This is a genomic window from Mycobacterium sp. E3251 (assembly GCF_001666835.1).
In the GTDB taxonomy this organism is placed as follows: Bacteria; Actinomycetota; Actinomycetes; order Mycobacteriales; family Mycobacteriaceae; genus Mycobacterium.
In genome coordinates this window covers 1-85,462 of the sequence record NZ_LZJF01000056.1, presented here as the reverse complement: position 1 = coordinate 85,462, position 85,462 = coordinate 1, and the positions used below count along the sequence as shown (strand labels likewise).

Genomic DNA, 85,462 nt, shown 5'->3' with positions numbered 1-85,462 from the left:
GAAACCGTGCCGCGCTACCGCGGCCTCGGTGAGCAGACCACGGGTCAATTCGACTGCATCCTGGCTCATTTCATCGCTTTCGTGAAGGCTTGGACGGGTTGGCATAATCCGCAGGTGAATCCCGATTTTTCTGCCGATCCGGCTGTTACGCTAGGGCTCTTCGTGAGAGGCGATGCATTGGGGCCTCGCTCAGGCAATGGATGGGGTTAGGACGTGGCGCACCTTTCGCTGACGATCGCGGGACGCGCGTCGGCCGGCTGAGCGGATTACGTCGACAGTGAATTCCCTTCCCCGGCCCCGAATCCGCGCCCGTGCGCCGCTGCGGATTTCATTCGCGGGAGGCGGCACCGACGTACCGCCGTTCCCGACCACCGAAGGCGGCTGCGTCCTCTCCGCGACCATCGACCGATACGCGCAGGGATCGCTGTCCCCACGCACCGACCGCCGGGTCACGATCGAGTCGGTGGACTTCAAGACCACCCACGAGATGACGCTCGACAGCGAGATTCTCTACGACGGCAGCCTGGATCTGATCAAGGCCGCGGTGCGCAGGTTCGGCAAGGAGGGCACGGACGGCTATGACCTGGTGCTGCGGTCGAGCGCTCCGCCGGGATCGGGTCTGGGCTCGTCGTCGACCATGATGGTCGCGCTGACCGGCCTGCTCGCCGAGCACTACGGCGTGCCGATGGGCGAATACGAGACCGCGCAGCTGGCCTGCGCGATCGAGCGCGAGGACCTGGGCATCACGGGTGGCATGCAGGACCTGTACGCGGCCACGTTCGGGGGATTCAACTTCATCGAGTTCACCGACCGCGTGATCGTCAACCCGCTGCGCATCCGCGAGGAGACCGCGTTCGAGCTCGAACTGAGCCTGCTGCTGTGCTTTACCGGCATCACGCGGGACTCCGCCCGAGTGATCGAGGACCAGACGCGGCGCGCCACCACCGGTGCCGACGACACCCTGGCCGGACTCCGGGCACAGAAGGAGCTGGCGGTGGCCATGAAGGCCGCCCTGCTGACGAACAAGCTGAGCGAATTCGGCGCCCTGCTGGGCGAGGCCTGGACCCAGAAGAAGCGCATGTCGCCGTACATCACCAATGAGCGCATCGACGAGCTCTACGACCTGGCCCTGCGCAACGGCGCACTCGGCGGCAAGATCACCGGGGCGGGCGGCGGCGGCTACATCCTGCTGTTCTGCGACTTCGCGAAGAAGCACCGCCTGATCGAAAGCCTCGAGTCGGCCGGCGCCACCATCACCGAATTCGCTTTCGAGAGCAAGGGATTGACCACATGGCAGGCATGAGCCGCTCGGATGTCGTGACGCCAAGCGTCGAGCTGGTCCAGGAGCGACTGGCCGACACCATCGCGGTCAAGCAGCGGATGCTGTCGGGCGCCATCGCCGAGCAGACCGTCGAGATCGCACGGCTGATAATCGAGTCGTTGCGCGCCGGCGGAAAGGTGATCTTCTTCGGCAACGGCGGATCGGCCCAAGACGCGGGACATCTGGCCGCAGAGTTGATGGGGCGCTTCGCTTTTGACCGCCCGGGTCTTGCCGCGTTCAGCCTGCCGGACGCCACGGCCGCGATGACGGCGATCGGCAACGACTACTCCTATGACGAGGTGTTTGCCCGCCAGGTGCTCGCCGCCGGCCGGCCGGGGGACGTCGTGGTCGGCCTCACCACGTCGGGCAACTCGCCGAATGTCGTCCGCGCGCTGGAGGCGGCCGCCGATGCCGGGATGACGACGGTGGCGCTCACCGGTGTGCGCGGGGGCAAGGTGGCCGACGTCGCCCAGTTCTGCATCCGGGTGCCGAGCGACGACACCGGACGGATCCAGGAGGCCTGCCTGCACCTGGGCCACTCGATCTGCGAGATGGTCGAAGCGGCGTTGTTCTCCCGGCCCTGCTGAGACCGTCGCGACCGATGGCCGACCTGCGGAAAGTGCGCACCGTCTTCCTGGATCGGGACGGGACCATCAACGTCAAGGCCGCCGACGGCGAGTACGTCCGGTCGCCCGACGACCTGGTGTTGTTGCCGGGCGCCGCCAAGGCGGTGGCCGCCCTGAACGAGGCCGGCCTGCGCACCATCCTGGTGACCAATCAGCGTTGGCTATCGGAGCCGGCCGCGGACGCGGCGCGTTTCGCCGCCGTCCATGACCGCCTGGAACAACTCCTGGCGGACGAAGGCGCCCGTTTGGACGCCGCGTACCACTGCCCGCACGCGGCGGCCAGCTGCGACTGTCGCAAGCCCGGCGCGGGCATGTTGGTGCGCGCGGCGCAGGAGCACGGTTTCGCCTTGGCTGAGGCGGTGATGATCGGCGACAGCGAGGCCGATGTGGAAGCGGGCCGAGCGGCCGGCACGGCGACCGTCCTGCTCCGCGCCGGTGACGGGGAGGCGGCCGGTGCCGACGTTGTGGTCGACGACCTCCCGGCCGCCGTGCGACTCATCTTGAGTGCCAAGGAGCCTGGTTGCGCCTAAACCGTTGGGCCGCAGAGCGACTCACCAGTGCCAGCGCGAACGGTAGATCGTCCAGCAGGTAGCGGCGGGCGAGGCGCCGCGGCTCGAGCGCCAGCCGGTGCACCCACTCGAATCCGAGCCGTTGCAGCACGGGGGAGGCCCGGCGGACGACCCCGGCGGTCATCGCGATGCCGCCGCCGCAGGCGAGGCACCAGGCGTGGGGGAGCTCCTGGCGCACCAGCTCGATGAGGCGCTCCTGCCTGGGGAAGCCCAGACCTACGAAGACCAGATCGGGTGCGGCGGCCGCAACGGCGGCGACCGCCCGCCGCGCCCCGTCCTCGGTGTCGTCGAAGCCGAACGGCGGCGACAGGGTGCCGGCGACGCGCAGGTCCGCGGACCGTGCCACGAGCGCCCCGGCCGCCCGTTCCGGCACCCCTTCGGCCCCTCCCAGGAGGTACACCGACTTCCCGTCGGCGGCCGCCGCGGCGCTCAGCGGAAAGATCAACGACGAGCCGGCGACCCGCTCGGGCAGCCGGTCGCCTTTGGCCCGCGCCGCCCACACCAGCGGCATGCCGTCGGCGACGACGAGGGATGCGCGGGCTATCAGGTCGGCCAGCTCAGGGGCGCGTGCGGCCGCGCGGGCCACATCGACGTTCACCGGGACGATCGAGCCGCCGCGGCCGGCCGCCCAGGCTTCGCGCACGACGTCGACGACCTGGTCTTCGGTCAGGGCATCGAACCATAGGCCGCCCACCTGGATCTTTGCCGGGCCCGCGCTCACCCGAACATCATGCCCCGCGGCATCACCCTGGCGAAGTGTCTGCCCGCGCGTCCTTGCCGCGGCCGGAACCGAGCCCATAACCTGGGCAACATCCGACCGCGGCCGGGATTGTCGGACCTGGCGCGGTAGACGACGGCAACGCAGGCGGGCAGGTCATGGCACAGCGGTCACCGCGATGCGCAGATTCACGGCGCGACGGTGTGATCGGCGGGCTATCGCAGTGGCCTTGACCGGCGCCCGAGCGGACGAGCTGGCGACGATGGACATCTTCGAGGGATGTCCCGCATCCGATCTGGTGCCGCTGGCCGCCTCGCTGCAACCGCTGCGCGCCACGGCCGGCCAGGTGCTGATGCAGCAGGGCGAAGCAGCGGTGTCCTTCCTGCTCATCTCGTCCGGCATCGTCGAGATCACCCACGTAGGCGACGACGGCGTGGTCATCGTCGAGCACGCATTCCCGGGCATGCTCATCGGAGAGATCGCCCTGCTGCGCCACATCCCTCGGACCGCGACGGTCACCACCGCCGGGCCGCTGACCGGTTGGATCGGCGACAACGACGCCTTTGTCCGCATGGTCCACATACCCGGGGTCATGGAGCGTCTGCTGCGCACGGTGCGCCAGCGTCTCGCGGGGTTCATCACGCCGATCCCGATCCGGGTCCGGGACGGAACGCATCTGATGCTGCGACCGGTACTGCCCGGTGACAGCGAGCGAACCGTGCACGGACACATCGAATTCTCCAGCGAGACGCTGTACCGGCGCTTCATGACGCCGCGCCTTCCCACGCCGGCGTTGATGCACTACCTCTCGGAGGTCGACTATGTCGACCATTTCGTCTGGGTGGTGATCGACGGGAAGGACCCGGTGGCCGACGCGCGCTTCGTGCGCGATGAAGACGACCGCAGCGTCGCCGAGATCGCCTTCACCGTCGCCGACGCTTACCAGGGACGCGGGATCGGCACGTTCCTGATCAACGCGCTGTCCATCGCGGCACGGGTCGCCGGGGTCGAAAGGTTCTCCGCGCGAATGCTTTCCGACAATCTGCCGATGCGCACGATCATGGACCACTATGGGGCGGTCTGGCAGCGCGAAGACGTCGGTGTGATCACCACCGTCATCGACGTGCCCGAGCGGCGCAACCACGGGTTTCGGCGTGACGTGGCCGCAAAGATCGAGCACGTCGCCCGCCAGATGATCGAGGTGGTCGGCTGAGCCCGCTCGTTGTGCTATCAACGGGCATGCGGCCGTTCCGGTTTGGCCCGGTGGCAACTCCCGCGATCGCGTTGCTGGTGGCGGCGTGCGCTCATGCGCCGGCGCCCGCACCGTCGCGGACGCCCGCCAAGGCGCCGCCGCCGACGGCGGTCAACCCCGCCAACATCAAACGGGTGGTTCGCGACCTGCCGCCCGGTTACGAGGCGTCCACGGGCATCCCCAGCGGAGTCTCCCCGGGGGCGATCTGGAGCCTGGGGCCCGACGCATCGGATAGCAAGGCGAGGCCGCCCCAGTGCGGGACCCTTGCCGATCCCGGCAGTGGACGCGACCAGTCGGCGCAGGGCGTGTCCGGTTCGGGCAGCGGCGGGATCGTCGACGCGGTGGTGGTGGCGTTGCCGGGGCCGGTCGAACTGCCGGGCGACGTCGTCGCCGCGTGTGGCCAGTGGACCGTTACCGCCGGGCGCAGCACGGCAAGCGTGCACCTCATCGACGCCCCGCATATCGATGGCGCCCAAACCGTCGGAATGGTGGCCGATGTCAAGTCGGCCGTCGAGTCGGGCACCGAGATCGATTCGCGCACATACACATTCACCGCCTACCTGGGCAACTTCTACGCGTTCACCACATTGACCACCGACCCTGGTTCGGTGGTGCCCGCCCTGCCCCCGCAGTTCGCCGCCGATCTGCTCGTCAAAACGGTGTCCACGTTGCGCAGCTGATACATCGGCCTTGGGTAGATTGGCCACGATGTTCAAGCTGGCGTTCGCGGTCGCGGTGGTGGGTGTGCTCGCCGGGTGCTCGTCGGGGGCCACCTCGGCCAAGGTCGACATCAAGAAGGTCTCCGAGGTCAAGTCGAGCTTCGGGCCCGACTTCAAGGTCACCGACATCGGCGAGCGGGGGATCGATCCCAAGGTGTTGTCCGGCCGCAAGCTCCCCGAGGGGCTGACGTTCGACCCGGCCAACTGCGCGAAAGCGGCGGCGGGGCCGGAAATGCCGCCGGACCTGCAGGGCAACATGGCCGCCATTTCCGCCGAGGGCAAGGGCAACCGGTTCGTGGTCATCGCCGTCGAGACCTCAAAAGCCTTGCCCTTCAACGACCCCGGTAAGGACTGCGCCAAGGTGGCGTTTTCCGGCCCGCAACTACGCGGCGGCATGGAGGTGGTGGATGCGCCGCAGATCGACGGGACCCACACGCTGGGGGTGCACCGCGTCCTGCAGGCGCTGGTCGCCGGCGGCCCTCGCACCGGCGAGCTCTACGACTACTCCGCCCAATTCGGTGATTATCAGGTGATCGTCACCGCCAACCCGCTGGTCATTCCCGGCCAGCCGGTCGCCCCGGTCGACACGCAACGCGCCCGCGACTTGCTCGTCAGCGCGGTGAAGGCGGTCCGCAGCTAGCGCGCGAACAGTGTCTCAGACCTAGCGCACACCGCGCGGGCGGAACTGGATGCTGACGCGCGGGCCCACCGGCGACGCCGTCTTGGGCACGGCGTGCTCCCAGGTGCGTTGGCACGATCCGCCCATCACCAGCAGATCCCCGTGCGCCTGCGGCAGCCGCAACGACGGGCCGCCACCCCGCCGGCGCATGGCGAAGGTACGGGTAGCGCCCAGGCTGATGATCGCCACCATGGTGTCCTCGGAGCTGCTGCGGCCGATGGTGTCGCCGTGCCAGGCGACGCTGTCGGAGCCGTCGCGGTAGCAGCACAACCCGACCGTGGTGAACGGCTCGCCCAGCTCGCCCGCGTAGATATCGTTGAGCCGGCGCCGCAGCCGGGCCAACAGCGGATGGGGCGGCTCGTCGACGGTGAGGTCGTGAAAGCTGACCAGTCGCGGCACGTCGACCACCCGGTCATACATCTGGCGGCGTTCCTCCCGCCAGGGCACGGCCGATAACAGACCTTCGAGCAGGTCGTCGGCGTCGGTGAGCCAGCCCGCGCGGATCTCGATAAAGGCGCCGTCACCGAGTTCTCTGCGCTCGGTGTGCTGGAACAGGGAGCCTTGTGCCGCCATCTCCACGACGCCCAGTCTATCGCACATCCGTTCGATGGAGCGGGGACCGGCGGCGCGACCGGCTACCGTTTTCACTGTGGGTGTGGTTGAGCTGGGCACCAATTCCGAGGTGGGCACGCTGCGGGTCGTCATCCTGCACCGCCCCGGCGGCGAGCTGCGGCGGCTGAATCCGCGCAACATGGACCAGTTGCTCTTCGATGGGTTGCCCTGGGTCGCGCGCGCGCAAGACGAACACGACCAGTTCGCCGAGCTGCTCCGCGCTCGCGGCGTGGAGGTGCTGCTGTTGTCGGACCTGCTGGCCGAGGCGCTGACCCACAGCGGGGCCGCGCGGATGCAGGGTGTCGCCGCCGCCGTCGACGCGCGCCGGCTCGGAGTGCCGCTGGCGCAATCTCTTTCGGCGTACTTGCGGGGCCTGGACGCCGGCAGGCTGGCCCAGGTGCTGATGGCCGGCATGACGTTCAACGAATTGCCTTCGGACATCCGCACCGACGTGTCGTTGGTGCTGCGCATGCACCACGGCGCCGACTTCGTCATCGAGCCACTGCCCAACCTCGTGTTCACCCGTGACTCGTCGATCTGGATCGGTCCGCGGGTGGTCATCCCCACGCTGGCGCTGCGCGCCCGGGTGCGCGAGGCATCGTTGACCGATCTCATCTACGCCCATCACCCGCGGTTCACCGGAGTGCGGCGCGCCTACGAGTCGCGCACCGCCCCGGTCGAAGGAGGTGACGTCCTGCTGCTCGCCCCCGGGGTGGTCGCGGTTGGCGTGGGCGAGCGCACCACCCCGGCGGGTGCGGAAGCGTTGGCCCGCAGCCTTTTTGACGACGACCTCGCGCACAAGGTGCTGGCCGTGCCGATCGCCCAGCGGCGCGCGCAGATGCACTTGGACACGGTGTGCACGATGGTCGACACCGACACCGTGGTGATGTACGCCAACGTCGTCGACACGCTCTCGGCGTTCACGATCGAGCGCACGCCGGACGGCGTCGCCATCAGCGACGAGGCGCCCTTTCTGGAGGCCGCCGCCAAGGCGATGGAGATCGACAGGCTGCGCGTCATCGACACGGGGTTGGACCCCGTCATCGCCGAACGGGAGCAATGGGACGACGGCAACAACACCTTGGCGTTGGCGCCCGGAGTCGTCGTCGCCTACGAGCGCAACGCGCAGACCAATGCCCGCCTGCAGGACGCGGGCATCGAGGTGCTGACCATCGCGGGGTCCGAGCTGGGCACCGGCCGCGGCGGCCCCCGCTGCATGTCGTGCCCGGTCGCCCGCGACCCGCTGCATTAGACGTCGAGATCGCCGCCATGGTTGTGGATAGAGCATCTTCCACAGCCCTCATGGCAATCTCGGCGAGTACCGGTCTAGCGCATCGCGTGCTCGTTGAACGATGACGTGGGGGCGGTCCTCGTTGATCACCCTGATCACGTTCCAGCCGAGTCGACTCAACATTTCGGCTCGGCGAATGTCTCTCACGTACTGGTTTCGATCGGTGCGATGCTGGTCGCCGTCATACTCCATCGCCACCATCGCGTGCTGCCAGCCCATATCTAGATAGGCCACGAACCCGCCGTCAGTGACTTTGATCTGGGTGGTCGGCCGCGGTAGACCTGCGTCTATCAAGACGAGGCGCAACCAGCTTTCTTTCGGCGATTGCGCACCGCCGTCCATCAGGGAAAGGGCGGCCTGGCATTGTCGGACGCCACGGACTCCTCTGTTGCGGCCAATGAGCGGGATGACTTCGGCAGCGGTGAGGCCGGTCGCGGCCGAAAGGGCATCCAGGTGGGACACCGCTCGAACCCGCGGCAGGTGGCGTGCGATATCGAATGCCGTCCGCGCCGGACTGGTTGCTGGTAGTCCGTTGAGCTCGACCAAATCCTGGGCGCTGATGCGTTCTCGGCGAATGATGATGCCGGGCGGTGAATGGTTGAAGGGCCCGATGATCTCTACTGGGGTGAAGTCGTCGACCCATTTGGCTCCGTGGAGCGCGGCGGCGGCGCAGCCGGCGATGATCCCTCGCCGACCCGACCACAGCCAGGCGGCCAAGATATTGTCATGAAGTGACGTGAGCGCGTTCTTCGGGACATAGACGTCTCGATGGATTCGCCGGTAGTTCCAACGCAATTGGCTGCGAGTGAGCGAACCGCGTGCTATCGCTTCGCTTCCGAGAAACACCCCCGCCACGCGCTCATCATGAGCGCCGCCGCCCGCCTCTCGTCGACATTGCCGCCATGGTTGTGGATAGCGCGGATATCACAGCCATAGCGGCAATCTCGGCGCAAAAATCGACTACCGCCAGCTGGGCAGCCAGATCTCCATGTCCCAAGTCTGCTGCGAGATCGGCAGGCCGGTGAGCACCGGGAACAGCCAGGCGAAGTTCGTCACCACCAACGCGACGTAGCAGCACACGGCGATCAGCCCGAGTGTGCGCCGTTCCGAGCTCAGCCCGCGGGCTCGACCCGGCTGGTAGAGGATGTCGCCACAGATCAGGGCGATCCCCATCACCAGGAACGGCGCCATCGTCGCCGCGTAGAAGAAGTACATCTGGCGGTCGATGTCGGCGAACCAGGGCAGCCAGCCGGCGCAATAGCCGGTCAGCACAACGGCATAACGCCAGTCGCGGCGGACGAAGGTGCGCCAGGCCGCATACACCAGGACTGGGACCGCGAGCCACCACATTGCCGGAGTGCCCACCAGCATCTCCGCCTTGACGCACGACTGCGCGCCGCACCCGGAGACGTTCTGCTGATCGATCGCGTACAGCACTGGCCGCAACGACATCGGCCAGCTCCACGGCTTGGACTCCCACGGGTGGTAGTTCCCCGCGGCGTTCGTCAGGCTCTTATGAAAATCGAAAGCCTTGGCGGTGTAATGCCATAGCGAGCGGATGGCGTCGGGCAGCGGCACCACCGAGTGCGGACCGATCGACTGACCCACCTCGTGTCGATCGATCGCGGTCTCGGACGCGAACCACGGCGCGTAACTGGCCAGGTACACCGCAAACGGGACGAGCGCGAGCGCGTAAGCGGTGGGAATCAGGTCGCGCCGCAAAACCCCCCGCCACGGGTTCGGCACCTGGTACTGGCGCCGCGCCGCCACGTCGAACGCCAACGACATCGCGCCGAAGAACAGCACGAAATACAGCCCGGACCACTTTGTCCCGCAAGCCAATCCGAGCAGGACGCCCGCGGAGAAGCGCCACCAGCGCACCCCCAGGCGCGGCCCCCACACCGTCTCGGCGGCGCGCCCCGCAAGCAGCGCGACGTGCATGCGCTGGCGCACCTGATCCCGGTCGACGATCAGCGCGCCGAACGCCGCGACCACGAAGAAGGTGAGGATGCCGTCGAGCAGCGCGGTCCGCGCGGCAACGAAGCTGACCCCGTCGCAGATCACCAGCACGCCGGCGATGGCGCCGACCAGCGTCGAGCGGCTGATCCGCCGGACGGTCCGCGTCACCAGCACGACCAGTACCACGCCGAGCAGGGCGCCGGTGAAGCGCCAGCCGACGCCGTTGTATCCGAAGATCGCCTCCCCGATCGCGATCAGCTGCTTGCCGACCGGCGGATGGACCACCAAGCCGAACCCGGGGTTGTCCTCCACCCCGTGGTTGTGCAGCGCCTGCCAGGCCTGCGGCGCGTAATGCTTCTCGTCGAAGACGGGGGTGCCGGCATCGGTCGGCGAACCCAGATTGAGGAAGCGGGTGATTGCCGCCAGTACGGCGATCACGCCCGTGACGACCCAGCCGCGGATTTGATCGGTGGGCCCGAAGTCGGCCACCGGAACCATCGGACCCGGGCTGACGACGGGCACGACACGCTCGTCCTCGACGACGGGGCTTTCGCGGGGCGGGGCGGACATCGCTGTCGATCGTAGGCTGTCGGGCATGACCACTGGCCGCCTGTTGCTGGGCGCAACGCCGCTGGGCCAACCGTCGGACGCCTCGCCCCGCCTGATCGACGCCCTCGCCCACGCGGACGTGGTGGCGGCCGAGGACACCCGCCGGGTGCGGACGCTGGCGAAAGCGCTGGACGTCACCATTTCCGGCCGGGTGATCAGCCTGTTCGACCGGGTGGAGGCGGCCCGGGTGGACTCGCTGATCGCCGCCCTCAAAGTGGGTGCGACGGTGCTGGTGGTCAGCGATGCCGGGATGCCGCTGATCAGCGACCCCGGCTTCCGGCTGGTCGCGGCGTGCGTGGAGGCCGACCTTCCGCTGACCTGTCTCCCGGGCCCGTCGGCGGTGATGACCGCGCTGGCACTGTCGGGTCTCCCGGCGGAGAAATTCTGTTTCGAGGGTTTCGCGCCGCGCAAGAAGGCCGCGCGGCGGACCTGGCTCGAGTCGCTGGCCGACGAGCGGCGCACCTGCGTGTTCTTCGAATCGCCGCGCCGGTTGGCCGCGACTCTGCGCGACGCCGTCGACCAACTCGGCGGTGACCGCCGGGCGGCGATCTGCCGGGAACTGACCAAGGTGCACGAGGAGGTGGTGCGCGGATCGCTCGACGAGCTGGCGGCGTGGTCGGACGACGGGGTGCTCGGCGAGATCACCGTCGTGCTCGCCGGTGCGACCCCACGCGCCGACCTGCCGTCGCTGGTCGCGCGGGTGGAGGAGCTGGTCGCCGACGGCGCCCGCGTCAAGGACGCCTGCGGTGAGGTGGCCGACGCGAATCCGGGGGTGCGCTCACGCCAGCTCTACGACGCGGTCCTGCAGTCGCGCCGCGCGTGAGGTCAGCCGGCCGAAAACGCGGCGGCGATGCGCGGCTGCCCCACGATGGGGGACGCCTTGTGCAGGCATTCGGCCCATTCGGCGTCGGGATCGGAGTCCGCGGTGATCCCCCCGCCGACGCCGAGCACGGCGCCACCCGCGGCGTCGAACTCGACCGTGCGGATGGCGACGTTCAGCTCGCATCCGGCCACGGGAGAGGCCAAACCGATTGTGCCGCAATATATCCCGCGTCGATGCGGCTCCCACTGCGAAAGCAGTTGGCGGGCCCGGTGTTTGGGGGTCCCGGTAACCGAGGCCGGCGGGAAGGCGGCGTCGAGCAGCGCCGACGTCGGCAGTTCGACCGGAACCCGCGCCGACACGGTGGACACCAGGTGCCACACGCCGGGCGCACGCCGGACCACCAACAACTCGGGCACGGTGACGGTGCCGACGAGCGCTACCCGGCCGAGGTCGTTGCGCACCAGGTCCACAATCATGATGTTCTCGGCCACCTCTTTGGCCGACGCCCGCAGCGCCGACGGCCAGGCGTCCAGGGGCAGGGTGCCTTTGATCGGGCTGGAGGTCACGAGCGTGCCGCGCCGCCGCAGGAATAACTCCGGGGACAGCGACGCCACCGCGCCCCACGCCCCGGCCAGATACGCGGCCCGCGCCGGGGAGGTGCGGGCGATGCCGTCGGCGAAGAAGTCCAGCGGGGCGCCGGTGACCGTCCCGGTGAAGTGCGTGCACACGCAGGCCTGGTAGACCTCGCCGGCGCGGATGGCCTCGAGGCAGTTCAGCACCCCATCGCGGTGGGCCGCCCGGTCGGCGGGCCCCCAGTCGATGCGGCAATCGCGCTCCGGCGGCGGCGTCGCCAGCGCGGCGGCCAGCCAGTCCGGCATCGGCGCGCCGGACAGGCTTTCGTACCACCACTGCCCGTCCCGGTCGCGGCGCAGGACGCAGTCGGTCCAACCGCCCGCGGCCTCGGGTATCCGGTTCGGCCCGCCCTCGGCGCCGGGATCGGGATAGGAGAGGTAGCCGATCCAGCCGCCCCCCACCGCCTGCGCGTCGACGGTCTGCGAGCTCAGCTGGACCGCGAAGGCCGCGTCGGGATCGACCGGCTGCACCGACACGCTCGGGGCGATCACCGCCAGCGCGCCGAACCAGTCGCCGGTCAGCGCTGCCGGCGGCGGCAGACCGAGGCGCGCCGTGGCGTCGCCCACGGCGCGCAACACCTCGGGTGCGGCGCCGAGGTCGCCGAGCCGGTCGATACGCACCGCCCTAGCTTGACAGAAGGGCGGTCACCTAGCCGCGGCTGACGTCACGGGCGGTCGCCAGGGCCACCAGCTTGTCCGGGTTGCGCGTGACGTAGAAGTTGGTGATTTTGTCGTCGGCGATTTCCAGCGTGATCACCCCTTCGAGGTGATCGCCCAGGTAGAGCAGGACGGCCGGGGCGCTGTTGCACGTCACCATGTCGACGCGGAATGCGGCGAACTCCGTGGCCTTGCGGATCAGGCCGATGATGGCCCGGGCCACCCGGTCGGCCCCCACCACCGGCCGGCGCGCCGCGGACACCTTGCCGCCGCTGTCCGCGGTCCAGGTGGCGTCGGGGGCGAGCATCGTCATGAGCGTCTCCACATCGCCGCTGGCGGCCGTCGCGAGGAACTGGGCGGTGATCTGCGCGTTGCGTTGCGGGTCGGCCGCGTCGAACCTCTTCCGTCGCGCCCGCACGTGCTCACGCGCCCGATGTGCCACCTGCCGGACCGTCGGCGCGGGCTTGCCCACCGCCTCGGCGATCTCGCCGTAGTCGAAGCCGAACACCTCGCGCAACACGAACACCGCGCGCTCGTCGGGGCTCAGCGTCTCCAACAGGACCAGCATCGCCATCGAAATCGATTCCGCCAGAACGACATCGGTGGAGGGATCTTGGTCGTCGAGCAGCAGCGGCTCGGGCAGCCACGGCCCCACGTAGTCCTCGCGACGACGCGCATCGGTGCGCAGCGCGTTGAGCGCCTGGCGGGTCACCAGCTGGGCGAGATACGACTTGGTGTCGCGCACGGTCGACAGGTCGACCGCCGCCCACCGCAGGTAGCTGTCCTGCAGCACGTCGTCGGCTTCGGTCGCCGAGCCCAGCATCTCGTAGGCGATGGTGAACAGCAGCGGCCGCAGCACGGTGAACCGTTCCGCGTGCTCACTGCCGGCGGGCGGGCGCGTCATCGCAGAGCGATCTCGGCCGGTGCCTGCGCGGGCCTCTTGCCACCCTTGAGCCAGAGGTAGGAGCCGGGCTTGGCGGCCTCGCGCCGGATGGCCCACAGCGTGCCCTTGCAGATGGCTTCTTTGATGGAGGCACCCGTCCTGCCGCCCAGCGCCATGTTCACCGGGGTGTCGTCGGTGCGCGACAGCTGCACCGTGCCGTAGGTGCGGCCGAGGCTGATGCACTGACCGACGAACGCCTGGCTGAGCGGGGCCGGGGCTGTTCCGGCGATGCGGCTGAGCACGGTGTTGGCGGCTTGCGCGCCCAACGGCCCGGCGGCCTGGCAGCTCATCCGCAGGGGCTGCCCCGACGGCGCGGCGGCGTCTCCCGCCGCGACGACGTAGGGATTGTCGACGCTGGTCAGCGTCTCGTCGGTGAGTAGGCGGCCCGCCGCGTCCGTGCTCAGGCCGCTGCGCGCGGCCAGGTCCGGCACGGCGAATCCGGCCGTCCAGACGGTCGCCGCGCTCGGCAGCACGGCGCCGTCGGCGAGCACCACCGCGTCCCAGCGCACCTCGGTCACCATCGCGGATTCCAGCACGTTGACGCCGAAGCCGCGCAGGCGCTTGGCGACCGAGCGCCTGCCCCGCTTGCTCAGCGACGGGCCGAGCGCGCCGCCGCACACCAGGGTCACCTGGCGGCCCTGTTCGGCCAGCTCGGCGGCGGTTTCGATGCCGGTCAGGCCGCCGCCGACGACGGTGACGGGCGCGGCCAGCGGCAGGTCGACGAGCGCGTAGCGCAAACGCTGCGCACTTTCCAAGTCGGCGACCGCGTACGCGAAGTCCGCGAATCCGGGCACCGCCACCGGTGTCGCACCGGTGCTGCCGACCGCGTAGATCAGGTAGTCGTAGTCGAGCTCGGCGCCCGAGGACAGCAGGACGCGACGCGCGGTGGCCTCGATGCGGTCGACGGTGTCGACGACCAATCGGATGCCGTCGCCCAACAGCGTGGAGTAGTCGGCGGTCGCGGCGCCGGTGTCGGCGACCAACTGATGCAGGCGGATCCGCTCCACGAAGACGGGCCGGGAGTTCACCAGGGTGATGTCGATGTCCGGACGCTGCCGTAGATGGTTCGCGGCCACTGTTCCGGCGTATCCGCCTCCGACCACGACGACGTGAATTTTCCGGGCGGCTACCTCGCTCATTGCTGTCTCCTGTTCTGATGGGCCTGATGCCCTCGAGACACCGCGGGCCGGCCGAGCGTGACAGGCCCGCCCCACATTGTGACGCGCCTCACGAGAGCCACCTCGGGGGCCGGGGACGGCGGCGACGTGCGTGTTAGGCTGCGCTACGCCAATTCGTGACCTGCCCCGCGTCGGATACACGTACCGGATAACCCAGGCAGTATGGGGCCACTTCAGTGGGCATCGGTGTGTGTTGGGAGAAGCAACCGTGAAGACGAGGAATAGCGCGCTGGCCGCTGCCGTGTGCGCGGCTATGGTGCTGAGCGGATGCGGTGGCAAGAGCGATCCCGGCCCACTGTCCGCGATGGTCAGTCCGGCCATTCCGCCTACCGCTCAGGAGATCCCCAACCCGCTGCGCGGCCAGTACGAAGAAGGCTTGAATCCGCTTTTCCCGCAAGGCAATCCCGCGCAGCAGCGATACGCTGCCTGGCCCGCGTCGGACGACGCCAGCTTGCGGGTTTCGTGGCGGCAGCTGCAGCCCGTCGACCCGCGCACGCTGCCCCCCGACGCTCCCGACGACCGCAAGTTCGACTTCAGCGTGATCGACGACGCGCTCACAAAGCTCGGCAGCCGAAACATGCGGCTGACCCTGGGCGTATACGCCTACAAGTCCTGTTGCAACGATTTCTATCCCGACAACACCAACATCGCGATTCCGGACTGGATCCGCTCCGCGGCCACCAGCTATCCCGCGGCGCCTAACGGTGCCGGACCCGGTGTGGCGCAGGTGGTCCCGAATTGGAATGATCCCGGCTACCTGAACGGTTTCGGGCAGTTGCTCGCCGCGCTCGGGCGGCGCTACGACGGCGACGAGCGCCTCAGCGTGTTCGAGTTCTCCGGCTACGGTGATTTCGGCAAGGCCAGCCTCGCGTACGTGCGTGATGCGCTCGGCGCCCCCGGCCCCGCGCCGGACGACAGCGTGCCGAAGTTGGGCTATTACAGCCAGTTCCGTGATCAAAGCATCACCAAGGCGTCCATCGGGCAACTGGTCGCGGCGAACGTCGGCGCGTTCCCTCACACCCAGCTGGTGGTCGCCGCCGAGAATCCGGAGATCGTCCGCGAGTTGTTCGCCGACGACGTGACGAAAAAGCTGTCCGCACCGGTCGGCGTCCGCGCGGATTGTCTTGGGGTGCAGTCACCCCTGCCGGAATGGGCCGAGTCCAGCGACTCCCACTACGTCCGGTTCGACGACGCCGCTGTCAACACGATCAAGCAGCGGCTCACCTCGGCGCTGGTGATCAGCCAGTGGTGCCGGTTGCCGAACGGGACCGACCCCCGGTCGTACTACGAGAAGGCCCTGCACGACGTCGTCAGGTATCACGTCTCGATGACGGCGAGCGCCGACTTCCCCGACCGGGATGCGACCTCGGCGATGGACTCCAAGCTCTATCTGCTCTGGGCCAAGGCGAACACGTCCGCCGGTTACCGGTATTCGGTGGAGGCCAAGCCGGGCTCGCAGTCCATCCAGGGCAAGGTGGCTTCCATCTCGGTCATCTGGACCAACTACGGTTCGGCGGCGGCCACCGAGCGATGGGCACCCGGTTACAAGCTGGTCGATTTCTCGGGAGCGGTGGTCCGCACCATTCCGGCGACGGTCAATCTCAAGACGCTGTCGCACGACGACTCCAGCCAGTCACGCGAGGAGGCGGTTCCGGAGTCGTCGACGGAGTCGGTGCGCGTCGACGTGACGGGGCTGGCGCCCGGGCACTACACGCTGCGCGCGTCCGTGGAATGGCAGCAACACAAGCCGGGCGCCTCCCACGTGGTGAACTACGCGCCGATGGCGCTGGCCCGCGACGGCCGCGACGGTTCCGGCCTGTATCCGATCGCCACGCTGGACATCGCGAGCGACGCCTCCGCCAACGGTCAATGATGCGTCCGTCTCGCCGTAGACCAGCGCCCGCGCAAGTTGCTCGTTAGCCCGGATGAAGCGGCTACTGCGTGATACGTTTTTGCTGACTGAAACCGATCGTGACCTGCCCTCGATGCGTACGGGCGCGCATTCGACGGGATTCGTCATTGAGACCGTCCCCCCGATCGGGCAACCGTCAAACGCGGTGGCCGCCCGGGTGAACGTATGCCCGTATCGGAGGAGACCGTGCCGCGCAGCCTGGACCTGGTCGTCACCTCCGTTGCCACGCAGCTGATGGAAGCCACGGCAGCGACCGCCACCCTGGTGAGCCAGAAGGTGCTCGCACAACTCGTCGAGCAGTTCGACGTGGACGCCAGCTTCTTGCGACACCTCGACCCGCAGACCCGGGCCTCGGCGCTGGTTGCCGAGTGGCCACCCCGAACGGTCGCCGCGGATCCGGATCCCACGGACTTCGCCCAGCTGGACATCGCGCAGCTGGACATCGCGGAGTCGGTCCTTGCGCAGTGCGGGCACGGCCGCAAACCGGTGGTGATCCGGCCGGCGCAGTCGAAACGCTATTTCCGGCGCGGGCCGGGCGGGGCCAAAGTGGCTGCCTCGCCTTCGGTCGCCGCCGCCCCCCTGGTCTCGGGCGAGACGACGACCGGCTTGCTCGGCTTCGTCAAGTTCGGCGCCCGCAAGTGGGAGCAGGACGAGATCAATACGCTCGAGGCCGTCGCCGCGCTGTTCGCGCAGGTGCAAGCGCGCATCGCGGCGGAAGAGAAGCTCCGCTACCTCGCCGAGCACGACGATCTGACCGGCCTGTACAACCGTCGTGCCCTGGTCGCCCACCTGACCGAACGGTTGTTGGCGGGGCGCCCAGGGCCGGTCGCGGTGCTGTACCTCGACCTCGACCGGCTCAAGCCGATCAACGACTACCTCGGCCACACCGCCGGTGACTGGTTCATCCGGGTCTTCGCGCAACGCATCCGGATCTGCGCTCCCAACAGCACGATCGCCCGGTTGGGCGGGGACGAGTTCGTCGTCGTGCCCGACGAGCCGCTGGCGCCGGAAGCCGCGGAGTCGTTCGCCCGTCGCCTCTCGACGATGCTGTGCGAGCGCCTGGCCATCGGCGGCCACGTGATCAGCCGGACGGTCAGCATCGGCCTGGCGGTGGGCGTTCCGGGGCGGGACAACTGCACCGACCTGCTCCGCCGGGCCGACGAGGCGGTGCTGACGGCGAAACGCGCTGGCGGCAACCAGATTGCGGTGTCCACCGACGACATGTCCCTCAAGCGCGCGTTCCGCAACGACATCGAGCTGCATCTGCAGGGCGACATCGGCAGCGAGGCGCTGCTGCTGCACTACCTGCCGGAGGTGGACCTGTCGACGGGCGCCATCGTCGGCGCCGAGGCGCTGGTGCGCTGGCGGCACCCGATCTGGGGGCTGCTGCTGCCGGATTCGTTCATCGGGATCGCCGAATCGACCAACCTGGCGATGGAGTTGGGCCGCTGGGTGCTGCGCAGCGCATGCGCCGAGTTCAGTCGCTGGCAGGCCAACGGCGTCGGCCGGGAAGCCGTCATGCGCATCAACGTGTCGCCCGTCCAACTGATCACCCGCGGGTTCGTGCGCGACGTCGCCGGCATCATCGACGAGTTCGGCATCGCGGCCGGTTCGGTGTGCCTGGAGATCACCGAGCGCGCCGTGGTGCACGACATCGATACAACCCGAAAAACGCTGGCGGAGCTAAAGGAAGTCGGGGTCCAGCTGGCCATCGACGACTTCGGCACCGGTTATGCGGTGTTGTCGCACCTGAAATCCCTGCCGGTCGACATGCTCAAGATCGACACCGGATTCGTGCGCGACCTGGGCAACAACGCCGGCGATCTGGCGATCGTTCGCGCCATCATCGGCCTGGCCGAGGCGTTCGGCCTGGACGTGGTGGCCGAGGGAGTTGAAACAGCGGCCGCGGCAACGATTTTGATGCAGCACGGCTGCCGCCGGGCGCAGGGCTTTTTGTTGTCGCGCCCCGTCCCAGGCGACGAGATGGAAGCGCTGCTGGCCGCGCGGTGGTTGCCGATGCCGTTTTTGGCCGACCTCAAGGCGTTGCCGACGAGCGCCATCTAGCATCGCACCGATGGTCCGAAAATTGAGGAAGTGTGCGGCGGTGATCGTCGCGTGCTCGGCGCTGGTGCTGAGCGGATGCGGCGACCACAGCGACCCCAACCCGTTGTCCGCCGTGATCAGTCCCGCCATCCCGCTCAGCGTGCAGGAGGTGCCGAATCCGCTGCGCGGGCAGTACGAAGACCTGATGATGCCGCTTTTCCCGCAAGGGAATTCCGCGCAGCAGCGGTATCCGGCGTGGCCGGCGTCGTACGACGCCAGCTTGCGCGTTTCGTGGCGGCAGTTGCAGCCCACCGACCCGAACACGCTGCCCGCCGACGCTCCCGACGACCGCAAGTTCGACTTCAGCGTGATCGACGATGCGCTGGCGAAGCTTGCGAGCCGGAACATGCGGCTCACGCTTCGCGTGTTCGCCTACAACTCCTGTTGCGACGCCACCTATGCGAACAACACGAACATCGCGATCCCGGACTGGATGCGGTCCGCCGCCACCAGCTATACGGGGCCGCAACGATACTGGTGGACACCCGGGGTGGCGCACGTGGTCCCCAACTGGAACGACCCCGTCTACCTGAACGCCTTCGGGCAGCTGCTCGCCGCGCTCGGTCGCCGCTACGACGGCGACGAGCGGCTCAGCGTTTTCGAGTTCTCCGGCTACGGGGACTTCAGCGAAAACCACATCGCCTTTCTGCGCGACACGCTTGGCGCGGCGGGTCCCTCTCCGGAAGAGAGCATCGCAAAGCTGGGTTACTACAGCCAGTTTCGTGATCAAAGCATCACCAAAGCGGCCATCGGACAGCTCGTCGCGGCGAACGTGAACGCGTTCCCCCACACGCGATTGGTGACCACCGCGCTGAATCCCGAGATCGTTCGGGAGCTGCTCGCCGACGATGTCACCAAGAAGGTCTCCGCGCCGGTGGGCATCCGCTCGGATTGCCTCGGCGTGTACGCGCCGCTGCCCGTATGGGCGGAGTCGGACGGCTCGTATTACGTGCACACGAAAGATCCGGTCGTCGGCCAACTGAAAGACCGGTTGGCCTCGGCATTGGTGATCACCGAATGGTGCCAGCTGCCCGATGGAACCACTCCGCGGTCCTACTACGAAAAGGGCCTGCGCGACGTCGTGAAGTATCACGTGTCCATGACGTCGAGTTTCAACTTCCCGGCCGTTGATTCGAACACCCCGATGGATCCGACGTTGTACCTGCTGTGGGCGCAGGCCAACGTGTCGGCCGGCTACCGCTACTCCGTGGAAGCGCGGCCGGGGTCGGAATCGTTTCGCGATCGCGTGGCGACCATATCGGTGGTTTGGACCAACTACGGCAGCGCCGTCGCCGTCGAGAAATGGGAGCCCAGCTACCGGCTGGTGGATTTCTCCGGCGCGGTGGTCCGCACGCTGCCGACAGCCGTGGCCCTGCACAAGCTGGTCCCGTCCGAGGAGAACTCGGGTAATCAACCGGCCCCGGCGTCGTTCACCGAATCGGTGACCGTCGACCTGGCGGGTTTGGCGCCCGGGCACTACACGCTGCGCGCTTCCGTGGATTGGCAACAGCACAAGCCGGACGCTTCACACGTGGTGAACTATCCGCCCATGCGGCTGGCCCGCTCGGGGCGCGACGAATCCGGGGGGTACCCGCTCGCGACCCTCGACATCCCGCGGGAGGCGCTGACTGCCGTCCCGCGCCAATGATGGTGGGCGCCAGCAAATGCTTCCAAGCGGGGACGAGAACGCATTGCGATTAGGACGATGCTGCGTGGCGAGTGCTGCATAATGTGCACTGGGCTTTGCGCGGCGGGTGTAAGGCAAATCAATTCGACGCTATTGGCGTGGCGTCGCCCCAGAGAGGTTAGTGGATGGATTTCCGCACCTTTGTCCGGACTCTCCTCACGCATTGGAAACTCGCCTTGGGCGCATTGCTGGCGTGCACCATCGGCGCCGCGGCGGTCACGGCATTGCAGACCAAGCATTACCAGTCGACTGCCACCATCCTCATTTCCTTTCCCGGAGCCACCGACCTCACCGAGTTGTACAACGGCACCCTGACCGCACAGGAACGGTTGTCGTCCTACGCGCAGATCGCCGGCGGCCGGACGGTGGCGGAGCGCGCGGTCAACCAGCTGCAAGCACCGATCAGCGCCGACACCCTGGTGACCCAAACCCAGGTGAAATACACCGCCAAGTCTCAGCTTTTCACGATCACCGTCAAGGACACCGACCCGAACCGGGCCGCGGCCTTGGCGGGAGCCATGGCCGATCAGTTCGCCGCGCTGGTGCCGACACTCGGCGCGACCACGGGTCCGAATGGCCGGCCCGTACCGGTGACGTCCGGCCCGCGGTCCGACGCCGGCGAGCCGAATCCACCCGCGGCCCCACCGTCGGAAGCGCCCGGCCAACCGGCGGCCAAACCCATGCCGGTGGCCAGGGCGCGGGTGGTGGAGGCGCCGCGGGTGCCCGATCACCCCGTGACGCCCGTGCCGGTGCGCAACATGGCGATGGGATTCGTTGCCGGAATCCTGCTGGCCATCGCGGTGGCGGTGGCCCGCGAGGCCAGCGATCGCACCGTGCGATCTCGGGAGAAGCTGGAACAGCTTTCGGGCCTGCCGACCTTGGCCGAGCTGCCCGGCAGGCGCGGGAACACCCCGCGGTTCGGCGTCGACTCCGCCCTCGACGACGCCGTGCGGGGCTTGCGCGCCCGGCTACTCAGGGCGATCGGACCCGACGCCCGCCGCGTGCTGGTGGCGGCGCCGTTCGGTGGGGAAGGAACGACGACCACCGCACTGAACCTGTCGCTGGCCCTGGCCGAGATCGGCGAGGACGTCCTGCTCGTCGAGGGCGATACGCGCCGGCACGTGATCGCCGGTCTGCTGCGGGTCGAGTCAGGGGAGGGGCTGGCCAACGCGCTGGCCAGCCCCGGGATCGCCGCGGAAGCCGTGAAGCCGACGCCGATCGCCAAGCTGTTCATCCTCGCGTCCCGGTCCGCCCGCCGCGAGACCCCGCCCTGCAGCGCGTTTCTGCCGGAGGCGATCGACAGGGTGATGCTGGACTTGTCGTCACGCTTCGACCGGATCGTGGTCGACGGGCCGCCGGTGCTGGCGACGCCGGACAGCGGCCTGCTGTCGGGCGCGGTGTCGGCCACGGTGCTGGTGGTGCGGGCGCGCCGGACCACCGTCGACGAGCTCAACGACGCGCTGACCGCCCTGCGCTCGGCCGGCGCACAGGTGGTGGGCACCGTGCTGACCGACGCCCGGCCGGCGCTGCACATCAGGGCCGCGGCCAAGACCTATCGGACGAAGGTCGGCGGCCCGGCGTGATTCCCTACCTGCCCGGTCGCCCTCGCCTGGCAGTGGACGGCGTCCTGCTGACGGTATTCCTGTTCGGCTGCTTCGTCTTTGGTGTGCTCGCGGTGCGCCGAACCACCGAGGGAGTGTTGCTCATCGCCGCGACGTTCTGCCTGGTTGTCTATTGGGTGAAGCGCGAGGCGCTGGTGGGGGTGACGCTGTTCCTGGCGTTCGCGGCGCTGCCGGAAGGATTGCACATCGGCAAAGTGATCGGGCCGGTGGCGATCTACGCCTACCAGGTGGCCGCGGTGCTGGCGATCGGTTACCTCATCCCGATCGTCAGACCGCGGTCGAAGGATTTCCTGCTGCCGGCGATGTTCGTGTTGACGGTCGTGTACTTCACCGCGGTCGGGTTTCAGATGGGGCACGACGCCACGATGGTGCTGCACGAAGCGACGACTTTGATCGAGATGGTCATCGGCTTCGTCTTGGCGCTGTTGATCGTGTACGGCGGCTATCTGAAGTTCTGCATGCGCGTGATGGTCGTGACGCTGTGGTTCTCGGCGGCAATGGCGATCTTCAGTTCGTTGCATGCCATCCGGCTGGCCGGCCGCGCCGAAAGCCTGGAGGGCGCGACGGGCGCCGGCCAAGCCCTCCGCATCGTCCTATCCACCCAGACGCCGGCCACCGCCGCGCTCACCGCGCTGGTCGCCGCGTCGATCATCGGTCGCGTCCGGCCCATGACGTACCTGGCCTTCGGTCCGCCCGCGCTGATGATTTCGCTGCTGGCTTTCTCGCGGAACACGCTGATCGCGGTGGCGGTGGGCGCGACCGTCGCCTTCTTCGCCAGCTTCGGCTGGCGGGCGCTTCGCCGTTCGGCCGCCGTGGCCGCTGTCAGCGCGGGTGTGGCCGCGCTGATATTGCCCGGGTCGCTGTTCCTGCTCCAGCAGTCGGACGCGGGGTCGTGGCTCAGCGATCAGTTCACCGCGTTCAATCAGCGGGTCTTCGGCGGGGTTTCGGCCAGCGCGCTCGCCACCGACGAATCGACGCTGGACCGGCTGCGGGAAGTCGCCCGGCTCAACGCCGCGATCGCCCAGGCGCCGGTGTTCGGCCACGGCCTGGGCTACGCCTACCAGCTGCCGTCCGGCAACGATCCGAAGGCCTTCGCCTGGACGTTGGGCCCCACCTATTCCCACCTCTTCTACCAGTGGTGGCTGGCCAAGGCCGGGGCCGTGGGCATGGCGGCGTTCGCGTGGATCGCGTTGACACCGATTGTCCGCGCGCTGCGCTGTGCGACGATGCAGGCGAAGATCAGTGCGGCGGTCTGCGCCGGTCTGCTCGCGATATCCGCGGTCTGGCCGCTGCCTGAAATGCCCATGGATGCACTGGCTTTGGGGCTTGCCCTCGGAACGGCGATGGGATTCGCCGGCCTACTTCGCAGGAATTCCGAAGCGGATCAGGCGGATGCCGGCCCGGCGCCGGCGCCGGCCGCTGCCGGCGGAAAATGATTGCGGTCACTCACGTCGGGCCCGACATGTACAGCTTCGGCGGGACGCAGTCAGTGATCCGAGTCATCCGCGACAACAGGATCGGCGCCGACGAAATTCGCGTCCTGTCAACGTGGAACGGGCGTCACCACGCCAAGAACCTGTGGCTCACCGCGCGCGCGGGCGCCGCGCTGGCTCGGGCACCGCGCGGGAGCGTCGTGCACTTCCATATGTCGAACGGCGGCGCGTGGCTGCGCGAAGGGTCGCTGATTCGCGTTGCGCGGGCGCGAGGGTTCCGGGTGATCGTCACCATCCACGGCTCCGACTTTCCGCAGTTTTCCCGGTCGCACCCCCGTTTCGTGGCCGCCACCCTGAGGAAGGCGGACCATCTCATCGTGTTGTCGGAGGAAGCGCGTGCCTGCGCGCAATGGGTTGCGCCCGCGGTGCCGGTGTCGATCGTCGCCAACCCGATCCCCATCGATCGAGACGCGCCCGGGGCCGCCTCGACACCGCCCGTGGTGCTTTTCGCCGGCACCATCGGCCGCCGCAAGGGCGTCGACACGCTGGTCGCGGCATGGCAACTGTTGCTGGCCGAGGGCATCGAAGGGCGTTGCCGCATAGTCGGTGTCGTCGACGACTACACGCCGCCGCCAATGGAGCGCCTCACCGTCGAGCCCCCGGTGCATCCGGATCGGGTCCGCGAGCTACTCCGGTCGGTCCGCGTGGTGACGCTGCCGTCGTACGCCGAGGCGATGCCGATGATCCTGACCGAGGCCCTCGCCGGGGGGCGACCGTTCGTGGCCACCCCGGTCGGTGGCACGGCGGAGATCGCCTCGGACCCGGGCATGCTCGTGCCCGTCGGTGACGCGTCCGCGTTGGCGGCGGCGATCGGCCGGTACCTGCGCAACCCGGAGCTGGCAGAGCGCGACGGGCGGCGCGGTCAGGAACACATCGCGGCGACGCGGAGTCCGCGGATCATCGACGCGGAGCTGCGCCGGATTTACGAGGGCTGCGGTGTTGGAACGAGTTGAGCTCGAGGGGCCGCAGCTGAGAGTGAGCGCGGTCGGCTTCGGATGCGGCGGTCTGATGCAGTCGCCGTCCCGGCGGGAACGGATGGCCGTGCTGGGCGCCGCGGTGCACAGCGGCATCACTCACTTCGACACCGCGCGGATGTATGGCCTGGGCAGGGCGGAGGCGGAACTCGGGGCGTTCCTGCGGACGGTCCCGCGCGACACCGTCACCGTGGCAACAAAATTCGGCATCGACGTCGGGGGGATGGCCCGGCGCCTCGGCCGGTTTCAGGCTCCGGCGCGGGCGCTGCTGCGCAAGGCGCCGGCGCTGCGACGCGCGGTCAAGCGGCAGCAGGCGGCACCCGAAACCGCCCGGGTGTACGCCGCGGCCACCGCGGCCCGCAGCCTCGACGAGAGTCTCGCGGCGCTGGGCGTCGACTACGTGGACATCCTGTTCGTTCACGGTCCGCGGCCGGGGGACACCGTCGCCGGCGGCGAACTTCGAGAATTCTTCGAACGCGCCCGCCAGCAGGGCAAGATACGCGCCTGGGGTGTCTCACAGGACGAGGGGCTCGACACGGATTTCGCCGCAGCCTTCGCGCCGGAAGGGGTGAGCCAGGTGCGCGCCGATCTCTTCCATCCGCCGCCGCGCCCAGCGGATCTCGCGTTCGGCGTGCTGCAACGGTCGTACGCTGCGCTCTCGAACGCGTTGCGGGCCGACGCGGAGTTGGTGCGACGCTGGCGCCAGGCCCTCCAGCTCGATCCGCTCGCTCCCGGGGCGCTGCCCAGGCTGATCCTCGGTTCCTCGGCCAGCGCAACGGGTTGCCGCGCAATCCTATACAGCACCACCGACCCACGCCGGGTCGCCGAAGCGGCCGGCGCCGTCTCGGCGCCGCCGGACCAGGAGACCCTGACGCGGTTCCTCGCGCTGGTGGCCGAGGTGCGCGGGGGCGCTGCCGCGTGATCCGCGGCCCCCGGGAGTTCGCCCCGAACACGACGGTCCGGACCGACGTCGTGGTCGTCGGGGCCGGCGCGATCGGCATTGCGACGGCGCTGGAACTCGCGCGAGCCGGCATCCAGGTGGCGTTGATCGAGAGCGGACTGGAACGCAAAGACGAAGCGGCCCAGGAGTTGTCGGCCTTGGACTCCCGGCAGGACGACGATCTGCATGCGCGCAGCGAGCTGATGATCCGTCGGCAGGTGGGGGGGACTACCGCGCTCTGGGGTGGCCGCTGCGTCAAGTTCGACCCCATCGATTTCGAGGACCGCCCGCTCACCGCGCAGGCGCCCTGGCCGATCCGATACGAGGACGTCGAACCCTACTTGCAGCGTGCCTGTGATTGGGCGGCGTGTGGCCGGGCGGCGTTCAACGCGCGGGAGATTCCGGAGCTGGCGCACCACGACCTGATCGCCGGGCTGCCCGACGGCGACGTGCGCACAACCGACCTCGAACGCTGGGCGCTGCCAACGCGTTTCGGCCGTGAGTACCGGGACGCGCTGCGTGAGGCCTCTGCCCTCACCGTGTGGACCGGCCTCACCTGCACCGAGATCGTGACGACGCCGGCCGGTGACTCCGTTGACCACCTCGTGGTCAAGACGCTCGAGGGCCGACAGGGGAGCGTCGTCGCCGCGGACTACGTCATCGCGACCGGTGGTTTGGAGGCGACCCGCCTGCTGCTCGCCTCGGACCGCCATCACCCGGCGGGTCTTGGAAACGCGAGCGGCCACCTCGGGCGGTGGTACATGTCGCACGTCGAAGGCCGGGTCGCGCGCGTGCAGTTCGCCACCGACCAGGTCAGCTACGCCTACGAGCGGGACGGGGACGGAGTGTACGTGCGCCGGCGATTCACCCTCGATCCGGCTCTGCAGCGCGAGGCGGGGTTGCCGAATGCCGCTGTGTGGCTGGTGAATCCGCCGATCAGCGACCCGGAGCATGGAAGCGGCATCCTTTCCGGCGTCTATCTCACGCTCATCTCCCCGATCGGCCGCTTCCTGCTGGCGGAGGCCATCCGCGCGAAGCACACCCAAACCGACGGTCCGCCGCGGATCCTCGCGCACCTGCGCAACATCGTGCGAGACCTGTTCCCGTCGATCCGGTTTGCGATTGCCTTCTCCTATGCCCGCTTCCTCCGTAGGGGCCGCAAGGCGCCGGGCTTCTTCGTGAAGAGCGCGGACAATCGCTATCTGCTGCACTACCACGGCGAGCACCTCCCGCACTGGGAGAGCCGCGTCGAGCTTGCCGACGACCGCGACGCCCTCGGCGTGCGCAGGATCCGCACCCATATCCACTTCTCCGAGGACGATTACCAAAGCGTGCGCAGGGCCATCGCCGTGATCGATGAACATTTGCGCCGCCACGGCGCCGGACAAGTGGAGTGGCTGACCGACGACGTCGAGGGCGCCGTCCGCGAGTTCTTGGCCGGGCACGCCGGCTACCACCAGGCCGGAACGACGCGCATGTCGCACGGTCCCGATGGCGGCGTCGTCGACCCGGACCTACAGGTTCACGGTGTGTGCGGGCTATACGTGGCGAGCACGTCTGTCCTGCCGACGTCGAGTCAGGCCAACCCGACCCTGCTTGGCATTGCGCTGGGTGTCCGGCTCGCCGATCGCCTCAAGAAGGCTCGAATGGCTTGCGAACGTTGACGGCATAGGCAGCTCAGCGCCGACTCGCCAGCACCCGGTCGATGACGTCCAGGAAGCGCTCCGCGACGATGTCGACGTCGCAATGCTGCGCGTAGTAGCGCGCCGCCTCGGCCCCGCGCTGCGCCGCGACCGACGGGTCGGCCAGCAGGTCGAACGCGGCGGCGACTCCGGCGACATCGTCGACACCGATCGGGGGACAGCCGGGCGGCTGGTACTCGGGCAGGCCGCCGGACGTCGACACGATCGGCATCACCCCCAGCTGCATCGAGAGCACCTGCACGCCGCTTTGTGACGCGCGTCGGTAATGGCAGACCGAACCCTTCGCGGCGGCCAGTGTCGGGATGACGTCGGCGTAGCGGTAGCTGCCGTTGCGCCAGCGCGTGTGTTTGGGCAGCGCGGCGGGGTCCAGCGGCCCGTCGCCGATGAGCACCAGGTTGTCACCGTGCCAGCCGCCGCCGACGATATGGTGCTGCCACGCCTCGAGCACGACATCGACGTTCTTGTACGGGTTGAGCCGGCCGAACATGACGAAATCCCGGCGACCCTCGGGACCCACGAATGGCGGAACGCGTTGGGGGTCAATATCACTCGCGAGCGGCACGACAAACACGGGCGTGCCGGCGACATCGCGGCGCGAGGCGACGGCTGCCGCAACGTACTCGCTGTAGGTGATGGTGGCGGCCGAGCGCGCGCCCCACCGGTCGAACACCGCGCGTTCGTAGGACGGGACCTGTTCGCCGGGGTCGTGCGGCCGGTCGTCATGCACCACCTGGATGCGGGGAACGCGCCCGGCCAACGCGATCCAGCGGGGATCACGGACGATCTCGGCGATCACGACGTCGGGTCGAAACTCGCGGATCCGGCGCCACGCCTTGAAGGTTGGGAGCCAGGTGGCGGCGGTTTTGAACCGCGGATCGAGCACCAGCTCGTAGTCGCGGGCGGCGTCCGACTCGGGGTGCCGGTCGGAGGTCACCAGCAACACGTCGGCGCCGCGGCGCAACAGCCCCTCGGCCTGCACGCGCACCGCCGGCCGTGTCCACGGCGAAAGCCAAAGTACCCGGGGCGATTTCATTGCTCGTTGTCGGCCTGCAGGAAAACGTCGGCGTCGGTCCACATCCGTGTCTGAAGCGCGCGTCGTGGCAGGCCCTCGAGGAGGCCCGTGATGCGGGGGGAGGCCAGCAGCCGCCAGGCCAGCGGATTGATTTTCTCGCGAGTCCAAATGTGCAGACCCATGCCCCCGAGCTGCCACCACCGCGTCTTGGAGGTGTGGAACTGCATGCCGAACTGCTTTCCGATGAGCGCCAACGTCGATTTCTGATAGAAGGTGATGTGCTGGCCGGTGGCAAAGGCGTAGTACATCCATTCCTCCGGTGGCGGGGGCCGGCCGTCAAAGAGTTCGGTGGTGAACACGATGGTGTCGGTGCCCGTGGTCTCCAGCAATTCGGCAACAAATCCGACCGGGTCGGCGAGATGCTCCATCACCTCGAAGGCGGTGACCACCGTGTACGGCGGGCCCGGACCCGCGTCGGCCTCGAAGCCTTGCGCGGTCAGGTTGGGGGAGTGCTTGTCGGTCCAGTAATAGTCGAAGCCGATGTCCCGCATCAGGCGGGTGAAAACACCATAGCCCCCGGCCGCGTCGAGAAACCGGCCGCGGCGATCGAAGAAGAAGTACAGCAGCACCGACATCGCCCGTGCAAGATACTGATTGCGCCACAGCATGGTGGTGTCCGCCGCCGCGATGGGGCTGGCGTAGGCCTCGTCCAGCCAATGCGGCTCTTCGGTCTGCAGGCCGCCGCAGTTGTCGCAGAAGTAGTACTTGCAGTCGTATTTGGCGAGGACCCGGTGAGTGAACGCCAGACTGGTGCTCGAATTGCAGATGCGGCACAACACGCCTATCAGACCCTCCCGAGCATGACCCGCGCCTTGAGCAAACACCGGGACAATGGAGAACCTACGGCACCCGCAACGCCATCGGCAAGCAAATCGGGACCGAATTTCGGCGCGGACGGGCGTTGTGCAGCACCGCTATTCAGCGAATGCCGGGAATAGTCATGCGGGGCCGTGATAGCTTTGGTCTCCAATGGCCAAAAGCGCTACACCGCCGCCGAAAGAGACGCTCCGGCAGAAGGTCCGGCGCATTCTCGGCAGTGAAACGCGGGACCAGCTCAAGGATCTGATCCTTTTCGATCATTCCCAGTCGCTGAAGGCGAACCATCCCAACCCGCTCAATCGCGCGGGCAAAAAGTGTTTTTCGGCGACCGACGAGGACGGAATAACGCTGGAGATCCTGCGCCGCATCGGCCGGCTCGACGGCGGCGTCTTCGCGGAGTTCGGTGTCGGCGACGGGACCGAGAACAACACCCTGATCCTTGCGGCCCTGGGCTGGAAGGGCTTCTGGGTCGGGGGACAGGACCTGGCCGTGGCCCTCGAGGACCACCCGCGGTTCGCCTACGAGAAGGCGTGGATAACGGCGGACAATATCGTTGCGCTGGCCCGGTCCTGCCTGCGGAGGATCGACGCCACCCAGGTCGACGTGGTCTCCCTCGACCTGGACGGCAACGACATCTACCTGGTCGAGAAACTCCTGGCCGATGGCATCCGTCCCAAACTCTTCATCGTCGAATACAACGGGAAGTTCCCCCCGCCGGTGAAGTTTCAGATCGCCTACGACCCCGAGCACGTGTGGCAGTCCGACGACTATTTCGGGGCGTCGCTGAGCAGTTATGCCGAGCTGTTCGCCCGCTTCGACTACCGCCTGGTCTGTTGCAACTCCCACTCCGGTTCCGATGCGTTCTTCATCGACACCGCCCTGTCCGAGTGCTTCGCCGATGTGCCGACGGGCATCGAGCAGCTCTACGTGGAACCCAGGTATTTCCTGTACAGCGGGTTCGGGCAGCACAAGACGTCACCCCGCACGGTGGCCAGGATCCTCCGATACGAGCGGTAGGGCCTGGACGAAAGCCATTGCCCCCAGCGGGCGTTCACAGCACCGCATTGATCGCCTCGAGGTAGGCGTCGGTCATCGCCTCGACGGTGTAGTGCTTACGCATCCGTTCGAAGCCTCGCCGCCCGACCGGCGGCAACGCGTCCGGCTCCGCCAGGATCCGCGCGAGGCTCTCCCGCCACCCCGCCACCGACACCGGCTCGACCAGGAATCCCGCCCTGCCGAAATCGAGCATTTCCGGCACGGCGCAAATCGCCGACGCCGCAACGGGAACGGCCCGGGCCATCGCCTCGAGAATCACCAGCGGAAACGCCTCGGACCGGCTCGGGACACACAGCAGGTCCGCGTCCGCCAGCGCGGGCCCGGGCCCGGCTGACCATCCCCGCCACTGCACCCGATCGCGCAAGCCGGCCGGAGTAAGCGCCTGCAACCTCTCGCGATCCGGGCCGTCACCGAAAACCGAGAGCCGCCATGGCATATCGGGCAGCTCGCCGAGCGCCTCGATCAGTAGGTGCGGGTTCTTGTGCTCGACGATCCGCGAGAGCATGACCAGGTGCAGCGGCTCACCGGCAGTGCGAACCCGGGGCGCCGGGTCACCGGCGAGGGCGACGCCGTTGGGCGCAACGAAGTGCCGTCCCCACAACCGATGCTGGGCGACCAGCATGTCCCAATGCCGTTGGGCCAACACGATGAAGCCGTCGGCGCGGCGCATGGCGGCGGTCAGCGGCCGCGAGTAAATGGGCCGGTCCTGCTCGGGAGGGACATGCGGAGCCACCAACCAGCGCCGGCCGGCCGCGCCCGCACGCCACAGTGAGGCGAAGCCCGCCTCCGTGTTGGTGTCGGCGGTGATGAGCACCGCCGGGCCTTCGGGGATATCGACGACGGGCGCCCACCACGGCTGGCGCACCACGCGCACGGTGTCCGGAATCTCGGCGATCATTGGGCCGAACCGTTGCACGCAGACGATGGTGACCGAGTAACCCCGGCTATCCAACTCCGTTGCCAGCAAAGCCTTTTGCCTCTCGGCGCCGCCGTAGACCAGGCGGTTGGTGGTGATCACGATCGCGGGCAGGTCCTTGCGGCGGCCGCCGTGAAGGCTCCGCCGCGACCGCAGCAGGGTGGTACCGGCCAGGTACGCGTCGGCGTGGTGCACGCTGTGCTGATGCTCGAGCAGCAGCGCGGTATCGGCTCGCGCCAGATCCCGCTCGCGGCGGCCCTCGGCGGCGGTGCTCTCCTCGTCGCCGAGACCGGCACCCTCGACGCCGATCTCATCGGCCAGCAGCAGCCGCCAGCCCGCCGCGCGGGCGCGGGCCTGCCAGTCCGCCGCCGCTGCGACGCCGATGAACTCCTCGTCGAAGCCCCCGACGGTGTTCCACGCCGCGCGGTTGATCGCCAGGCAGGTGGGGTCCAATTCGCCGTCGACGCCCTCTGATTCGGGTGGTTGCCGGGCGTAGCGGCGTGAAAACGGTGAGCCCCGCCGCCTGCCCGCCGCCAGCTCGCGAACCAGGGTCCGGCGGCGGGTTGCGACGTCCCACGGCGCCCAGCCGGGCGTGGTGTCGCCCCGCGCCATCGGCGAAACCGCGGCCACCCGAGGTCCGCGCAGCAACTCGCGGGTGCGGGTGAGCGGTCCCAACAGGCGGACTCTGGCGTCCAGCAGCAGCAGATCCGCGTCGCTCGGGGCGTGCCCCACCAGCGCGTTGAAGGCCTCGGCGAAGCCAACTTTCGCCGCGCCCGACACCAAGTGGACCCACGGGTGCCGGGCCGCCACTTCCCTACAGACGCCGGTCGCGTAGACATAGACGGCCAGCCCGGGCAGTTGCTCGGCGACACCGGCGAGGCACCCCTCGAGCGTGTCGGGGCCGCACCCGGCCACGATCAGCACGGCAAGCGGCCGGACCGGTGGCAGCCCGGCCGCGCCGCCGACCGGGCCCTTCAGATATTGCCGGTCCAGTTCACGCTTCATGCCGCCAGCCGATTTCGGCGCAAGGAGGCAAGGTCCGACCAGCGCAGCGGGCCGGCGGCCGCGCTGGTGGCGAGGTAGACGACGGCGGCCACCGCGAGGACGAGAACCACGTGGTGACCCCGGAGCAACAGGGTCGCCGCGACGCTGGCTGCCGTCGGTATCAGCACCCGCAGCAAGAACGCCACGGGCGTACGGTAACCGCAGTGCCGGCGCAGCCACCAGCTGCTCACCGCCAGGTTGAAAAACTCCGTGCACACCAGCGCGATGCCGGGGCCGACGGCGCCGAGCCGGCCCGCGAGCGCGACGTTGAGCGCGACGTTGAGCACCAGGGTGGCGACCGTCAGCCAGAGCAACACCCGCTGATGATGGCTGGCGACCAAACCCTGGCCCAGCGTGCCGCTGATGAATCGCAGGGCCGCCGCCACGAACAGCAACGCCAGCGTCGGCGTCCCGCGGGCGACGAACCCCTTATCGCCGAACAACCCGATCAGCGGTCCGGCCAACAGCGCCCCGACCACCGCGACGGGGATCGCCACGAAGTACATCAACTCCACGCTGCGGCGCAGGAAGGCGGCGAACGCGGCGACGTCACGCGAGAACAGCTCGGTGGCCGTCGACAGCGTCGACTTGAGGAAGACCAGTGAGACCACAATGGTGTTGAACGCGATGGTGAAGGCCAGCCCGTACACGCCCACCTCGGAGTGGGTGCTCAGCAGGGACAGGATCACCCCGTCGGCGCGGCAGTACAGGAGTCCGACGACCAGAAACCCCATCAGCGGCAGGCTTTCCCGCAACAGATCCGCGGCCTCCCGGGGCGCGAAGATTGGGCGCACCGAAATGTGCCGCATCGCCGCGGTGCCCTGGATCACCAATTGCAGGGCGGGCGGGATCAGTTGCGCGACAGCGAACCAGACGACGTCCGCCCGCGCCGCGACCAAGCCGACGACCATGGCCAGCGCGGCCAGGCGCCCGGCGACGTCGGAGATGGCCACCGCCGAGAACCGGACGGTGGCCAAGAACACCGGCTCGAACCGCGTCGTCATGGTCTGCATCAGCAGCGCCCCGGACAGCACCACGAGCATCACTCGGACGTCGGCGTCGTGATAGATGAGCAAGCCGGAGCCGGCGGCCAACAACGCCAGCGGAACGCAATAGATCAGGGCCATGCCGCTGTTGACGCGCACCAGACGCTCGAGGTCGCCCTGGCCCGAGGTCACGCGGCGCACGATCACGGTCGCGATGCCGAGATCGGCCAGACTGGTCCACACGGCGATGAAGAGCACCGCGATGGAGAGTTGGCCGTAACGGCCCGGACCCAGGTAGCGCGCCGTCATCGCCACCGAGACCACCGAGGCCAGCATGCCCAGTGCCCGGCAGATGAGTTGAATCGAGAACGCGTGAGCCATCCGCGACAGCGGCACCGATGGGACGACCGCAGCAGGGGTCGTCGGCTCAGTCATGACTCCCTAGTATGCGCCGTGACTGGTGAGAACGGCCTTAATCGTCTTGGCGATGATCATCAGATCACCCGACATCGACCAGTTGTCGACATAGGAGAGGTCCAACCGCACCGACTCTTCCCAGGACAGGTCGGATCGGCCGCTCACTTGCCACAATCCGCTGACGCCCGGCTTCACCAGCAGCCGCCGCTTGACGTCACCGTCGTAGTTCTCGACTTCCCGCCGCAATGGCGGGCGCGGCCCGACGACGCTCATCTCGCCCTTGAGGACGTTGATGAACTGCGGCAGCTCGTCGATGCTGAACCTGCGCAGAATCCTGCCGACGGGAGTGACCCGTGGGTCCTGGCGCATCTTGAACAGCACGCCGCCTGCGCCTTCGTTCAGCTCCAAGAGGTGATCGATCTGTGTATCTGCGCCGTCGATCATGGTCCGAAACTTGAGCATTCTGAAGGGCTTACCGTCGATGCCGATCCGTTCGGATGGGTAGAACACCGGGCCCTTGCTGGTGAGCTTGACGGCGATCGCCGCCGCGATGAGGATGGGCGCCGTCCCGATGAGGGCCGCCAGCGAGAAGAGGAAATCGAAGACCTGCTTCTGAAAGCGCTGCGTCCCTTCGTATTGCGGCTTCTCGACATGCAGCAACGGCATGCCCGCCGTGGGACGCAGGGTCAACCGCGTCTCCGCCACGTCCATCACGCCGGGCGACACCACGACGTCGACGTCCATCGTCTCCAACTGCCACATCAGCTCTCGGATTCCGTGCATCCCAAAGTGGTCCGTCTGCGTGATCGCCACGGTGTCGGCGCCGCAGCGCTGAATCGCCGCCACCGCGTCGCTGACGTCACCGAGGATCGGCACCGCCCGGCCGCCGAGGGTGAGGGCATTGCCGCGCGGTCTACCGTAGCCGGGAATGCACACACCGACGACGGCGTAGCCGTCCAGCGGGTTGCGCGTCAGTTCATGGGTAAGGTGGGAAACCGCCTGGCGGTCCCCGATCGCCAGGACCGTCGTCTGGCATTGGCCGTTCGCGCGCATTTGGCGGATGTGCTTGCGCCACAGGCTGCGGCTCCCCAGCAAGCCCATGGTCCCGACGGGAAGCGCGATCGCGAGGTAACCGCGGGCCAGGTCGACCTTGGCGAGCAAGGTCACCATCGCGATGATTCCGAACGTCCAGAATGACGCGCTGCCGATCCGCCGGTACTCGTCGATGCCGGCACCGATGACTCGCGTTGAGCGCGTTTGGAATACCGCCAGCGATGACAGCCACAGCGCCGCGAACAGGAATGACAACATCGTCATCACTACGTCCGAGTAACCCGAGGTGTTGGCGATTTCACCGAATCGGACGTACTGCGCGAGCAACACCGACGCACACACGATCACGGTGTCGCTGATGCGCAGATGCTGCGAATACTGCTGCTGCCAGCGCCGGACGGCATTCCCCGCGGGGGAGGGCGCCGAAGCGGCGGTGACGGGTAAAGCGCTCGTTTGGTGGCGAGCCGACGGGATCATGCCGGCAGGCCTCCGGTTGTGCGGCCCTGGTTCGGCGTGCACGACATCCACCAATTCCCGGGTCATCAACGGCTTAGACATGACGCTGCCCTCTCGATTGGCGTGAAGGTCGGCGTTCGCGATGGCCAACTGGCGTCCCGCTCGGAGATGACCGTGACCGGCAGCGGCCAGACAATCCCGAATTCGGGGTCGTTCCAATGCAATCCCTGCTCGTCGGAGGGTGCCCGCTCACCGCTGACGTGGTAGCTGACTTCGGTGTCGTCGATCAGGGTTTGGAAGCCATGCGCGACAAACGGCGGCAGGAACAGCGCGCGGTAATTGTCCGCGCTTAACTCGACCATCACGTGGTCGCCGTAGGTCTGCGACCCGGGCCGGATGTCCACCGCCACGGCCGCGATGGCGCCGCGGGTGCAGCGGACCAGTTGGGTTTGGGCGTACGGCGGCACCCGATGGTGCAGGCCCCGCACGGTGCCACGGGTGTAGTTGAAGAAGATGTTCGTCTGGGTGACGTCGAAAGTCAGCCCGCGGCTGGCGAATTCGTCGGCGCAGAAGGTGCGGGAGGAGAAGCCGCGGTGATCACGTTGCGGTTCGAGGTCGATGATCGTCACGCCGGCGATCTGGGTGGGCGTGTACTTCACTTACCGCTCCTTCCGTAACGAGTGCTTGGTCGGTTGATGTGACGGCCTATGCGTATCCACCGGATGGCGGGCGCGTCATCACGGTCGGGATGACCCCATACCGGGGCCCGAGGTTCTTGCCGGACGCGGCGGCCAGGCGCGGCAGCGACCCCATGATGCTGGGCGGCGTGTTGGCGCCGGCGAGACTGATGGTCGGCAAAGCCGAGGCGGCACTGTGCGCCGCCGGGATCACGCTGGTCCAACTGGCGGGCACCGCCAGTGGGCCGAGCGAGGCTGCGCTGCCCAGGCTGCCGATCACGCCGGATCCGAGCGAGCCGATCGCGCCCGCGCCCGCGCTCGCCGCGCCCGCTGCCGCGCTCGCGGCCCCGGAGGCGGCAGCGCCCGCAGCGTTCGCGGCCGCCATCGCGCCGTTCGCCAAACCCTGGCCGGTCTGGGCCATGCCGAGGATGGAGGACATCCCGTACAGCGGGGTCGCTGCGGCCATGAAGTAGGTGGGAATGGCGCTGGGGACGCTGGACGCGAGGCTCGACATCAGCGACGAACTGGCCGAGTTGGTCACGGTGCTCGTGGCGCCGGTACCGGCGTCGGTGAGGGTGCTGGCGATCATCGGCGACGAGAGCCCGTGCAGGGCGTTGGGCACCGAGGACACCACGTTCGAGAGCGACGTATGGGTGGCCGTCAACGTTTCGGCCTGGGCGAGCGCGCTGCTCTGGCTGGCCACCCCCGCCGGGTTGGTGACGTCCGGCGGCGGGCTGAACGGGGTGACCTCGCACGCGGCGGCCGAGCCCGCGGCGTACGCGTACATGGCCGCGGCGTCCTGCGCCCACATCTCGCCGTATTCGGCCTCCGTGGCCGCGATCGCCGCCGAGTTCTGGCCGAAGAAGTTGGTGGCGATCAGCGTCGCGAGCTGGACCCGGTTAGCGGCGACCGCGGGCGGGGGAACGGTCATCGCGAAGGCGGCTTCGTAGATTTCGACGGCGAGCCTGGCTTGACCGGCCGCCTCGGCCGCCCGCGCGGCCGCCCCGGCGGTCCACGCCATGTAGGGCGCGAAGGCGGACGCCATGGTCAACGACGAGGGACCCATCCAGCGCCCGCTCGTCAATCCGGCGATCACCGACCGGTAACAGCTTGCCGCGGAATGCAATTCGGCGGCAAGGCCGTCCCAGGCCACCGAGGCGGCCATCAGCGATACGGGACCGGGACCGGCATACATCCGCGCGGAGTTGAACTCCGGGGGAAAGGCGCCGAAATCGATCACTTCACGCCCTGCCCTCAGCGGCCCGGCTCGCCGCACGCGAAGACGCGCTGACTCCGGCGGGAGGCAGGTCGGCTTCGGCCGTGGGCGCGCCGTACTGCAGCACCGGCATTCCGCAACCAAACATACTTAAAGTATCGAATAGGGCGATACCGCTAGCGAAGAGTATTTCGCCCGCGGCGGCGAAGGCACTTAGTCCTTTCCCTGGTGGTCCACCTGCTGACGCTGCCTGCGCACGTGGCCTCGTGGTCACGACCGGCATCTAACTTCTCCTCACAACCTGCAGGTGGCCCGGGGCCGGGCGTATTTGCTGTTCAAAAGCCTGAACCATGGGTTTGGGCCATCTCTGAACACAAACTGACAAACCGATAATAGCGTACAAACCATACTAATAGTCTGTAAAGATCGTGTGATCCGCACTACAGGTATTTGCGGGACCGTCAAGCCGGGCGTTTGTGGCTGCTAATCTCAGAAGTGGCCCAAGTACTGCCCGGGGGTGGCCGGTCGGTTTCGCTTCAGACCGCCTGAGAACCGAGGTGTATGCCCTGCTCATCAACCTGATGGCGATCGAACAGGTCAGGGTCGCAGCCCCCGACGAGGACACTTGCGTTGTCCGCCCCGACGCGGGAGGCCCCGGCATTCGTGTCGGGTTCACGCCTCCGCATGAGGGTCGCGTCTTCGCGGCCGATGAGAGCTGAGCTGGCATCCCGATGACGACCCACTCGACCGATGGACGCGCCGACGCGACGCGGCGGCAGATTCTGCGGGCTGCGTCCCATCAGTTCGCGCCGGCCCTATCACGACGTCGGGCTCGATGACATCCTGGCTGAGGCTCAGCTGACCAAGGGCGCGATGTATTTCCACTTCAAGTCGAAACACGCCCTGGCGGTGGAGCTCATCAACAAGCAGATCGCCGCGGCCACGGTAGCGGTGGAAGACCTGTTGACGAGGGGGCTTTCGGGTCTGGAAACCCTCATCGACTTCTCGTACCTGATCGCCGTTCAAGACATCAAGACGGATCTGGTCAGGGCCGGGCTGAATCTGATCGAATCGGTCGGGCAGCCCGAAGGTCTGCAGGACACGATGCTCGGCGGATGGGTGGAAGCCCTCTCGGCGGTCGTTCAGCAAGCCATAGACGAGGGCGACATCGGCGAGAACTGCGATCCCGACGACGTTGGCCGCCTGATGGTGGCCCTGCATATGGGGTTGCGGAAAACGAGCAATCTGGACGAGCCGGAAAGGTTCCTGCTCGACCTGGAGAAATGCTGGATGCTCATCCTGGGTGGCATCCTGCAGCCGGACCGAACCGATTACTTCCGCCAATTCCTAAGGCGGCGTGCGGCCCTCGCCGTCAACGCGAGTTCGACCGGAGAAGACTCGCCATAACGGCAGCCAGGCCGACCGGACGGCACGCTCGCGGTGGCCGCGGCTGCTAACCTTGGACGTCTTGGCGGTCGATGCGAGCCCAGAGTGACGACGTCCTCGCAGCCATCGCGGATCTGGAGGAGCAAAACGATGCCGCGCCAGGTCCGGTCCGAAGCCACTCGACGCAAGATTCTCGATGCCGCAATCGAGGTGTTCGGCGAAGTCGGATACGCGGCCGCCGGGTGGGGGGCGATCATCGAGCGGACGGGGATGACCAAGGGCGCCCTGTACCACCACTTTGATTCCAAGGAATCGCTGGCGTCGGACATCCTCAAGGAGGGCTCCGACGCTCTTCTCACCGCCTTCCGGAACGTGTGTGGGTCGTCATCGCCGGGGCTGGAGAACCTATTGCACGGCGCCTTCACCATCGTCGAAGTGCTGAATACGGACAAGACGGTTCGCACCGCTGAGCAATTGGCCTCTGCCTTAAGCGGATTGAACGAGGCCGCGGCGCGCTTCTACGCGGACCTGGCAGCGAAGATCGCCGAGGAGGCCAGGAGGGCGATCGGCGAGGGAGACCTTCGCAAGGATGTCGACCCCGAAGTGCTGTCCGAGTTCCTCGTCGGGGCGATGTTCGGAACGCGCTTGGTATCCAACGCGATAGCGCGCCATGACGCGAACAGGGGTACCGGTGTCGACATCTCCGGGCGCCTGCGGCAGATCTTGGAACTGCTGCTGCCCGGCACCGTGACGGAAGCGTCACTCCCGTACTTCCGGCAATTCCTCGGTCGCGAAATGATGCGCAACGCCCCGGCCGTCGCGGCCCGCACCGACGCCTCGACGGAGCCCTGACCGCCCTGGGCTCCGGGTGCCGAAGTTCGGGCCGGATGTGCCGCACCCTCTTTCGCGGTCCTCTAGCCGTTGATTCGGTAAGTGGGACTTGACGCGCATCCAACGATGCATACTGTTCCGGTGATGTACCCGAGACGTCTGGGCAAAGCGGTTGCGCTGGCCGCCGTGACCGGATTTTTGGTGATCAGCGCCCCGGCGTCGTGGGGTGCGCCCGGCGACCCGGCGACCGCGGCCGACTCGCCGACCCTGTCGCTGACCGACATTGGGTCCACCCCCACCCTGGAGTTCTGGGGTTTGACGAGCAGCCAGCAGCTGACCGTGCCTGTGCTGCACGGGCTGACACCGACGGCGGTGAACACCACCGTCGAGCTGCCCATCAACTTGCGGTCCGGGTTGATCACCGTGACGCAGGGCGAGCGCACCATCGCCCGACTGAATCTGCCCTCCGCCGATCAATCGCCGCTCGTCATTCCGTTGGCCGGAGCGGAAGTCAATGACAACTGGTTGACGGTGACGCTGCGTTCCTACCTGGTGCCGCTCGACGGGTACTGCTTGTACCCGGAGAGCCCGCTTCGCCTGACCAACGGGTCGGTCACCTACACCGGGGTTGAACTGCCGCCCACCACGGTGGCCCATTTCCTGCCCCCGGTGCTGCGGAAGCTATCCATCTTTCTGCCGCAATCTCCGTCCGCTAACGAGGCCGACACCGCCGTTCAACTGGCCGCCTCCGTGGCCAGTCACTACGGCAGGCAGACCCCGGAGATATCCGTGACGCCGTTGGCCGAAGGACAGGCGGCACCGCCGACGCCGCCGCAAGCGCTGGAACGTCAGATTGTCGTCAAAGAGGGCCCCGACAACGGGCTTTCCCTGCAGGGCGCCGCCGGTGTGCCGTGGCTATTGATGTCGGGACCGCTCGGCCAGTCCGACGAATCGAACACTGCCGTGCTGTTCAACGACGTGTCTCAGCTGGCCCTGTCGTCCAAGGCGGCGGTGGAACAACTGAAGCCCAGCTTGCAGCGGCCCGGCGACAGCGTCGCGCTGCGCGAGTTGGGGCAGCCGGTCGTCAACGCCACGTCACTGCAACCGCGAGTGTCGATCGGATTGGACCAGACCAGGTTCGGCAGATCCGTGCACGACCTGCGCGTGCATCTGCAGGGCTCCTACACGCCGACTCCGGGCAATATCGCCGGCCAGATCACCGTGGCGGTCGGTCCGGAGACCATCGACCACTGGCCGACCGACGGCCATGGCACCATCGACCGCTGGGTCGACGTGCCGGACCGACTCCTGCAGCGGTACACCAGCCTTGACCTGGTTCTCGACGTCGCGGCGAACGTCGGACATTGCGGAGACTTCTACACTGCGGGGCCCGGCAATCAGCTCCTCACGTTGAACATCAACGGCGACAGCACGATACAGAGCACCCCCGCAGCGCCACCGGTGCCGGACGGGTTTCAATCGGTGCCACAGTCGTTGATGCCCCGGGTGCAGGTGGGCATCGAGCCGCACTCGTTGATCGACGCCGTACGGGCGATCAACCTCGTGGTGGGCCTGCAGCGAATAAGCTCCGTCCCGCTCTACACGACGGTCACGAGTGTGCAGCAGGCGATCGACTCGTCGGATCCCGCGATATTGATTTCTGCCGACGGGTGGAACCACTCCAATGTCGTGCTGCCGGTGTCCGCGGGACCCAGCGGGCCGATCACCGTCAACGCCATCCAATCCGACGGTAAACCGGCCAAGCTCGCGCTGGACCCCAACCTTCGGTTCGCCTCTCTCCAAACGGTTTTCGACCGGGGTAGGTCCCTGTTGGTGGCCACGTCGAACGGCGCACCGGCACAGCTCGACGAGCTGCTTCGGTGGCTCAACGCCGATAACAAGCGTTGGCAACGCCTCAAGGGCGTGGCCGTGGTGTCCGCACCGGGGGGACAGGACCCGGTCGCCGTCGAACACTCACCCGTGGCCGGTCCGGCCGCGGGGTCGCAGAGCCACTCCGATCTCGGCTGGCTGTGGTGGTTCGGCGCAGGCTGGATCGCAGTAGCCATAGTCGGTGTAGGTGTGATCGTGTGGCGCACCAGGCGCGAATCATGGCGGCGCCGCTAGCATTTGGCGCCTGATGTCACGACTGAGAGACTTGGCGGCCCGCCCGGCCCTCAAGAACGTCGTGGCAAAACTTCTCTGCGCCGCCGGCGTGCCGGCGTTCGCGCGGCGGCGGCACCGGGATGTGGTCGCCATCGTGATGTTCCATGGAGTCGAAGACGAACCGCTTACACCGGTCTGCCGGCACGTGCTCGGCTCGGCGTTATACCGCCGTCAATTGGAGTACATCCGTAGGCATTTCAACGTTCTTCCGCTTGAGGAGGCGCTCGATCGGCTCGCCGGGGGCACGTTGCCGCCGCGCGCACTGGCGATCACCTTCGACGACGGCACCCGCAACCTCGCCACGCACGCGGTCCCGGTGCTGCGCGAGCTGGGACTGCCCGCGGCGGTGTTCTTGGCGACCGGCCCGATGGACAGCGGCGAAACCTTGTGGCCTGACCGGCTTTGGCTCGCGATCGCCCGCACCGCGGCTAACGAGATCGACCTTGCCGCGTTGGGACGCGGAGTTTGCTCGCTCGACGGCAGCGGCAACCGCGGCAAGGCCTACGCCGTCGCGGTTGAGGGTTTGAAAAACTTGCCCGATGCGGACCGCATCGCCGTCCTGGACGGGATTCTCGGCGCACTGGGGTACCGCGACGACGGCGACGGAGGTCCGTTCCGGGTGCTCAGCTGGGACGAAGCCCGGGCCATGGTCGTCGACGGGCTGGTGACGCTGCATCCACACTCGGTGACCCACCCGATCCTGGCCCGCTGCGACGACGACAAGGTCGAGCGCGAGATCGCCGCTTCCTGCGCGACGCTCGAACGCGAGACTGGTTCTTTAGCAAGTGTTTTCGCGTACCCCAACGGCCGACCGCAGGATTTCGACAACCGGGCCAAGGACGCGCTGCGTCGCCGCGGCATCCGCTGGGCGTTGTCCACTACGGCGGGCTTCGCGGATCGCCATTGCGACCCGCTGGCGTTGCCGCGCCTGGCAGTGGCCGGTGACGCGTCGTTCAGCCACTTCCGGCTGATGGTCTCCGGCGGCCTGCCGCGCCGCTATCGGAGACGGTGCGAGACGGCCGCGGCAATCGGCCGCTGAGGGGCTAGCGGTCTTCTTGCCACAGCTGCTCGGTCAGATCCTGGAAAGCCGCGAGCACGAATTGGTCGTCGGCTCGCATCGCTGCCGACTTGCTCATCAGGGCTCGCACGACCGAGCCGTCCTTGTGCGCCAGTTCGACGACCATGTTCGCCAGGGAATGAACGACCGATAACAACGATTCCGAGGCCGGCGCCTGATGGAAGATCTGATGGAACCGGAGTGACAAGACCTCCTCGGGCTCGTAGCCCATCATCTCGGCGAACGCGGCGTTGGAAAACAGGATGGCGCCGTCATGTTCGATGGCCAGCACGGGAATTGGGATCCGCTCGAGCACCACGAGTGCCGGCAGCTGCTTCAAGGTCGTCATCGGCGAATCCCCATGTTGCCGATTACGTCGTCGCTCCACCGGCCGATTATGGCGCATAACATAGGCTATACACGAGGTCTTCGCTCAGATGAGCACGCCGAACGTGGCGGCGCCTTCCCTTTTCGCACTCGATTCGGTTTCGCGGCGCCTTCCCCGAAGCGGCCGACTCACCTCGTCGGGGCGGGGGCGCCGCAGAATCCGCTGATCAGCATGTCGACGCGGGCGGGGTGCTGGTCCGGGCGCAACCGGCCGCTGCGGTCGAGGGTGACCAGGCCGTGCAGTGCGGCCCACACCACCTCGGTCAGCGTGTCGGGATCCCGTTGGCCCGCGACCGTGTCGACGGCCGCGCGGAGTTCGGCGAAGGCCGCGGCCAGCTCGGCAGGGGTGTCCGCGGTGGCGAACTGCAACGTTGTCCTGCGGGTGAACATCGCGTCGAACAGCGCGGGGTTCTCCCGGGCGAACCCGATAAACGCCTGAGCGACTCGGTCCAGGGCGTCCCGGCCGTCGGTGGCACCGTGGCGCGCGGTGCGCAGCGCCTCCGCGAGTTCGCCGAATCCCTCGACGGCGACCGACGCCGCGATGTCTTCCATGCCCGAGAAGTGTTTGTAGAGCACCGGTTGGCTGTATTCGATCTCGGCGGACAGCCGACGGGTGGTAACGGCGTCCCAACCTTCTTGTTCGGCCAGCCTGCGCGCCGTGGCGGTGATCAGCCGACGACGGGCGGCGCGGTCGCGGGCGCGGCGATCCTCAATGGCCACCCCGTCATATTAGCGCCGATACAAATAATAGCAACGCTATTGACATGATCGAGATCGGCGCGAATATGACCGACGCCAACGGCGTGTCACCGTTCGCTTCGCGGGCGGCTAGTCGACTTGGTAGCGGGGGAAGACGCCGGTCGGCACCGGCAGCGCGGTGCCGGGCACCAGCCTCGTGCCGATGGCGTCGAAGCTGCGCTGCTCGGGCGGTTGCCCGAGCAGGTCGAGTAGCTTGCTCGCCGAGCCGGGCATCACCGGCTGAATCAACAGCGCCGCAATGCGAACCGCTTCGCACGTGGTGTAAAGCACCGTCGCGAATCGCTTCTGGTCTGCTTCCGACTCGCTCTTGCGCAGCACCCACGGCTGCTGAGCCGAGAAGTATCTGTTGGCCGCGCCCAGCATCAGCCAGATCGCCTCCAGCGCCAGATGCATTGCCTGACTGTCGAATTCGGCGCGCACACGCTCGAGCAGGCCGTCGGCGACGTCGAGCAGTTCGGTGTCCTCGGCGGTGAATTCGCCGGGGGTCGGCACCACTGAGTCCAGGTTCTTGGCCACCATGGACAACGACCGCTGGGCCAGATTGCCCAGCTCATTGGCCAGATCGGTGTTGATCCGGGTGATGATCGCGTCTTCGCTGTAGCTGCCGTCCTGGCCGAACGGGACCTCCCGCAACAGGAAGTAGCGGAGTTGGTCCACGCCGAAGGTGTCGATCAGGGCAACGGGGTCCACGATGTTGCCCACCGATTTGCTCATCTTCTCGCCACGGTTGAGCAGGAAGCCGTGCGCGAAAACCCTTCGCGGCAACTCGATCCCGGCCGACATCAGAAACGCCGGCCAATAGACGGTGTGGAACCGGATGATGTCCTTGCCGATCATGTGCAGATCCGCCGGCCAGTAGCGGCGGAACAGCTCCGACTCGGTGTCGGGGTAGCCCACCCCGGTCAGGTAATTGGTCAGCGCGTCGACCCAGACATACATGACGTGGTCGGGATGATCGGGTACCTTCACGCCCCAGTCGAATGAGGTGCGCGAGATCGACAGGTCGCGCAGGCCGCCGGAGACGAAACTCACCACCTCGTTGCGCCGTACCTCGGGCGCAATGAAATCCGGGTTGGCGTCATAGTGGGCCAACAGTTTGTCGGCATACGCCGACAACCGGAAGAAGTAGGTCTGCTCCTCGGTCCAGGTCACCGGCGTGCCGGTCTCGACGGCGACGCGCGTCCCGTCGACAAGCGCGGTCTCGGATTCGACGAAGAAACGCTCGTCGCGCACGGAGTACCAACCGGAATAGCTGTCCAGGTAGATGTCGCCCGCCGCCTCCATCCGCTGCCAGATCGCCTTGGAGGCTTCGTGATGGTCGGCGTCCGTGGTCCGGATGAACCGGTCGAAGGAGATGTTCAGCTTCTCCTGCAACCGTTGGAACACATCGGAGTTACGCCGGGCCAGCTCGGCGGTCGGTACGCCTTCCGCGGCTGCCGTCTCGACCATTTTGAGGCCGTGCTCGTCGGTGCCGGTCAGGAAACGCACGTCGAAGCCGTCGAGCCGCTTGAACCGGGCGATGGCGTCGGTGGCGATGTACTCGTAGGCATGCCCGACGTGCGGATCGCCGTTGGGGTAGGTGATCGCGGTCGTGACGTAGAAGGGCCTCATCGAGAGTCCACCTTATTGTGTGCCGGTGAGCTCCAAACCCCGAGAACGCCGAGAACGAGAAGCCCCGCCCGCGCCGGAACCGCTGGCCCCCCTGGTCGACGCCCACACCCACCTCGACGCCTGCGGTGCGCGGGACGCCGAGGACGTGCGCGCCATCGTGGAACGCGCCGCGGCGGTCGGGGTGGAGGCGGTGGTCACGATCGCCGACGATTTGGACTCGGCGCGGTGGGTGACGCGGGCCGCCGAATGGGATCCGCGGGTGTATGCCGCGGTGGCGCTGCATCCGACACGCGCCGCTGCGCTGGACGAGGGCACACGCGTCGAGATCGAGCGGCTGGTGGCGCATCCCAGGGTGGTGGCCGTCGGCGAGACCGGCCTGGACCTTTATTGGCCCGGGCGCCTCGACGGCTGCGCGGCGCCGGAGACCCAGCGGGAAGCCTTCGCCTGGCACATCGACCTGGCCAAGCGGTGCGGGAAACCGCTGATGATCCACAACCGGGACGCCGACGCCGAGGTGCTGGACGTGCTGGCGGCCGAAGGCGCCCCCGACGCCGTGATCTTCCACTGCTTCTCGTCGGATGCCGCGATGGCCCGCCGGTGCGTGGACGCCGGATGGTTTCTCAGCCTGTCCGGGACGGCGAGCTTCCACAACGCCCGCGACCTGCGGGAAGCCGTCCCGCTGATACCGCTGGAGCAGCTGCTGGTGGAAACCGATGCGCCGTTCCTGACGCCGCACCCCTACCGCGGGTCGCCGAACGAGCCGTACTGCCTTCCTTATACTGTGCGAGCGGTCGCAGAACTGGTCGGTCGTCCAGCCGAAGAGCTGGCACAGGCCACCACGAACAACGCTCGGCGGGTCTACGGACTGGCTCACGGCTAAGACGCCGAACCTGGCGATTCCGTAAACAAACTCGCGCCGGAGTTGCTCAACATTGGCCGGTTCGTTACCGTCTTGTGATCGAAAGGGTGGGGCCTACGGGCCCTTATTTGTCGCTTGGTGCTGATTAGGTCGTTGGAGTGCTTGCTGTGGTCGGGATAGACGCGCGTTGACTGTATTAACAAAACTTCATCAGACCCCATCTCCGATGTTGCGGCTTGTTGTCGGAGGACTGTTAGTAGTTCTGGCGTTCGCCGGTGGGTACGCGGTCTCCGCGGTTAAGACCGTGACGCTGACCGTCGACGGCATCGCGATGCGGGTGACGACCATGAAGGCGCGGGTCATCGACATCGTCCAGGAGAACGGCTTCGCCGTCGACGAGCGCGACGACCTGTACCCCGCCGGAGACGTCAAGGTGCACGACGCCGCCAACATCGTGCTCCGCCGCAGCCGGCCGCTGCAGATCTCGCTGGACGGCCACGACACCAAGCAGGTGTGGACGACGGCGTCGACCGTCGACGAGGCGCTGGCCCAACTCGCCATGACCGACACGGCCCCCGCCGCGGCCTCCCGCGGTAGCCGGGTCCCGCTGGCCGGGATGGCGCTGCCCGTCGTCAGCGCGAAGACGGTTCGCATCAACGACGCCGGCGCGACCCGCACGGTCCACCTGCCGGCACCGAACGTCGGGGGGCTGCTCAGCGCCGCCGGCGCGCCCCTCCTCGAGGGCGATCAGGCGGTACCCAACGCGGCTTCGCCCATCGTCGACGGCATGGAGATCCAGGTGACGCGTAACCGGATCCAGCGGGTCACCGAGCGGATGCCGTTGCCGCCCAATGCCCGTCGGGTCGAGGACCCAGACATGAACATGAGCCGCCAGGTGGTCGAAGACCCGGGAGCCCCGGGCACCCAGGACGTCACGTTCGCGGTGGCCACGGTCAACGGGGTCGAGACCGGCCGGTTGCCGATCGCCAATACCGTGATCACGCCGGCCCGTGAGGCCGTGGTGCGGGTGGGTACGCGGCCCGGCACCGATGTGCCACCGGTCACCAACGGATCCATCTGGGACGCGATCGCGGGCTGCGAGGCCGGCGGGAACTGGGCGATCAACACCGGCAACGGCTACTACGGTGGCGTCCAGTTCGACCAGGGCACGTGGGAGCGCAACGGTGGGCTGCGATTCGCTTCGCGCGCCGACCTGGCCACCCGCGAAGAACAGATCGCGATCGCCGAGGTCACCCGAGAGCGTCAGGGTTGGGGCGCCTGGCCGGTGTGCAGCGGAAGAGCTGGTGCCAACTGACCATCCGGCTGCTCGGTCGCACCGAGATCAGGCGGCTTGCCAAAGAACTTGACCTTCGGCCACGGAAATCGCTCGGGCAGAACTTCGTTCACGACGCCAACACGGTCCGCCGGATCGTCGCGACTTCCGGGATAGGCCGTTCCGACCACGTCCTCGAGGTGGGCCCCGGACTGGGCTCACTCACGTTGGCCCTGCTCGACCGCGGCGCCATCGTCACCGCCGTCGAGATAGACCCGGTGCTGGCCGAGCGGTTGCCGCAAACCGTCGCCGAGCATTCGCGCAGCGAGATCAACCGGCTCACCGTGCTCAACCGCGACGTCCTGACCCTTCGGCATGACGAGCTGGCCGCCCAGCCCAACGCGGTCGTCGCCAACCTCCCCTACAACGTCGCGGTGCCCGCGATTTTGCATCTGCTCGCCGAATTCCCGTCCATTCAGACCGTGACCGTCATGGTGCAGGCGGAGGTGGCCGAACGGCTGGCCGCCGAACCGGGCGGCAAGGAGTACGGCGTCCCGAGCGTGAAGGTCCGGTTCTTCGGCGCGGTTCGGCGGTGCGGCATGGTGTCGCCGACGGTCTTCTGGCCGATCCCGCGCGTCTATTCCGGGCTGGTTCGCATCGACCGCCATGCCGCCCCGCGGTGGCCCACCGACGAAGCCTTCCGGCGTCAGGTATTCCAGCTGGTGGACATCGCGTTCGCGCAGCGGCGCAAGACGGCTCGCAACGCGTTCGCGGAGTGGGCCGGCTCGGGCAACGAGTCGGCGAACCGGCTGTTGGCCGCCAGCATCGACCCGTCCCGTCGCGGTGAGACGCTGTCCATTGAGGACTTTGTGCGGCTGTTGCGGCGATCGGCCGACCCGGCCGGCACCACCGTCACCTCCGGGCCGCCCGCGGCCGAACAGCAGCCTTCCCCGAGCTGACTGTGGTTTCTTCGGGGCGCCGCTGCGTGTAGTTGACCGGCGGCAGCGATAGTCTGCTGCGGTGTCCGCATCTGACGGCAATACCGCCGCCCAGTGGGTGCCCACCGGGTCGGTCACCGTTCGGGTGCCCGGAAAGGTCAACCTCTATCTGGCGGTCGGCGACCGCCGGGAGGACGGCTATCACGAGCTCACCACCGTTTTCCAGGCCGTCTCCCTGCTCGACGAGGTGACGGTCCGCAACGCCGACGTGCTGTCGCTCGAGCTCGTCGGCGAGGGCGCCGACACGCTGCCCACCGACGAACGCAACCTCGCCTGGCAGGCCGCCGAACTGATGGCCGAACACGTCGGCCGGGCGCCCGACGTCTCGATCATGATCGACAAATCCATCCCGGTGGCCGGCGGGATGGCCGGCGGCAGCGCCGACGCCGCCGCGGTGCTGGTCGCCATGAACTCGCTGTGGGAGCTCAACGTGCCCCGGCGCGACCTGCGCATGCTCGCCGCACGCCTGGGTAGCGACGTGCCCTTCGCCCTGCACGGCGGCACCGCACTGGGCACCGGCCGCGGCGAGGAGTTGGCCACTGTGTTGTCGCGCAACACCTTCCACTGGGTGTTGGCGTTCGCCGACGGTGAGTTGCTGACGCCGGCGGTGTTCGTCGAGCTGGACCGGCTCCGCGAAGCGGGGGACCCGCCGCGGCTCGCCGGCCCGGGCCCGGTGCTGGCGGCCTTGGCCGCGGGCGACCCGGAACAGCTGGCGTCGCTGCTGGGCAACGAGATGCAGGCGGCCGCCGTGAGCCTGAATCCGAAGCTGCGCCGAACCCTGCGAGCCGGGGTCGAGGCCGGTGCGCTGGCGGGCATCGTGTCCGGGTCGGGCCCGACATGCGCCTTCTTGTGCCCCTCGGCCGCCTCGGCGGTCGACGTGGGCGCCCAGGTGTCCGGGGCGGGTGTCTGCCGGACGGTACGGGTAGCCACCGGGCCGGTGGCGGGGGCGCGTGTGGTGCCGACGCCCACCGAAGTGTGAAAAGCACCCCAAAAACCGCATTCGTTTGGGCTGTTCCCTAAGAGGAGTTTAAGATATGCGCGGTGACGAGTCGCGCTGAGCAAGATCACACATTTCTGTCGTCCGCCGGGGTCTCCGGCGGGCGACTGATGCTTCGGGCCCGCCGGCGGTTCTCGGGCCCGCTTCGCGCTCATCGGCCGGCCGAATGGCAGGTAGCCGACTCATCGCCGATTCGAGACCTAACCGCCGCCCGACTGTGTTTGCGCGCCTGTTCCGAAGCGTTACCCAGTGGGCGGAATATGAAATCCCGGGCGTTGGGCCAGGCGCCGGAACCGAGGAGGTTTGCGTGAGCAGGTTTACCGAGAAGATGTACCGCAATGCCCGTAACGCGACGACGGGCATGGTCACCGGTGAACCGCACGAGCCGGTCCGGCACACCTGGGGCGAGGTCCACGAGCGCGCCAGTCGCATCGCGGGCGGCCTGGCCGCCGCCGGGATCGGCCTGGGCGACGCGGTCGGTGTCCTGGCCGGCTTCCCGGTGGAGATCGCCCCGACGGCGCAGGGCCTCTGGATGCGCGGGGCCAGCCTGACGATGCTGCACCAGCCCACGCCGCGCACCGACCTGGCCGTGTGGGCCGAAGACACCATGAACGTCATCGGCATGATCGAGGCCAAGGCCGTCATCGTCTCCGAGCCGTTCCTGGTCGCCATCCCCGTGCTGGAGGAGAAGGGGATCAAGGTCCTCACCGTCGCCGACCTGCTGGCGTCGGAGCCGATCGACCCCGTCGAGGTCGGCGAGGACGACCTCGCGCTGATGCAGTTGACGAGTGGCTCCACCGGTTCTCCCAAAGCCGTCCAGATCACCCATCGCAACATCTACTCCAACGCCGAGGCGATGTTCATCGGCGCCGAGTACGACGTCGACAGGGATGTCATGGTCAGCTGGCTGCCCTGCTTCCACGACATGGGCATGGTTGGTTTCCTGACCATCCCGATGTACTTCGGCGCGGAGCTGGTCAAGGTCACGCCGATGGACTTCCTGCGTGACACGTTGCTGTGGGCCAAGCTGATCGACAAGTACAAGGGCACCATGACCGCGGCGCCCAACTTCGCCTACGCCCTGCTGGCCAAGCGGTTGCGGCGCAACGCCAAGCCCGGCGATTTCGACCTGTCCACCCTGCGTTTCGCGCTCTCGGGTGCCGAGCCCGTGGAACCCGCCGACGTGGAGGACCTGCTCGACGCCGGCAAGCCGTTCGGCCTGCGGCCGTCGGCGATCCTGCCGGCCTACGGCATGGCCGAGACGACGCTGGCTGTGTCGTTTTCGGAGTGCAACGCCGGTCTGGTCGTCGACGAGGTCGACGCCGACCTGCTGGCCGCCCTGCGCCGCGCCGTGCCCGCCACCAAGGGCAACACCCGCAGGCTGGCGACCCTGGGCCCGCTCCTGCAAGACCTCGAGGCGCGCATCATCGACGAGAACGGCGACGTGATGCCGCCGCGCGGCGTCGGCGTCATCGAGCTGCGCGGGGAGTCGCTGACGCCCGGCTACCTGACCATGGGCGGTTTCATCCCGGCGCAGGACGAGAACGGCTGGTATGACACCGGTGACCTCGGCTACCTGACCGAGGACGGGCACGTCGTGGTGTGCGGCCGCGTCAAGGACGTCATCATCATGGCGGGCCGCAACATCTACCCCACCGACATCGAGCGGGCCGCCTGCCGCGTCGAGGGGGTGCGGCCCGGCTGCGCCGTCGCGGTGCGCCTGGACGCCGGCCACTCACGCGAAACGTTCGCGGTCGCCGTCGAGTCCAACGCCTGGCAGGACCCCGCCGAGGTGCGCCGCATCGAGCACCAGGTCGCCCGCGAAGTGGTGGCCGAGGTCGACATGCGGCCCCGCAACGTCGTGGTGCTCGGGCCGGGCACCATCCCGAAGACACCGTCGGGCAAGCTGCGCCGGTCCCACTCCGCCACCCTGGTCACCTAAGCCGCGGCGGTTACCAGGCGTGGACCTGGTTCTGCGCCGGCTCCAGTCCCACCTGGATGAGCAACTCGGTGGCGTCCGCGGCCTGCTCGCAAATGGTCGGGACCTCGCCGCGCTCGGCGGCGGTGAAGTTCTCCAACACGAAAGCCGCCGGGTCTTTGCGCCCCGGCGGCCGGCCGATCCCGATGCGGACCCGCTGAAACTCCTTGGTGCCCAGCGCGGACGCGACCGAGCGCAGCCCGTTATGGCCGCCCTCGCCGCCGCCGATCTTGAGCCGGATGCGGCCGAAGTCGAGGTCGAGGTCGTCGTGGACGACGATGATGTCGGCCGGGGTCACCGAGTAGAACTTCGCCAACGGCCCGACCTGGCGGCCGGACTCGTTCATGTAGCAGCGCGGCTTGGCCACCAACACCGAGCGCCCCGCCAGCCGGCCGCTGACCACCTCGGCGCCGGAACGCTTGTGCACCTTGAACTTCGAGCCCAGCCGTTCGGCGAGCAGGTCGGCGACCATGAACCCGAGGTTGTGCCGGGTGCGGGCGTAGTTGTCTCCGGGATTGCCCAGGCCGACCACCAGCAACGGCTCGGCCACGTTGCGGTCCGCCTACTCGGACTCGTCCGCGGGGGCCCCGGAATCTGTGGCCTCGCCGGCTTCCTCTTCCGCGGGGGCTGCTTCGGCCTCGGCGACCTCGCCCGCGCCCTCTTCCTCGAGGTCCTCGGCGGTCGGCGCGGTCACCACGTTCACCACCAGCATCTCCGGGTCGGAGATCAGGTTGACGCCCTTCGGCAGTGCGATCTGCCCGGCGGTGAACTGGGTGCCCGGCTCGGCGTCCTCGACGGACACCGTCAGCTGCTCGGGGATCGAGAGCGCGTCGGCCTCGATCTCGATGGTGTTGGTGTCCTGAGTGACCAGGGTGCCGGGAACGGCGTCGCCCTCGATGACGACCCGGACCTCGACCACGACCTTCTCCCCGCGGCGCACGACCAGCAGGTCGGCGTGTTGGATGGTGCGGCGGATCGGGTGGATGTCGAGCGCCTTGGTCAGCGCCAGCTGTTCCTTGCCGTCGATGTCCAGGGTCAGCACCGCATTGGTGCCCGCGTGGCGCAGCACGGCGGCGAAGTCGTGACCGGGCAGCTCGAGGTGCTGCGGGTCGCTGCCGTGGCCATAGAGGACGGCGGGAATCTTGCCTTCGCGGCGGGCTCGGCGGGACGCGCCCTTGCCGGTCTCGGTTCGCACCGTGGCGGTGAGTTGGTTGCCTGCGGACTTGGCCATCGTGTCGCTCCTGTGTGCTCAATGCCTGAGTGTCGGGGCACGGCCGGGGTCGCGACAGTTCGTCGGTCTCCGTCGATAACGGTGCTGGCTGGCCAGCCACCCTCGCCGTGACGCCCGGTCAGGTTAGCGCATCCGCACCTCAGAGCGGAAATTTGGTGCCGGTGAGCTGCTCGGACAGCTCCCACAGCGCCGCCGCCATCGCCGGGTCCTGCGCCCGGCGGCTACGTCCGACCGATTGGGTGCGGCCGGTCTGGCCGAACCGCGGCCCGACGAACGTGTCGCCCGGCAGGTCCTGCGAGGCGGCGTAGAGCGTTTGCCGGGCGCCGAAGTCGGCGTCGGTGGCCACCACGCGGGTGACGGCCGACATCAGCGCGTCGCCGAGCTTCCGGCCGGATGCGCCCTGCAGGTTGGTGTGCGAGTAGCCGGGATGGGCGGCCAGCGCGCGCAGCGTGGAACCGGCCGCATCCAGGCGTCGCTGCAGCTCGCTGGTGAACAGCAGGTTGGCGAGCTTGGACTGGCTGTAGGCCAGCCAGGGTGAGTATCGCCGCCGCTCCCAGTTCAGGTCGTCGATGCTGATCCGTCCCGCCCAGTGCGCCATCGACGACACCATGACCACCCGGTCGGTGAGCTTGGGCAGCAGCAGGTTGGTCAGCGCGAAGTGACCGAGGTGGTTGGTGCCGATCTGGCTCTCGAACCCGTCGATGGTCCGGGCGTACGGGGCGGCCATGATGCCGGCGTTGTTGATCAGCACGTCGACCTTGTCCACCCCGTCGGCGAACTCCCGCACCGACGACAGATTCTGCAAGTCGAGCGGGCGCACCTCGACCGGGCCGGTATGTGAGCCCCTGATCTGCAGCGCGGCCTTCTCGCCCTTGCGTACGTCGCGGACGGCCATGACGAGCGTCGCGCCTCGCCGCGCCAGCTCGCGGGCGGTCACCGCGCCCAGTCCGCTGTTGGCCCCGGTGACGATCACGCTGCGCCCGGCGAACGACGGCAGGTCTGCGGCGGTCCAGTTGGTCATGCCTGACGAGCCTAATAGGACTCCCTCAGTGCCCGGTGTCGAACTCCAGCGGCACCGTGGTGGGCCCGGTGATGCCGATGATGGCCCTCCACTGCGCGGGGGCGGCCGCGCGGGGATTGGGCATGCGCTGGGTGATGACGCGAAGCGCCTCTGTCAGCTCCAAGCGCGCCAGGTGGGCGCCGAGGCAGTAGTGCACGCCACCGCCGAAGGTGAGCATGGGCGCGGCGCCCTCGCGGGTGATGTCGAGGCGGTCCGGGCGGTCGTAGACACTGGGGTCACGGTTGGCCGCGGCGGTGTTGGCCAGCACGAGCGTGCCCGCGGGAACGCGAACGCCGGCCAGGTCGACATCTTCGGCGGCCCGCCGGATGGTGCCGAAAATGATTGGCCAGTAACGCATCAGCTCGTGGACCGCGTTGGCCGCCAGCTCAGGACGCCGGGCGAGCAACGCCCATTGGTCGGGGTGCGCGCAGAGCGCTTGCACCGCCGCCGCGAGCTGGTTGCGCGTGGTGTCGGTGCCGGCTCCCAGCAGCGTGGCGCACAACATGAGCAACTCGTCATGGGTGAGCCGGTCGCCGTCCTCCTCGGCGCGAATGAGGTCGGAGACGAGGTCGTCGGTCAGTGATGCGCGCCGGCGGGCGATCAGGCCTTCGAGGTAGGCGTCGAGCTGGTCCCAGGCGGCCAGGATCGCCGGGGCGTCCTCGGCGACGTTCCAGTCGAAGAGCTTCTTGATGTCGTCGGTCCAGTCGGAGAACAGCTGCCAGTCCTCGGGCGGCGCGCCGAGCAGGGCGCAGATGATCGGGGTGGGGTAGCGGCGGGAGATGTCGGACACCACGTCGCAATGCCCGGCCTCGGTCAGCGGATCGACCAATCCGTTGATCACCTCGACGATCAGCGAACGCAGCCGCTCGGCACCACGCGGCGCGAACGCCTTGGATACCAGCCGGCGCAGCCGGTGGTGCTGGGCACCGTCGAGTCCGAGGATGTTGGCGGTCGCCCTGTCCCACAACGGGCCGGAGGTGACGCCTTGCAGGTCGAGCCCGAGGCCGTGGGCCGTGATGAAGCGGGGGTCCCGCAGTACCTGGTGGACCAGTTCGTAGCTCAGCACCTCCGGCCCCCGCGGCCCCATGGCGATCGGGGACTGTTCGCGGGCGGCGGCGATGGCGTGGTGCGCCTCGTCGGGATCGGTGAGGTGGTCATAGGAGAAGAAAGGCACCCCGGCGTCGAACACGCTCGGGCACTCACTGGTTTGGACGGTGGTCATAGCGGTCTCCTCACTCGGCGTTGAGTCGACTATCGGGGGGCGGGCGACAAAGACCATCCGCCGCAGCGCGTAAATGTGCGCGGTCGACCGCGTAGGTTTCGGCGGCGCTTTCGGGGAAGATCTACGCGCTGTGGCCGATGTTTGCGTGCTGGGAGCCCGCGAAGCTGGCTACCATGAGCCAACACGCGGAGATGCCGTCGCTGAACTGGAACGAGTTGGGCGTGAGCGAGTTGCTGCCGACAGGCACGGTGACGTTGCTGCTGGCCGATGTCGAGGGCTCGACCCGGCTCTGGGAAACCCGGGCTGAGGAAATGACCGCTGCGCTGACCCGGCTGAACAAGACCGTCAACGACGCCGTCGACGCGCACGACGGTGTTCGCCCACTCGAGCAGGGCGAGGGGGACAGCTTCGTGGCCGCCTTCGCCCGCGCGTCCGACGCGGTGGCGTGCGCGCTTGCCGTGCAGTGCGCCCCACTGGCGCCCATTCGGCTGCGGATCGGGATACACACCGGCGAGATCCAGTTGCGCGACGACGCCAACTACGCGGGCCCCACCATCAACCGCACGGCCCGGCTACGCGATCTCGCGCACGGTGGCCAGACGGTGTTGTCCGGTGCGACCGAAGCGATGGTGGTGGACCGGCTGCCCGACGGCGTGTGGCTCGCCGACCTGGGTAGCTACCCGCTGCGCGATCTGCCGCGCCCCGAGCGCGTCGTGCAGCTGTGCCATCCCGACCTGGCCAACGAATTTCCGCCGCTGCGAGTGTGCAATGCGGTTGCCGCGCATAATCTTCCGACCCAATTGACGAGTTTCATTGGGCGCGAACAAGAAATCGAGCAGTTGCGACACATCGTCGCGGACAACCGCATGGTGAGCCTGACCGGGGCGGGCGGCGTGGGCAAGACGCGGCTTGCCATCGAGATCACTTCCGATCTCAGCGACCGCTTCCCCGACGGGCAGTGGTACGTCGACCTCGCGCCGATCACGATTCCCGCCGTGGTGCCGGTCGCCGTCGCGCGTGCGCTCGGGCTTCCCGATCAGCAGGGGCGTTCTACCACGGAACTATTGGTGCGGTTCTTCGGTCGGCGGAACGTGTTGCTGTTACTGGATAACTGCGAGCACCTGATCGACGCGTGCGTGTCGCTGACCGAGGAATTGCTCAAGGCTTGCCCGCAGCTGACCATCCTGGCCACCAGCCGCGAACCGCTCGGCGTGCCGGGCGAATTCGGTTGGCGGGTACCGTCCTTGAGCTTGGCTGACGAAGCGATCGAGTTGTTCGCCGACCGCGCCCGGCGCTCGCGACCCGACTTCATTGTGGGAGAGGATAATCGGGCGCCGGTCGAAGAAATCTGCCGGCGGTTGGATGGCATGCCGTTGGCGATCGAGCTTGCCGCCGCACGGGTTCGGGCGCTGTCGTTACAGCAGATCCTCGACAGCCTGCATGACCGGTTCCGGCTCCTCACCGGGGGCGCCCGCACCGCGGTGCGCCGCCAGCAGACGCTGCGGGCCTCGGTGGATTGGTCGCATGCGCTGCTCACCGAACCCGAACGAATTTTGTTCCGCCGCTTGGCCGCATTTGCGGGCGACTTCGACCTGCACGCCGCCCAAGCCGTCGGTGCCGGCAGCGAAGTCGAGAGCTACCAATTGTTGGACCAGTTGAGCCTGTTGGTCGACAAATCTCTGGTGGTCGCCGAGGAGACCGGAGCCGGGATGCGGTACCGGCTGTTGGAGACGGTCCGTCAATATGCGCAGGAAAAACTCGGTGAGTCCGGTGAGTCTGACGAGGTGCGGACCCGCCACCGCGACTACTACACCGCGAAGGCCGCGGAACTGGCGTCAGAGGGCCATTCCCGCGATGAGCTGCTGTTGCATTGGGGAGAAACGGAAGTCGACAATCTGCGGGCCGCCTTCACCTGGTGCCGCGAGAATTCCGACCTGGAGACCGGGCTGAGGCTTATCTCATTACTCCGACCGCTGTGGCTGCGAGGCGGGCGCACCCTGGAGGGCATAGCCGGACTGGACTCGATTCTCAACGAGGCAGGTCATTCCGGGATCGCTCCGGCAGTGCGAGCGGGTGCCGTGGTCGAGCGACAGGTCCTCGCGGCGTGGATCGGAATCCCGACGGAGTTGGGGCCCGCTGAGGACGCGCTTGGAATAGCACGACAGCTCGACGATCCGACGCTGGTCACCCGGGCGCTGATCGGTTGCGGAATGAGCACCGTTTACAGCTCGGAGGTGGCGCAGCCCTACTTCGCGGAGGCGATCGACCTCGCCGGCGCCGCCGGTGATTTGTGGAGCCTTTGCCAGATCCACAGCCACCAGGCGACGGTGGGTGCCTTCGCAGGGCGACCAGTCGAGGCGCGCGCGGCCGCCGAAAGGGGGCGTGCTCTCGCCGACACGCTGGGTGACAAGTTCTTCTCTCGCAATTGTCGAACCTGGCTCGGTATCGCGCTGATGATGCAGGGGCATCTCGCCGAGGCCAAGGAGGTGGGGAGGACTTTGGCGCAGGAGGCGGAGGCGGCGGGCGAGGTAGTAATGAAAACCTATGGCCACACGGTCCACAGCGTTGTGCTCAGTCGCCTGGGTCGCGCCGCCGCCGCGCGATCCGCCGCCGAGTCCGCCCTGGTGGCCGCCGAGGCGATGGGCGGGTCGTCCGAAGACACGGTGTACGCGATCCTCGCCGACGCCGTGCTGACCGACGACGATGCGGACGAGGCGCTGCGGTTTTGTGAGACGGCATGGCAGCGCACCAGTCCCTCGCGGGAGGTGTTCACCAGAAGCGTCAACCCGATCGCCGAGGCCGCACTTGCCTGCGGCCACCTGGACGTCGCCCGCCGATGGGCCGACGAGAACGTCACCATCGTGCCGGGCTACCAGCAGGTGGTGGCGCTGACGGCGCGCGCCTACATCGCGCTGGCACAGGGCGAACCGGACGAAGCGGAGCGTGACGCGCACGACGCCCTGGCGGTCGCCGCCCGCGTCCAGGGATACCTTCGGGTGCCCGACACGCTGGAATGCCTGGCGTGCCTGGCGGTAGACGCCGGCAAACACGCGCACGCGGCTCGCGTGCTGGGCGCGGCGGATGGCATGCGGCGGCGGACCGGTGAGGTTCGCCGCCCGATGTACGAATCCGGCTACCAGGCCGTGCTGGCGAAGGCGCGAGAAGCGCTGCCGAACAGCGACTTCGACACCAATTGGGCCGAAGGCGCCGACATGTCCACCGATGAGGCGATCGCCTACGCACAGCGCGGGCGCGGCGAGCGTAAGCGCCCGGCCAGCGGGTGGGGATCGCTGACCCCGACGGAGCAGGACGTGGTGCGTCTGGTCCGGGAAGGCTTGGGCAACAAGGACATCGGGGCCCGCCTGTTCATCTCACCGCGTACGGTTCAAACCCATCTCACCCACGTCTACGCCAAACTCGGGATCACTTCGCGAGTCCAGCTAGTCCAGTTGTCGCTCGGAGGCGGGCAAAACGCGCAGTCCTACACGCAGTGATTCATGTGACGGAAGTGGCGCGCACTGGCCAATCACTTCGCCGCGACGACGAATCCTCGCATGATCGCCTCGATGTCGGTCGACTGCGCGACCGCCTCGTTGGCCAGGCCGGTGATGGTCAGCTGAACCAGGTATCGCTGCTTGGCGGGCGGGGAACCGGTGGCGATGACGATCCGGTTGAAGCTGTGTAGCCGGGTGCCATCCAAGTCGTAGCTGCCCTGAATCATCGACGAAGGGAAGCCGTTGTAGGGCGTCGTCGAGGCGTCCAGCTGCTTGAAGTCTTGGAACAATTGGGCGTCGTCGTTGCCGTGCTGGATCACTTGTGCGGCGTCGAAGTCGCCGTGCAGTACGAACACCACGAGTCTGGCGGTCGGATACTTGCCGCCCTTGGAGATCATCAGCGTCTTCGGGGAGATGTGCGGATTGTTCGCGACCGACCAGCCCGGGGGTGTCGGTATCGACACCGTCAGGTCGGGCAGGTTGCCCGGCGCGACCTGCTCGCCGGTCACACCGATGTTCTGCAGATATTGCGACAGCGGCACGGGCTTGGCGACCCGTGTCGTGGTCGTCGTAGTTGTCGGCGTCGTGGACCAGATCGATTGATAGTCGGGCGTTTTCGGGCCGCACGCCACCGCGGGCAGCGTCACCGCAATTGCGGCGGCCGCGCAGGCACGTCTCACAGAATCTCGCGGACCGTGTCGACCGGCCGAGCCAGCCGGGTGCCCTTCGGTGTGACGACGAACGGCCGCTCGATCAGGATCGGGTGTTCGGCCATCGCGTCGAGCAGCTGCTCGTCGGTGGCGTCGGCCAGACCCAGTTCGGCGTACAGCGCTTCCCGCTTGCGCACCGCGGTGCGCACGTCGATCCCGGCGTCGTTGATCATGTTGATCAGTTCGTCGCGGGACGGGGGGTTCTTCAGGTATTCGACGACCGTCGGCTCAAACCCGCTGTCGCGCAACAAGTCCAGCGTCTTGCGGGACGTGCTGCACTTCGGGTTGTGGTAGATGACGGTATCGGCCATCTAGGCGTCCCCGTCGAATAGCCCCGTGACGGAGCCGTTTTCGAAGACGGCGCGAATGGTGCTGGCCAACAGCGGCGCGATGGACAGGACGGTGAGCTGGGGGAAGCGCTTCTCCTCGCCGATCGGCAGCGTGTTGGTGACGATCACCTCGCGGGCGCCCGACGCCGCGAGCCGCTCGGCGGCCGGGTCGGACAGCACGCCGTGGGTGGCGGCGATGATGACGTCGGCGGCGCCGTCGTCGCGAAGCAGCTGCACAGCGCCGGCAATGGTGCCGCCGGTATCGATCATGTCGTCGATCAGCACGCAGGTCCTGCCCTGCACCTCGCCGACGACGCGGTTGGACACCACCTGGTTGGGCACCCGCGGATCCCGGGTCTTGTGGATGAAGGCGAGCGGGACGCCGCCCAGCGCGTCGGCCCACTTCTCGGCGATGCGCACGCGGCCGGAGTCGGGGGAGACGACCACCATGTTTCCGTCCGGGTAGTTGTCCCGGATGTAGCCGGTGAGCAGGTTCTGCCCGCGCATGTGGTCGACCGGCCCGTCGAAGAAGCCCTGGATCTGGTCGGTGTGCAGGTCCACGGTCACGATCCGGTCGGCACCGGCCGTCTTGAGCAGGTCGGCGACCAGTCGCGCCGAGATCGGTTCGCGGCCGCGATGCTTCTTGTCCTGGCGGGCGTAGGGGTAGAACGGCATGACGGCGGTGATCCGCTTGGCGCTGCCCCGTTTGAGCGCGTCGATCATGATCAGCTGTTCCATCAGCCAGTCGTTCACCGGCGCGGGGGCCGACTGCAGGACGAACGCGTCGCACCCGCGGACCGACTCGTGGAACCGGACGAAGATCTCGCCGTTGGCGAACTCCCGCGCCGTCTGAGCGGTGACGTGGACGTCGAGCTCTTTTGCCACCTGCTCGGCCAACTCCGGGTGCGCACGGCCGGAGAAGAGCATCAGGTTTTTGCGGTTGTCGGTCCAGTCGTGGCTCAACGCGCTGCCCTCGCCGTTCGGATCAGAAGTGGATGGCCAATCGTACGTAGCGAATGGTACGGAAATGTGGCCGGGTTACCAGATACCAAAGTCACGATGTCTATTCGGGCCCGGATGTCTCGTGGTCGGCCTTCGCCGCCTTCGCGGCCGCTTCCGCCGCCGCGCTGCCCGGCCGTTTGCGCTGCACCCAGCCCTCGATGTTGCGTTGCGGTCCGGCGGACACCGCCAGCGCGCCCGGCGGGATGTCCTCGCGCACCACGGTCCCGGCGCCGGTGTACGCCCCGTCGCCGACCGTCACCGGGGCGACGAACATGGTGTCGGACCCGGTGCGCACGTGCGAGCCGATGGTGGTGCGGGCCTTGGACGTGCCGTCGTAGTTGACGAACACGCTGGACGCTCCGATGTTGCTGTGCTCGCCGATGTCGGCGTCGCCGACGTAGGTCAGGTGCGGAACTTTCGTGCCGGCGCCGATGGTCGAGTTCTTGGTCTCGACGAACGCGCCGAGCTTGCCGTCGTCGCCCAACACCGTTCCGGGCCGCAGGTAGGTGAAGGGACCGACCGTGGCGCCGGCGCCGATGGCCGACGACGTGGCGTGGGTGCGCACCACCGATGCGCCGTCGCCGACGGTGACGTCGGTGAGCGTGGTGTCCGGGCCGACGACGCAGTGGCCGCCGAGCTGGGTGCGGCCCAGTAGCTGAGTGCCGGGGTGGATGACGGTGTCGCGGCCGATCGTGACGTCGACGTCGATCCAGGTGGTCGCCGGGTCGATGATGGTCACCCCGGCCATCTGGTGGGCGGCGACGATCCGGCGGTTGAGTTCGGCGCCCAGCTCCGCGAGCTGGACGCGGTTGTTGACGCCGGCGACCAGGGCGCTGTCGTCGACGCGCTGGGCGTGGACGGCCTGCCCGTCGCCGCGCAGGATCGAAATGACGTCGGTGAGGTAAAGCTCCTGTTGGGCGTTGTTGGAGCTCAGCCGGCTCAGCGCGGAGCGCAGCGCCGCGACGTCGAAGGCGTAGACGCCGGTGTTGACCTCGCGGATTTCCCGCTGGAAGGGTGTCGCGTCGGCGTGTTCCACGATCGCGGTGACCTCGTTGTCCTGGGTGCGCAGGATGCGGCCGTACCCGGTGGGATCGGCGAGCGTCGTCGTGAGCACGGTCGCGGCGGCCGATCCCGCGTTGTGGGTCGCGATCAGGTCGGCCACGGTGTCGGAGTCCAGCAGCGGCGTATCACCGGAGGTCACGACGACCACGCCGGCGTAGTCGTCGGGCAGCGCCGACAGGCCGCACAGCACCGCGTGGCCGGTACCCAGCGGGCGGTCCTGCAGGGCGACCTCGATGCCGCGCCCCAGGTCGTCCGCCCACCCGGCGACCAGCGGGGAGATGCGCTGGTGGTCGTGGCCCAGGACCACGACCAGGTGTTGCGGCGCGACCTTGGTGATCGCGTGCAGCAGGTGGGACAGCATGCTGCGACCGCCGATCGTGTGCAGCACCTTGGGGGTGTCCGACCGCATCCGGGTGCCGGGCCCGGCCGCGAGCACCAGGACCGCGGTATCACCACGAGACGCCATCAACTCTCCTCAACCCCGGCGTGCGCGTTGGCACGACGACCCGCCGTCAAGCGTGGCACTTCACCTGATGTTGACGCAAAGACCGCGCCCTGGGCGATCTCATGTCGCCTCGCCGACCGCGGGGGCCCAAGCTCCGTCGCCAGGACTCGAACCTGAACTATCTGAACCAAAATCAGAGGTGCTGCCGATTACACCACGACGGATTGCAAGCCCATGGGCCAGCGCCACCAACAGACTTTAGACGGTGTGCGGGCGGATCGCGGCGCCGAGGGAAAGAGGTGCGGTTCGGTGCGGGCGACCCTATACGCTGATTGACGTGGCTGTTCTCGATAAGGAGCCGGACAAAGAGGCGCGCGCGCCGCGCGCCCGGATGACCGGTACCGAGCGCCGGCAACAACTCATCGGCATCGCACGCTCGCTATTCGCCGAGCGCGGTTACGAGGGCACCTCCATCGAGGAGATCGCGCTACGCGCCAACGTGTCCAAGCCGGTCGTCTACGAACATTTCGGCGGCAAGGAGGGGCTCTACGCCGTGGTCGTCGACCGCGAGATGTCGGCGCTGCTGGACGGGATCACCTCGTCGTTGACCAACAACCGTTCGCGGGTGCGGGTCGAGCGGGTCGCGCTGGCGCTGCTCACGTACGTCGAAGAGCGCACCGACGGCTTCCGCATCATGATTCGCGACTCACCGGCCGCCATCAGCTCGGGCACCTACTCCAGCCTGCTCAATGACGCCGTCAACCAGGTCAGCTCCATCCTGGCCGGCGACTTCGCCCGCCGCGGCCTGGACCCCGAGCTGGCGCCGCTGTACGCGCAGGCATTGGTGGGCTCGGTGTCGATGACGGCGCAGTGGTGGCTCGATACGCGCGAGCCCAAGAAAGAAGTGGTCGCGGCGCACCTGGTCAACCTGATGTGGAACGGGCTGACCCACCTGGAAGCCGACCCCCGGCTGCAGGACGGCTAGAGACTCGTCCGGCGGCGTGACGTTCGGGGCGGTTCCCGTCCAGCAGGTTCACTCGGTCAGCGTCACACCTACCGCGACGACCGGCCGGGGAAACCGCTCTGCGGCGCAAGCTTCGTCGAGCGCCTCCTCGATGACGGCGGCCAGCTCGTCGAGACCGAGTTTCCAATCGCCGGCAACGTACGGGCGGGCCTGGTCACCGCCTACGTGCACTTCGGTCAGGATGAGGCCGTGCCGGGCGCGGACGTCCGCCATGGCGGCGATCGTCCGGCGGATCGCCTCGCCGTAGCTGGTCCCGGGTGCCCCAGAATCCAGTCGGCAGTGCAGGCCCACGAGGTCGAAGGTGGGCCGCGCCGGGCCCCGCCGTCGCGGGCCGGCGACGTGGGGAGCCGCGACGGGCGAGTTCAGCACGATGCGCCCGACACCGACGCCCACCGCGTCGCGCAACATGTCGGGCGATCCCGGGTGCGCGACGATGCGCGCCGGGTCCGCCCCCGCGGCGAGGGCGACCGCCAACTCGCCGGCCGAGCGGACGCCGATGCCGAGGCCCTCTTCGCTCGCCCTGCGCGCGACTTCGGTGGTCAGCGGCGACCTTCCGAAGTAGACGACGCGTGCACCCCGCAACGTTTTGCGCCAACGGCGGGCGCGATCCCGGAAATCGGACTCGTCGGCGACACCGGCCGGGGCGTGCAGTCTGGCACCGGCGCGTAGCAGCGGCGCCGGGTGGCCCAGGGACGGCAGGAGGTCCAGCAAAGTCATGAATCCAACGTGCGCCCGCGCGGGGCCGCAGACGGCTTTCCTAACGATCCCTTGACGGCGCCGGGCTCGAAATTGACGAATTCTGGCGCCCCTAGAATGGATTCATCATGACCGCACCGGGGCCTGCTAGCCCAGAACCCCCGATCGCGGGGCTCGTTGAATTGGCGCTCACCGCGCCGACCTTCCAGCAACTGATCGAAAGCGCGGCCGAGCGACCGGCCGAGCTTCACCTGGTGGGTCCAGCCAGCGCACGGCTCTTCGTCGCCAGCGCGCTGGAGCGGTTGGGTCCTCTGCTTGTAGTCACCGCGACCGGGCGTGAAGCCGACGACCTGACCGCCGAACTGCGCGGCGTCTTCGGCGACGCCGTGGCGGCCTTCCCGTCCTGGGAGACCCTGCCGCACGAGCGGCTCTCTCCGGGGGTCGACACCGTCGGCGCCCGGCTGACGGTGCTGCGAAGGCTGGCTCACCCCGACGACGCGCGGTTGGGTCCACCGCTGCGCGTCGTGGTGACCGCGGTGCGCTCGCTGCTGCAGCCGATGACGCCGCAGCTGGGCCTCGTCGAGCCGGTCACGTTCACCGTCGGCCAGGAGATCGCCTTCGAGGAGGTGGTCGCCCGGCTGGTCGAGCTGGCCTACACCCGGGTCGACATGGTCGGCCGGCGCGGCGAATTCGCCGTGCGCGGCGGGATTCTCGACGTCTTCCCGCCCACCGCCGAGCACCCGGTGCGCGTCGAGTTCTGGGGGGACGAGGTCAGCGAGATGCGGATGTTCGCCGTCGCCGACCAGCGCTCGATACCCGAGATCGAGGTCGAAACCGTGATTGCGGTGGCCTGCCGCGAGCTGCTCCTGACCGACGACGTGCGGGAGCGGGCCGCCGCGCTGGCCGCCCGGCATTGCGGGACCCAGCCCGCCATCACCGGCAGCGTTACCGACATGCTGGCCAAGCTGGGCGAGGGCATCGCGGTCGACGGCATGGAGGCGCTGTTGCCGGTCCTACGGCCCGGCGAACACGTGCTGCTGACCGACCAACTGGCCGAGGGCACGCCGGTGCTGCTGTGTGACCCCGAAAAAGTACGCACCCGGGCCGCCGACCTGATCAAGACCGGCAGCGAGTTCCTCGAGGCGTCGTGGTCCGTCGCGGCGCTGGGCACCGACGCGCCCGTCGACGTTGAGCAGTTCGGCGGGTCGGGGTTCGCCGAACTGGACGACGTGCGCGCCGCGGCGGCGAAGTCCGGTCATCCCTGGTGGACGTTGAGCCAGTTGTCCGACGAGTCGGCCGTGGAGCTCGACGTGCGCGCGGCGCCGTCGGCTCGCGGGCATCAGCACGACATCGATGGGATCTTCGCGATGTTGCGCGCGCACGTCTCGACCGGTGGCTACGCCGCGGTCGTCGCCCCCGGCGCGGGCACCGCCCACCGGGTCGTCGAGCGGTTGGCCGACTCCGACACCCCCGCCGCGATGCTGGAACCGGGCGCGGCCGACACCACGCTCAAGCCGGGGATCGTCAGCGTCCTCAAGGGCCCGCTGCACGACGGTGTCGTCATCCCCGGCGCCAACCTGGTCGTCATCACCGAGACCGACCTGACCGGCAGCCGGGCCACCGCCGTCGAGGGCAAGCGGCTGGCGGCCAAGCGGCGCAACACCGTCGATCCGTTGGCGCTGACGGCAGGCGACCTGGTGGTGCACGACCAGCACGGCATCGGCCGGTTCGTCGAGATGACCGAGCGCACGGTCGGCGGCGCGCGGCGCGAGTACCTGGTGCTGGAGTACGCGTCCAGCAAGCGCGGCGGCGGGTCCGACAAGCTCTACGTCCCGATGGACTCGCTGGACCAGCTTTCCCGGTACGTCGGCGGGCAGGCGCCCGCGCTGAGCAAGCTGGGCGGCAGCGACTGGGCCAACACCAAGACCAAGGCCCGCCGCGCGGTGCGCGAAATCGCCGGCGAGCTCGTCGCGCTGTATGCGAAACGGCAGGCCAGCGCCGGGCACGCGTTCGCGCCGGACACCCCGTGGCAGGCCGAGATGGAGGACGCGTTCGGCTTCACCGAGACCGTCGACCAGCTCACCGCGATCACCGAGGTCAAGGCGGACATGGAGAAGCCGATCCCGATGGACCGGGTGATCTGCGGCGACGTCGGCTACGGCAAGACCGAGATCGCGGTGCGGGCGGCGTTCAAGGCCGTCCAGGACGGCAAGCAGGTCGCCGTGCTGGTACCCACCACGCTGCTGGCCGACCAGCACCTGCAGACGTTCACCGACCGCATGGCCGGGTTTCCGGTGACCGTCAAGGGGCTCTCCCGGTTCACCGACAACGCCGAGTCCCGCGCCGTGATCGAGGGCCTGGCCGACGGGTCGGTGGACGTGGTGATCGGCACGCACCGGCTGTTGCAGACCGGGGTGCGCTGGAAGGACCTGGGCCTGGTCGTCGTCGACGAGGAGCAGCGGTTCGGCGTCGAGCACAAGGAGCACATCAAGTCGCTGCGGACGCACGTCGACGTGCTGACCATGAGCGCCACGCCGATTCCGCGCACGCTGGAGATGAGCCTGGCCGGGATCCGCGAGATGTCGACGATCCTGACCCCGCCCGAAGAGCGCTATCCGGTGCTGACCTATGTCGGGCCGCACGACGACAAGCAGGTGGCCGCCGCCTTGCGGCGCGAACTGCTGCGCGACGGGCAGGTCTTCTACGTGCACAACCGGGTGAGCTCCATCGACCGGACGGCGGCCCGGATCCGCGAGCTGGTGCCGGAGGCGCGGGTGGTCGTCGCGCACGGGCAGATGCCCGAGGAGCGGCTGGAACGCACCGTGCAGGGGTTCTGGAACCGCGAGTACGACATCCTGGTGTGCACGACGATCGTGGAGACCGGGCTGGACATCTCCAACGCCAACACGCTGATCGTCGAGCGCGCCGACACCTTCGGGCTTTCGCAGCTGCATCAGCTGCGTGGCCGGGTGGGGCGCAGCCGCGAGCGGGGTTACGCCTACTTCCTGTATCCGCCGCACGCCCCGCTGACCGAGACGGCCTACGACCGGTTGGCGACAATCGCGCAGAACAACGAGCTGGGCGCGGGCATGGCGGTCGCGCTGAAAGACCTCGAAATCCGTGGCGCCGGCAACGTGCTGGGCGTCGAGCAGTCCGGGCACGTCGCCGGGGTCGGATTCGACCTGTACGTGCGACTGGTGGGCGAGGCCGTGGAGGCCTACCGGGCGGCGGCCGACGGCCAGACCGTCACCACCGCCGAGGAGCCCAAGGACGTGCGGATCGACCTGCCGGTGGACGCCCACCTGCCGCCGGACTACATCGCCAGCGATCGGCTACGGCTGGAGGCCTATCGGCGGCTGGCCGCGGCGGGCTCGGACAACGAGATCGCGGCCGTGATCGAGGAACTCGTCGACCGCTACGGTGCGTTGCCCGAGCCGGCCCTGCGCCTGGTGGCGGTCGCGCGGTTGCGGCTGCTGTGCCGGGCCGCCGGCATCACCGAGGTGTCGGCCCCGTCCGCGGCGACCGTGCGGCTGTCGCCGATAACACTGCCCGATTCGGCCCAGGTGCGCCTGAAGCGGATGTATCCCGCCGCGAACTACCGGGCCACGACCTCCACGGTGCAGGTGCCCATCCCGCGGGCCGGGGGTGTCGGTGCGGCGCGCATCCGCGACGTCGAGCTGGTGCAGATGGTGGCCGACCTGGTGACGGCGCTGCAAGGTAAACCCCAGACCGATATTGGTATAACGAGTTCACCTGCAGCGATGGCCAGTGAGGAGCGACAGGCGCGATGATCCGCGGCGGCGACGATGCAGTGGGGGTACCACCCGCTTGCGGGGGACGAAGCGATGGGGTGGGGGCACCACCCGCTCGCGGGGGAGAGCGACGCTCATGATCGTCGTCTTGTTCGACCCGCGCCGCCCGTCGCTGGTGCCGGTCGAGGCCATCGAACACCTCAGCGGTGAAGTGCAGTACACCGAGGAGATGCCCGTCGCGGTGCCGTGGTCGCTGCCCGCTGCGCGTCCGGTGCACGCCGGGGACCCCGACGATCCGGCGCCGGTGCTGCTGTCCTCGGATCCCGAGCATCCCGCCGTCACCGCCCGGCTGGCGGCCGGCGCCCGGCTGATTTCCGCGCCGGAGACGCCGCGCGGCGAACGACTGGTCGACGTGGTGGCCATGATGGACAAGCTGCGCACCGCCGGGCCGTGGGAGAGTGAGCAAACCCACGACTCGCTGCGCAAGTTCCTGCTGGAGGAGACCTACGAACTGCTGGACGCGGTCCGCAGCGGCAGCGCCGACCAGCTGCGCGAAGAACTCGGCGACGTGTTGCTGCAGGTGCTCTTTCACGCGCGCATCGCGGAGGACGCCCCGCAATTCCCCTTCACCATCGATGACGTCGCCGTCACGCTGATGCGAAAGTTGGGCAATCGGGTTCCGGGTGTGCTTGCGGGTCAGACCATTTCACTCGAAGAGCAATTGGCCCAATGGGAAGAGCGCAAGGCGGCCGAAAAGCCGCGAAAATACGTGATGGACGAGGTGCATACCGGGCAGCCGGCGTTGGCGTTGGCTCAGAAGGTGATTCAGCGTGCCGACAAGGCCGGCCTGCCCGCCGATCTCATTCCCGCCGAGATCACCTCCATCGCGGTGTCGGCCGACGGTGACGCGGAAAGCGCGCTGCGCACGGCGGTTCTGGAGTTCGTGGACACGGTCCGGGCGGTCGAGCGGGCGATCGCCGCGACGCGCCGCGGCGCGGATGTTCCGGAGGAATTCGACGTCGCCCCGCTCGGCGAGGTCACCGAAGAGGAGTGGCGTGAGCACTGGCCGTCGGACGAGGTGGTCGACGAGCCTGCTGGGGGTGCGGTTGCCGATGACGCCTGACCGCCAAAGCTGCGTCAGCTAACCGATAATTGGCCGAAATCCCGCGTTCGAGCCCCGATACGCCCGGGCAGCACCGCAACCCATGGGACGATGGTTGTGCGGAAGTTGGTGCAGGGGAATCGAGGGAGCTTTAACCAGCATGGTGTCGCCGAGGCGTTGGTTGCGCGCGGCCGCCGTGATAGGCGCGACCGCGATGCTGCTGGCCTCCAGTTGCACGTGGCAGCTCAGCCTGTTCATCCCGGAGGGCGTCCCGCCGCCTGCCGGCGCTCCTGTGCCGCCGGTGGACACGCACGCCAGCGGTCGGCCCGCGGACCAGCTTCGGGCCTGGGCCGAACAGCGCTCCACGACCCTGGAGATCCCGGTAATCGCGCTGGAGGCCTACGCGTACGCCGCCCGGGTCGCCGAGGTCGAGAACCCGAAGTGCCATATCGCGTGGACCACACTGGCGGGCATCGGGCAGGTCGAGAGCCACCACGGCACCTATCGCGGCGCGCGGCTGGCGCCCAACGGTGACGTGAGCCCGCCCATTCGCGGTGTCCGCCTGGACGGCAGCGGCGGCACTCTGCGCATCGTCGACAGCGAGGAACCGGTGACGGACGACGACGGGGTGGTGCGGGCCATGGGGCCGATGCAGTTCATCCCCGAGACCTGGCGGTTGTACGGCGTCGACGCCCACAACGACGGCCGCCTCAGCCCCGACAACATCGACGACGCCGCGCTCGCGGCCGCGGGTTACCTGTGTTGGCGGGGAAAGGATTTAGCGACGCCGCGCGGCTGGATAACCGCGCTGCGGGCCTACAACAATTCCGGCGTCTACGCGCGCGCGGTGCGCGACTGGGCGACCGCTTATGCGGCCGGTCACCCGCTGTAGCAGGATGTACCAGGCTCTACGCTAACGGCGGCGAGGCCGGCACCAGCTACGACGCAAGGAGAAACTCAGTGCCGATTATCGAGCAGGTCGGGGCCCGCGAGATCCTCGATTCCCGCGGCAACCCGACGGTCGAGGTCGAGATTGCCCTGATCGACGGGACCTTCGCCCGCGCGGCGGTGCCGTCCGGCGCGTCGACCGGTGAGCACGAGGCCCACGAGTTGCGTGACGGCGGTGAGCGTTACGGCGGCAAGGGCGTGCGAAAGGCCGTGCAAGCCGTTCTCGACGAGATCGGCCCTGCGGTGATCGGGCTCAACGCCGACGACCAGCGGCTGGTGGACCAGGCGCTGGTCGACCTGGACGGCACCCCGGACAAGTCCCGGCTGGGCGCCAACGCAATCCTGGGCGTGTCGCTGGCCGTCGCCAAAGCGGCCGCCGACTCGGCTGAGCTGCCGCTGTTCCGCTACGTCGGCGGACCCAACGCCCACATCCTGCCGGTGCCGATGATGAACATCGTCAACGGCGGTGCGCACGCCCACACCGCTGTCGACATCCAGGAGTTCATGGTGGCGCCGATCGGCGCCCCCAGTTTCAGTGAGGCGCTGCGCTGGGGCGCCGAGGTGTACCACTCACTCAAATCGGTGCTGCAGAAGCAGGGGTTGAGCACCGCCCTGGGTGACGAGGGCGGGTTCGCCCCGGACGTGGCCCACACCAAAGCGGCCCTGGACCTGATCTGCCAGGGCATCGAGTCGGCGGGTCTGAAGCTCGGTACCGATGTGGCGCTGGCCATCGACGCGGCGGCCACCGAGTTCTACAACGCGGGCACCGGATACATCTTCGAGGGCAGCACCCGCAGCACCGACCACATGACGGAGTTCTACGCCGACCTGCTCGGCTCCTACCCGCTGATCTCGATCGAAGACCCGCTCTCCGAGGACGATTGGGAAGGTTGGGCGGCGCTGACGGCGGCGATCGGCGACCGCGTCCAGATCGTCGGCGACGACATCTTCGTCACCAATCCCGAGCGCCTGGAAGAGGGTATCGAAAAGGGCGTGGCAAACGCGTTGCTGGTCAAGGTCAACCAGATCGGCACGCTGACCGAGACCCTGGACGCGGTCGCGCTGGCGCATCACAGCGGGTACCGCACGATGATGAGCCATCGCAGCGGCGAAACAGAAGACACCACGATCGCCGATCTGGCGGTGGCCGTCGGCAGCGGGCAGATCAAGACCGGCGCACCCGCCCGCAGTGAGCGTGTCGCCAAGTACAACCAGCTGCTGCGGATCGAGGAAGCGCTGGGCGACGCCGCCCGCTACGCCGGCGATCTGGCGTTCCCGCGGTATGCGCCGGAGGCCAAATAGCTTGTCCGCCAAGCCGGATCCGAAACGGCGCTCCCCGGCATCGCGTCCGGGGAAGGCCGGGGATTCGGTTCGGCGCCGCCGCACGGCCAAGCCGTCTTCCAAGCCGTCCCGAACCGGGAAGCAGCCCAGCGCACGGTCGGCCGAGCATGTCGTCGAGCCCATCAAGCGCCAGGCGGTCGAATCGGTCGAACAGCGCTCCGAGCAGCGGCTGGGTTTCACCGCGCGGCGCGCGGCGGTGCTCGCCGCGGTCGTCTGCGTGCTGACGCTCACCATCGCCGGCCCGGTGCGGACCTACTTCGCGCAGCGCACGGAGATGAATCAGTTGATGGCAAGCGAAGCCGCGTTGCGCGCTCAGATCGCCGAACTCGAGCAGAAGAAGGCGAAACTCGGTGATCCGGCCTACATCGCCGCGCAGGCCCGCGAGCGGCTCGGGTTTGTGAAGCCGGGCGACATCCCGTTCCAGGTCCAGCTTCCGCCGACCGCGGCGACACCTTCCGAGCCGGGAAGCCAGGCGGCGAAACCGGCCAACGGCGATCCCTGGTACACGTCGCTCTGGCACACCATCGCCGACGCGCCGCACCTGCCGCCGGCGAATGTTCCCCCGGCCGAAGTCCCGCCCGCCCCGTCGGAACCGGGCCCAGCCGGTCCCGTTCCGCCGGGCCCGCCGAACCCCACGGCGCCCGGTGGTTGATCGTGCCGACCTGGAGGCCGTGGCGCGTCAGCTCGGGCGTGAGCCGCGCGGCGTCCTCGAGATTGCCTACCGCTGCCCCAACGGCGAGCCCGGCGTGGTGAAGACCGCACCGAAACTTCCTGACGGGACACCGTTTCCGACGCTCTACTACCTGACACATCCGGTGTTGACCGCGGCAGCGAGCAGGCTGGAAACGACGGGCTTGATGCGTGAGATGACCGAGCGGCTGCGGCATGACCCGGAATTGGCGGCCGCGTACCGGCGAGCGCATGAGTCATATCTGGCCGAACGAGACGCGATCGAGCCGCTGGGGACAACGTTTTCCGGTGGCGGAATGCCGGATCGGGTCAAGTGCCTGCATGTGCTGATCGCACACTCGCTGGCCAAGGGACCCGGTTGCAATCCGCTCGGCGATGAGGCGCTGGCGATCCTGGCCCCCGAACCCGCCATGGCGGGCGTTTTGGTGGCGGGCCAATGGTGAGCAGGCTCGCCGGAATCGACTGCGGCACCAACTCGATTCGGTTGTTGATCGCCGATATGATCGACGGCCGGCTGCGCGACGTGCATCGGGAGACCCGGATCGTGCGGCTGGGGCAGGGCGTCGACGCGACGGGCCAGTTCGCGCCGGACGCGATCGCCCGGACCCGGGACGCTTTGACCGATTACGCGTCGCTGCTCGAGCGCCATGGCGTCGAGCGGGTGCGGATGGTGGCCACGTCGGCGGCTCGCGACGTCGCCAATCGTGATGTCTTCTTTGCGATGACGGCCGACGTGTTGGGTGCCGTGGTGCCCGGCGCGGTGGCGGAGGTGATCACCGGCGCCGAGGAGGCCGCCCTTTCCTTCCGTGGAGCCGTCGGCGAATTAGATCCTGCGGCAGGGCCTTTCGTCGTCGTGGACCTGGGCGGCGGTTCTACCGAGATCGTCGTAGGCGGCGACAAGGTGGTGGCGAGTTACTCGGCCGACATCGGTTGTGTCCGGCTGACCGAACGCTGCCTGCACTCGGACCCGCCGACGCCCGACGAGGTGGAGGCGGCCCGCGCGGTGGTGCGCGAGGGTCTTGACGTCGCGCTGGGCGTCGTGCCGGTGGAAGGGGCGCGGACGTGGGTGGGGCTGGCCGGCACGATGACGACGCTGTCCGCGCTGGCCCACAACATGACGGCGTATGACTCTGCGGCCATTCATCTTTCGCGTGTCCCCGGCGGCGATCTGCTGGCGGTGTGCGAGCGGTTGATCGCGATGTCCCGATCCGAGCGTGCGGCGCTCCCGCCGATGCACGAAGGGCGTGCCGACGTGATCGGCGGGGGCGCGATCGTGGTGGAGGAGCTGGCGCGCGAGCTGCGCACCCGTGCCGGCATCGACGAGCTGACCGTCAGCGAGCATGACATCCTGGACGGCATCGTGCTGTCGATTGCGGAGTAGGTCACAGCAGTCACTTGCGTCATCGCGCCGGGACATTCGACGATTTGCCCGCCTCATAGCGACAAAGTCGGGATGTCAGACCGGTATGCGATGGTGCGGCGATGAATCTTCAGGGAATCGAACTGCGTTACGTGCTCACGACATACCTCGCGCACAATGGGCCAGCAACCATCGGCGAAATGATCGAGGCTCTCACCCGGCATGGTTTTCACGTTCCCGGTAGGGCCTCGAAGGTCATTTCGGACGCCTTGCGTTGGGAGATCGGCCGAGACAGGGTGCGTCGCGTCGGCCGCGGCCGGTACGCGTCGAGGGTGATCCCGCGCTCTACCGAATACCGAATCCATCAGCGCGTGCTGGCTCTGCGTGAGGCGGCGCGTTGTCGCTATGAGGCGGGCAATTTGTCGAATGCTCCGGCATGGAGGCGCACGTGACAGATGTGACCGCCGCCCACCGGCGGCGTGGGAGCTCACGCCTCGAAGCGATAACCCATGCCCGACTCGGTCAACAGGTGCTTGGGGTGCGATGGGTCGTCCTCGAGTTTGCGTCGCAACTGCGCCAAATAGACACGCAGGTAATGCGTTTCGGTGGCGTATGCCGGGCCCCACACCTCTTTGAGAAGCTCTTCACGGCCGACCAGCTTGCCGCGATTGCGTACCAGCACTTCGAGCATTCCCCATTCGGTCGGGGTGAGATGGACCTCCCCGCCGTTCTTGGTGACCTTCTTGGCTGCCAGATCGACGGTGAACGCCTCCGTCTCGACCACCGGCTGCTCCAGCTCGGAGGCCGCGGCATTGCGCCGGACGGCCGCCCGCAGCCGGGCCAAAAACTCGTCCATTCCAAAGGGTTTCGTGACGTAGTCGTCGGCCCCGGCGTCGAGGGCCTCCACCTTGTCCGACGAGTCGGTGCGCGCCGACAGCACGATCACCGGCGCAGTGAGCCAACCCCGCAGCCCGGCCAGCACCTCGATACCGGTGACGTCGGGCAGGCCCAGGTCGAGGATCACCACGTCCGGCTTGTGCTCGGCGGCGGCCCGCAGCGCGCCGGCACCGCTCGACGCGGTGATCACCTCGTATCCCCGCACCGACAGGTTGATGCGCAGCGCCCGCAGGATCTGCGGCTCGTCGTCGATCACCAACACCCGAGTCATCGCTCACCTATCGCTTCCGGGGCAGCCAATTCCACCGTCACGGTCAGCCCGCCGCCCGGGGTGTCACCGGCCGCGATGGTGCCGCCCATCGCTTCGACGAAGCCCCGCGCAACCGACATGCCCAGACCCACCCCCGTGCTGTTGTCCTGATCGCCGAGGCGCTGGAACGCCTCGAAGATCTGCTCCTCGGTCCCGTGCGGAATTCCGGGGCCCTCGTCGATGACGTTGATCAGGACCCGATCGCCCACGCGTCCCGCGTTGACACGAACCACACAGTCGGGTGCGTAGCGCAGCGCATTGTCGATCAGGTTGGCGAGAACACGTTCCAGCAGCCCGGCGTCGGCCACGGCCACGGCGTCACCCACGTCGACCTTCACCCGATCGATGGCGGATCGGTAGAAACCCGTGGCGCCCTTGCCGATGCTGATCAGCGCCCGTTGCACCGTTTCCTCCAGGTACACCCTGCGTAGGTCGGGGTGTACGACGCCGGCCGCCAGGCGCGACGAATCAAGAAGGTTCCCGACCAACGCGGTCAGCTGGTCGATAGATTCCTCGATGGTCGCCAGCAGTTCCGCCGTGTCGGCGGGCGAAAAGGCGACGTCCTCGGCGCGCAAGCTGGACACCGCGACCTTGGCCGCGGCCAGCGGCGTGCGCAGGTCGTGGCTGACCGCAGACAACAGCGAGCGGCGCAGCTCGTCGGCGCGCACGATCGCCTCGGCCCGGCTGGCTTCCTCGGCCAGCTCGCGCTGCCGGATCAGGCCCGCGGCCTGCTTGGCCACCGCACTCAGCACCCGGCGATCGCGCGCGGAAAGCTTCTTGCCGGCCAACAACATCCAGAACTCGTCGTCGCCGACCTCGATCGCGGTGTCGGCGGAATCGACGGCGGCACAAGGATCCCTGCCCACGCAGGCGACGACCTCGGCCTTTCTGCCGCCGGAACGATCCTCCTCGCCGGGTTCGCGCAGCATACTGACCGCCCGTTGGGAGTAAGTCTCGCGCACGCGCTCGAGCAGCGTCTCGAGATCGGCACCGCGCAATACCGAGCCCGCGAACAGGATCAGCAGCTCAGCCTCCTGTGAGGCGCGCCGGGCCTCCCGGGTGCGTTTGGTTGCACCGTCGACGAGAACGGCGACCGCGACCGCTACCAGCAGCAGCACCAGTTCGGTGACGGCGGCATCGGGTTCGGCGATGGTGAAGGTATGCCGGGGGGCGGTCAGGAAGTAGTTCAGCAGCAGGCTGGACAGCACGGCCGAGACTACAGCCGGCGCAACGCCTCCCAGCAGTCCCACCAGCAGCACTCCGACGAAGAACAGTGCGCTGTCGCCGCTAGTGCCCAGATACGGATCGAGCGCTGCGACGATCACCGCGCAGATGGCCGACGGCACGATGATGGCCGCCAGCCATGACGCCACCCGCCGCTCGCTGGGCGCCAGTGACGAGGCGCGAAAGCCGCGTTTGGATTCCTCGTGGGTGACCAGGTGCACGTCGATCTTCCCCGACTGCTCGACGATCCTGGCGCCGATGCCTTCCTCGAAGATCCGTCCCCACCGCGATCGCCGCGAAGTGCCGATCACCAGCTGGGTGGCGTTCATCTCGCGGGCGAAATCGAGTAATGCCGTGGGGATGTCGTCACCGACCACGGTATGCAGCGAGGCGTCCAGGCTGCTCGCCATCTCGCGAATCTTCGCCATCCGCGCCTCCGACAGGCCGGCCAGCCCATCACCGCGGATCACATGCACCACCATCAACTCGGCGCTGGACTTCGACGCGATCCGGGAAGCCCGACGCACCAACGTTTCCGATTCCGGGCCACCGGTGACCGCCACCACGACCCGCTCGCGGGCCTCCCACATATCGGTGATCTTGTTCTCGGCGCGATATTTGGCCAACGCGGTGTCGACCTGGTCGGCGAGCCAGAGCAGAGCCAATTCCCGTAAGGCGGTGAGGTTTCCGCGTCGGAAATAATTCGACAACGCCGCATCGATCCGCTCGGCGGCGTAGACGTTTCCGTGGGAAAGCCTGCGGCGCAACGCCTCCGGCGTGATGTCGATCAATTCGACCTGCGAGGCCTGCCGGACGATGGAATCCGGGATCGTCTCTTTCTGCTCGATACCGGTGATCTGGGCGACGACGTCGTTGAGGCTCTCCAAGTGCTGGACGTTGACGGTGGAGATCACCGTAATCCCTGCGTCCAGCAATTCCTCGACGTCCTGCCAGCGCTTGGCGTTCTTGCTGCCCGGGGTATTGGTGTGCGCGAGTTCGTCGACGAGAACGACTTGCGGTTTGCGAGCGAGGACGGCCGGAACGTCGAGCTCGGGGAAGGTGCCGCCGCGATATTCGATGTAGCGCGGCGGAACGAACTCGATGCCCTCAAGCAGCTCAGCCGTTTTCGCCCTGCCGTGCGTCTCGATCACGCCGGCCACGAGGTCGGTTCCGCGTTCGAGCCGGCGATGAGCCTCGCCCAGCATCGCGTACGTCTTGCCCACCCCCGGGGCTGAGCCGAGGTAAATCCGCAGCTCGCCACGCTTGGGACGGTGGTCAACGACACTCACGTCAACCATCATCCCCCTATCGCCCTAGCTCGAGACCGGATATTTGTGATCGAGTGCCAGGTTGAGTTGCAACACATTGACGCACGGCTCACCGAAAAACCCGAGGGTGCGGCCGCTTCGATGCTGCGCCAACAACGCACGTATCTGATCTGGGCTGACATGGCGGGCCCTGGCGACCCTGGCCACCTGGAGATCGGCGTAGGCCGGTGAGATGGCGGGGTCGAGGCCGCTGCCGCTGGCCGTGACGGCGTCGGCGGGCACGGCCGGGTTGGCGGGTGCGGCGCCGCGGATGGGCACGATCTGACCGATCGTGTAGTCCTCGCCGTACTTGGCGCACTCGACCCGCACACCCTCGTAGAGCGCCAGGAACGGCGTCGCCGCCTGACACGGCTCGTTGACACTGACCACCCGGGTGGGATGGACGACGTTCCCTCGGGCGTCGCGGGGTCCGATCACCGACAGGACGGCACCCACGCCCCCGCCCGTGCAGAACGGCCGCGAACCGTCGACCCCTTCGAGCCGGCCCACTGCGGCGCTGCGTGAACAGACCGTTGTCAGCAGGCTCGGCTTGAATCCGGCATCCGACGCGGACTTGCCGGCCGCCAGTTGGGCGGGATCGGCGGGTGTGTCGACGATGCTTTCCGGCCCGAGATTGCTCGCGCCCGACGACAACGGGTCGTAGCCGTTGCCGGCCGCCGAGGGCCGGCTCTGAAAGTATTGGGGCAGCGGGTTACCGGCCTTGTCGGTGAACAGCTGACCGATCAGCCGGCTGCCGAGCGGCTTCCCTTCGGCGGTCAGGATCGACCCGTTGGCCTTGTCCTGCAGCCCGGGTATCTGCGCGACCAGCCAGACGAACAGCGGGTAGGCGATGCCGGTGATCGCGGTGAGCACCAGCAGCGTACGTAAGGCCGCCCAGTGCATGCGGACGAAATTCGAGAAGCTCATGTCAGGACATCCCCGGGACGAATTGGACGATCAGGTCGATCAACTTGATTCCGACGAACGGGGCGACGATGCCGCCCAGGCCGTAGATATATAGATTGCGGCTCAACAGCTTTGACGCGCTGCTCGGTGTGTAGCGCACGCCGCGCAGCGACAGCGGGATCAGCGCCACGATCACGAGCGCGTTGAAGATCACCGCCGACAGGATCGCCGACTCGGGGCTGTGTAGTCGCATGATGTTGATCGTGTCCAGCCCGGGGAAGAGGGCGACGAACATGGCCGGGATGATCGCGAAATACTTTGCGATGTCGTTGGCGATCGAGAAGGTGGTCAATGCGCCGCGGGTGATCAGCAGCTGCTTGCCGATCTCGACGATCTCGATGAGCTTGGTGGGGTCGGAATCGAGGTCGACCATGTTGCCGGCCTCTTTTGCGGCCGACGTTCCGGTGTTCATCGCCACGCCCACGTCGGCCTGAGCCAGTGCGGGCGCATCGTTGGTGCCGTCGCCGGTCATGGCGACGAGCTTGCCGCCCTCCTGCTCCCGCTTGATCAATGCGAGCTTGTCCTCGGGCGTGGCCTCGGCGAGGAAGTCGTCGACGCCGGCCTCGTCGGCAATCGCTTTGGCGGTCAACGGGTTATCGCCGGTGATCATCACCGTCCGGATGCCCATCTTGCGCATCTCGTCGAACCGATCACGCATGCCCTGCTTGACGACGTCTTTGAGGTGGATGACGCCCAGCACCGCCGCATCGCCATCCCGGCTCTCGCCGACCACCAGCGGGGTGCCGCCGGCGGCGGAAATGCCGTCGACGATCTCGCCGAGCTGGTGGGGCACGTCGCCGCCTTGTCCGCGTACCCATTCGGAAACGGAACTGGCCGCGCCCTTGCGTAACAGGTGCCCGTTAAGGTCGACACCCGACATGCGGGTGGTGGCCGAGAAGGCCACCCACTGGGCGTGCGAGAGTTCACCCGGCGTGCGGGCGCGCAGCCCGAAGTGCTGCTTGGCGTATACGACAATCGAGCGTCCCTCGGGTGTTTCGTCGGCGAGGCTGGACAACTGGGCGGCGTCGGCCATTTGCTCATTGGTGACTCCGTCGAGGGGGACGAAGGCGGCGGCCTGCCGGTTGCCCAGCGTGATGGTCCCCGTCTTGTCGAGCAGCAACGTGTTGACGTCGCCCGCGGCCTCGACCGCGCGCCCAGACATGGCGAGCACGTTGCGCTGCACCAGCCGGTCCATGCCGGCGATGCCGATCGCCGACAGCAATGCGCCGATGGTCGTCGGGATCAGGCACACCAGCAGCGACACCATGACGATTCCGGTGACGCCGTTTGCGTTGAGCGCCTGCGTGTCTGGAACTCCTGGATTGTTCATTTTCGAGTAGATCGCCAGCGGCTGCAGGGTGGCGACGGCGAAGACGAAGATGATCGTCAACGCGGCCAACAGGATGTTGAGCGCGATTTCGTTGGGAGTCTTCTGCCGGTTGGCGCCCTCGACGAGCGCGATCATCCGGTCGATGAAGCTCTCCCCGGGCTTCTGGGTGATCCGCACGACGATGCGGTCACTGAGCACGGTGGTTCCGCCGGTAACCGCCGAGCGGTCACCACCGGACTCGCGGATCACCGGCGCGGACTCACCGGTGATCGCCGATTCATCCACGGAGGCAATGCCTTCGACCACATCACCGTCACCCGGTATCACCTGGCCGGCTTCGACCACGACGACGTCGCCCTGCTGCAGCAGCGGCGCCGCGACCTCTTCCTCGGTAACCGGCGCGCCCGGCCTCCAGTCCTTCAGTCGTCGCGCCAATGTGTGACTCTTGGCTCGGCGCAACGTTTCGGCCTGAGCCTTGCCGCGGCCTTCGGCCACCGCCTCCGCGAGGTTCGCGAACAGCACGGTGAGCCACAGCCAGACCACGATCAACCACGCGAACCAGGTCGGGTTGATGATCGCGAGCACGGTGCTCCAGGTGGCCCCGATCTCGACGATGAACATCACCGGGTTGCGCCATAGGGTACGCGGGTCGAGTTTGCGCAGCGCGTCGGGCGTCGACTTCCACAGCATCTTCGGGTCGAGCAGGCCGCCCTGCACCCGTTTGGTGCTTGTGTGCTCCGTCGACTGGGTCTCCTCGGCCGTATCGATGGTGGAGGCGGTCATCAGTGGATTCCTTCGGCGAGAGGCCCGAGCGCCAGCATGGGCAGGAAAGTAAGGGCGACAAGAATCAGGGTCACCCCGGCGACCATTCCCACGAATTGTGGCCGGTGGGTGGGCAGCGTCCCGGCCGATTCCGGGGTTTGGCCTTGCCTGGCAAGCGAACCGGCCAGCGCGAGCACGAGCACGATCGGCAGGAACCTGCCGAAAACCATGGCCAGTCCGAGGGCGGTGTTGTACCAGGTGGTGTTGACGCTGATTCCGGCGAAAGCCGACCCGTTGTTGTTGGCCGCGGAGGTGAACGCGTACAGGACTTCCGACAGCCCGTGCGGCCCGGAGTTCAGCATGCCGGCACGTTCGCCGGGTAGCGCCATCGCGATCGCGGTTCCGGTCAGCACGATCAGCGGGGTGACCAGGAAATAGCTTGCCGCAAGCTTGATTTCGCGGGGATTGATCTTCTTGCCGAGATACTCGGGGGTGCGGCCGACCATCAGGCCCGCGACGAACACGGTGATCACCGCCAGGATCAGCATGCCGTAGAGGCCGGACCCGGTGCCGCCGGGCGCGACCTCGCCGAGCTGCATGTTGAACATGGTCATCATGCCGCCGAGGCTGGTGTAGGAATCGTGGAAGGAGTCGACCGCGCCGGTGGAGGTAAGCGTCGTCGAGTCAGCGAACACCGCGGAGTTGGCGACGCCGAAGCGTTGCTCGACCCCCTCCATCGCCGAGCCGACCGCGGTCGGCACCGTGCCGTGGTGCCGCAGCTGGAACCACATCATGAACGTCATGCTGATCGCGCACAGCGAAGCCATGACCGATGCGATCGCATACCCCTGCTTCTTGCTGCCCACCATGCGCCCGAACGTGCGGGGCAGCGAGAAGCTGATGACCAGCAATAAGAAGATCTCCAGCCAGTTGGTCCAGGCGGTCGGGTTCTCAAACGGGTGGGCGGAATTCGCGTTGTAGAAGCCGCCGCCATTGGTGCCCAGCTCCTTGATGGCTTCCTGGCTGGCCACCGGGCCGCCGGTGATCGTCTGCTGCGCCCTGTTGAGTGCGGTGACCACCTGGTCGTTCAAGTGGAAGTTTTGAATCGCGCCACCCGCGACCAGGAGGAGCGCGCCCAGGGTCGCGATGGGCAGCAGAATCCGCAGCGTGCCGCGCACCAGGTCGACCCAGAAGTTCCCCAGCTCGCCGGTGCGCTTGCGCGCGAACCCGCGCACCAGCGCGATCGCCACCGCCATGCCGACGGCCGCCGACACAAAGTTCTGCACCGCGAGCCCGGCCATCTGCACGAGATGGCCCTGGGTCGACTCACCCGAGTAGGCCTGCCAGTTGGTGTTGGTGACGAAGCTCACCGCCGTGTTCCATGCCAGCCCAGGAGTCATTTGCGTGGCCGGGTCATGCAGGTGCAAGGGCAGTTTGCCCTGGACGAGCTGGAAGAAGAACAGGAAGAGGATGCTGACCGACGAGAAGGCCAAGACGCTCCGGGCGTAGGCGCCCCACGTTTGCTCCGAGCGGGAATCAACACCGATCAGGCGGTAGATGAGCCGCTCGACGTAACTGTCCTTCTCCGACGTGTACACCCGGAACATGTAGTCGCCCAACGGCACATGCACGACGGCCAGCGCGGCGACGAGAACGATGAGGAAGATGACTCCCGCTGTCGTTGTGCCCACTAGAACCTCTCCGGGAACAGCAACGCGCACCCGAGAAACAGCGCGAGAAGGACGGAAAGGGCTAAACCGACGATGTTTTCGTAGCTCACAGCCGCTCGACCAACTTCTGCACCACGCCCAGTACGGCGAAAATCGCCATCGTGAGCACGATGTACACCAACACGCCCATCTTGTCTCCGTTCCGCCCCGCTCACGTGCATACGAAAAGGCCTCGTCGAGGCAGCCACGGCGCTATCTCGGAGGCGAATTCAGCTTGAAATTAGTTGGCGCCGCGGGGCTAGGGCCTTTGGTTGACACTTTCCTAACGGCGTCGCGGGGCGCCTTTACGGTTTCTTAACGCCTGGCCGCGCGCGTAAATCCGTGCGACTATCCGGTCTCGGCGCCCGGGCCGTCGATCATCGGGATCCGGACCCGGAAAACCGTTGTGTCCTCGCTGGATTCGGCGGTGACCGAGCCGTGGTGGGCCTTGACGATCGAATTGACGATGGCCAGGCCGAGCCCGGTGCCCGAGCTGTTGAGCCTGGAGTTGTCCGCCCGGGCGAACCGTTCGAACAAGCGGGGGAGAAGGTCCGAGTCGATGCCTGGGCCGTCGTCGGCGACGGTCAGTTCCACGTACGGCGCCTCGGGCCCGTCACGGTGGCAGGTGATCCCGGTCGTGACGGTGACCCCTGGCGGGGTGTGCACCCTGGCGTTGTGGAGCAGGTTGCTGACCAGCTGATGCAGCCGCGCCTGATCCCCGCGGACCCACACGGGCTCGTCGGGAAGGTCTTTGACCCAATGGTGCGTAGGCGCCGCGACCGCCGCGTCGTTCACGGCGTTGACGACCAAGTCGGCAAGGTCGACGTCCTCGCTTTGCAGGTCTTGTCCTTCGCCCAGGCGGGAGAGCAGTAGCAGCTCGTCGACAAGCAGCGTCATGCGCCGGGCTTCGGATTCGATGCGTGCCAGCGCGTATTCGGTGGTCGGCGGCAGTTCCGAGCTGTCTTGGCGGGTGAGTTCGGCGTACCCCTGAATCGCCGCGAGCGGGGTCCGCAGCTCGTGGCTGGCGTCGGTGATGAATTGCCGCATCCGCAGGTCGGATTCGGCGCGCTGCGCCAGCGCACTATCGACGTTGTCCAGCAACCGGTTCAAGGTGTGGCCGACGATGCCGACCTCGTTCTGCTGGTTGGTGTCCTTCGGCCGTACCCGGACGCTGATTCGGTGGTCGTCGTCGGTCAGCGGCATGGCGGCGACTTCCGCGGCGATACCGGCCAGCCGGCGCAACGGTCGCAGGGTGTAGCCGACGACCCAGAAGGTGAGGCCCGCGGTGACCGCCAACGCCGCCGCGATGAGCAGGGTGGTGGTGACCTGTTTGCGGGCGATGATTCGGTCGGCGAGGTTCAGCGACACCCCGGCGACCAGCACATCCGATCCATCGACGTGGCTCTTGAGCCGATAGAAGCCCAGGCTGCCCAGGTTTTCGGTTCGCGGCGGGCCGTTTGCCCACGACTGCGCTTCGATGTTGCGGACCACGTCGGCGGGCGCGGGCCGTGCTTCGGCCTCCGAGAAGACGGCCGACCCGATCGCGGTGCCGTTGTGCAGCACCACTATCAAATTTCCCGGCGTCTGATCGGTGAACTGCAGCATCGCCTCCGTCAGTGGCTTGGCCTCGCCAGCCGGGTCCTGTTCGCCCCTAACGTATTTCGTGTACGAGTGGCCCAACGCGTCCAAAGACTCAGCGACGTCGGCGTCGCTCATCGCGGTGACATAGCCGCGCAGGCTCAGCACGGACACGATCCCGACCGTCATCAACACCACGCTGACAACTGCCAATACGCCCAAGAGCAGCTGTCGGCGTAACGATCGGGGCAGCCACCGCGGAAGGTCCCCGGACATGGCGTCCCGGTCTCGGCTCATTCCGGGGGCCGCAGCATGTATCCAACGCCGCGCACGGTGTGAATCATCGGTTCGCGCCCGGAATCGATCTTCTTTCTCAGATACGAGATGTAGAGATCGACGATGCTGGTGCGCCCGGCGAAGTCGTAGTTCCAGACGCGGTCGAGGATCTCGGTACGGCTCAGCGCGCGGCGGGGATTGCGCATGAGGAAGCGCAGCAGTTCGAACTCGGTCGAGGAAAGCGATATCTGTGTGCCGTCGCGGGTCACTTCGCGGCTCGCGGTGTCGAGCCTCAGGTCGCCGACTTTGAGGGTCTCGGCGGCCGGGGGCGACTGCTGGCCGGAACGGCGCAGCAACCCGCGTAGCCGGGCGACCAGCTCCTCGAGGCTGAACGGTTTGGTCATGTAGTCGTCGGCGCCGGCGGTCAGACCCGTGACCCGATCCATGACCGAGTCCCGCGCGGTGAGGAAGAGCGTCGGAGTGTAAGCGTCGGACTGGCGGACGCGTTCCAGGATTCGCAGCCCGTCCACGTCGGGAAGCATGATGTCGAGCACCAGCACGTCGGGACTGACCTTGTCGAACTTGGCGAGGGCCTCGCGGCCATTGTGGGCGATGTCGACAACCCATCCTTCATAGTGCAGCGCCATCTTCACCAGGTTGGTCAGCGCCGGCTCGTCATCGACCAGCAGGACCCTGATCGGCGATCCATCGGCACGGTAAATCCTGGGCAGCTGCCCGAGGATGGCCTGGCGAGGGCGCTGGCCGCCCGCGTAGCCCGACATTGCGGTCATGTTCCTACATTCTGGCAAGGCACACACCTGACTGTCACGGAGTTCATAGGGCACTCAAATGTGGGTGCGGGACAAGTCACCGCGAAGGCGCTCAAATATGAGTTTTATATGAGTCGCATCCGGCGCCGTGTTTACGAGGTGGTTTGCCAAAGGAGCGGGGCTAGCACAGCCGTTGGTTTGATCTGCCACGCAATTCCAGGGGATATGTACAAGACCGCCCGCGCGAGAACGGGTTTGATTTATTTGCAAAGCGCTGCATTTCGCCGAATGTGGTGACAGCTGAATGCGTAGCCTCGATGCGGGGGACGACGGAGTCCTGACTCGCGTTACCAAAATTGGCCGCTTGGAACGCTTTTCGTAGCTCGGCCTCGTGGGCTCAATGCCCGCGGCCGCCGCTTCGGCAAACTCAACCAGTTAAAGGAAAGTAATGGATTTTGGCGCGTTGCCGCCGGAAGTCAACTCCGGTCGGATGTATGTGGGGCCCGGGCCCGCAACGCTGCTGGCCGCCTCGGCGGGATGGGATTCACTGGCCCTCGAGTTGAACTCGGCCGCCGGCGGATATGAATCGGTGGTCACGACCCTGACGCAGGAGTGGGCGGGCCCGACGTCGACGTCGATGGCCGCCGCGGTCGCGCCGTACGTGGTGTGGCTGCGGACCACCGCCGAGCTGTGCGAGCAGTCGGCGGTCCAGGCCACCGCCGCTGCCACGGCCTACGAAGCTGCGTACGCGATGACGGTGCCGCCGCCGCTCATCGCTGCCAACCGGGCTCGGCTCACGGCGTTGATCGCCACCAATCTCCTCGGGCAGAACACGCCGGCGATCATGGCCACCGAGGCCGAGTACAGCGAAATGTGGGCCCAGGACGCCACCGCCATGTACACCTACGCCGCCAGCTCGGCGTCCGCCGCGGCCTTCAGCACGTTCGCGCCGCCGCCCCGGACGACCAATCCCGGCGGGGTGGCCGGCCAAGCCGCCGCCATGACCCAGGCGATGGGCACCCACGCCGGCAGCACCGCCCAGACGACTTCGGCGCACCTGATGTCTTCGGTGCCGCAGGCGCTGCAGAGCCTGTCGGCCCCGGGATCGACTTCCGGTATGTCGCAGGCCGCGATGGGTACCGGGGCGTCGCTTGGGTCGTCGGGGGCGTCCGCCCCGCTCAGCGCGCTGTCCAGCCTGACCGGTACGAGCAAGGGCGCCACCAAGACCGCGAACGCCGGCCTGGGCACCGCGTCCGGCCTGGCGGCGGCCCTCGGTGGTGGCTCCGGCGCAGCCGACACGGCCGGGCTGGCCTCCGATGTGGCCGGCCTGGGCGCCGACGGTGCCGGTCTGGGCGCCGACGGCGGCGGGATCGGGATCGACCTGTACGGGCTGTCGCTGGACTTCGCCGGTGTGAACTCGATTGAGGGCGCCGCGGGTGCCGAGGGCTTGGCAGGGCTGGGGAACATGGGTGGCCTTGGGGCCCTCGGTCCGATCGGCGGGCTGGGCGAAGGCGCGTCGGCGGGCGTGGGCCAGGCGGCCTCGCTGGGGACCCTGTCGGTGCCGCCGAGTTGGGCCGACACGGTGTCATCGGTGACGCCGCTCCCCGCCGCGCTCGACGCCAGCACGGCGCCGGCTGGGTGGGGCGCCGCGACGACGCCGTCGTCGGCAACCGGCCTTTCCAAGCTGCCGTTGGGCGCCATGGTCGGCCGCGAGTCCGACGGCGCGGTTCACCGCATCGGGTTCCGCCCCTCGCTCATCCCGCGTTCGCCGGTGGCCGGATAAGCCGGGGCCGCAAGGCATTCGAAACGATAAGGGCCCGCACACCACGGTG

Annotated in this window: 70 protein-coding genes, 1 tRNA gene and 3 pseudogenes; 39 read left to right on the top strand and 35 right to left on the bottom strand. The window is 67.9% G+C overall.

Features of this window, described 5'->3' with window-relative positions; all coding sequences use genetic code 11:
* The 4 genes from A5697_RS28305 to A5697_RS07335 all read left to right on the top strand — a co-directional run.
* Positions 1 to 210, top strand: a 210-nt coding sequence (locus A5697_RS28305) for a hypothetical protein (RefSeq protein ID WP_231971996.1), incomplete at its 5' end; no start/stop codon positions are given.
* Between the two features lie 67 nt (positions 211 to 277).
* A complete protein-coding gene (locus tag A5697_RS07345; RefSeq protein ID WP_067949071.1) occupies positions 278 to 1,303 on the top strand; it encodes a GHMP kinase in 1,026 nt (341 codons plus the stop codon).
* Positions 1,291 to 1,908 (top strand): SIS domain-containing protein, encoded by a 618-nt coding sequence (locus A5697_RS07340; RefSeq protein ID WP_197500948.1) that lies wholly within the window; start codon positions 1,291 to 1,293, stop codon positions 1,906 to 1,908. The genes A5697_RS07345 and A5697_RS07340 overlap by 13 nt, the downstream gene beginning before the upstream one ends.
* Before the next feature lie 14 nt (positions 1,909 to 1,922).
* A complete protein-coding gene (locus A5697_RS07335) occupies positions 1,923 to 2,477 on the top strand; it encodes an HAD-IIIA family hydrolase (RefSeq protein WP_067949067.1) in 555 nt (184 codons plus the stop codon).
* Here the strand turns inward: A5697_RS07335 and A5697_RS07330 are convergent.
* On the bottom strand, positions 2,443 to 3,237 hold the full coding sequence (locus A5697_RS07330; RefSeq protein WP_082953279.1) for a WecB/TagA/CpsF family glycosyltransferase: 795 nt from the start codon (positions 3,235 to 3,237) through the stop codon (positions 2,443 to 2,445). The two genes, A5697_RS07335 and A5697_RS07330, sit on opposite strands and share 35 nt — an antisense overlap.
* A gap of 175 nt (positions 3,238 to 3,412) precedes the next feature.
* Here A5697_RS07330 and A5697_RS07325 point away from each other — a divergent pair, with 175 nt between their 5' ends.
* From A5697_RS07325 to A5697_RS07315, 3 genes are read left to right on the top strand one after another with little or no spacing between them, the layout of a single operon-like run.
* A complete protein-coding gene (locus A5697_RS07325; RefSeq protein ID WP_068009298.1) occupies positions 3,413 to 4,447 on the top strand; it encodes a GNAT family N-acetyltransferase in 1,035 nt (344 codons plus the stop codon).
* 26 nt (positions 4,448 to 4,473) lie between these two features.
* Positions 4,474 to 5,166 carry a DUF5642 family protein gene (locus tag A5697_RS07320; protein WP_068009296.1) on the top strand — a complete coding sequence of 231 codons (693 nt, stop codon included), beginning with the start codon at positions 4,474 to 4,476 and terminating at the stop codon, positions 5,164 to 5,166.
* 28 nt (positions 5,167 to 5,194) lie between these two features.
* Positions 5,195 to 5,845 carry a DUF5642 family protein gene (locus A5697_RS07315; protein ID WP_067944115.1) on the top strand — a complete coding sequence of 217 codons (651 nt, stop codon included), beginning with the start codon at positions 5,195 to 5,197 and terminating at the stop codon, positions 5,843 to 5,845.
* Between the two features lie 21 nt (positions 5,846 to 5,866).
* Here A5697_RS07315 and A5697_RS07310 read toward each other — a convergent pair whose 3' ends face one another.
* The gene (locus A5697_RS07310) at positions 5,867 to 6,463 is read right to left on the bottom strand and encodes an alpha-ketoglutarate-dependent dioxygenase AlkB (protein WP_197500947.1); all 597 of its coding nucleotides are present in this window, start codon (positions 6,461 to 6,463) and stop codon (positions 5,867 to 5,869) included.
* Positions 6,464 to 6,533: 70 nt separating this feature from the next.
* Between A5697_RS07310 and arcA the strand changes: the two genes are divergently transcribed.
* Positions 6,534 to 7,748, top strand: a complete 1,215-nt coding sequence (arcA, locus tag A5697_RS07305) for an arginine deiminase (RefSeq protein WP_067944116.1) — start codon at positions 6,534 to 6,536, stop codon at positions 7,746 to 7,748.
* 48 nt (positions 7,749 to 7,796) lie between these two features.
* Here arcA and A5697_RS07300 read toward each other — a convergent pair whose 3' ends face one another.
* Entirely contained in the window at positions 7,797 to 8,642 is an 846-nt protein-coding gene (locus A5697_RS07300) for an endonuclease domain-containing protein (RefSeq protein ID WP_067944117.1), read from the bottom strand.
* A 105-nt stretch (positions 8,643 to 8,747) separates the two neighbouring features.
* Positions 8,748 to 10,316, bottom strand: coding sequence for a dolichyl-phosphate-mannose--protein mannosyltransferase (locus A5697_RS07295; protein ID WP_068009293.1), 1,569 nt, complete (start codon positions 10,314 to 10,316; stop codon positions 8,748 to 8,750).
* Between the two features lie 25 nt (positions 10,317 to 10,341).
* Between A5697_RS07295 and rsmI the strand changes: the two genes are divergently transcribed.
* A complete protein-coding gene (gene rsmI, locus A5697_RS07290; RefSeq protein WP_068009290.1) occupies positions 10,342 to 11,178 on the top strand; it encodes a 16S rRNA (cytidine(1402)-2'-O)-methyltransferase in 837 nt (278 codons plus the stop codon).
* A gap of 2 nt (positions 11,179 to 11,180) precedes the next feature.
* Here rsmI and A5697_RS07285 read toward each other — a convergent pair whose 3' ends face one another.
* Genes A5697_RS07285 through A5697_RS07275 form a run of 3 tightly spaced genes read right to left on the bottom strand, consistent with a single transcriptional unit; the run spans position 11,181 to position 14,549 of the window.
* On the bottom strand, positions 11,181 to 12,431 hold the full coding sequence (locus A5697_RS07285) for an aminodeoxychorismate synthase component I (RefSeq protein ID WP_068009287.1): 1,251 nt from the start codon (positions 12,429 to 12,431) through the stop codon (positions 11,181 to 11,183).
* A gap of 28 nt (positions 12,432 to 12,459) precedes the next feature.
* On the bottom strand, positions 12,460 to 13,371 hold the full coding sequence (locus A5697_RS07280) for an RNA polymerase sigma-70 factor (protein WP_068009284.1): 912 nt from the start codon (positions 13,369 to 13,371) through the stop codon (positions 12,460 to 12,462).
* On the bottom strand, positions 13,368 to 14,549 hold the full coding sequence (locus A5697_RS07275) for an NAD(P)/FAD-dependent oxidoreductase (protein ID WP_068009282.1): 1,182 nt from the start codon (positions 14,547 to 14,549) through the stop codon (positions 13,368 to 13,370). The genes A5697_RS07280 and A5697_RS07275 overlap by 4 nt, the downstream gene beginning before the upstream one ends.
* 292 nt (positions 14,550 to 14,841) lie before the next feature.
* On the opposite strand from A5697_RS07275, the gene A5697_RS07270 reads away from it, so the two are divergent.
* From A5697_RS07270 to A5697_RS07235, 8 genes are all read left to right on the top strand, one after another.
* On the top strand, positions 14,842 to 16,461 hold the full coding sequence (locus tag A5697_RS07270) for a hypothetical protein (protein ID WP_231971997.1): 1,620 nt from the start codon (positions 14,842 to 14,844) through the stop codon (positions 16,459 to 16,461).
* A 225-nt stretch (positions 16,462 to 16,686) separates the two neighbouring features.
* A complete protein-coding gene (locus A5697_RS07265) occupies positions 16,687 to 18,564 on the top strand; it encodes a bifunctional diguanylate cyclase/phosphodiesterase (protein ID WP_068009318.1) in 1,878 nt (625 codons plus the stop codon).
* A gap of 10 nt (positions 18,565 to 18,574) precedes the next feature.
* Positions 18,575 to 20,251, top strand: coding sequence for a hypothetical protein (locus A5697_RS07260; protein WP_068009280.1), 1,677 nt, complete (start codon positions 18,575 to 18,577; stop codon positions 20,249 to 20,251).
* Positions 20,252 to 20,415: 164 nt separating this feature from the next.
* Positions 20,416 to 21,873 (top strand): polysaccharide biosynthesis tyrosine autokinase, encoded by a 1,458-nt coding sequence (locus A5697_RS07255; protein WP_068009278.1) that lies wholly within the window; start codon positions 20,416 to 20,418, stop codon positions 21,871 to 21,873.
* Positions 21,870 to 23,348, top strand: a complete 1,479-nt coding sequence (locus tag A5697_RS07250) for an O-antigen ligase family protein (RefSeq protein ID WP_068009277.1) — start codon at positions 21,870 to 21,872, stop codon at positions 23,346 to 23,348. The genes A5697_RS07255 and A5697_RS07250 overlap by 4 nt, the downstream gene beginning before the upstream one ends.
* Entirely contained in the window at positions 23,345 to 24,358 is a 1,014-nt protein-coding gene (locus A5697_RS07245; RefSeq protein ID WP_067944131.1) for a glycosyltransferase family 4 protein, read from the top strand. The genes A5697_RS07250 and A5697_RS07245 overlap by 4 nt, the downstream gene beginning before the upstream one ends.
* A 16-nt stretch (positions 24,359 to 24,374) precedes the next feature.
* Positions 24,375 to 25,301: an aldo/keto reductase gene (locus tag A5697_RS07240; RefSeq protein ID WP_068009315.1), complete on the top strand. Its 927-nt coding sequence runs from the start codon at positions 24,375 to 24,377 to the stop codon at positions 25,299 to 25,301.
* The gene (locus A5697_RS07235; RefSeq protein WP_068009276.1) at positions 25,298 to 26,983 is read left to right on the top strand and encodes an FAD-dependent oxidoreductase; all 1,686 of its coding nucleotides are present in this window, start codon (positions 25,298 to 25,300) and stop codon (positions 26,981 to 26,983) included. Before A5697_RS07240 ends, A5697_RS07235 begins: the two co-directional genes overlap by 4 nt.
* Positions 26,984 to 26,996: 13 nt before the next feature.
* On the opposite strand, the gene A5697_RS07230 is transcribed toward A5697_RS07235, so the two are convergent.
* The gene (locus tag A5697_RS07230) at positions 26,997 to 28,055 is read right to left on the bottom strand and encodes a glycosyltransferase family 4 protein (RefSeq protein ID WP_067944135.1); all 1,059 of its coding nucleotides are present in this window, start codon (positions 28,053 to 28,055) and stop codon (positions 26,997 to 26,999) included.
* Positions 28,052 to 28,918 carry a class I SAM-dependent methyltransferase gene (locus A5697_RS07225; RefSeq protein WP_156673193.1) on the bottom strand — a complete coding sequence of 289 codons (867 nt, stop codon included), beginning with the start codon at positions 28,916 to 28,918 and terminating at the stop codon, positions 28,052 to 28,054. Before A5697_RS07225 ends, A5697_RS07230 begins: the two co-directional genes overlap by 4 nt.
* 145 nt (positions 28,919 to 29,063) lie before the next feature.
* On the opposite strand from A5697_RS07225, the gene A5697_RS07220 reads away from it, so the two are divergent.
* Positions 29,064 to 29,930: a hypothetical protein gene (locus A5697_RS07220; RefSeq protein WP_068009274.1), complete on the top strand. Its 867-nt coding sequence runs from the start codon at positions 29,064 to 29,066 to the stop codon at positions 29,928 to 29,930.
* Positions 29,931 to 29,964: 34 nt separating this feature from the next.
* On the opposite strand, the gene A5697_RS07215 is transcribed toward A5697_RS07220, so the two are convergent.
* The 5 genes from A5697_RS07215 to A5697_RS07195 are packed head-to-tail and all read right to left on the bottom strand — an operon-like array spanning position 29,965 to position 36,758.
* Positions 29,965 to 31,890 carry a glycosyltransferase gene (locus tag A5697_RS07215; protein WP_068009272.1) on the bottom strand — a complete coding sequence of 642 codons (1,926 nt, stop codon included), beginning with the start codon at positions 31,888 to 31,890 and terminating at the stop codon, positions 29,965 to 29,967.
* Entirely contained in the window at positions 31,887 to 33,350 is a 1,464-nt protein-coding gene (locus A5697_RS07210) for a flippase (RefSeq protein ID WP_068009270.1), read from the bottom strand. Before A5697_RS07210 ends, A5697_RS07215 begins: the two co-directional genes overlap by 4 nt.
* A gap of 6 nt (positions 33,351 to 33,356) precedes the next feature.
* Positions 33,357 to 34,943: a sugar transferase gene (locus A5697_RS07205; protein ID WP_068009313.1), complete on the bottom strand. Its 1,587-nt coding sequence runs from the start codon at positions 34,941 to 34,943 to the stop codon at positions 33,357 to 33,359.
* On the bottom strand, positions 34,928 to 35,500 hold the full coding sequence (locus A5697_RS07200; protein ID WP_067944147.1) for a dTDP-4-dehydrorhamnose 3,5-epimerase family protein: 573 nt from the start codon (positions 35,498 to 35,500) through the stop codon (positions 34,928 to 34,930). The genes A5697_RS07205 and A5697_RS07200 overlap by 16 nt, the downstream gene beginning before the upstream one ends.
* 46 nt (positions 35,501 to 35,546) lie before the next feature.
* Complete coding sequence (locus A5697_RS07195) at positions 35,547 to 36,758, bottom strand: PPE family protein (protein ID WP_067944153.1); 1,212 nt, start codon at positions 36,756 to 36,758, stop codon at positions 35,547 to 35,549.
* A 707-nt stretch (positions 36,759 to 37,465) separates the two neighbouring features.
* Between A5697_RS07195 and A5697_RS07190 the strand changes: the two are divergent.
* From A5697_RS07190 to A5697_RS07175, 4 genes and pseudogenes are all read left to right on the top strand, one after another.
* Positions 37,466 to 38,141, top strand: a pseudogene (locus tag A5697_RS07190) (TetR family transcriptional regulator).
* A gap of 129 nt (positions 38,142 to 38,270) precedes the next feature.
* The gene (locus tag A5697_RS07185) at positions 38,271 to 38,972 is read left to right on the top strand and encodes a TetR/AcrR family transcriptional regulator (RefSeq protein WP_068009268.1); all 702 of its coding nucleotides are present in this window, start codon (positions 38,271 to 38,273) and stop codon (positions 38,970 to 38,972) included.
* Between the two features lie 105 nt (positions 38,973 to 39,077).
* On the top strand, positions 39,078 to 41,075 hold the full coding sequence (locus tag A5697_RS07180) for a hypothetical protein (protein WP_068009206.1): 1,998 nt from the start codon (positions 39,078 to 39,080) through the stop codon (positions 41,073 to 41,075).
* Between the two features lie 22 nt (positions 41,076 to 41,097).
* Entirely contained in the window at positions 41,098 to 42,153 is a 1,056-nt protein-coding gene (locus A5697_RS07175; protein WP_068009310.1) for a polysaccharide deacetylase family protein, read from the top strand.
* Positions 42,154 to 42,157: 4 nt separating this feature from the next.
* Here A5697_RS07175 and A5697_RS07170 read toward each other — a convergent pair whose 3' ends face one another.
* From A5697_RS07170 to metG, 3 genes are all read right to left on the bottom strand, one after another.
* Positions 42,158 to 42,520 (bottom strand): PAS domain S-box protein, encoded by a 363-nt coding sequence (locus A5697_RS07170; RefSeq protein WP_067200408.1) that lies wholly within the window; start codon positions 42,518 to 42,520, stop codon positions 42,158 to 42,160.
* Between the two features lie 167 nt (positions 42,521 to 42,687).
* A complete protein-coding gene (locus tag A5697_RS07165) occupies positions 42,688 to 43,278 on the bottom strand; it encodes a TetR/AcrR family transcriptional regulator (protein ID WP_068009204.1) in 591 nt (196 codons plus the stop codon).
* Between the two features lie 108 nt (positions 43,279 to 43,386).
* Positions 43,387 to 44,928 carry a methionine--tRNA ligase gene (gene metG, locus A5697_RS07160; RefSeq protein WP_068009203.1) on the bottom strand — a complete coding sequence of 514 codons (1,542 nt, stop codon included), beginning with the start codon at positions 44,926 to 44,928 and terminating at the stop codon, positions 43,387 to 43,389.
* Positions 44,929 to 44,947: 19 nt separating this feature from the next.
* On the opposite strand from metG, the gene A5697_RS07155 reads away from it, so the two are divergent.
* From A5697_RS07155 to A5697_RS07135, 5 genes are all read left to right on the top strand, one after another.
* A complete protein-coding gene (locus A5697_RS07155; protein WP_068009199.1) occupies positions 44,948 to 45,808 on the top strand; it encodes a TatD family hydrolase in 861 nt (286 codons plus the stop codon).
* A gap of 166 nt (positions 45,809 to 45,974) precedes the next feature.
* Positions 45,975 to 47,102: a resuscitation-promoting factor gene (locus A5697_RS07150; protein WP_197500945.1), complete on the top strand. Its 1,128-nt coding sequence runs from the start codon at positions 45,975 to 45,977 to the stop codon at positions 47,100 to 47,102.
* Positions 47,066 to 48,019 (top strand): 16S rRNA (adenine(1518)-N(6)/adenine(1519)-N(6))-dimethyltransferase RsmA, encoded by a 954-nt coding sequence (gene rsmA, locus A5697_RS07145; protein WP_068009307.1) that lies wholly within the window; start codon positions 47,066 to 47,068, stop codon positions 48,017 to 48,019. The genes A5697_RS07150 and rsmA overlap by 37 nt, the downstream gene beginning before the upstream one ends.
* A 61-nt stretch (positions 48,020 to 48,080) precedes the next feature.
* Positions 48,081 to 49,037 carry a 4-(cytidine 5'-diphospho)-2-C-methyl-D-erythritol kinase gene (locus tag A5697_RS07140; RefSeq protein WP_067944168.1) on the top strand — a complete coding sequence of 319 codons (957 nt, stop codon included), beginning with the start codon at positions 48,081 to 48,083 and terminating at the stop codon, positions 49,035 to 49,037.
* A gap of 325 nt (positions 49,038 to 49,362) precedes the next feature.
* Positions 49,363 to 50,997, top strand: coding sequence for a fatty acyl-AMP ligase (locus A5697_RS07135; protein WP_068009196.1), 1,635 nt, complete (start codon positions 49,363 to 49,365; stop codon positions 50,995 to 50,997).
* Between the two features lie 10 nt (positions 50,998 to 51,007).
* Here the strand turns inward: A5697_RS07135 and pth are convergent, their stop codons facing one another.
* The 4 genes from pth to A5697_RS07115 form a co-directional block, all read right to left on the bottom strand.
* Positions 51,008 to 51,583, bottom strand: a complete 576-nt coding sequence (pth, locus tag A5697_RS07130) for an aminoacyl-tRNA hydrolase (protein WP_067944172.1) — start codon at positions 51,581 to 51,583, stop codon at positions 51,008 to 51,010.
* 12 nt (positions 51,584 to 51,595) lie between these two features.
* Positions 51,596 to 52,264 carry a 50S ribosomal protein L25/general stress protein Ctc gene (locus A5697_RS07125; RefSeq protein ID WP_068009192.1) on the bottom strand — a complete coding sequence of 223 codons (669 nt, stop codon included), beginning with the start codon at positions 52,262 to 52,264 and terminating at the stop codon, positions 51,596 to 51,598.
* A gap of 139 nt (positions 52,265 to 52,403) precedes the next feature.
* Positions 52,404 to 53,285: an oxidoreductase gene (locus A5697_RS07120; protein WP_068009189.1), complete on the bottom strand. Its 882-nt coding sequence runs from the start codon at positions 53,283 to 53,285 to the stop codon at positions 52,404 to 52,406.
* Between the two features lie 25 nt (positions 53,286 to 53,310).
* On the bottom strand, positions 53,311 to 54,546 hold the full coding sequence (locus A5697_RS07115; RefSeq protein WP_068009186.1) for a cytochrome P450: 1,236 nt from the start codon (positions 54,544 to 54,546) through the stop codon (positions 53,311 to 53,313).
* A gap of 173 nt (positions 54,547 to 54,719) precedes the next feature.
* Between A5697_RS07115 and A5697_RS07110 the strand changes: the two genes are divergently transcribed.
* Positions 54,720 to 58,040, top strand: coding sequence for a LuxR C-terminal-related transcriptional regulator (locus tag A5697_RS07110; RefSeq protein ID WP_068009304.1), 3,321 nt, complete (start codon positions 54,720 to 54,722; stop codon positions 58,038 to 58,040).
* A gap of 32 nt (positions 58,041 to 58,072) precedes the next feature.
* On the opposite strand, the gene A5697_RS07105 is transcribed toward A5697_RS07110, so the two are convergent.
* From A5697_RS07105 to A5697_RS07085, 5 genes are all read right to left on the bottom strand, one after another.
* The gene (locus A5697_RS07105; protein WP_067944181.1) at positions 58,073 to 58,720 is read right to left on the bottom strand and encodes an LpqN/LpqT family lipoprotein; all 648 of its coding nucleotides are present in this window, start codon (positions 58,718 to 58,720) and stop codon (positions 58,073 to 58,075) included.
* The gene (arsC, locus tag A5697_RS07100; RefSeq protein WP_067944183.1) at positions 58,717 to 59,061 is read right to left on the bottom strand and encodes an arsenate reductase (glutaredoxin); all 345 of its coding nucleotides are present in this window, start codon (positions 59,059 to 59,061) and stop codon (positions 58,717 to 58,719) included. Before arsC ends, A5697_RS07105 begins: the two co-directional genes overlap by 4 nt.
* Positions 59,062 to 60,042, bottom strand: coding sequence for a ribose-phosphate diphosphokinase (locus tag A5697_RS07095; protein WP_066957338.1), 981 nt, complete (start codon positions 60,040 to 60,042; stop codon positions 59,062 to 59,064). It abuts the gene before it with no gap.
* 100 nt (positions 60,043 to 60,142) lie between these two features.
* Entirely contained in the window at positions 60,143 to 61,609 is a 1,467-nt protein-coding gene (gene glmU / locus A5697_RS07090) for a bifunctional UDP-N-acetylglucosamine diphosphorylase/glucosamine-1-phosphate N-acetyltransferase GlmU (RefSeq protein WP_068009183.1), read from the bottom strand.
* 131 nt (positions 61,610 to 61,740) lie between these two features.
* A tRNA-Gln gene (locus A5697_RS07085) sits at positions 61,741 to 61,812 on the bottom strand.
* A 167-nt stretch (positions 61,813 to 61,979) separates the two neighbouring features.
* On the opposite strand from A5697_RS07085, the gene A5697_RS07080 reads away from it, so the two are divergent.
* Positions 61,980 to 62,573, top strand: a complete 594-nt coding sequence (locus tag A5697_RS07080; protein ID WP_156673196.1) for a TetR/AcrR family transcriptional regulator — start codon at positions 61,980 to 61,982, stop codon at positions 62,571 to 62,573.
* 69 nt (positions 62,574 to 62,642) lie between these two features.
* On the opposite strand, the pseudogene A5697_RS07075 reads toward A5697_RS07080, so the two are convergent.
* Positions 62,643 to 63,329, bottom strand: a pseudogene (locus tag A5697_RS07075) (diaminopimelate decarboxylase); the annotation flags it as partial.
* Between the two features lie 107 nt (positions 63,330 to 63,436).
* On the opposite strand from A5697_RS07075, the gene mfd reads away from it, so the two are divergent.
* From mfd to A5697_RS28300, 9 genes and pseudogenes are all read left to right on the top strand, one after another.
* Complete coding sequence (gene mfd / locus A5697_RS07070) at positions 63,437 to 67,099, top strand: transcription-repair coupling factor (protein WP_068009178.1); 3,663 nt, start codon at positions 63,437 to 63,439, stop codon at positions 67,097 to 67,099.
* Positions 67,096 to 67,170: pseudogene (locus tag A5697_RS28725) on the top strand (hypothetical protein); the annotation flags it as partial. The gene mfd and the pseudogene A5697_RS28725, both read left to right, overlap by 4 nt.
* Before the next feature lie 26 nt (positions 67,171 to 67,196).
* A complete protein-coding gene (locus tag A5697_RS07065) occupies positions 67,197 to 68,183 on the top strand; it encodes a nucleoside triphosphate pyrophosphohydrolase (protein ID WP_068009175.1) in 987 nt (328 codons plus the stop codon).
* A 142-nt stretch (positions 68,184 to 68,325) separates the two neighbouring features.
* Entirely contained in the window at positions 68,326 to 69,054 is a 729-nt protein-coding gene (locus tag A5697_RS07060; protein ID WP_156673195.1) for a lytic transglycosylase domain-containing protein, read from the top strand.
* 68 nt (positions 69,055 to 69,122) lie between these two features.
* Positions 69,123 to 70,412 carry a phosphopyruvate hydratase gene (gene eno, locus A5697_RS07055; RefSeq protein WP_067942838.1) on the top strand — a complete coding sequence of 430 codons (1,290 nt, stop codon included), beginning with the start codon at positions 69,123 to 69,125 and terminating at the stop codon, positions 70,410 to 70,412.
* 1 nt (position 70,413) lies between these two features.
* Positions 70,414 to 71,103 (top strand): septum formation initiator family protein, encoded by a 690-nt coding sequence (locus tag A5697_RS07050; RefSeq protein ID WP_156673192.1) that lies wholly within the window; start codon positions 70,414 to 70,416, stop codon positions 71,101 to 71,103.
* Entirely contained in the window at positions 71,096 to 71,584 is a 489-nt protein-coding gene (locus tag A5697_RS07045) for a DUF501 domain-containing protein (RefSeq protein WP_067942841.1), read from the top strand. Before A5697_RS07050 ends, A5697_RS07045 begins: the two co-directional genes overlap by 8 nt.
* Positions 71,578 to 72,522 carry a Ppx/GppA phosphatase family protein gene (locus A5697_RS07040; protein ID WP_068009167.1) on the top strand — a complete coding sequence of 315 codons (945 nt, stop codon included), beginning with the start codon at positions 71,578 to 71,580 and terminating at the stop codon, positions 72,520 to 72,522. The genes A5697_RS07045 and A5697_RS07040 overlap by 7 nt, the downstream gene beginning before the upstream one ends.
* Before the next feature lie 101 nt (positions 72,523 to 72,623).
* The gene (locus tag A5697_RS28300) at positions 72,624 to 72,953 is read left to right on the top strand and encodes a hypothetical protein (protein ID WP_082953278.1); all 330 of its coding nucleotides are present in this window, start codon (positions 72,624 to 72,626) and stop codon (positions 72,951 to 72,953) included.
* 35 nt (positions 72,954 to 72,988) lie between these two features.
* Here A5697_RS28300 and A5697_RS07035 read toward each other — a convergent pair whose 3' ends face one another.
* From A5697_RS07035 to A5697_RS07000, 8 genes are all read right to left on the bottom strand, one after another.
* A complete protein-coding gene (locus A5697_RS07035; protein WP_067942843.1) occupies positions 72,989 to 73,669 on the bottom strand; it encodes a response regulator in 681 nt (226 codons plus the stop codon).
* The gene (locus A5697_RS07030) at positions 73,666 to 76,233 is read right to left on the bottom strand and encodes a sensor histidine kinase KdpD (protein ID WP_068009165.1); all 2,568 of its coding nucleotides are present in this window, start codon (positions 76,231 to 76,233) and stop codon (positions 73,666 to 73,668) included. The genes A5697_RS07035 and A5697_RS07030 overlap by 4 nt, the downstream gene beginning before the upstream one ends.
* Positions 76,234 to 76,245: 12 nt before the next feature.
* Positions 76,246 to 77,166, bottom strand: a complete 921-nt coding sequence (locus A5697_RS07025; RefSeq protein ID WP_068009162.1) for a potassium-transporting ATPase subunit C — start codon at positions 77,164 to 77,166, stop codon at positions 76,246 to 76,248.
* 1 nt (position 77,167) lies between these two features.
* Positions 77,168 to 79,318, bottom strand: coding sequence for a potassium-transporting ATPase subunit KdpB (gene kdpB, locus A5697_RS07020; protein ID WP_068009159.1), 2,151 nt, complete (start codon positions 79,316 to 79,318; stop codon positions 77,168 to 77,170).
* Positions 79,318 to 80,988, bottom strand: a complete 1,671-nt coding sequence (gene kdpA, locus A5697_RS07015; RefSeq protein ID WP_068009158.1) for a potassium-transporting ATPase subunit KdpA — start codon at positions 80,986 to 80,988, stop codon at positions 79,318 to 79,320. Before kdpA ends, kdpB begins: the two co-directional genes overlap by 1 nt.
* Positions 80,988 to 81,188, bottom strand: coding sequence for a potassium-transporting ATPase subunit F (locus A5697_RS28720; protein ID WP_068009155.1), 201 nt, complete (start codon positions 81,186 to 81,188; stop codon positions 80,988 to 80,990). The genes kdpA and A5697_RS28720 overlap by 1 nt, the downstream gene beginning before the upstream one ends.
* Before the next feature lie 166 nt (positions 81,189 to 81,354).
* The gene (locus A5697_RS07005; protein WP_068009152.1) at positions 81,355 to 82,881 is read right to left on the bottom strand and encodes a cell wall metabolism sensor histidine kinase WalK; all 1,527 of its coding nucleotides are present in this window, start codon (positions 82,879 to 82,881) and stop codon (positions 81,355 to 81,357) included.
* Positions 82,878 to 83,651, bottom strand: coding sequence for a response regulator transcription factor (locus A5697_RS07000; protein WP_067942858.1), 774 nt, complete (start codon positions 83,649 to 83,651; stop codon positions 82,878 to 82,880). Before A5697_RS07000 ends, A5697_RS07005 begins: the two co-directional genes overlap by 4 nt.
* A 427-nt stretch (positions 83,652 to 84,078) precedes the next feature.
* Here A5697_RS07000 and A5697_RS06995 point away from each other — a divergent pair, with 427 nt between their 5' ends.
* Positions 84,079 to 85,413 (top strand): PPE family protein, encoded by a 1,335-nt coding sequence (locus tag A5697_RS06995; protein WP_068009150.1) that lies wholly within the window; start codon positions 84,079 to 84,081, stop codon positions 85,411 to 85,413.
* Positions 85,414 to 85,462: the final 49 nt, after the last annotated feature.

Excerpts from the sequence above, each read along its gene's own strand:
- A5697_RS07340 (WP_197500948.1), top strand. The coding sequence starts at position 1,291 with ATGGCAGGCATGAGCCGCTCGGATGTCGTGACGCCAAGCGTCGAGCTG.
- A5697_RS07335 (WP_067949067.1), top strand. The coding sequence starts at position 1,923 with ATGGCCGACCTGCGGAAAGTGCGCACCGTCTTCCTGGATCGGGACGGG.
- A5697_RS07325 (WP_068009298.1), top strand. The coding sequence starts at position 3,413 with ATGCGCAGATTCACGGCGCGACGGTGTGATCGGCGGGCTATCGCAGTG.
- A5697_RS07320 (WP_068009296.1), top strand. The coding sequence starts at position 4,474 with ATGCGGCCGTTCCGGTTTGGCCCGGTGGCAACTCCCGCGATCGCGTTG.
- A5697_RS07315 (WP_067944115.1), top strand. The coding sequence starts at position 5,195 with ATGTTCAAGCTGGCGTTCGCGGTCGCGGTGGTGGGTGTGCTCGCCGGG.
- A5697_RS07295 (WP_068009293.1), bottom strand. The coding sequence starts at position 10,316 with ATGTCCGCCCCGCCCCGCGAAAGCCCCGTCGTCGAGGACGAGCGTGTC.
- rsmI (WP_068009290.1), top strand. The coding sequence starts at position 10,342 with ATGACCACTGGCCGCCTGTTGCTGGGCGCAACGCCGCTGGGCCAACCG.
- A5697_RS07280 (WP_068009284.1), bottom strand. The coding sequence starts at position 13,371 with ATGACGCGCCCGCCCGCCGGCAGTGAGCACGCGGAACGGTTCACCGTG.
- A5697_RS07275 (WP_068009282.1), bottom strand. The coding sequence starts at position 14,549 with ATGAGCGAGGTAGCCGCCCGGAAAATTCACGTCGTCGTGGTCGGAGGC.
- A5697_RS07270 (WP_231971997.1), top strand. The coding sequence starts at position 14,842 with ATGGTGCTGAGCGGATGCGGTGGCAAGAGCGATCCCGGCCCACTGTCC.
- A5697_RS07260 (WP_068009280.1), top strand. The coding sequence starts at position 18,575 with ATGGTCCGAAAATTGAGGAAGTGTGCGGCGGTGATCGTCGCGTGCTCG.
- A5697_RS07255 (WP_068009278.1), top strand. The coding sequence starts at position 20,416 with ATGGATTTCCGCACCTTTGTCCGGACTCTCCTCACGCATTGGAAACTC.
- A5697_RS07245 (WP_067944131.1), top strand. The coding sequence starts at position 23,345 with ATGATTGCGGTCACTCACGTCGGGCCCGACATGTACAGCTTCGGCGGG.
- A5697_RS07230 (WP_067944135.1), bottom strand. The coding sequence starts at position 28,055 with ATGAAATCGCCCCGGGTACTTTGGCTTTCGCCGTGGACACGGCCGGCG.
- A5697_RS07220 (WP_068009274.1), top strand. The coding sequence starts at position 29,064 with ATGGCCAAAAGCGCTACACCGCCGCCGAAAGAGACGCTCCGGCAGAAG.
- A5697_RS07215 (WP_068009272.1), bottom strand. The coding sequence starts at position 31,890 with ATGAAGCGTGAACTGGACCGGCAATATCTGAAGGGCCCGGTCGGCGGC.
- A5697_RS07210 (WP_068009270.1), bottom strand. The coding sequence starts at position 33,350 with ATGACTGAGCCGACGACCCCTGCTGCGGTCGTCCCATCGGTGCCGCTG.
- A5697_RS07205 (WP_068009313.1), bottom strand. The coding sequence starts at position 34,943 with ATGTCTAAGCCGTTGATGACCCGGGAATTGGTGGATGTCGTGCACGCC.
- A5697_RS07185 (WP_068009268.1), top strand. The coding sequence starts at position 38,271 with ATGCCGCGCCAGGTCCGGTCCGAAGCCACTCGACGCAAGATTCTCGAT.
- A5697_RS07180 (WP_068009206.1), top strand. The coding sequence starts at position 39,078 with ATGCATACTGTTCCGGTGATGTACCCGAGACGTCTGGGCAAAGCGGTT.
- A5697_RS07170 (WP_067200408.1), bottom strand. The coding sequence starts at position 42,520 with ATGACGACCTTGAAGCAGCTGCCGGCACTCGTGGTGCTCGAGCGGATC.
- metG (WP_068009203.1), bottom strand. The coding sequence starts at position 44,928 with ATGAGGCCCTTCTACGTCACGACCGCGATCACCTACCCCAACGGCGAT.
- A5697_RS07125 (WP_068009192.1), bottom strand. The coding sequence starts at position 52,264 with ATGGCCAAGTCCGCAGGCAACCAACTCACCGCCACGGTGCGAACCGAG.
- A5697_RS07120 (WP_068009189.1), bottom strand. The coding sequence starts at position 53,285 with ATGACCAACTGGACCGCCGCAGACCTGCCGTCGTTCGCCGGGCGCAGC.
- A5697_RS07115 (WP_068009186.1), bottom strand. The coding sequence starts at position 54,546 with ATGACCACCGTCCAAACCAGTGAGTGCCCGAGCGTGTTCGACGCCGGG.
- A5697_RS07110 (WP_068009304.1), top strand. The coding sequence starts at position 54,720 with ATGAGCCAACACGCGGAGATGCCGTCGCTGAACTGGAACGAGTTGGGC.
- arsC (WP_067944183.1), bottom strand. The coding sequence starts at position 59,061 with ATGGCCGATACCGTCATCTACCACAACCCGAAGTGCAGCACGTCCCGC.
- glmU (WP_068009183.1), bottom strand. The coding sequence starts at position 61,609 with ATGGCGTCTCGTGGTGATACCGCGGTCCTGGTGCTCGCGGCCGGGCCC.
- A5697_RS07080 (WP_156673196.1), top strand. The coding sequence starts at position 61,980 with ATGACCGGTACCGAGCGCCGGCAACAACTCATCGGCATCGCACGCTCG.
- mfd (WP_068009178.1), top strand. The coding sequence starts at position 63,437 with ATGACCGCACCGGGGCCTGCTAGCCCAGAACCCCCGATCGCGGGGCTC.
- A5697_RS07065 (WP_068009175.1), top strand. The coding sequence starts at position 67,197 with ATGATCGTCGTCTTGTTCGACCCGCGCCGCCCGTCGCTGGTGCCGGTC.
- A5697_RS07040 (WP_068009167.1), top strand. The coding sequence starts at position 71,578 with ATGGTGAGCAGGCTCGCCGGAATCGACTGCGGCACCAACTCGATTCGG.
- A5697_RS28300 (WP_082953278.1), top strand. The coding sequence starts at position 72,624 with ATGAATCTTCAGGGAATCGAACTGCGTTACGTGCTCACGACATACCTC.
- A5697_RS07035 (WP_067942843.1), bottom strand. The coding sequence starts at position 73,669 with ATGACTCGGGTGTTGGTGATCGACGACGAGCCGCAGATCCTGCGGGCG.
- A5697_RS07030 (WP_068009165.1), bottom strand. The coding sequence starts at position 76,233 with ATGATGGTTGACGTGAGTGTCGTTGACCACCGTCCCAAGCGTGGCGAG.
- A5697_RS07025 (WP_068009162.1), bottom strand. The coding sequence starts at position 77,166 with ATGAGCTTCTCGAATTTCGTCCGCATGCACTGGGCGGCCTTACGTACG.
- kdpB (WP_068009159.1), bottom strand. The coding sequence starts at position 79,318 with ATGACCGCCTCCACCATCGATACGGCCGAGGAGACCCAGTCGACGGAG.
- A5697_RS28720 (WP_068009155.1), bottom strand. The coding sequence starts at position 81,188 with ATGCACGTGAGCGGGGCGGAACGGAGACAAGATGGGCGTGTTGGTGTA.
- A5697_RS07005 (WP_068009152.1), bottom strand. The coding sequence starts at position 82,881 with ATGAGCCGAGACCGGGACGCCATGTCCGGGGACCTTCCGCGGTGGCTG.
- A5697_RS07000 (WP_067942858.1), bottom strand. The coding sequence starts at position 83,651 with ATGACCGCAATGTCGGGCTACGCGGGCGGCCAGCGCCCTCGCCAGGCC.
- A5697_RS06995 (WP_068009150.1), top strand. The coding sequence starts at position 84,079 with ATGGATTTTGGCGCGTTGCCGCCGGAAGTCAACTCCGGTCGGATGTAT.